The sequence below is a fragment of the Pigmentibacter ruber genome (genome assembly GCF_009792895.1).
In the GTDB taxonomy this organism is placed as follows: domain Bacteria; phylum Bdellovibrionota_B; class Oligoflexia; order Silvanigrellales; family Silvanigrellaceae; genus Silvanigrella; species Silvanigrella rubra.
In genome coordinates, this window is sequence record NZ_WSSC01000002.1 from 1 (window position 1) to 115,343 (window position 115,343).

Genomic DNA, 115,343 nt, shown 5'->3' on the forward strand with positions numbered 1-115,343 from the left:
GCCTCGTTTTGGCTGTGCTGATTGCGGCGGGGAAATACCGGATCCCATTCCGAACTCCGAAGTCAAGCCCGCCTGCGGCAATGGTACTGCACCCTTAGGTGTGGAAGAGTAGCTCTGTGCAGCCTTTTATTTCTGGCCCTCACAAACCGTGAGGGCTTTTTTTTTTGCCTCATAAATCTACTCTGTATTCAAATTTATAGCTTAGTTTAAATTTTATTCATTCTTAAGTTTTCCTACTATAATAATTTCTTTTTATATAAAAAATTTTTATCCATAGTTTATTTCACTATATCTTAAAAATATAAATATGATTTTTTGAGTTGTTCAGAATGTTATTTCTTCACGATAAAACATTCTTTATTCATAGGAGTTTTAACTATGTCTCCCGCACCAATACAACTTAATGTGATTTTCATTCCTTTTTTCACTTTTGACAGTTCTGATTTATGTTCTGATTCGAAAGAAAATTGAGGAGATGTAAAAAAGTCATTTCCTGATGAGAGCACAAGATAGGGAGTATCTGAAAAGTCAGTATTTATACTGACAACCTTACCGGTTATTTTAAACCTTTTGTCTTTGTATTTTTCATCAGCTGCAATAGTATTTTCATCATATTCTTTTGATAATTGACTTGAACTTACAGTAATTTCTGTATTCTCGTTCGTCTGTGTAGTATTAGAATCTTTTTTAATATTAGATTGCGGCACAATGTTTTCTTGTCTAGTTAATGATTCATTATTTTTAGATTTTTTTGAAACTAAGAACCCAATTATTAATATAAAGATGAATCCAAAAAGTGACAATTTAATTAAAGATTTTATCAATTTCATAGTTATTCTTTCTGTAAAATTTATAATTCAAAAATTATTAATTTAAATATAAATGTTAATTAAATTAATAATTGATATTTTTTTTAAGTTAATTAATAATACTAACTAATTCAATTCTATAACTAGTATAATTTTTGGTGATCAAAAATATTTATTATCAATAAGGATTTGCATATTTTATGTTTATTAATTGAAAATATTTTTATTAAAATAAAGATACTTTCAATTATTTTAAGTTTAAAAATATTTTCAAACATAGATGAATTTAAAATTTAAAGGTATTTAATTATTTGATCTTAGGAATGTTAGGATTAAAATAAATAAAGATAATAAAAAAAATTTAAAAGGCTTATAAGAATTTTCTGTTAATACCTGTTCCTCTTTCAATAATAGATTAAAATTACTATTTCATAACAACTTCATCGACTTTTAAAAATAAAAGATCATTTTCATTCTTACTAATAGCTTTAATAGTATTAGGGTTATAATAAATACCTCGTCCACATTCAACAAGGGGAAACCAATAGGCCTTTTCATGCACATAATTATTTAGTTTGTTGACTAAAATAAATTTCTCGTCTCGTGATTTTGCATTTAAGGCATTATCATATAATTCTTCTAATTTTGCATCATATAATGGTCTTGGATATTTATCTTGAGCGCTTTGCAGCAATCTAGCAAATCTATATAAATAATTATAAGGTTCAACTTTATAATACCCTACATCAAAAGCTGTTTTTTCTGCTAATTCTTTTGGTAAATACTGATCATTAAAAATGACGTATTTTATTTTAAAACCATAGCTAGCAAGTTGTTTCTTTATTTCTTCTAAAAAATAAACTTTATCCCCAATAATTTCATTACTACCCGAATAAACTGTTCCTAGCCATTCCTTTTCTCTTAAATGCTTAGGTATTTTATTAAAATATATTTTTGCCAAACTAGGGTTATATTCTAACTTGAAACGTCTTGTACCCCAAGTAGTGTTAACATGATTTAAATCAAAAATATCCTCATTAACAGATTTATAAACTTTAGATAATTTTTCTAGCTCTTTACTATTTATAGCTGCCTGGATGAATTTTCTAAAATTTAAATTATTTCCCAATTCATTTGCATTCACAAAAGTTAAGCCTAGTTGTAAAACAGGATCTTTTGTATAAAAAGATTGAAAACCAGGATGAATATCTATTACACTTATATCATATTCTACTCCTTTTTTTACTTCTGTGTATATATTTAATACATCTGCAGCCTCAGTTAAAGTCTGATCATATTTTAGTAAGCGCATGTGACCGTTTTGAAATCCTGGCTCAAGAACTTTGTATGGTCCTACCCCTACAGGATATTTCTTCCAATCTAGTAAATTGTCTTTTAATTCTTCCATAGGAACGAGTGAAAAACGCCAATTTGTAAATTTATATAAAAAATCAGGATCAGGGTTTTCCAGTTTGATTCTAAGCTTATTTGGAATTTCTTGTTTAATACCAACAACAATGCCTCTCACATATTTTTTTAGATTTAGTTCTGCTATTTTATTTATACCCACTACTGTTCCTAAAAAGCCTTTTCTTATTTGACCACCTGTTGCGTAGTGATGTCTTAATAAGGAAAATTCTAAATCATCTAGAGTTGCTATACGGTTATTATGAAAATAAATATTTTCTTTCATTTCTAAAACATATTCCTGATTTGTATAATCAAAATAAGCATTTTTCAATATCTTTGGATATATTGTTTTATCTTTAATGTCTAATAGGGTCCCTAATATTTGTGTTAGAACGGTTTCCTTTGCATTATTGGGAGAATTATTTTCAAATGGAACACAGTTACAATCATAAATTATTAAATTTAAATCATTCTTTGCTAAGACTTGGAAAGTAAATATAAGATGCAAAATAAGAGCAATTATAAATTTAAGCATATTATCTCCTCGAATTACTGAATAATAAAAACTAACTGAAATTTGCCTCCTCTATTTGTGTTGGCAAATTATTAGTGAAAAGATTATTTGATAGCTCTATAAGCACTCAAACTTATGTAAGAACTGAAATAATAATTCTTTCTTGAACGAGTAATAAAGGTTTTTACACCTGCGCGAACCATGAAATGATACTAACCTAAGAAGATTAGAGTTTTAATTGAAATAAAATAAAAATGCAAAAAATTTATAATAAATTTTTTATATTTATTTCATTTATGGTTATCTACAGTTAATTATAACAGCATACTTGTCTTATTTCTAATAATTTTATTACATTTATGTATATTAAATTTTATTTATTAATAGAAATTTATTGTAATAAAATAAATTTTAAAAATTTCTACTTTACTTCGTTTTTAAATTTTTTATATTTTTCAGATAAAATAAGATGTGTTCCAAAACTAAGTACACAGCAAAGCAACGAAAGAATTAATTCACCTCTCCAACCAAAAAGATGGAATAAGATACTTCCTAAATACGAACCTAATGAAAAAAATAAGAAAAGTATTGTAACAAAAATTGAATTAATACGCGAACGAGCTTTGGAGTCTAATGAATATATTATCGTTTGATGTGAAATAAGAGATACTTGGATCCCGAGATCAAAAGTTACAACTCCTATAATCAAAATTGTAAGTGAGTTTTGATTAAAAAATAAAAGAAGGAATGAAAAAAATATTAAAAGAATTGCAATTTTTATATTCAGTAAAGGACCTATTTTATCAGCATATCGTCCAGCTATAGGAGCTGCAATTGCCCCTGCTGCTCCTGCCAAGCCAAATAATCCAATGTGCGAAGAATTTAAACTGAAAGGGAGATCACTTAAATAAAAAGTAAGAACAGTCCAAAAGGAACTAAAAATAATACCAAGAAATCCATGACTAATAACACTTAATGGCAATATAGAATTTTTTATAAAGATTTTACCCATGGAATGAATCAATTGATAATATTTTATATTTGTCTTAGGTGACTGATGAGGAACTAGGATAGTAACAAGAATAAAAATAAGAAAAATGAAGAATGATATGATAAAAAATACAGCTTGCCAACTCGCTTGTTCAGCAACAAATCCTGAAAAAGTTCTTGAAAGTAATATACCGAGAAGAAGACCACTCATGACAAAACCAATTGTTTTTCCTCTTTCTTGTTCTTTTGCCAGATCTGCAGCTAAAGGAACAAAATCTTGTGCAGAAGTAGCAAATAAGCCAATAATCATACTAGCAAAGAAAAACATAATTAGATTTTGCGAAAAACCAGCAAGAAGCAATGTCGATATTAATGCTAAAAGTTTTACTTGAATTAATTTTTTTTTGTTTATAATGTCTCCCAAAGGAACTAAAATGAATATTCCTAATGCATATCCAATTTGTGTAAGAGTGATAATTAGTCCTATATCACTCACAGAAGATTGAAAATGTTTGCGTAATATGGCTAGTAGTGGTTGACTTAAGTAAATTGTTGAGACACTAATAGCAGTACCAAGAGCAAGTGTAAACAAAATCTTTTTTTGCATAAAAATTCTCAAGTTAATTTTTGTATACAAAATATATCGGAATTTATAGAAATTATTTTATTAAATAATAGGAAAATAGATTTATAAGAATTCAAAAATAAGTATAAAAAATTAATAATATCATATGTTTAATTTTATTTTTATTAATTAAATTAATTATTTTTATTTTAGAATAAATAATAGATGATAATTAAATTTTAATAATACTAATTTGTATACAGAAAATTTAAATTAATTTCTTGATTTCTTACTTCATATAGATTTATATCTAAGTTATTTTCTAAATAATATTTTGAATGTTCTATATCTTTTTTAATAAAGAAATTTTTGGCAAGTGAATTATTGAAAGAAGAAGAATATATTTTATGAATTTTATCACTAAAAAATAATTTACTATCACTAAATCCTAAAAGAGATTTACTAACATCATTTTTATAAACAAATTTAAATTTTTGATTATATAAGTAATTATTTCCATTTAGATTAAATAAATATAATTCATTTTTTAATTTATATTTACTTATTAGGGCATTTAGATGTTTTTCTATTTCTCCACCTAAATTTAGATTGGTACGATTTTCTAACCAATTATAATCAAATCCGTATAATATAGGATTAAAATTTTCGTCAAGTTGGAAGATTAATCCATCTTTTGTATGTACTAATATTTCGTCATCAGCAAATTGAATATCTGTAATATCTGTAATATCAACTTTGCTAGGATTTGATAATTCGCCTTCTTGCTTATATATTTCATATTTAGAAAATTTATTTACAGAGAATAAAAATATATTATTATCATTAACTTTCTTGAATTTAATTAAATTTCTATCTATGGAACTATTTAGTTCATCATTATTTAGATATGTGATAGATTTTAATTCTGGTATCATCCATGATCTTGAGTTTATAGTAAAAATATCATTTAATTTAAAATGCGTTTCTTGACCAAATAAATAAAAGCCTTCGTCGTAATCAACTCTTTCTTTAATATATTGATGCCATTCAGAGTAATTTTTAAATTCAGGATATCTGCCATATAAACTTAATGAATAAACATTTATATTTTTGGAATTTTTAAGAAATAATTTAAACCTAGAAAAGTAATTCAGTATACTTGTATTTAATTCAATGAGAATACCTTTTCCTTTTACTTCAACTTTCTTTACAGCTTGGAGTAATGCAGTTAACTTTTTATCAGTTTTATTGAAAGAAAATAGTTGCAACTTACTTGGTACATAAAAGAAAATTTCATTGTCTATTTCTGTTACTAAATCAACACTATGATCTTCAATTCCAGATGGAAATTTAGGGCTTATGATTTCATAATTTTCAGTATTAACCCAAACACCTTTTGTGTTTGAAATAAATTTTTCGACATATTTATAATTTTTTACTAAAGTTCCGCTTCTTTTTTCATTTAGAATATATTCTTTCAGTTTATCAGTATTGTTTCTAAATGATTCCCCATCTATACTTACAAGATATTTTTTATCATCAATAATAGCATAAGAATTTCCATTAGCTAATTTAATCACTAAACTTTTAGGATTATTATCAAAAAATAGTTGAGCATTTCCAATATTTATAAAAATATTTTTTTCTCTTCGAGTTATTTTAATTTCATTTGTTTGAATTGTTGCAGCATGTATGAACCAATTTACATGTTCTGAAACTTTGAATTGGTAGTTTTGAATGTCTTTGGAAAGGAACAAAGTATGGGTACCACCAGCAAGGGATTCAAAAGTATATGAGATATGCCCCAAATTTTGTTCTTCAAGTTCAGGACTAATTAAAGTGCGATTTTGCCTGCCTAATTTTACTTCAATATTATATTTTTCCGTTACAAAATCTAAACCACGAATGGCATATTCAAATAAATCGGCCATAAATTCAAAAAGAAATCCTGAATTAGGATGTTCTTCCATTTTTCTAACAGTTTTTAATTCAGCATCATTTCGGGAAAAAATTCCAATTGTGTAAGAGTAACCGTAGGATATATTCTTTTTTGGCATAGCTGGAAGAACGATTGCTGTTTCGTTTCTCAAATCAATTACTTTATTTTTTTCTAAAGATAATGCTTCTAAGACAGAAAAAGAATTTTCTTTATTGAAATTATATTCACATGACCTGTAATTACATTTTCTGTCAATATCAGCTGCGGGTTGTGAATCAAAAATGCTGTAGTGTTTAGGTCTTCGTCCATATTTTCCTTTTGTTTTATACATGTAATGACTATCAAATGTTAATTTTAATTTGTTTCTTTCTATTAAATCTATAGATTGAATTAATGCGGTATTTGAATCGGCATGAAGTTTGTTATTTTTTCTTGTAAAATTGTGTTGAGCTAAAGAAATAATATTTTTATTCTCAGGATGAATTTCACCGGATTTTTCATGATCTCTTTCATATTTTAAAAAATAATGAGCCATATCCACACTTTCGCCTTGAGCTTGTGCAGCAGTATGTGCTAAACCATTAAATCCTATTGCCAAACCTGTAAAAGGAACTCCTAAATAACCAATTACAGAAGATGCAGTTGCAAAACCAAGTGTAGAACCAATTTCTGTTGCTGCTAAAGCAGATGTTCCTAATTGCAGCGCTCCTAAAGAAAATCCACCTAAATCAAATGCAAGTTGGGTACCAAAGATTATTTTTTCATATCCTGTTTTAGCTTTTGCAAGTTCAAACGCATCAAGACCGATACTTCCTAAATTAAAAATGATATTTGCACCCATCCCTATTTTTTGGATATTTGTTGAAGCGAATTTTAAAATAAATGGTGATGATTGCTCCAGTGAACCAGAAGTAACAATATTTTTTAATATATCCTTGATTTGCACACTTGTTTCTAAGACATTTAATGCAATTTGAGTATCATTTAGGATTGAATGAAATTTAAGAGCATTATTTAAAGTTTCGTCTTCACTTAAAAAATTATCAGAATCGGTGCGAAAGTAACTTAATAAAGCTTGTGTCATAAACATAGGAGTGAGTCCTAAACCATGCGCTTCAATTAAGCCATTTTCATTTACATTTAATTTTACGGAAGCTATTTTACTTAGCTCTAAATTTGTCTTATTTTTTAATTCCAGTAAATTCGTTATATCTTCTCTTTCAAAAAGATGCGCTGCTTTATACTCACCTGTTTTGCTATGAATAAAATCAATTTTTGAGCTATCATTTTCTAGTTTTGTCAGAATTGGTATGAAATCCTTTTCTAAAGAATTTGCAGTTTGAATTTTTTTGATAGTACTTGTTATTTTTTCTTTTTCCAGCAAAATTGTATCTGCAGTCCTGAGTTCGCTTATTGTCTGTTCAAACTCGCCAAGCACATTTGACTTACTTGCTAAAATATTTCTAATTACTTCAACAAACTGAGTTGCCTTAGATTTTTTTGTTAAGTAGATATTTTCTGAATCTATTTCAAGAAATTCATTGTTTTTCTGAATGATATATATTTTATCTTTTGTTTCAGAGTTTTTATAAAGATTATGTTTAACATTAGTTAGTTCAGTTCCATCACTCTTGACTTTTATGTGTTTTTTTCTTGCAGATGCAATATCAATTTGGATGTTATTATTAGTTAAATTTTTCATAACACCTTTTACATAATTTTCTATCATTTTAGTATTGTTTTTATCATTTGTTGGATTACAAGTAACAAAATCTATAATACTTATTTTATTAATTTTGTTATGTATATAGAATTTATTTATTTTTTCTGCTAAATCATGAGCTGATAGATCTCCAATTTTAATTTCATTAGCGTCTTGTGTTGCATGTCCTACAATAGTAAGTTTTGCTGAAAGAATTTCTTCTTTAGAAATATTGTTTTGAAAGTCATCAACAATAATTGCTGTATCTAATTCATCTTTGGTGCTTTCAAAAATATAATTTGCAACTTTTTTAGTATTACTATCATTACCAATTTTTAGTATAATATTTTTTGAAATTAAATTACTGTTGTCTTTTTCTTTTAAAGCCCAAGAGGATATAAAATCTTCTTGAGTAAACATACTAAAATATTTATTACTTTGTGAAAAGTAAAAGGTATTGTCAAGTAAATTTATATAATGGGGGGAATTTAAAAATTCTGTTTCAACTGCGTTAGAAATTATTTTGCGAAATACTGAAGGACCACTCACTGAAATAGTGACTCTATTTCCTGCTACAATAGAATCAAATCGGTAGAATTTATAAGAATCTAAGTTATTCATTCTTCGCATTGTCTCGTTTTTGTTTGTATTTTGTATGAAATGTGGGTTTTTTTCATAGAAATTTCCTGGATTATTTTCTGGATAAGAATTTATATTTTTATAATTTTCTTTTACAGCAGAAATAACTTGATAAATTAAGTCAGATTCTCTTATACTTTGATGTGAAGCTATAACGCAATTACTTTTTATTGCTGTTTTGAATTCACCTTGTCTAATATTGATATTTCCAAGACTTGTAAAAATTTCAGAACTATTTCGTCCTCTTATAACTTTACTTATTTTTTCTTCAAGCAAATTTTTCAACAATTCTTTTTGTTCTAAATTGATATCAACATGATTATCAATTCGCGAAAAAAGGTCTTCCTTTCTTGCAATTTTATCTCTATTGCTCATATTATATATTTTATTTTTTACAAGTTCTTTGTAAAAAGTTAATGATATATCTTTTTCATTGTTCTTGATAAATTTTTTTAAACTTTCATCCAATGGTTCGTTATAAAGTTCTTCTAAAACTTTTAATTGGGGGAGTATATCTAAGTCAAAATACACTCCTCCAAACTCGTTTAATAACTCAATGCGCGCAAGATCACTTGCTGCAGCTAAATTTGATCTTAAATTAATTTCTTGAAAATAAGGATTTTTTAATTGCCACTTTTCTTTTATTAATTTTAAATCTTTAAATTCAATGTTTGGATATTTTTTTGTTAAATTATCAACATCATTTTGTAATGTTTTTTTATTTTCTATTATTTTATTATTACTAATTGTATTAGATTTATATATATTTTCATTTAAGAATTTAATTCTCTCTTCATCCATTGACAAGGGGGTCTTTTGTATCTTTCTATGTCTTAAATATGCATGTAATTTATTTTGTATTTGAATAATATTTTCTATCGATTTATTTTCAAGTGGATGATCTTTTGGAATAGATTCTTTTTTATCTGTTTGAAATGATTGAAATTTATGAATAGCTTCTTTAATTAAACTATTTGTCTCATAGCTGTAGAGGTAATCTGAATCATACCAAAGTGATATTTTGTAGTCTGGGTTTGTTTCAGCCCAAATTTTTAGATATTCTTTTTGCGCTTCACCTAATGGTCCACCAAGCCATATAAAATGTAATTCTTTTTTTAAAATTTCTGAATTTTCTAAATATAGTTTATTTAAAAGTTCAGTCAGGGAATCGTGTTTTGCTTTTAAATTTTTTTCTATTGCGTGATCATTTGGAAATTTTTTTAGCAACGAAAATATTAAATCATATTTTCTACTTTTTGTTGCAGACAAATACTCTTTTTGAATTAGGTTAATATGTTCAATAGCTCCATCAGGATTTGTATAAAAATTTCTGGTTTTTTCAAAGTCATTTTTTAGTTCTTGAAAAAATTCTGCATTATCTAAATCTTTGTTTAATGTTAAAGTGAAATTCTGCGAATTTTTTTTGCTAAAGAAAGTTTTTTCTTCTGACTTGGAGCAACTGGTTAAAAGGAAAATAAAAATTAGGAAAAGGTAAGTTTTTTGTTTAAAAAACATAATAAAATCCTACATATAAATATAAAATAGAATAAATCTTACTAAATATTAAAAAAATAACAAAAACAATTAATGTATGCTTAATATTTTTTTTATAGTCAAATAAAATTAATTATTATATTTTAATATTTATAAATTAAGTAGTTACATTTAATGTAATATTTTTAGATATTTATTTTTATTTATGAGTCTAAATAAAATACATTTTGTTATCTTATTTAAAAAATTAATTTAAGAAATATTTTTTATTGTAATGAAATTATTTTTGAAAAATATTGGTTTTCCATAAAGGAAATTATTTTGTAACCAAAAATATCTGAATTCATTTCTGTTTCGTAAACGCCACCTTTGTTGAATTGAATAAATGTTGAAATAGATGATTCAAACCAGCAATTTGTATTTATACGAATTTTATAATCATTATGAACATGACCAGAAAGAATTAACTTTATACAAGAAAATTTGTTAACTAGGTTAAGGAATTCTTCAGAGTTTACTAAAGTGCAATCATCAATAAGGGGTGTATTCACCAGCACTGGGTGATGATGTAATACTAAAACACATTCTCTATTTACAGTAGATAATTTAGACAAAATAGTTTTAATTCGCAAAAGTTCATTTTCATTAATAATACCAAAGTCTTTTCCTTGAAGGCAGGAATCTATACCTACCAAAGTAAAATTTGCAACATCTAAGGTATTTAAATATTCAAAATTTGGAAACTGAGAAAATGTTTTCAGCATCGTTTCTTTATCATCATGATTGCCATTTATATAAAAAACTTTTTTATTAAAGTATGCTAAATGTTTAGCAATATACTCGTATGCTTCGGGCGAGCCATCATCAGCTATGTCACCTGTAAGTAAAAAGTAATCAAACTCTTCCTTTGAGGTTAAAAGATGTTTGATCACTTTTTCAAATTGTTCACGGACATTGACTCCATACAATAGTGCATTAGCATGTTTTTTTATATGTGAGTCTGTAATTTGGATTATTTTCATGCGGTTATTCCTTTTTTTAGTTAAAGTTAAAAAGGGCAATTTTTTTAGGTTATGGATAATTAAGTTATTTTAGCAAAAATAACTTTTTAAAAATTAAATTTTTTATAGATTTTTGCAAATTATTTTGTAATCTTTTCATTAAATTTGGATTTCTAAGTATTTAGTCATTTTTATCAGTTAAAAGTTATTTTGGAGAAAAATATTATGAATAAGAAGAGTTCAATTGAAGAGAAATATAAGAATAATTACAAAATTATTTATAAAATAACATATCCAAATGGTAAGATATATATTGGGCAAGACTTTACAAATAATTACAATTATTTTGGATCTATTGATGAAGAATTATTAAAAAGAGATTTTTCTGATGATGATATTCTATCTTTTACAATAATAAAAGAAGTTATTTTTCGCGAAAAAAATATTACAAAAAAGAGTTTAAATTTGCTAGAAAAGAATTACATTCTCCAGTATAATTCAAACAATCCTAATGTTGGATATAATAAATTACCAGTATATAGTTCTTGTAAAAAAATAGATAGTAAATAGTAAATAATTAGTTAGTAGTATTTAAATTTTTTTCTATAACCGCACCTTCTTTCCCCTTCTGCAATAAATAAACACCAAGGATAATAAAGCAAACTCCTATTAATTTTCCAATAAATTTTAGTGAGTGATAGTCATTAGTATCAATAATTACGCAAGTTAACATTTGTGCACTAATGGCATAAATAAGACTTTTTGTTGCTCCAAGTTTCATAAAAGAGTAACTGCTAAGTGCAACCATAAAAACACCAAAAAAACCACCAAAATAAGCAGCTAAAGGAATTTCGTTTTGATTTGGTATTTCAAACTGATAGAGACTAAAAAATAAAATTGTTAAAAAAAGAAAACCAACAAAATGATTCACAAACGATGCTTGAAAGGGGCCTATATAATCACTTAACTTTCCATTTATGGCTCTATTTAAGCCAATAATTATTCCGTTGAAAAAAGCTAATAAAATAAAATATAACATTATTTAAACCTAACGACAAAATATGATTAGCCAGCTTCCAAACAAAATAAAGCTGATAATAAATACATCATTGCGTTGAAATTTTTTTTTCGTCGTATCAAATATTCCAGATAAATCAGAAAAAATTCCAAAGCACACCGATCCAAGTAGCATTAAAGATAAAGTACCAGATAAGCCAATAACACTATTGATAGCAATTGAAGAAAAAATAACTGTACATGCACCTATAATCCCACCAATATAATAAAAATAGTATGCTTTACTTTTAATAATCTGCTTTTTTTTATTTTCTTTTTTTTGTTTTCTAAATAAAAGATAACACACAATTAAAATAGCGGTAATTGTTCCTACACCATGTGCAACCCATGAGGAGTAAAGGGGGGAGGTATATCTAGCTAGAACACCATTTAAATTATTCATAACTGCTAGCAAAATACCACAAATTAAACTAGAAATGACTGGAAGTGATAAAATTTTCATAACGACTCATTTTTTTTCTTGCTACATGAATCAAGTAATTGAAATATTGAGGTAAAATAAACATCCGTATGTTTATTAAAACCTAGAGCACAAGTTTCCAAACATGTATACCCTTTTTGGCAATTAAAGGAAATTTGTTCAGAGAAATTTCTTAAAGCATTTATATTTAATTTTTCATTTGTAAAGCCCTTGCTTCCGGCAAATCCGCAACACATCAATTGCTCTGGAATAATTACATTGATTAAACATCTTTTGGCAATTTCAAGCATTTTATTTTGTAAATTTTCATTAGTAACAGAACAGTTAATATGAATAACTCCAGCTTCTTGAAGAGGTATTATGTCTAAATTATTGAGTTGAGAATGAATAAAATCAAGGGGATTTAAAATATTTTCCCAAAATAAATTTTGTTTTTTTATTTCATGGTAACAACTTAAATTTTCTATTAAAAGTATTTTATTTTTAACTTTGTTTTGGAGTGAAGATATTTTTTTTTCAGCAATGTCTGGAAATCCCATATTTGTATACATTAATCCGCAACATTCATTAGGAAGGCTTAAAATATTTGTTTTATAGTTTAATTTATTTAATATTGAAATAATTTTTTTTGTCATGGAGTTCTTACTTTTAAATATCTGTCCAGAACAAGTTGGAAAAAGGTAAATTTCTTCCATTATTTGATTCCTTTAAAAGACAAAAAAATTCTTCCTATGAAAGGAATAATAAAGTGTATTTTACTAATAAAGTAAACTACAGGATATAAAAATTTATTTCGATGAGCTTTCCTCCACTCCTTAATAACTTGCCCCGTGTCAACTTTTACAGGGCAGACAATGGCACACATACTACTAGCGGCACAGGAATCAGAACCTTTTATTTTAAATTCTCTTACCATTTCTTTAGCTAAGCGAATATTTTGTTCTTTTTTAGCATGTTCAATTGCCCGCAGTGCAGTAATTCTTTGTCTTGGAGTAAACGTATATCCTGTAGAAGGGCACACTTGTTCACAACGTCCGCATTCATTACAGTTGTCTAAGAGTGGGTTGATATTTAGTATTGATTTTAAATTTTTAACATGAATTTTTTTATCGGCTGAAATTATAACATTTGGATTTAATAAATTTTTTGGATCAAAAATATTTTTTATTTCATACATAATTGAGGTAATTTCTTTTCCCCATTCATTTTCTAAAAAAGGGGCAATATTTCTCCCTGTACCATGTTCTGCTTTCAGAGAACCATTATATTTTAAAACAACAACTGCGAGTTCTTTCATAAAGTAGTCATATTTTTCAATGTCATTTTGTTTATTGAAATTCAGTTCGAGTAAAAAATGCAAATTACCATCCTTTGCATGTCCAAAGACACAAGAATTTTGCAATGAGTATTTCTTAAATAAAGAATATAAGCTCATAATTCCTTCTCTAAGATATTTAAGTGGGAATGCAATATCTTCTAGTAAGCAAATGCTATTATTATTTCTTTTGCTTTGAATAATTGGTAATATCGATTTTCTAATTCCTATTATTTCTTCATATTCTGTTTGAAAATAAAAGCTTGATTGATATATAACTCTATTTTTGTTTTCTATATCTTTTCCTAATTTACTTGATTTACTTAATAATTCTTGCAAATTGAATTCGCGTACTTCCATTAAAAGAAGGCAAGGAGTTTTAAAGTTTTGAAAATATTCATCGGGAATGTATTTCTCTATTTTTGATTTAATACATTCCAAAGATTGAGAGTCTAAAAATTCGAGGGAAGAAATATTTTTTAAATCAAGTTCATTCACAAATTCTAAAGCATTTTCAGGGTCAGAAAATACTAATAATGCAACACTTTTAATGGGCGGGTCTTCTACAGTATACAAATCTACTTCTGAAATAAAACCTAAAGTACCTTCAGAACCAACAAATAAGTGGGAAATGATATCGATAGGATCTTGAAATTCTAAAAAGGCATTAACAGAATATCCAACAGTATTTTTTATAGAATATTTTTGCTGAATTTTATTTTTTATTTCTTCACTTAAATTAATTTTATCTCGCAGAGAAATAATTTTGTTAATTAATTCAAAATTGTGTTTTATAAATTCATTTCTAATGAAAAGAGAACTGGTATCAAAAATATTACCGTTGCTTAAAATACATCTTATATCTTTTAGAGTTTTATAACTGTTTTGTTTTGTTCCGCAGCACATTCCACTGGCATTATTGGCAATAATTCCACCTATTTTGGCAAAATCACTTGAAGCAGGGTCGGGGCCAATCTTTCTTTGGTATTTTTTTAAAGCATAATTTGCTTCACTTGCTATGATACCTGGGGCTAACTTTATATTGAAACCCTGGTTTTCAACTATAATTTTTCTCCAATTCCAATTGATAACTAATAGGCAGGAGTCTGTTATTGATTGCCCTGATAATGAGCTGCCAGCAGCTCGGATTGTAACTGGAATACTGTATCTATTAGCGCATTGAAAAACCCATATGACTTGCTCTTCGCTTTCGACTAGGACTATAATTTTTGGAACCAAGTAATAATGGCTGGCGTCATTTGCATACGCGTGCCTTGAAAGAGCGTCTTTTAGGATACATTCTTTGGGTATTTTTTCTTGCACTGAACGGGCAAAGTCTTGAACGTTTCTGTCCATATGCAATAAATCCCTTCTATTTAATTTAACAAGGCGCTAGCCCTTAGAGTGATAATATACAAACTATTCTCTAGATATATAAAAAATACATAAATATCAATGAATTATATTGAAGAGAGAAAATAGAGGAAACAAGTCTTAAAGACCTTTCTGCTCTTTCGTCTAAAATTATTCTTCGTAAAGTATCTTGAATTTTGCTGAAATTTAAGATACGAACCCAAAACCGATTTGATAGATGATCGGGTGAGCTTAAAATGAAGGGGGGTGAATGAAATGCCAGTAGTTAAAATTAAAGAAGGTGAGACCTTTGAAAGCGCAATGCGTAGATTTAAAAAGCAATGTGAAAAAGCAGGGATCCTTTCTGAAATCCGTAAACGTGAGCATTATGAAAAACCCTCTGTAAAAATCAAGAGAAAACGTATGGCTGCACGTAAGCGCGCTCTTAAGAAACAAAAGAAATTAATGGCTTAATTTCTTAAGTATTCTTATAAAAGGGAGAGTTGTCTTCACAGCTCTCCTTTTTGCGTTATACTCAAATGCTAAGACCTACAAATTTGCTTTGTAGGGTAATTGCCCTAGTGAGGTTTGTTTGAGACTTCGCAAGCATTCTATTCAAAACTTAATCCAGACCATAAATTTACCAGAGCATTTCCAGCGCTATATGGAAATTAAACGCTCTGGAGGAAATGCTGTTGCCAAATGCGCATTTCATCAAGACTCTTCACCAAGTATGTATGTTTATTCTGAACACTATCACTGCTATGCCTGTAAAGCGCACGGCAGTATCATTGATTATGAAATGCATAGAACGGGACATAGTTTTAGAGAAGTTGTAGAAGCTCTTGCTAGTCAATATCAAATTCCATTAGAGTATGAAACAACTGCAGAAGAGAAAAAAAATTCTAAAGAAACAGAACGATTTGAAAAATTGCAAAAAGATTTAGAAAAAACGTATGAATTTTTTAAATCGAATAAAGCTAATCTTTTGCAAAATATACAAAATAATTTGGCAAAAGATTACTTTAATCTACCAATAAATCAACAACTAGATATTTTGTATACAGGAGAAAATAAAAAATACACAGAGCATTTTCAATCAAGTACTCTGACAGACTTTCTCCATTATGATTATTCAAATTGTATTGCATTTCCGCTGTATAAAGACAATGGAAAAATAGGTGGTTTTTGTATAGGAGTAAATATAAATAAAATTTCCTCTTCGGAATTAGAAAATTTTGACTCTTACGAAATCCCTGAATTTAAAATAATTACTCCTTTTGCTAAGAGAACAATTCGTTGTTTGAACTGGCAACAAATTAGACCTATCATTGCACAACATAAATTAATTTATATTGTAAATCATTTTTCTGATTTTAATAATCTCCTTAAATTAAATGTTCAAAATGTTATTTTATCTTTAGAGAATAATTTAAATGCTACAATAATTAAAGAAATAACTAATAAAGTTCCAAATGTTGTTATTGTTGTTACTAATTTTGAAAAAAGCAAGCTTTTTATATGGAATATATTTAAAGAATCTTTAAATATAAATGATCTAAATTTTGAAGTTTTAAAACTAAATCCATTAGAATTAAATTCATCTGAAGGACAAATTGAGAGACTTAAATTAAATACAAAAAAATTATGGGAAGAAGTTATATATAATTTTCTTCAACAAATTCCAATTAATAGTAGACTATTTGAATTCAACAAAAAAATTCTTCCTTTATTTAATAAAATAGAGGAATATACCAGAAAAGATATTTTATTAGAACAAATTGCACAGAAATTTTTTTCATCCTCAAAAGTTATTTTCGCTAAAAATGTAAAGACTGAAAATAAAGTTGAAAACAAAAGAAACTTTCAATTTATTGGGCACCAATATACTGAAGTTGCTTCTGAAGATGTTTCTAAAAAAAACTCTGAAACTATTGAGAAAATTATAGACAATACTAGCAATACAAAAGAAATTGAAAATGAGAAAGAATACTTAGAAAAAACCATTCAATTTTATCATAAAATTTTATTATCTAATTTTCCTGATGCCATAGAAGCAAGAAATTATCTCGAACAAAGAGGATTCTCATCAGAAATGATTCAAAAATGGAATTTAGGATTATGTCCCTCTTCACATGAACTTTCAAGAAAGATAGAAAATCGTTCAGTATTTTCTGAACCTTTGTTAAAATTAGGTTTAGTAAAGGAAAGTAAATTAAAAAATGGATATTATGATTTCTTCCATGATAGAATTATCATTCCAATCTATGGACATAATGGAGAACCTGTAGCTTTATCAGGTAGAATATTTGCTGCTCAATATCGAAATAAGAATTTAAATATACCAAAATATATTAACTCAGCTGAATCAAAATTATTTGCGAAATCAAAAATTTTATTTAATTTTCATTCTGCAATGCAGGCAATAGTCACATATGGTTATGTCATTGTTGTTGAAGGCTATATGGATTGTATTTCCTTAGTAAATAATGGATTTCAAAATTCTGTTGCTGTAATGGGAACAAGTCTTACAACATATCATTTAGAGGTCCTTGCCAAAGTAACAAAACGCATTATATTATGTTTTGATTCTGACTCTGCTGGATTTCAAGCAGCAAAAAGAACTTTTGCTACAGTTTATCCAACAAAAAATATTGAATTAGAGTTTCTTGCTATCCCTGATGGAAAAGACCCAGATGAGTTTTTGAAAAACTACGGTGCCGGAGAATTTCTGAAACTTGTTGAACAGACTGTTCCGCTTCTAAATCAAGTAGCTGCCTGGTTATTTGTTGAGGCAAAAGAAGATCTCGAAACATTTCTTAGACTTGTAAAACAACAATTGGTACCTGTTATTTTACAGCATCCTGATATAGGTGTTCAAAATGAAGCCTTGCATTTTTTGTGTGACAAGTACTTAAAAAATATATATCCTGAAGACTTAAGAAAAGAGCAGAAAGGGTTGTTACCTGCAGGACAAAGGCAGATTAATAATAAAAATTTACAGAATGATTTAGATGGTTTTCAATCTATTGTATGGCCTGTATTAACAACAACTGAAGTAAAGCTTTTACTTTCATTAATCCATGCTAAGTTTACTGATCTTCCTTTGCGTCTCCAAAATGTGGCTTTAGAAAAAGATGGAGAAATTGAGGCGAATGAAAGGATATGTGCTTTAGCAATTTCTCACCAAATGAGTAAAATTAGCTTTTCAGTTTACTTAGAGTTCCTATCTGCTATGGTGGAAAATCAACATATTTCATTGCTTGAACTCAGTAAGACCAATGAAATTCAATTTTCCGCAGAAGCTAAATTTGTTATTGCCTATGTTAACTCAGATGTTCACATTTTATACCAATATAAGATGGAGGAATTATTAAAAGAAAGCTTGCCAGGTAACGTGTCCATGGTATCATTTAAGAATATTTGGGATTTAAAAAATTCTGGTTTTTTGAGGTTTCAGTTGCGAAACATTCGACTTTCTGCACAAAGAGGTGTCATAACCGCATTTATTGCTGAAGCTTTACTTCAATTGGAACTTGAATATATTGACAATGCGCTTAAAGCTTTTTCGAGTTTCCATTTTGATAATGAAATAGACGAACAATTTCATGATCTTGTCACTGAGCGTTCGAGACGAATCAAGGAATTCGGTTCTTTTGCTAATTTTAGTTTGCAATAACGCAAAAAGTATTTCAATGTATCCACTTTGTGTGAATGTTACGCTGCTGGATTGGTCTTTTGTTTTGTGATTCTTGGGGGTTTTTAATATATGACGAGTTCCAAGTCAAAGTCTGCAACAGTTGGTGGTCAGAAACGTGTATCTGAGTCCGCTCAAAAAGAAAAATCCGCAAGTTCAAAGTTAGGAGCTCAGGCGGGCAAAAAAAGCGAAAAGCCTTCTGCTAAAACGCAAAATACTTCAAAACCTTCTGAACTTAAAGCAGGAAAAAAAGAAAATCAGTCTAGTACAAAAAAACAGTCTCAACTAAAAACTAATGAGCATCAGGAAAAAAAGGATGAGCATACTTCTTCTGATAAAGATTCAAAAAAATCTTCTGCCCAAAAGGTGGAAAAAGAAGCAAAACCTTCTATAAACAGGTCTACTCATGACAACAAAGCAAGTAGTCAAGAGAAAGATAAATTATTAACTTCTAAGGTAGAAAAAAGTATTAAAGATCTTATGGTTACGAAAAAAACAACGCAACAAAATTTAGATGAATCCTCTCATTCTCAGTCAGCAAAAAAAGATAATATCAAAACAGCTAAACCTGTTGTGAGTAAAATCACTGTGACTGCTAAAACTCCTGAAGGCAAACCTATTGTCATTAAGAAAAAAGCAGAGAAGGAAGGAACTGTAGTATCTTCTGTAACAGTTTCTGAAGACGAAAAGAAACTAGCACACTCTATCCATGTGGAAGGCAGTAAGCTAAAGGCAAAAACCGCTGCAGCTGCTGTTGAGCCTGCAAAAGCAACTTCTAGCAAGGAAAAGAAAAGTACTTCTAAATCAGTTATCCATGAGAAATCTGAAAAAGTTGCTACTGCAAATACAAAGAAGGAAACAAAAGCCGCTGTTGCTGAAGATCTCTCTGATGAAAAAATTGAAGCAAAATCTAGTAAAAAGAAAGAACAACCTAATAAAATAGAAGGCGGCAAAAAGGCAACCAAAGCTAAAAATGCGAAGGGAGCTGATGGAGAGGAAGAAGAAGGCTTTGAAGAAGCTACTTTGGACGAAGAACCAGATGAGTTCAATATGGAAGAAGACGACGATCTTCTTGGTGATGTTGACCTCGATGCCGATGACGCAACGGCTTTACCTGAAGATGATTTTCTTGCTGCTGAAGAATTTGGTGCCGATCTTGGTGGCGAAGAAGAAGAACTCGATGCTTCTGCACGTAGCAACGATCCTGTGCGTGTATATCTTAGAAAAATGGGCCAAGTTGCTTTACTCTCCCGTGACGGCGAAGTTGAGATAGCAAAGAAAATTGAAAATGAAGAAAATAAACTGCTAGAGCACCTTGTGTCCTTGCGCATTGGTATCAATCATATGTGCGATATTGGGCAAAAGTTTATCGATGGCATTATCAAAGCAAAAAACTTAGTAAAAGGTTTTGATGACGAGCAAGACCAAGCTAACGACGAAGGTCAATCCCAACGGGTTCGAGTGTTGGTTGAAAGCTTTATGAAACTGGCAAAAACTGTCATTGAAATTGAAGATAAATATGGCTTGCAAGGATTAGACAAATTATCTTCCCATGAGCGCGAGATATTAGTTGAATCCCGCAATCAAATGTTTGAAATTGTCAAAGAAATTAATATCAATCGCCGTATTATTCAACAAATAGTTACAGAGCTTGATACGCATGCAAAAATAGTTTCTGACTGCATGAAGGAAATCAATAAAGTTAAAGTTAGAACTCGTTTAGATGAAGCGCGCTTATCTGCTTATTGTAACTCAAATGCAACAAGACCAATTGAAGTAAATTTTTTAACTGAAAGAGATTGGGAAAACTTTAAGGCTACATATTTATCAGCCCATAATTCTATTTTAATGAGCGAACAAGCTTGTTTCCTTAGTCGTAGTGAAATTGCAATTAAGTACCAAGTTATTAGCAATGCAAATCGTTTTGCCGAAGAAGCAAAACGCGAACTTATTGAAGCAAACTTAAGATTAGTTGTTTCTATAGCAAAAAAATACATGAACCGTGGATTACAGTTTTTGGATCTCATCCAAGAAGGTAACATTGGTTTAATGAAAGCAGTGGAAAAGTTTGAATACCGCCGTGGGTATAAATTTAGTACTTATGCAACTTGGTGGATTCGCCAGGCTATAACACGCGCTATTGCAGACCAAGCAAGAACAATTCGTATTCCAGTACACATGATAGAAACCATCAACAAAATGGTACGAACAAGCCGTCAGTTGGTACAAGAAATGGGACGTGAACCTACCCCTGAAGAAATTGCTCAACGCATGGATATGAGTATTGAAAAAGTACGCAAGGTTATGAAAATTGCCCGTGAACCAATTTCTTTGGAAGCACCAATTGGTGAAGAAGAAGACAATCACTACGGAGATTTTCTTGAAGATAAAGCACATGGAGCACCAATTGATATCGTTGCAAACCAAAGTTTGTCCGAACAAACTAAAAAAGTTCTTGCAACTTTAACTTCTAGGGAAGAAAAAGTATTGCGCATGCGCTTTGGTATTGGTGAAAAAACGGATCACACTTTGGAAGAAGTGGGACAAAGTTTTGATGTAACCCGTGAACGTATCCGCCAGATTGAAGCAAAAGCGTTAAGAAAATTACGTCATCCAAGCCGTTCGAAAAAACTAAAAGCGTTTATCGAAAGCTAATTTTACAATTTTTTTGGATAAATATTTTGATAGGAGATTAAGTTACAAATCTCCTATTTTTTTTTATATATATTCAAAATGGTTTAATTATTCTATGTTCTTTAACTTACCAAAAAATATTTTTAAATACATATTTTTTAGTGTATTTAATATCATTAGTAATAAAATGTTTTTTGTGATACCTTCCTTTGGCTTTGTTGGGTTATGATTTTGAAATAAATTTAATTCTAAAGGCATTTTTTTACTAAAATTAATATATATAATTTAAAAATTGAGGAAAATGTGCTTTCTTTAAAAGAATTTATCGTAAAAAATTCCAGAAAAAAAGCTATAATTTTTATTTTAATTATTTTTATTATTTTATCTTTTGTTTATTTTTTGGTGTTTTGGGTAGTGTATTTCAAGATACCAAATATTATTATTACTTCATTAAAAGTAGGTTTAAGAAACTCAATTATTGTTGGAGATCGTTTTTTAATTGAAAAAGAATTTGTGTCTTTGATTCAAAGTAAAGAGCTTTCACAAATTAGTCTATTTATCTTAAATAAAAATAATGAGGAAGTGGAAATTAGTTCTTATGGAAATGGTCTTTTTAGAAAGAAGAATTTATTTTATTTGACTAAAAATGTAATATTTAGTGACAATATTTATACCTCGCAAAAAATAGAAATTGAATATAATAACAAAATAATAGCAAATTTATACTTTGCGAAAGAACTAAACTTGGGTGCTTTGCTATCAATTTACTTTTTTTTGATTATATTTGTTATTTTCTTGTTTTATATCATAAATAGGCAAATTAAAAATCTATATAGTAAAATTTCTTTACCAATATATACTCTAGAAAAGTCACTTACAATAAATAAAACTTCTTTAGATATTAAAGAATTGCAGTTTTATGAATTTTACAATTTATTTAATCAGATACTTCACTATCAAAATGAAGTTTCAATTGCTGAAAAAAATAAAGTTCAAATTGCAGAATTATCCGCAGTCACTACTACCATTCAAATGCTAGCGCATGACTTGCGACAACCCTTTTCAAAAGTAAAAATAATTTTATCTATCTTAAATAACAATAAAAATTTAGAAGAAATTAAAAGTATTTTACCAAATATCACCGAATCTACTAACAAAGACTTGTCTAGAATAGAGTTTTTCTTAAATGATATTATGACTTTAGGCAGAGATGTTACTTTGGCTAAAAAAAATATTTGCATTCGCAGACTTATTTTATCATGTTTAAAGACATGTTTTGATACAAACAAAAAAATTGATGTCCAAATTGAAACTCTTTTTACTCATAAATATAAATTAAATGTTGATTATGAAAAATTTGAGCGAGTCTTAATTAATATTATATCGAATGCGTTGGAATCGATGAAAGGCGGAAGCGGTAAATTATGGGTAACAACAACAGAAGTCATACAATCGCAATTGCCAGAATATCTTGAATTGACAATAGGAAATTCAAATTCTTTTATCCCTACAGAAGAAACTGAAAAAATATTTGAACTATTTTTTACAAAAGGAAAAGCGAAAGGCACTGGCTTAGGTTTAGCAATTGTTAAAAAAATTGTTTCAGAACATCAAGGGCAAATATTTTGCCACTCAAGCCAAGAAAAAGGTGTTGAATTTAAAATACAACTTCCTCTTGCAAGAAATGAAGCTGATAATGAAAAATTAAAAATTCCATACAGTAACATATTTTTTCGGGAAATAGACATTATTGATTATAATATTAGATGTGATAATGATCACAAATTTATCTTGAAAGAAATTGCAGATACATTTGAAAAAAATAATAATATTACTATAAATGTGATTGTTTTAGATGACGATGTCAGTTACTTAAACCACTTAAAGTCATTTGAAAATGAAATGCTGGCGTTTTTAAAGAATATTCATATAACCTATACAACTAGTATTGAAGTGATAAAAAACGAAATAAAATTAAATAAGTTGCATCTTTATATTATTGATATTGATTTAAACGACGAAAATTATAATGGGTTAGATATTATTGAGCTGATAGAAGATAAATCCAAATTAAAAACTTGCATTCATACAAATCGCTTTTTAGAAAGCGATGTCAATAGAATTAAAGAAAAAAGTAAGGCAGACTTTATTTTACTAAAGCCAATGAATATTTATGGCTACTTAAAAGTATTAAAAGCGACGCTAGATTCTTTAATAGTGAAGTAATTATTTGAATGTATAAAGTTTGAGTTGGATTTTATGTTTTTGGATTTGTTGGTTTGATGGAGGAATAGATAAGTTACTTCGGTTGGGTTTTTGTGGTAGTAAATTAAAAAGTTAATAAAAATTTTCTTATCCTAATCTTCCATTTCCATTAGCATAAGCGGATTGAGAAATACAGTCATAAGATGATACATTTATTATGGAAATAGTTAAGAAAAGAATAACATATCTTAGAGTTTTCATTGATCACCTGTTAAAAGCTACATCTCTAAATTAAAAAATTTGAGAAAAGAGTTACTTTAAATCGTTTATTTTGCAATAATATTATATTTTTAAAATAAACCAATGTAAGTATACCATAAAACTTTGAATCTTCAAATGCATTATTAAAAAATTATAAAAAACCATAACCAACGTCAAAAAATTCGAATAATAATATTGAATTTTTAAAAATTTATGATAATTAGAAAAATATATTATTTACTTTGATTTATTTATTTTAGCAAATAATTTTTTTCAAAATTGGGAGATTATTATTATAAAACAGATAAAATATTTTATTATTATTCTCAATTTTTTTTATATTAATTCTTTGTATGCAAAAAAAGAATTAAACATAATGATTTTTAATTGTGATATTATTCCATATGCACACTCAGCTCCTATTAATATTAAAGATGTGATAAATCCGCAAATTTTAGATACTTTAGTTGAAATAAAAAATGGATCAGTAATACCGAAGATTTTAAAAAATGCTTACTTTGATTTTACGACCCAAGAATATGTTCTTGAAATGTATAAAAACACAAAGTTTCATAATAATCGTATAGCGACTTTAGATGATTTAGAGTTTTCGTTGACTAGAGAATATTATACTTACGGGAAGGAAAGAGGGGCAGGTATTTTAGGCTCTGTTCTCGGCATAGAGAAAATTGGGGAACTTGGGCTCAAAAAATATATGAAAGGAAAAGTAAAAGGTATAAAACAAGAACCGCCAAATATTTTAAGGATCAAACTTGAAGCGCCTGATCCAGATTTTTTATTTAACCTAGCAAAATGGGAATTATCTTTGGTACCGATGGAAGAACTATCTGAAAATTATCTTGAATGGAGAAAGTATCCCATAGGTACAGGAATCTATAAAGTAGTTGAGCCTGGGTATCAAAACGGTCTATTAAAGCTTGTTTTAACTAAACCTATTAATCTAAATTCATTGACGCAAATAAATATATACACTAATAGTATACAAAATATTGATTATGATTTATCAATTCTTAATTCGTTACCGAATTTTAAAATACTTAAAACTAACTACCCATATAAGCAGTTTAGTATCACGTTTGTAAATACCAGTGACTTAAGCAAAAATTATAATTTCAGAAAATTTGTACAATTAGTAATAGACAAAAAAAAACTAGAAAAAATTATTATGGGACATAAAGAAATAAAAACATTGGCCAATAAATCTTGGCTTGAAAAAGAAGTAGTAAATGAGGAAAATTTAAAACTTATAAAAGGATATTTAGAAAAAATACCATTTGAATTAATGCAAAAGGAATGGTTTATTTCAGTATATTCTGGAACAAAAAATTTATCTAAAGAAAAGCAAAATTTAGTAAATGAATTAATATCTCAATTAAAAGAGTACGGATTTAATATCAATTATAAAATATTTAACACCCAGCATTTACCAAAAGATATTGCACTAAAAACGGTCTTTGATTTAAGTTACTATAAAGTGAACCCATTTGATTATTTGTATAAGTATTTAAGATTAACAAAAAATTCTGAAGACATTTATAGTAAACCTGAATATGATGCTACCTTAGAAGAATTGTACAAAAAAGCATTATATGCTGAAAATAGAGATATAAAATTTAAATATATAAATGAACTTGACAACTATGTCACTGAAAAAGCTTATTGGATTCCTTTATTGGAGTCTGAGGTTGAATATTATTACAATCCAAAAACAATTGAGAAACTAAGCAGTGATAATGATTTTCTGTATTTAAAATTTGAAGATATTGTGTTAAAAAATTGAAACTTAACTAGTTTTGGATAAAAGAGTGAATATTCGAATACAAGTTTTATTTAATTTGGAATAGATAATTTTTAAAGAGTATTAAAATTACTTAAAATATAGGGGAAGCTTATGAAATGGAAAATACTTATTTTTGTTATAAGTATTTTTTTACTTGCTATGGAGCAGCTAAAAATGTTCTAAATATTATGATACATAATTGTGAAAGGCCGCCATATGATTTTGATGCACCATCAAATGTTAAAGATATTGTTTATTTTCAAATATTAAGTGCTTTATTGGAAGTAAGAAATGGTGTACTGCATCCAAAATTATTAAAAAATGCCTATTACGACTATCAAAAAGAAGAATATGTCTTAGAAATCCATGAAAAAACTTATTTTCACAACGGTAGGCTTGCTACTTTAGATGATTTGGAATTTTCGATACTTCATGAGTACTATGCTTTTTTAGGTGAAGGATCAGGACTCGAAAATGTTATGGGAATTAATAAAATTTCAGAATTAAAGTTAAAAAAGTTTCAAAGAGGTATTGTTGAAGGAATTAAACAAGAATTACCAAATAAATTAAGAATTAAATTAGAAACGCCTGATCCCGATTTTCTGTACAAATTTACAAAATCGAGTTATTCATTAGTACCCGTGGAGGAATTGCAGAATAATTTTAGAGCTTGGAAAACTTACCCTATCGGTGTTGGTCCTTATAAAGTAACTCCACCTGGGTTTCAAAATGGACTGATACAATTAAAAAAATTTGAAGAAACTTATCGAACAGAAGTTGATGAAGTTAATATATTTACAAAGTTGCCCAAAAATGTAGTATTCGATATTAGTATAAATGGAGTTTACCCTGATTTTAAAGAATTTTACACTAAAACTTCAACAAATCAAGTTGGGATAACGTTTATAAATGCCAATGAGCTTGGGAATAATATATATTTTAGAAAATTTGTGCAGACAGCAATAAATAGCAAAGATCTAGAAAAAATTTCAAAGGTTTTTAGGTCAGTTTATGTAGATATGGATCAAGTACACAATGAGACTAGTACTTGGGGAACAAAACATTACACCAATTTTTATAACTCGAAATTGGCAAAAGAATATTTTGAAAAAATTCCTGAACATTTGCGAAACAAAGAATGGTTAGTGACTATTTTTTCAGGAACGAATGAAATTCCTAAGGATAGAAAATATATTTATGCTGAAATTAAAAAAATTCTAACTAGTTACGGTTTCAAAATTAAATTTACAACATTCAATCAACAAATTCTTCCAAAAAAATTAGCAGAAAAAGCAGCTTTCGATGTAGATTTTTATAAAATTTTTTCGCATGAATATTTGTCCAGATATGCTCGTTTAATGAAAGATAGTCCTGACACTTATCCAAAGCCTTTGTATGATCCTGTGCTTGAAAAATTATATGATAATGCTTTTAAAGCTAAAACCAGAGAGGAAAAATACTTACTAGTAAATAAATTAAGTAACTATATCCATGAAAAAGCATATTGGATACCTTTATTAGAAAGCGGAAATAATATTAATTATAACCCAAAAACCATAAAAAAATTAAGTGAAAATGAAGATGATTTATTGTTTTTAAAAGTTGATGAAATAGTCTTTGTTAAGTAAATTTTTATTTTTCTTTGTACAAGGAAGTTACAGGAGGAACTAGAATGTCAATTAAAGTATTTATGCTAATTTTAAGCATTATTTTTTCGAGTGCTATTTTTGCAAAAAATTCAATCAATATTATGATTTACAATTGTAATTATTTACCCTATGAATTTCATGCCCCCAATGAAGCGAAAGAAACGGTTTATACCCAGGTTTTAGGATCATTACTAGAATTAAAAAATGGAGAAATTCATCCTAAAATATTGCAAGCGGGTTATTTTGATTATAAAAATAATGAATATGTTTTAGAAATGAAAGAAAATACTTACTTTCATAACAATAGAAAAGCAACATTAGATGATTTAGAATTTTCATTACTTCGCTATTACTATGTTGCTGTGAATGAAAACGAATCAGATGATGGATATTTAGGTAATATAGTTGGAATCAATAGGATTTCAGAATTAAAGTTAAGAAATTATCAAAGGGGCTCTGTAGAAGGAATTAAACAAGAATTTCCTAATAAATTAAAAATAAAATTTAGCACTCCTGATCCCGATTTTCTTTATAAATTAACTGATTGGAATTTATCTTTAGTGCCGATGGAAGAGTTAGCAGAAAATTTAATTGATTGGAAAAAATATCCTATTGGAGCAGGTCCTTATAAGGTTCTTGAACCTGGCTTCAAGAATGGTAGTATGCAATTAAAAAAAATTGACTCATCATTAACTAAATCAATTGATGAAGTTAATATTTATACCATTCTTTCTAAAGATGTAGAATATGATATTAGTATAGCAAATATTTACCCAAATTTTAAATCTTTTTATACTAAAGATCCTGTACTCCAAATAGGTCTAACATTTATGAATGCAAATGAATTAGGAAATAATATTAACTTTCGTAAATTTATTCAGGCAGCAATAAATAGTAATGAATTAGAAAAGTATTCAACAGTTTATAAATCAGTAAACTTAAATGCAGATACTAAAGAAACAGGAAATAATATCTGGGGAACAAAACATTTTAAACTCGATCATAATCCTAATTTAGTAAAATATTATTTTAATAAAATTCCAAAACATTTGCGCAAGAAAGAATGGATTGGGACAGTTTATTCTGGCAATAGTGAAATTCCTCCTGAAAAAGCAGTCATATTAACAGAGATAAAAAAAGTGTTAGCAGGCTATGGCTTTAAAATTAAATTTGTGACATTTGATCAGCAGTATGTTCCAAAAGAACTCGCAGAAAAAGCAGCGTTTGATTTTGGTTTTTATAGAATTGAACCGCATGAATATTTATATAGATTTGCAAGACTCTTACAAAGTTCTCCTGATATCTATCCTAGACCATTGTATGACCCTATTCTTGAAAGTCTTTATGAAAATGCGGTAAAAGCAAAAACGAGAGATGAAAAATTTTTAATGGTGAATAAATTAAATGACTATATTCATGAAAAAGTATATTGGATGCCACTATTAGAAAGTGGTAAAGGGATTCATTATAATCCTAAAACTGTGGAAAAATTGAGTGAAAATACAACTGACTTATTGTTTTTAAAAGTTGATGAAGTTGTTTTAGTTAAAAATTAGTTCATTTTTGAGGATAGAATGCGAGTTTGGGTAATTTTATTATTTTATATTTTTTTTGTGCAAAATGTGTATGCAAAAAAAAAGTTAAGTGTTCTGTTAAATACAAGTGAAGGAAATCCATATTCAGCCGACGCACCCAGTAGTGCAAAAACTTTACTAGAATCAGCTGTTGTAAGTAGATTAATTCAAGTTGAAAGTAACATTGTATATCCAAAATTATTAAAAGAAGCTTATTATGATTATAAATCTGATGAATATATTTTAGTGTTAAAAAGTGATTTGTATTTTCATAATAAAAGGAAAGTTAAAATTGAAGATCTTGAATTTTCATTATTAAGGCATTATTTTTCTCCTGAAAAATCACATGGAGTTGGGGCATTAGATAGTATTCTTGGAATCGAAGAAATTAAAAAAAATAATATCACTCAATTTAAATCAGGACTTGTGAAAGGGGTAAAAATAATTTCTCCAACAAGTCTAAAAATAAAATTAAAAGCCCCAGATCCAAATTTTTTATACATGATTTCAGATCCTTCTTTTTCCTTAGTTCCTATTGAAGAAATGGATTCTGCATATCATAATTGGAAAACAGTTCCTATTGGGGCAGGAAATTATGCAGTAGAAGAAGCTTTTAATGATGGGAAAGTTAAATTAAAAAAAGTAAATAAGAATTTAAAAAACGCTGTTGATGAAGTTTTTTTATATACTAAATATTCTAAAAATGACAATTATGATATTTATTTGGTAAAATCACCAGATGTAGAGGCTAAAAAATACTCAGTTTATTATTCACGTCAACCTATTTCTCAGTTTGGCCTTATTTTTACTAATGTTAATGAGCTTGGGAATAATCTTAATTTTAGGAAATTTGTGCAAGCAGCATTAGATAGTGAAAAATTTGTGAAATATGCCGACGGTTTTTCTAGCATTAATGAAGTTCTGCCTAATTCAAAATGGGGATTAAGTAATCTAGAATCAAATTATTCACCTAAATTAGCAGAAAAATATTTAGCAAAAGTTCCTAAAGAGTTATTAAAAAAGAAATGGAATGTAACAATATATTCTGCTGGAAATGCATTGCGTAGTTATAAAAAAGATTTCATGGAAGAAATAAAAAGACAGTTAGGTATTTATGGTTTTCAAATGGATTATATCCCTGTAACAAGTCAATTTTTGCCTAAACATTTAGCTGAAAATACGCCTTTTGATGTTTCTTCTATACAAATAGATCCTTATGATGTCTTATTTAAATTTTCTCGTTTGACAAAAAATGGGGAAGATGAATTTGTAAAGCCGTTGTATGATCCAAAGTTAGAAGAATTATATTCAAGCGTTTTAGTTGAAGGAAATTTTGAAGAAAAATACAGAAAAATTAATGAATTAAATAAATATGTGCATGAAATGGCTTATTGGGTGCCCTTATTACAAAGAAAAAATGTAATTTATTACAACGCAAAAGTCATAAAGCAGATAGCTAACAAAGGTAACGAAATAACAAATGTTCATTTAGAAGATATAATTTTAAATTAGGTTTATATTTTATTAAATACAATGTTCTTCAGATTGAATATTTGTTGAATCTGGTTTGATTACATATTCCAAATTATCACTTTCATTTATTTCCGTTTGAGAGCTATTTAAATACTTAAGAAACAATTTACGCATTAATAGCCCTGATCTATCTGTAGGGATATGATTTTCAAATTGGGGGTCTAAATTAACAAAAGGTGGCGTAGTTTCTAAAATAAATCGGTCTTCATTTAAAATTAGACGTTCAAATTTTAAAATATCTTCAATTGAAGCTTCACTTTCAGTATCATTCCTGAAGCAGAATTGAACAACTTTTATTTGTTCATTGTTTATAGGTGTTGGGCAATTCATTATAATATGTTCTAAACCACTAGGATAAGAAATGTGTAACCGAATTACAAAGGGCATATACCATGTAATTTTCATTAATCTAGTTGTTAATTCTTCTGATGCTCTAGTGTTTTTCATTTGCTGAGGAGGAGCTTTAACTGCAAGTTCAGAAATAAGCTGTATGGAAAAATCATTTAATTGTTTTAAATCATAACTCAGTGGTAAAGGAACAGCAGGATTTCCAAAGGTTCCTTTGTGGACAGAAGCGAAGTGGGCCATATCTAATTCGTTTTCAACCACTCGCATACTTGAAGTATTCCATGTTTCCCAAAAACAAGGAAATGATCTGTATTCAGACTGATTAGCTTCAGGAATATCTGGTATATCGATTATTGGGTTTCCAAGACATACCCAAACATGCCCATATTTTTCTGTACAGAGATAACTTGGAACCTTAAATGATTTTGGAATGTGAGCTAGTTTTGATTGAGGTACGGTTACACAATGACCTTCTAAATTAAATTCCCAAGAATGGTAAGGGCACACAATATTACCATTACAGACTGTCCCTTTTGATAAAGCCGCCCCTCTGTGGCTGCATTTATCTTGTACAGCACAAACTTTATTTTCAGAATTTCGCCAAAGAACTATTTTTTGATTTAGTAAAGTAAATGATAATGGAGTGGTTGTAACTTCTTTACTTGGTGCAACAGGATACCAAAAATCTCTTAGTTTTCTTTCGCCAACGAGATCCATAAAGCCCTCTAAAAATATTTTTATTTAGCTTACTATTTAATTAATATTTAATTTTATCAAATTATTTTTTTGATTACAATTATTTCTGTGTAGAAAACTCTTTTTCTGCTTCAATTACAACATACCCTGTAAAATGTTTTAAAGGAACATAGCCTTTTTCAATTGAAATTTTTGCAGCATAAATATTAGGGAAGTTATTTTGAATGCCATTTAACAATTGTTCACATAAATATTCTAATAATTTAACCTTATTTAAGCTTTTAATTTGTTGCAAGACAAACTCATAAACTAATCCATAGTCTACAGTATTTTCTAGATTATCTTGGGTATGTTCATACTTTATTTTTAAGGAAAGTTTTATTGTTATATTTTGTCCAATTTTTTCTTCAAATTCATTAGCACCTAAATAAAGAAACGTTTTTATATTATTTAGATGAATCCAACAAAAACTATTTTGTTCCGTTTTCTGAGTTCCTAAAGTCATTTTTAAATCCTAATGGTTGGCTAGCTGTAAAAATAAAGTTATACCTATCAAAGAGTATTTTTATTCTTCCAAGAACCTTCTTAAATTAAAGGTGTTTAAATGACAAACCAATATCTTACCCCAGAAGCAAAAAAAAATATTGATTTGGCTGATAAATATGGAGCGCATAATTATCATCCGTTGCAAGTTGTGATTACAAAGGGAGAAGCAGAATGGGTTTGGGATATTGATGGGAAAAAATATTTAGATATGCTCAGTGCATATAGTGCAGTAAACCAAGGTCATTGTCATCCAAAAATGCAAGAAACTCTTCTTGCACAGGGACAAAGATTAACGTTAAGTTCACGCGCTTTTCATAATGATCAAATGGGACCTTGGTTAGAACAATTAACCTCACTTTGTAAAATGGATAAAGCCTTGCCTATGAATACAGGTGCTGAGGCAGTAGAAACAGCTATTAAAATTGCAAGAAAGTGGGGATATTTGGTAAAAGGTGTCCCAAGACACAAGGCTGAAATTATTGTTTGTGATCACAATTTTCATGGACGAACAACAACTATAGTGAGTTTTTCTAGCGAACCCCAATATAAAGACGATTTTGGTCCTTATTGTGGTGGGTTTCGTGCAATTCCATTCGGAGATGCTCAGGCTTTAGAAAAAGCAATCACTCCTAATACTGTTGGCTTTTTATTTGAACCAATTCAAGGAGAAGCTGGTATTATGGTTCCTCCTGTTGGATATTTAGAGCAAATAAGTGCCATTTGTAAAAAACATAATATTCTCTGTATGGCTGATGAAATTCAAACTGGATTGGGAAGAACTGGAAAACTCTTTGCTTATCAATATGAAAATTGTCAACCAGATTTACTTATTTTAGGAAAAGCGTTAGGTGGCTCTTATTATCCAATATCAGCAGTAGTTGGTTATAATTCTGTTATGGATTTACTAAAACCGGGCGATCACGGTTCTACTTTTGGTGGGAATTCCTTAGCATGTGCCTTATCAAGGACTGCTTTAAAAATAATTCAAGATGAAAAACTACCAGAAAAAGCTTTTGAATTGGGAAAGAAATTTCGCGAAAGTTTAGCTGATTTACCCAAGCACGTTGTGAAAGAAGTGCGGGGAAAGGGGTTATTAAATGCCATTGAAATTCAACCAAATGCTGGGCATGGACGCTTTTTTAGTGAACAATTACAAGCTAGAGGATTGCTTGCAAAGGAAACCCATGATGTGACTATTCGTTTTGCCCCTCCTTTAGTTATGAAAGAGGACAGTTTAAACTTTGCGATTAGCGTTATTAAAGAAGTTTTTGCTAAAACACAGACAGAATGGCAATAGAATCATTTTTCTTTTACTGCGGTTTGTTGACAAGAAATTCAACCCCTGTTATAAAGGGGGTTGCTTTCACAAGCTTCCGATTTTTATATGGCACAACCGGCCAAAAATCCCTTCTTTTATTTATTCCTTCAACTTTTTTCTTTGGAATCATTCAGCATGGTAGATGATAAAAACAATGATGACTTCGATAATGAGTCTCCTTCCTCTCGTAAACGGAATAATAATTCCACTTCAACTAGAAGATATATACGCCGTACCCCAGAAGAAAGTACGCTATTTAATGAAAGTTCATCTTCAAGTCAAAATGAAGGTGATAATGAGGGTATTTCGACTTACACCCCTTCTAGAAGAGTATTTACAAGAAATAAAGAACCTTCAAATATGTCTTCAAATTCTTCCAACAGCTCAATGTCAACCAGCAATTCCAATTTAAGACCGTCTTCTCCTTTTGGAATGAGCGCACCGCCGCCAAATAGAATGGGTTCTCCGCAAGCCTCTATGAATTCTGGAAATGCAAGTGGAATGCCGCAATCACAACAAAGTAATCATCAAAATTCAGGTCGCCCTTATTCCAATCAGTCTATGGGAATGCCTAACCGTCAAGGTCAGAATTCCATGGGAAGACGTCCTGAAAATCCGCGCCCTGTGCAAACTGGTGGTGCTGATGAAAAAGAACCTGAATTTAATTCAGAAGTTCCAGTAATGAATTTAAAAGAACTAAAAGAAAAACATATCAGTGATCTTGTGCATATGGCAAAAGATATGGGCATTGATGGAGCTGCAAACTTAAGAAAACAAGATCTTGTTTTTGCTCTCTTAGAAGCCCAAGCTGTGCGCAATGGAGTTGTTTATTCTGAAGGTGTTCTAGAAACTTTACCTGATGGTTTTGGTTTTTTAAGAGCCCCAGACTATAACTATTTACCTGGGCCTGATGATATTTATGTTTCCCCATCACAAATTAGACGTTTTAATCTAAGAACAGGTGATACTGTCTCTGGTCAAATTCGTCCACCAAAAGATAATGAACGTTACTTTGCTTTATTAAAAGTGGAATCAGTAAATGGAGAAACTCCAGATTTTACTGGCGAAAAAATATTGTTTGATAACTTAACAACAATTCACCCAGATTTCCGCTTTAAACTTGAAAATGATCCACAAATTTATAGCACTCGTTTAATTGATTTATTTGCCCCTATTGGAAAAGGACAACGTGCGCTTATTGTTGCTCCTCCAAAAACAGGGAAAACTATTTTACTTCAAAATATTGCAAATTCTATTGCGCAAAATCATCCTGAAGCTGTTTTAATTGTGTTACTTATAGATGAGCGTCCGGAAGAAGTAACAGACATGGAACGCTCTGTGCGTGGAGAAGTTGTCAGTTCAACATTTGATGAACCTGCGCAACGCCATGTGCAAGTTGCAGAAATGGTAATTGAAAAAGCGAAACGCCTTGTTGAACATAAAAAAGATGTTGTTATCTTACTAGATTCCATTACTCGTCTAGCGCGTGCATATAATAGTGTTGTACCTCCAAGTGGTAAAATTTTAACTGGTGGTGTGGATGCTAATGCATTGCACAAACCTAAACGCTTTTTTGGTGCAGCGCGAAATGTGGAAGAAGGTGGAAGCCTTACAATTATTGCAACTGCATTAATTGATACTGGTAGCCGTATGGATGAAGTTATCTTTGAAGAATTTAAAGGTACTGGTAACATGGAGCTTGTGCTTGATCGTCGTCTTGCTGAACGCCGAGTATTCCCTGCAATTGATATCAATAAGAGTGCAACTCGCCGCGAAGACTTGCTTCTTGGCAGAGAAACGCTCAATCGCCTTTGGGTTCTCCGCAAGGTATTGCACCCTATGTCGCCTATTGAATCTATGGAATTTTTATTACAAAGACTCGAGCGCTGTGAAACTAACGATGAGTTTCTAAATAGTATGAATGGTTAATTAAAGTAACCAGAGAAATTTATATTTAGATTTTAAAAGTAATTTACTTACAGGTTGCAAAAAGAGAATGCTATAACTCAGCATTCTCTATTTTATGAACGCAAGTATCTTTTTTCTTTATTTTTTATCTAAGATATCATAGCCTTCCATAAACATCTCAATTTCTTCTCGCGTCAGCAGAGCATCTCGAAGCTGTTTTTTGTTAGTAAGAGGCAATTGATCTCCTCTATGTTTTGATTTTGGTTGGGTAGAATTTCCATAAGTTAACAAAACTTTTGCTTTTATTGGTTCAGAAAATTCAATAGCTGCTATGTAACTATCCCCATGACATGTTACATTTTGTGAAGAATTATTATCAGAACATTGAGATAAAACACGAAAAATCCCATAAGGATCGCCTGGGCCACCATTTGCAGGGAAGTTAAAATTTGTATTTTTAATTAAAATTCTATTTATATTTCCCCAAGGTACATCTAACTTTCCTGTTATATTTATCAATTTTTGCGTTGCTTCTTTTAAAGCTGCAATTGCTTCTGTGGGTGAGGATATTCCATTTGGTGTAGTTAATGGCAATTTTGGATCCCAAATATTTTTAAAAACTTTTTTATTTAATAATGATTCATTGTGATTAGAATATAAATCAAACCATTTTAGAAATAAATTTGCTCCTATACTATTTTCATTCGTTTTCCTATCCCATTTCGCCAAAATTTCTCCAGCTTTTATGATATCATTATCTTTTGAATTTGCAGCTAACTCAATTAAATCAGGAAGAACGCGCGAAGCTAATTCTACTTCGGTATTATATTTTCGTTCAATAAGATCATCTAAACTAGAAAAACTCTTTTGGGTGAGAAGTTTTACTGATCTTTGATCGCGCAAAGACATAGTTTGTTCTCCGACCGTAATTCCTATAGGAAAGTTACTTTTTTGAATAACATTATTATTGTTTGTAAATGCAGTAAACCAAGGATCACTATTTGCATTTTGAATCCATCCATTTTCAGGATTTAACAATTTTGGCCGCTCAGTATAGGAATAAAAATTTTGCCATACTGTTTTTGATGTATCACCAGGAAAAATAGTATCTAAATCTGTACTATAAGTACCTTTTTTAGGTACAATCCCTGCGTCAAAAAATAAAATATTTTCATTTTTATCAGCATAAAAGACATTGAACATAGGTAACTGCATCTCTTTTAAAGTACTAGAAAATTCAGTTAAATTTTTAGCTAAATTCATTTCCCACCATTGATTTAAAAAGTATTTTCTAGGAAATAACTGCAATGCGGCATATTGCACTGAATAAAATTGATTATTTACTAAAAATGTTGGGCCATATATGGATTTTTTAGTAGAAATATTTTTTTCTATAAATTGGCCATTGGTTGTTTTTACTTTTAAAATTATATTTTTAATATCAAATTTTTTAATTTCATTATCCACAATATAATTTTTTCCAGAGTCATCTTTTGTAAGTTGAAAAACATCGCAGCCTTTAATTGTATTAACTGTATGAGTCCAAGCAAGATTTTTATTAAATGCTATTGCTAATATTGGAAAGCCCATTAAAGTTACACCATAATTATCAAAATCTGGAGTTTTTATATGCGCCTCATAAAAAACTTGTTCAGCGGCTGAAGAATCTAAATCATCTGCATAAAACCAAGATAAGTGTGGGTTAGCAAGTAACATAGTTTTTTTTGTTGAAGTGATTTGGGGAGAAAGGAGCCATGCATTTGAACCTTGTTTATTTTGTTTTTCAGTAGTTTGACCAAATAAAATTTTACTACATTGACTTGTATTGGCTAGTAAAAAATGACTCATGGTTTGAATACTTAAACCTACAATATCTTTTTCTGTTATTGGTAAAATGTCTTTGGCTTCTGGCAATAATTCATTAATATTTTTTTGTGCATAGTCATTTAAACCATTTGCAAATGCAGTTAATAATAATTTAAATTCATTAGGTTGATCGGAGTACCAGATTTCTGCCATGCTAGGAATTTCTAAGTTGTGCGTTAAAATATCTTTTGGTTCATAATTTGCGCCAAAATATTCTGTGAGTTTCCCACGCTGTTGGGCGAAAAGTTTAAGCAGTTGGTTGCCATGACTATGCATTTGTGCATAACCAAAGGCATAAAATGCAGAAGAATTATTATTTGCAAAGATATGTGGAACACCATATGTATCCCATAATATTTCAGCATTATAAGTTTTTTTATCTTTGCAGCTATAAGAAATAGCTGCAGAAACTAATACCGTTGTAACTAAAATGATAAAACCCAATTTAAATTTTTTCATTAACACACCTTCTCAAGAAAAGAATACCAACTATTCTAATACATTTTTTAAAAACTAGGTAACACTAGAAGATATGAAAAATATTTATAGAAGCATTAAAATTAGCTTATTTCTTCTTCTTTTTTAAAGATATATATAAAAATAACAAAAACAACAACAAACATGGATCGTGCAACTGTTACACCATTCCATTGGGGAGATTGCCACATTAAAAACCATTCACCTCCGATGGTGTTAAAAGCAAAGAACCACATAATAAGATTTAACATTAATCCTATTACTGCGAATTTTTTTGCATTGTGGAACAATTTAATACTTTTATTAAAGTTTTTAAGCATAAAATAAGATCCTATCCAACCTAAAATAGCAGTAAGCATTTCATAGGCGATTAACGAAACATAGAAAATGGAATGAATTTCAGGTGATGAAATTGACCGCCATAAGAGTTGGTTATTTTTAAATGTAGTATCCATAAGTAATACATGTTTGACAAATTCATAATTTGAATTGAAGTCTAGAATATTGTTTATTGCTACAATGCTCATATAAAATGAAAACATAAACACAAATACTATTTTGCAAAGACGTTCTAATTTTTGCATTTGAAACATAAATATATCCTTTAATTGAAAAAGATTTTAAAACTTATTGAAGAAAAATTTGTAAAAATTAGTTTTTTCTTCCAAGGTAGAAACTGATTTTTTACAATCAACAAAATTTTAAAATACTTTAAAATAATAAATACATCAATTTATTTTATGATATATATTATTTATTTATTTTTTAATAAATAAATTATTCAAATTACATCTGCAATAAAATTAAAGAATATAATTTCTTAAAAATGAAAAATAAATTAATAGATAATATAAATTTTATTGTCTTGCATAATTAATGATTAAGTGTTAGTTATCTTTGATTTTTCCTGATCGAATTTGCAACCTAGCTATTAACTGAATTCATTTTTAAATGGAGAAAAAATATGAGTTCTATTGAAAAAAAAAAGAATATTCTTTTAATTATTGCTGATCAATATAGATACCCAGGAAAATTAACAAAACAACAAGAAGGATTTGATAATCATTTAAAAGCAATTCTAGGATTTCAAGATGAAATAACCTCTGATAATCCTTATCTCCAATTTTTCCCAGGATTATTAAAGTTAAGAAAAAATGCTGTTGTTTTAAAAAATCACATGATTGCTTCGAGTGCTTGTGTTCCCAGTCGCTCTGCACTGTTTACTGGACAATATGGAACTAGAACAGGTTTGACCCAAACAGATGGAATTTTTAAAAGTGGTGATGCATTTCAATTTCCGTGGTTAACAAAAAACGGTATCCCTACTTTAGGTAACTGGATGCAGTCAGCGGGTTATAGAACGCATTACTTTGGTAAGTGGCATATTTCTCATCCCTCTGTTACCTCCTTAAAAGAATTTGGTTTCAGTAATTGGGAACTTTCATATCCTGAGCCACATGGTTCTTTGATGAATAATTTAGGAATTTACCGTGACCCAATTTTTGCAAGTAGTGCCTGTAATTTTCTGCAAAGAGAAGCTTTAGGCGCGCCATATGGTATTTCTGTTTCTGTTCAAGAGGAGAATGATCCTTTAGGAGAAGTTCCAAATCCTGCAAAAACCGCTCCATGGTTTGCAGTTGTTTCATTTGTTAATCCGCATGATATTGCAACTTATCCTGCAGTAACAGCTCGAGCTCTTCCAAGTACAAATCCAAATGTAAATAGTTCCCAGTCGCCATTAGGGCCATTGGAAGTTCCAAAACAAGGACAACGTTCTTTAGTTCCTTTAGCTGGAAGTATGCAAGTAGAACTTAATGAATTTGGATTTCCTCAAGCAAATTCAAATTTAGTACCTACTCTTTTGGAATCTTTAAATGATAAACCTTCTTGTCAGAAAGATTATGCTTACAAAATGGGTTTAGCTTTAAGTGCAAAAATGGGGTTAAATGAAGCAAAAAGTGTTGCTGCCAATGGAACAATTTCTCAAGAAAATATTCTGAATTATGCTGTTAATGTTGCTTTAAGAAGTTCGATTCCATTTGCTTTGACAGAAAATAAGGAAGAGGTTTCAGCAAAATTTATTCAGTTTTATGCTTACTTGCATAGCTTAATGGATGTGCAAATCAATAAAGTTTTACAAACTCTGGAAGAAACAGGTCAGGCAGATAATACAATTGTTATTTTTGTTACTGATCACGGCGAATATGGGGCAGCGCATCATATGATGATGGAAAAATGGCATTCTGCTTATGATGAGGTAATTCATGTTCCCGCAGTAATAAAACTTCCTCCTTCAATGCAAGCATCATCTTTGCGGGAAAATGGTATGAGAGAAGTGCATTCATTAACAAGCCACATTGATATTTTACCTACTATTTTGGGTCTAGCAGGAATTTCAGAAACAAAAAGAGAAGAAATTGCACAAACAACATTAAAAAATCGTCCAAATCCACCATTGCCGGGAATTGATCTTTCTTCAATTATTTTAAATCATCAACATGATGGAATTGTAAAAGAGAAAGATGGATCTAAAAGACAAGGAATTCTTTTTATCACTGATGATGAAATAACAGCTCCATTGTCGCCGAGTTCATGGCAAGCTTATGAAAGCTTAAAATTAGAAGAATATAACGTTTATAAAGCTGCTGTAGAAGCTGTAAGGAAAGGGACATTTCCTGGAAAATTCGTAAGTGAATTAGAACCAGGAGCGGTAAAACAACCAAACCATGTTCGCTGTGTCCGAACTCATGAGTATAAATTGGTAAGATATTTTGATCCATCAGGCGTAGAAAAAGATGAATGGGAAATGTACCATTTAAATAATGATCCAGCAGAATCCATTAATTTATTGGAGTTTAAAATTTCGCCTCCAACAGCGAAAGAAAATTTACCTGAGTGGATCAGTAAAGAAACGGTACAAGAAGTTGCTGGAAGTTTGTTGAATTTATTAAATAATTTAGAACAAAAAAATTTATAAATTCATTTGACAAAGTTAAATTAACAGGAATTAAATCACTGTTAATTTAACTTGAATATTATTGCGTGTAGCATTTGAATAAGGACAAACGATATGAGCCTTATCAACAATTTCTTTTACTTTGCTTTTATCCATATTAGGAACATGAATTTTTAATTCAACTTCAATTCCAAAGCCATTTGGAATTGGACCAATTCCTACATTTCCTTCAATGCTGGTGTCTGCTGATAGTTGAACTTTGTCAACTCCTGCCACATGCCGCATAGCACCTAAAAAGCAAGCGCTGTATCCCATTGCAAACAGTTGTTCTGGATTTGTTCCTGCTCCGCCATCACCACCAAGTTCTTTTGGAACTGAAAGGCTTAACTTAACTTTACCGTCTAAGGTCTCAGCTTTTCCATCTCTTCCACCTGTTGCTTTAGCACTTGTGCTATATAAAACTTTATCTAACATAAAATATCTCCCATAAGTCGTGTTATATTATATCTTTTACGATATAAAAATTCTAAAAAAAATCTAAACTTTGCTTACTTTTAAAGCTGTTCTCAGTTTTACCAAACCTTGTATAACTTGCTCTACTTCTATGGCATTAAGGTTGCTAGAGTTTTCTAACACTTGCGGTATGAATTTAGCTTTAACTTCAAGGTTTCTGCCAGCTTCAGTTAATGAAATATTGACCTGCCTTTCATCAGTTTTTTCACGCCTCCTTTCAATAAGTTTGAGAGTTTCTAACCTCTTTAAAAGTGGAGTAACTGTGCTTGTTTCTAAAAATAAACTAGAACAAATCATGGAAACAGTTTGAGGTTGTTTTTCCCATAGTAAAAGCATGACCAAATACTGAGGATATGTAATTCCTAACTCTTTGAGTAGCTTATAATAAACTCTATTAAAAGCAAGAGAAGTAGAATACACCAAAAAACAAAGCTGTTTGTCTAATTCTAGAGTCACAAAAACCTCCTAAACACATAATACATCGTTTTAGATTATATTGCAAGCGATATAAACATCTTTTTTCCTCCTTGTTCAAATTTCAAACATACTGAATAAATTAGGGAAGAGAACTATAGCATAACATAATAAGCTGAATTTATTGGAAAAAAAATTAAGGAATTTCATGTTCAAGTACATAAAATCATTATTAAATATATTTTCCCGGTTAAAAAGTTCTTTTGTGATTGTAATAATTTTAACACAGTCACTTATAATAGGTCTTAGTTATCAACTCATCCAAAGCAGTATCAAAGCATTATATGCACAAAATTTTGAGATGGAACAATGAATTTCTAAAATTATAAATAGAATAATAGCAAATGAAATTGATAACTCAATTCCTTTAATAGAATCATTAAAATTAAATAATGAAATTCTTCAAAATTTTTCAGCGAAAAATAGGAAAAAATTATTTGAAATTACCTCACCAATTTGGGAGAAAATAAAAAATTTAGGGTATTCTGAATTTTCTTTTCAAATTAATGATGGAACAAAAATAACGCACTTTTTAAGTGTAAATCAGCCTGAATATTTTGGTGAAAACGTTTCTTATCAACCACTAGTAATTGCAGCAAATATGAAAGGAAAAACAGTTTATGCTTTAGAGCAAGGACAAAGTGGCTATGGATTTAGAACTATTAGTCCTATGTTTTTAAATGGCAAACATTTAGGTTCTATTGAATTAAGTGTAGACATTGGAAAAAATTTATTAAATTTATTAATAGATATTATTCCTGGAAGTTGGGGAATATATAAAGTAGATAGAGGAATTGGTTCATTAAACGATAAATTTTTATTAGCTTCTAACGGCGATGATATTGATGGAGAATTTAAAAATATTTTACCTCCTGAAAATATTTTAAATAATCTAAAAATAAATGAATCATTTATTGATTACAATTGGTCAGCAAAAAAAACGAGTTTATATTTAGCAGTTATCAATTCAGATGGAAAAATAGCGCTTATCTTAAAATATGTACATGCATCTAATATTTATAATCAAATTTTGAATATGATTATTTTTTCTGTAGTAATATGTTTTTTATCATTATTTTTATCTAGCGGAATTTTATTATTTTTAAATCATTTAATTTCAAATCCAATTAGAAAACTTGTTAAAGAAACAGAAAAAATTGGTAAACTACAGCTTGATGATGAAATAAACTTTTCTAATAGTTTAAAAGAAATAGATGAATTAATTGAGTCTACAAAAAAAATGAAGGTTGGTTTAAGGTCATTTCAAAAATATGTTCCAGCAACTTTGGTTAGGCAATTAATTGAAACTAAACAAGAAGCAATTATTGAAGGAACGAGGAAAAATATAACAGTATTTTTCTCAGATGTCGCTGATTTTACATCTATTTCGGAAACTTTAACTCCTAACGAATTAACTGCGCAGCTTTCAGAATATTTTAATATAATAAGTAATACAATTATTAAATATAATGGAACTGTAGATAAATATATTGGTGATGCAGTTATGGCGTTTTGGGGAGCACCAATAGAATTAACAAATCATGCTGAACTTGCTTGCAAAGCAGCATTAGAATGTCAATTAAAATGCGAAGAATTAAATATTAATTGGAAAAAAAATGGTAAAAAAGAATTTAAAACAAGAATTGGAATTAATTCTGGCGATATTATTGTTGGCAATATAGGTACTGATTTAAGGTTAAGCTACACTATTATTGGTGATGAAGTAAATTTAGCCAGTCGTTTAGAAAGTTTGAATAAAACTTATGGCACTAAAATAATTGTAAGCCAAAATACAGTTGATCAACTTCCTGATGACTTTGCACTACGTGTTTTAGATTATGCAATTGTGAAAGGGAAAACTTTACCTGTTACTATATATGAACTCGTTGCAGAAAAAGGTGACATAGCTGCCATAGAACTTGAGCTTCTTAAAACCTTTAATAAAAGTATAGAGCTTTATAAAGAGAAGCGTTGGGATGAAGCTATCGAATTATTAGAAGATTTACTTATTGAAAGACCAACAGATAATGCAATAAGAATTTTTATAAAACGTTGTACTCATTTTAAAGAGCAACCTCCCCCCAATAAGTGGCGGGGAGAATTTATTTATTCAGAAAAATAATAAAGAAGAAATTGAAATTGAAAAATAATGAATAAATGATTATTGAAAAATGCAGAATGAATAAATGTAAGAAAAATAAATTAATTTTTTATTGTAATAAATGAAAAATAATTAAAGAAAATAATTTAATTTTATATTGATTTGAAATTTATTCAAATTGAAAAGAAATTAGGATGATTGGAAAAACTAATATTATTTTGGTTGTTTCTGAGAATGTATCAATTTCAATATTTCCTCCATGATTTCTCAATATACTATCTGCAATTGAAAGACCTAGACCTAAATGTTTTTTTTCAGATTTTGTTGTAAAAAAAGGAGTTTTCATTTTATCAGAGATTTCTTTCGGGATATTTTTTCCTGAGTCTGTGATAATAATCTTAAAATCATTTTCTCCTAATGAAAAATCGATATTAATCCACCTTTCTCTCAGAGGTAAAATAGCGTCCCTTGAATTAGTTAAAAGCTGCCATAAAGCTTGAACAATTCTATTATACTGACATCTTAAAGAAACTTGAGGAATTGACATCACTTTGAGATCTATTTCACTTACTTTAAAATTTTCATAACATAAATTTAATGTGGAATGAATTATATTTTTTAATTCAACATCTTTGAATATTTTTATATCAGACTCATTAGAAAATTCTTCTAGCGTACTTATTATTTCTGATATTCTTCGACTTGATTTCATAATATCCTCACAGCATTTTCTGTGAATAGAAAGATTTATTTCGTTACTTTTTGATAAAATAGATGAAATTATTCCTATTATAATTTGTAACGGATTTTTAATTTCATGCGCCATTCCATTAGCCATGTCTAATAGAGCTGTTAGTTTTGATTTTTCAATCAACTCTTTTTCACGAATTTTTTTTTCAGTAATATCAAGTCGCATTGCTATAAATTTAATTATATTCCCTTTTGCATCTTGAATTGGAGTGATAGTATTATATTCATAGTATATTTCACCATTCTTTTTCTTATTGCAAATTTCACCACGCCAAACTTTTCCTTCACTAATTGTTTTCCATAAATCTGAATAAAAAGAGGAGGTATGGAATGATGAACTCACAATTTTATGAGTATTGCCAATTAATTCTTCTTTACTATAACCTGTAAGTTCGCAATATTTATCATTTACAAATGTAATTTTTCCTTCACGATCTGTAACTGTTATTATGGCAGATTCATCAAGTATAGTTCTTATTTCTCGTTCTTGCTGTAAGGCTTTAGCAGCAATTTTTCTGCAATCTGATTGAACATAACTAAATATATTGCCCATTATAAAGAAAAAAATTATAGATGCCCAACTTGTATGCTGTATATCATTTGGTTTTGGAAAAATAAGTTCAGGGGCAAATCCATATATTGCTAAAACTATGGATAATACTGTTGCAATAAATCCTGCTAAATAATCTCCTGTGATCAAAGATGCAAAAAATACTGCAGGATAAAAAGCTATAAAAATAGTTGTACGAAATGTAGTATAAAAATACCATTGTATTATGAATGCACATAATACAATACATATTGCAATTAAAATAGAATTGCTTTGGCTTGGGGTTTTAAATAAAAATTTTAGTACTAAACTTTTTTTAAGTATCATATCTTACCTAGATTAGAATACAAAAGAGGTTCGGATAGATATTTGAAAACTTAAAATGTTTTATGGAAGGATTAGTTAAAAAATCATTATCTGCGAAATGCGCTTCAAGATAAAGTAATCATTATCAATTAAAAGCAAAAGGCTATTAATTGATAACTTTTTTTACAAACTCAGATTTCAACTGCATCGAGCCAAATCCTTCAATTTTGCAATCAATATTATGGTCGCCTTCATGAACAAGTCTAATAATTTTTACTTTTGTCCCAACTTTAATTGATGAAGAAGAGCCTTTTACTTTTAAATCTTTAATCACAGTTACAAAATCCCCATCCTGGAGAATATTTCCGTGTGCATCTTTAATTACATTTAATTTTTCTTTAGTTTCGTCAGAATTTGAAAGTTTTGGCCATTCATTTCCACATTCGGGACAAATAAATAGTGCAGCATCTTCATAAGTGTAGTTAGAATTACATTGAGGGCATTGAGGTAAATTAGTCATTTTTTTTCCTAAATATGTAAAAAACGGTAGAGAATATTTGTTCTCTACCGTTTTTGTTTACAAAGTTTATTGTAGAAGTAAATTAGTTAGCTGCAGGAGCGGCTTCAGCAACTTTTACAGCATTTGGTTCAACAAACTCAATAATTGCTCTACGCGCATGATCTCCTGGACGGAAACCAAGTCTTAGAATACGAGTATATCCACCATTTCTTTGCGCGTTAGCTGGAGCTACACGAGAAAAGAGATCTCCAACGCTTTTCTTGCTATAAAGCGTAGAAGCAGCTGCTCTACGAGTATTTACGCTGTCAATACGTGCTAAAGCAACTAGAGGTTCTACAACTTTTCTTAGTTCTTTTGCTCTTTCAAGAGTTGTAACAACTGTGCCGTGCTCAATTAATTGAGTTGCCAATCCACGAAGTAATGCCTTACGTGCAGCTGAATCTCTGTTTAATTTTCTATGTGCTAAACGATGTCTCATTTTCTTCCATCCTTAATCAGACTAAATTCTATCCCTTAGTTTAGTAGGGTCAAATCCCTCTATCTTCATGCCAAGATGGAGTCCCATTTCAGCAAGGAGGTCTTTAATTTCGTTCAATGTCTTACGACCAAAATTTTTAGTTTTAAGCATTTCAGCTTCTGTCCTAATCACAAGCTCGCCAATATAACGAATGCCAGCATTTTCAAGACAATTAGCAGCTCTCACAGAAAGTTCAAGTTCGTCAACCGACTTATAAAGATTCTCATTCAAACGCGCATCCACTTGAATAGAATCAACTACTTGAACTTCATCGTCAGCCTCTTGGAAATTGATGAAGATAGAAAGCTGATCTTTAAGGATTTTAGCTGCATAAGCCAAAGCGTCTTCAGAAGTAACAGCACCATTTGTACTGATTTCTAAGATAAGTTTGTTATAATCAGAGCGCTGACCAATACGAGTATCAGATACACTGAAGCTAACTCTTTTCACAGGTGAAAAGACAGCATCAATTGGTATAACACTTAGTGGTAGGCCTTCTTTTACTGCATCACTTGTCAAATAACCTTTACCAGTTCGAACAGTGATTTCTGCCTTAAATCTTCCGCCTGCACCAACTGTGCATATAATGTGATCAGGATTTAATACACGCAGAGAGCCGTCTGAGATGATATCGGAACCTCTGACAACTTTAGGACCAACAACGTCGATAACAGCAGTTTTTTCACCTTCCGTATCGAGCCAAACGTCTAAAGCTTTTAAGTTTAAAACAATCTCTGTAACATCTTCTGAAACGTCAGGAACTGTCGAAAACTCATGCTCTACTCCTTCAATGCGCAAACCTACAACAGCAGCACCTTGAAGAGAAGAAAGCAAAACACGACGCAATGCGTTACCTAACGTAGTACCGAAACCACGCTCAAGAGGCTTAGCTATAAATCTCCCAAAAGCAGAAGAAATTTCTTCTTTTTCAATAAACTGCGGCTTTAACAGCGCCTTCCAGTTGCTCTGCATTATTGACTCCGTCAACTTTTCCGTTTCTTATTTTGCCCCAAAGTACCTTATGAGCTTTTATTTATATAAAGGCTCAACTTTCATGTTCCAATGCAAGACTTAGAAATTATTAAATAAGTCGCATTAAAAAACACGAATGAGTGTTACAAGCTGACTTGTAACACTATTTTTAACATTTACCAAGAGAAAACGATAAAGCATTAAACTAATAACACCAATTTATCTCTTGTGTTAAAAGTTTGACTGCCTTATCCATTAGCTTAAAAGTACTGTCAAAATAAACCAGAACCTTTTAAAAGTTCAGTAAGAATGAGACACCCTAATCTGCCAAATATATTGAATCAAGAATTTAAAAGACTTAGAGATTAAAAATAATCTCTAAGCGTTTTTTTAACAACTCTTGAGTCAAATTCATAGACTTTAAAAATCTATTATACTCTACGACGTTTTGGTGGTCTGCATCCATTGTGTGGAACTGGAGTTGCGTCTTTGATAAGCGTAACTTTAATTCCTGTTGCAGAAATAGCACGTACTGCTGATTCTCTTCCAGAACCAGGTCCAGTCACTATAACTGAGCAACTTTTCATACCACAATCAATAGCTTTACGAGCAGCGTCTTCTGCAGCAACCTGTGCTGCAAATGGAGTGCTACGACGAGAGCCTTTAAAGCCCTTGCTACCAGCACTAGACCAAGTGATAACATCACCATTTGCATCAGCAAAAGTAACAATAGTATTATTGAAACTTGCTGAAATGGTTGCTATACCGGTTGGAACATTGCGTTTTACACGCTTTTTCTTTGTTACTACCTTATTCATTATCAAAATACCTCACACCTTAGAAGTTACTTCTTCTTGTTCGCAACTGTCTTCTTAGGACCCTTACGTGTACGCGCATTTGTTTTTGTTCTTTGTCCACGAGCAGGTAATCCCTTACGGTGACGAAGACCACGATAACAACCTAAGTCCATTAAACGTTTAATATTGGACTGAACAAGACGACGCAAATCACCTTCTACTGTGTGGTTTGTATCAATAAGTTTTCTTATGGCGTTAATCTGATCGTCGCTGAGATCTTGGGTGCGAGTGTCTCTATTAATAGACAATTGATCCAGAATCTTTTGAGAGGATTTACGACCAAGACCATGTATATACGTAAGCGAAATTTCGATACGCTTGTTACGCGGAATGTCAACGCCCGCAATTCTTGCCACAACTAACCTCCGAAATTAATTAACCTTGACGCTGCTTGTGTTTTTTATTTTCACAAATAACTCTAACTACACCAACTCTACGAATCACTTTACATTTGTCGCAAATTGGCTTTACACTAGCTCTAACCTTCATTAGTAAAAACTCCTAGTAAAAACTCACAAAACTTTTATTTAGATCTAAAAACAATTTTAGCTCTAAATCGACCATCTTTCGTCTTATCATTTGGATTTAGTTCAACTTTTACTCTATCACTAGGTAAAATATTGATACAATTCATTTTCATGCGACCTGATACATGAGCTAAAACCTTGAGACTATTGTCGAGTTCTACTATAAACAAATTGTTAGGTAACTTTTCAGCAACGATACCTTCCAATTCAACCTTTCTAGGTTTGTCATCATCATCCAACTCAACCCTTTTGGCATTGTCTTCTTCGTCAAACTTCGCCTTTTTAGGTTTATTATCATATTCAGCCATTTACGTTCATACTCCAATGAGAACAAAGAGTGTTATTGGGTATCCCAATCCGCTGCTTAAATCAAGTTCAATCTTTACTTTCTTAATAAAATTGATACAATTTCAGCATAAACGATCTCGGGGTGTTGTAACCCATCAACAACGCATAAATTATTCCTATCAGCATAAAAAGAAATTAAAGGCTGTGTTTCTTGTTGATAAACTGTAAACCGTTTTTTAACAGTTTCTGGTTCATCATCTTTGCGGCGAAACATAGTGCCAACTTTTTCACAACTGGTACAAATATATTTTGAGATATCTGTTTGATGTGAAAGTGACTCAATTTTTCCACACGCGGAACAAGTCCATCTCTTTTCAAATCTCTCTATTAATTGATCAAGTTCTGCTGATAGAGAAAGAACTAAATCAACTTTGCTAGAAAACTTACCAATAAGAACATCAAATTCTTTTGCTTGCGAAAGATTTCTTGGAATACCATCAAGCAAAATGACATCACTTTGTTTGAGGTTCATTTGGTTAAGTGCACTTTCAAGGCATTCAAAAATTGACTTATCATCAACTAAATGACCTGATTCAACAATGCCCTTAACTTTGATGCCAAGAGGCGATTCAGAAGCAATTTCCTGACGAATAATTGCGCCAGTTGAGATATGCTTAACTCCAAGACGTGAACTAAGTAAGGAGCATTGAGTTCCTTTGCCAACGCCCGGAGGGCCTAAAAAAATGATTACCTTCATTTATAACCCTGCTTCATAGCCTTGTATCATTGCTTGTCGTTTCTCTTGGTTGAGCTTGTGATGGAAATATAAGATGATCATACTTTTGCGTAGCTAACTGTGCTCTTACCTGTCTAATAGCTTCAAGAGCAACACCTACTACGATTAAAAGTGATGTTCCACCAAACGTCATCTGTTGAGAAAAAGTACCGCCAACTAAAGAAGGCACTACAACAATGAGATTCATGTAAATCGCACCAGCAAAGGTAAGACGAGTTACAACTGTGTCTAACGCTTCCGCTGTTTCACTGCCTGGACGAATACCAGGGATATAGGCATTTTGTTTCTTTAGATTTTCCGCAACATCATCTGATTTAAAGACAATAGAGGCATAGAAAAAGGAAAAGAACATCCCAAGAACAACGAACACAGCGTTATAGAGCCAGTGACCTGGTAAAAAATCTGCTAACCATACATTACCAGCCGCATTTCCAAAACTGAGAAATGTTGCAGGAACTGCAAGAATAGTCGAAGCAAAAATAGCAGCCATGATTCCAGCCATATTTACCTTTAAAGGTAGATGAGTAGCCTGAGCTGACATCACTCTTTTTCCAACGAGTCTTTTTGCATAATGAATTGGAATTTTTCTATAACTTTGTTCAAAAAACGTAACTGCAAAAACAAGAAATAACGCAAAAGCTACAATTCCAACAGCACCCAATAAAGCACCACTGTTTTGTTTGACCATTTCTACAATTGTGTTTGCAGAAGATGGTAAATAGGCAACAATTCCTGCAAAGATAAGTAAACTAATACCGTTTCCTATACCTTTGTCGGTGATTTGCTCACCTAACCACATTACAAAGCAACTGCCTGCAGCCATTAGGATACAAGCCATAACTCTAAATGATAGCCCTGGATCCAAAACAATCATTCCACCATCAGGTCCTCTAGAAGCTTCAAGTCCTGCTGAAAGCAGATAAGCTTGCACAAGGGCGAGAAGAACAGAAAGACTCCTTGTAATGCGGGTGATTTTTTGTCTTCCTACGCCACCTTCTTTTTGCATTTGCTCCAAAGCAGGAACAACGACTGTCATCAGCTGAATGATAATACTTGCAGATATGTAAGGCATAACGGCAAGACTAAAAATGGAGAAGTGACTTAACGCTCCGCCTGAAAACATATTAAATATTTTTAGAAGCCCAGCTCCTTGTTGACTTGCAAAAAGAGCAAGCTCTTTCGCATCAATTCCAGGAACCGGTATATGCACTCCAATGCGGAAAACGAGAAGTGCTAACAATGTAAACAACAAACGCTTTACAAGGACATTTTCTGTCCAGCCACTTCCCTGAGGCATTCTCTGATTACTCCTCGATGGTTACGCCTTTTGCGAGCAACTTTTCACGCGCTCCAGAAGACATAACAAAGTTTTTCACTGTTTTAAGCTCTGCAGGTACTTCACCCATTGATAGCAATTTAGCGAAGCCCTTAGCCACGAAGCTAGAGCCATCTAAAATTCCATTTTCAATATAAGGCGTTGAATCTTTAAGATTTAAAGCTTCTACTGGAATAGCACATGCATTTTTAAATCCACGTTTAGGAATACGGCGATAAAGAGGAGTTTGTCCACCTTCAAAACCTGGGCGAATGCTAGAGCCAGAACGAGCTGTTTGACCTTTTCCACCACGACCACCAGTTTTACCGAGTCCACTTCCAGGACCTCTACCAAGACGACGTCTATCTTTTCTTGCACCCGGATTTGGGCGAAGTTCTTCAATTTTCACTTTAATACTCCTTACTCAGCTGGTTCAACTTTGATAAATTGAATTACCTTATTGACCTGGCCAAGAATTGGGTTCACATTAGGTAATACCCGTGAAGAACCTATTTTAGAAAGACCAAGTGAAACTAGGGTTCTACGCTGTGACTCGCTACGACCAGCAAAGCTACGTAGCAATGTCACTTTAATTTTTGGGGTATGAATTGATTGCATTTAATATTTCCCCTTTATTTACGCGCTTTTAAATATTCTTCAGTAGTGGAGAGTTGCTTTAGTCCTTTAAATGCTGCTTTCACAACGTTATGAGGATTTCTACTACCTTGAATTTTAGCCATGATGTTAGGAATGCCTGCAAGTTCTGCAACTGCACGCACGGAGCTACCAGCAACAATACCGCTACCTTCTGAAGCTGGGCTTAGAAGGAGCTGGCTTGCGCCAAATTTAGCATTCACCACAAATGGAATAGTTTGTTTTTCCATTGGAACAGTGATGAGTGATTTTTTCGCTTGTGCAACAGCTTTTCTTACAGCCTCAGGAACTTCTGCTGCTTTGCCAAGTCCGTAACCAACAGTACCTTGACGGTCTCCCACAACAACAAGTGCTGAGAAGCTCATGCGTCTACCACCTTTTACAGTTTTAGAAACACGTGAAACGCTAACTACACGATCTTCAAAACGATCTTTTTTCTGTTCTTCTTTATTCATTTGCATTTTCTGCTTTTCCTTAATAAAGTTAAGTTCTTAGAACTGAAGACCAGCTTCACGAGCGGAATCAGCAAGAACCTGAATACGCCCATGGTATGTGAAACCGTTTCTGTCAAATACAACAGAACTTACCCCAGCCTTTTTTGCTCTCTCAGCAATAAGCCCACCAACTTTTACAGCCATTGGTTTGCCACGAAGACCCGTTGATTTAATTTCTGTCTCAATGGAGCTCGCGCTAGCAATAACAGTACCTTTATTGTCATCAATAAGTTGAGCTTGAATATGACGGCTGCTTTTGAAAATACAAAGGCGTGGTTTTGTTAAATCAGAAGAACGGCGGCGCCAAAAGCGCATTTTACGCAATTGCCTGATCTTTCTACGATTAATTATACGATACATAACATCTCCTGGCTTCCTGCTAACATACAGAAAACTCGACTTTTAATGAGCAGATAAAATTTATTTTTTACCTGCTGATTTACCAACTTTAGTTGCAATAACTTCACCAGCGTAGCGAATACCTTTACCTTGGTAAGGTTCAGCTGGGCGCACGGAACGAACTTTTGCAGCCACTTGACCGACTAATTCTTTATCAACTCCAGTAATGTTGACTTTCCCTGCTTTATCAACTTCAAAAGTGATTCCTACAGGTGGGTCAATATTCACAGGATGTGAATAACCAACAGTTAGGTTGAGTACTTTGCCAGCCATGCTAGCGCGGTAACCAGTACCTTGAATTTCAAGAGACTTGCTGAAACCAGCAGATACACCTTGAATCATGTTGGAAAGTAGGGTTCTGTATAGTCCCCAGTATGCTGAGCTGTGTTCGCCTTTATTAGCAGATACCACAACTTCATTATTTTGTTGAGCAATTGCAACGCGTCCAAAAGTATCACGCTTTAATGTGCCCTTAGAGCCATTCACTTCGAGAATATTTCCGTTTAGCTTGACGGTTACTCCCGAAGGAATTTTAATTGGCTGCTTACCAACTCTTGACATAGAAGCCTCCTAAAGTCCTCGAAAGTTACCAAACATAAGCTAATACTTCTCCACCAACGTTTTCTTTACGAGCAGTTCTGCTTGTAAGAACACCTTTTGGAGTCGTAAGTATAGCGAAACCAAGACCACCACGAATCTTTGGAAGATCCGAAACAGCTTTATAAACACGGCAACCAGGTTTAGAAACGCGAGTTAATCCACGAATCACAGGTTGTCCAACTTCAGTGTATTTCATGGCAATTTTAATTTTGCCTTGACCATTATCTTTGATGAGACGGAACCCACGAATGAGACCTTCTGCTTCTAAGATTTTTGTAATTTCAATTTTAATAATGCTTGCTGGAACTGTAGTATATTTTAAGCCTGCAGTTGAAGCATTACGGATACGAGTTAACATATCAGCGATTGGATCAGTAGTGTACATATTTTTTCACCTCACCAACTAGCCTTGACCATTCCAGGAATTTGTCCTGAAAGGGCATTTTTACGTAAGCAAATACGACAAACACCGAAGTCTCTGTAGTATCCGCGTGGACGACCGCATTGGTTGCAACGGTTGTGTTGACGCGTAGAAAACTTGGCTTTTTTATTTGCTTTATTAATCATTGCTAAACGAGCCACATCTATCCCCTTTACTTTCTAAACGGCATATCGAGGAGAGTAAGAAGTTCACGCGCTGCTTCATCAGTTTTAGCTGATGTAACAATAGTGATACTCAAACCACGAGTTTTATCTACTTTATCCGCTTCAATTTCAGGAAATATGATTTGTTCGCGGATACCAAGAGAGTAGTTGCCACGTCCATCGAAACTATTTGAAGAAACTCCACGGAAGTCACGTACGCGAGGTAGTGCAACAGAAACGAGTTTATCGTAGAATTCGAACATACGTTCTTTACGAAGCGTTACAGAAGCCCCAATAGGCATTCCTGCACGTAATTTGAAAGTTGCAATTGACTTTTTAGCGCGAGTAATTACTGCTTTTTGACCAGTAATGATTTCGAGCTCAGCAGCTGCAGCTTCTAGTGCTTTGATATTTTGAGTAGCTTCGCCTTGGCAAGTATTAACAACGATTTTTACGATCTTAGGAAGCTCCATAACATTTTTTGTTGGATGAAGCTTTTTAAGTTCAGGTAAAACTTTGTCGCTGAACTTTGCCATGTATCTTGGTTTCACACCTTTAGTGTGTTCCCCACGAACAACTACTGCGCCATAATCAGCGCCTTTTCTTCCACCAGTAGGTTTTTTACCTGCTTGATTTTTTTCGCTTGCCATGGATTATAGAACCTCCGGAGCCAAGCTGATAATCTTGCCACAATTACGTTGTCTTAATTCACGAGCAATTGGTCCAAAAATACGGGTTCCAACTGGCTCTTTTTCATTTTTGACAATTTTTACAAGAACAGCAGCATTTTCATCAAAACGAATACGAGAACCATCTGTTCTCGAAACTTCTTTCTTACAGCGAACTACAATTGCTTTATGTACTTCACCTTTTTTAACACGCCCACCAGGCACAGCATCTCTTACGGAAACGACAATCAAATCGCCAACGCGAGCATAACGACGGAAAGAACCGCCCATTACTCGAATGACGTTAAGAGTGCGCGCACCGCTATTGTCGGCTGCTACCAGGATTGATTCTGGCTGAATCACGATACACCCCATTAAATGAGAAAGAGAAAAGAAACTATTTAACTGCGTTGCTTACTTTTTGAATTAGTGAGCAACAACAGAAACTACTTTCCAAGACTTATTTTTTGAAATACGGCGGCAAGGAAGAATATCCACATCTTTTCCTACTGCTATATTTGCAACACCAAAAGTGTCAGCGAACAAAGATGTATGGAGGTGAAGACGTTTGCCATATGTTTTGCTTGGAACAATACGAGGCACTTCTACCTTAACAGTCTTTGTATCTTTAGAGATCGCTACTACACGGCCTCTAATTGGATTCTTTGTAATTTTATTGTTGTTTTCCATGTTTATACCTCAATTATTTAGCAGATGCTTGTGCTTTTTTACGAGAAACGATTCTCAAATCTCTTCTCAAACCAGCAATCCCACCTGCGTTGCTAATAACAGCAGGGTCCATGGAAACTTTGAACTTTACAAGCTCTTTTACTAAAGAGTCTTGTTTTTTAGCTGCATCACTAGAGTTTAAATCAGCAAACTTTTTTTGTTTTTTCATTGATTTTCCCAAACCTTATCACTTCTGCTCATTACGCGTGTTTTGAATGGGAGTTTAGCTGCTGCAAGCTCAAAAGCTTCTTTTGCAAGATTTGCAGGAACACCCTGTACTTCAAAAATCACACGGCCTGAACGAATTGGACAAACCCAACGATCCAAACCACCCTTACCAGAACCCATACGTGTTTCAGCAGGCTTTTTAGTAATAGGCTTGTCTGGGAACACACGAATCCACACTTTTCCACCACGTTTTATATGGCGGGTCAAGGCAATTCGACTTGCTTCGATTTGACGAGCTTCTAATTTTCCAGGTTCAATTGCCTGAAGAGCAAAATCACCAAAGTCTACGCTATTGCAACGATCTGCAACGCCTTTAATACGACCTTTGTGAGATTTACGAAACTTAACTTTCTTTGGAGCCAACATGTTTTATTACTCCTCATTGCGTGCAGTTTTTGCAGCAGAAACAGCCATGCTTCCAGCTGTTTTTCCAAAAACTTCACCCTTAAATAACCAAACCTTAACACCAATGAGTCCGTAAGTTGTTAAAGCTTCAGATGTACCATAGTCAATATCAGCACGAAGAGTGTGAAGAGGTACGCGACCTTCCATATACCACTCTGTACGAGCCATTTCTGCACCATTTAAACGACCGGAAACGCGAATTTTAATACCTTTTCCGCCAGCTTTCATAGCTTGTTGCATAACCTTCTTCATTGCTCTTCTGAAGGAAATACGTTTTTCAAGTTGCTGTGCAACGTTGAAAGCAGCTAATTGAGCATTTGTATCAGGATTCTTCACTTCAAATACATCAACTTTGATGGACTTGTCATTAGATTTTAGAACTGTCTTTACTTCATCACGAAGAAGTTCAATTCCTTTACCTTGTTTTCCAATAAGTTTTCCAGGTTTTGCTGTATAAACTTTTACTACAACTTGTTTAGCAGCGCGTTCGATTTCAACGCGTGCAACGCCAGCTTCTGCGTATTTTTTTGATATGAACTTGCGAACATTCAAGTCTTCATTAAGATTTTTTGCAAATTCACGTTTGCTAAACCAACGAGAATCCCAAGTCTTGTTAATCCCAAGTCTCAAACCAATTGGATGTACTTTCTGACCCACTGTTGTACCCTCTGTTAATTAAGTTTAAGACGAATAGTTAAGTGCGACGTCTTTTTCAAAATAGGCGTTGCACGTCCCTGAGCGCGCGGCATAAACATGCGGCGGCGAGGGCCTTCATTCACTACAAAGTCACTTATTACAGTATTTACAGCACTGTTAGCAGGAAGCTGTGCAAGCGCAGAGCGAATAAGCTTTACTGTCGCTACAGAACCAGCACGTCTTTCAACAGAAAGAACAGCTATTGCTTGTGGAACAGTTTTGCCAATGATGAGCGGTCTTAACAATCTTGCTTTACGTGCGGTACACTTTGCAGCATAGTGTGTTGCTTTTGCGTCCATAAATTACCTCTTACTTTTTCTTAGCGGCTTTTTTATCCGCACCATGACCATGGAAAGTACGAGTTGGCGAAAATTCACCAAGCTTGTGTCCAACCATATTTTCGTTCACATAAACAGGAACGAATTTTTTTCCATTGTGAACTGCAAATGTGAGTCCAACAAAATCTGGAATAATTGTGGAACGGCGGCTCCAAGTTTTAATTACCTTCCCAGCACCCTTGTTTTTATCTGCTAATTTTAGCAAATGGGTGTCAACGAAAGGACCCTTTTTCAACGAACGTGACATGTGCTTTTACCCCTTAAGCAATTCGATTATTTCTTACGACGGCTTACGATAAACTTATCGCTAGGTTTAACCTTGCGAGTCTTATAACCTTTAGCCAATTGACCCCATGGTGAACATGGATGACGGCCACCACTTGTACGACCTTCACCACCACCCATTGGATGGTCAACAGGGTTCATAGCGACACCACGGACAGTTGGACGGATACCCTTCCAACGATTACGACCAGCTTTACCAATAGAAACATTCATATGGTCAGCATTGGATACAGTTCCGATAGTTGCATAGCAATCTTCTGGAATAAGGCGAAGCTCACCAGAAGGCATACGAATTTGAGCGTATCTTTCAATACGACCTACTAAAGTAGCAGAAGCTCCTGCACTACGAACTAGTTTCGCACCAGAACCTGGACGCATTTCAACACTGTGAATTGTAGTACCTGCAGGAATTCTTTTTAGCGGTAAGCTGTTCCCTGCTTTAATATCAGCTTCTGAAGAAGCGATAATTTTAGTGCCAACTTTAACGCCGTCAGTTGCAAGAACGTAACGACGATCTCCGTCAACATATTTAACAAGTGAAATAAAAGCTGTACGATTTGGATCGTACTCAACTGAAGTTACAACACCTTCAACGTCCTTACGGGATCTCTTCCAGTCGATAATACGGTACTTAACTTTATTTCCACCACCGTGATGGCGAACAGTAATGCGACCAGTATTATTACGACCCGCTTTTCTTGGTTTTGCCACTAAGAGCGGTTTGTAAGGAGTATCAGTAGTAAGAACTTCTCTGTAATTGATGTAACTTTGTGTTCTTGTTGTAGCCGTGTATGGCCTTAATTGTCTGATTCCCATTGTTCCTCATCCTTGCGCGATAATTCGAGGATTTTTCCGCGCATAAAACTAAAAAATACGAAAAAACGGAATTATTATTCCGCTGTTGCTTCAGCAGGCGCATTTAAAACAGGAGCTGGAAGTTCTTGCCCATCTTTTAAGCGAATAAACGCTTTTTTGATATTTGGAAGTTTAACTTCAACAGCGCCACCTTTTCTTGAGCGCGCTTTACGAACAACTCTTCCACGTAAAATAGAAGTGTTTACACTGATCACATCAACACCAAAAACATCTTTAACAGCTGTTTTGATATCTTGTTTAGTAGCTTTGAGATCAACTTTAAGTGTGTATACCTTATTTTCTAAGAGAGCATAAGATTTTTCGCTTAAAACTGAACCTTTGATAACATAATCCGAACGCATGTTCATTTCCTTTCTTCAAAAATCAGTCTGCTAGTCTTGATTCAAGAACTTTGAACGCTTCTGGACTTGCAATAAGACTGCGTGCTTGAAGAACAGTAAATGCATTCACTTGGTCTGGACTTACAAGGTGAACTCCGCGGATATTGCGAAGAGCACGAATTGTATTTTCATTTGGATTGCTTAAGCAAACCAAAGTATTTCCAGACAAATCAGCAACATTCTTTAATGCAGACGCTGCATCTTTTGTTTTACCACTTGGAAAATCAAGTGCGCCAACAAAAATTTTGCCAGATTTCACACGCTCAGATAGTGCGATACCTAAAGCAACCTTACTCATTTTCGTAGGGATTGCTTGACGGTAGTCACGCGCTTTAGGGCCATGAGCAACACCACCACCAACATGGAGTGGAGCAACAAATGAACCGCGACGAGCGCTTCCTGTTTTCTTTTGTTTGTAAGGCTTTTTACCAGTTGACTTCACCATTGCACGTGTTTTCACGCCAACAGTTCCTTGTCTTTGGTTGGCTCTGTAAGCCTTAATTACCTGCCAGAGAGTGCCTTTATTACGGTCAGCATAGCTCACCAAACTCTCAGGTAGGGCTTCAATTTTAGACAACATTTGCTATCCCTTCCCCTTAAACAAATACTATGCCGCCGCGAGCACCAGGCACACCGCCTACAATAGCCATAACTGATTCCTCAGTTGACCAGTAAGCAACCTGAACATTGCGGAGAGTTACTTGCACATTACCGTCTTGGCCAGGCATTTTTTTGCCCTTCATAACACGACCAGGTTCAGCACGCATACCTACAGAACCAGGGGATCTGTGGAAACGGCTACCATGGCTTGCTGGACCGCCACCAAAACCGTGACGAGTCATCGCGTCTTGAAAACCACGACCTTTTGAAAATCCAGTAATTTTTAATTTTTGTCCTGCATTGAGAGAAGGTGCTTTAAGAGGTGAGCCTACTTGATATTCGGCAGGATTGTCGACAACCCAACCACGTACAAGTTTGTTTTTGTGGCCTGTGTCGTACTCAACAACAACAACGACTTTGCCATTTTCCAAAGTTTCGTGTCTTAGAACTTTAGCTGGCTGCATTTTTAGAACGGTTACACCTTGGGCAGAGCCATTAGTTGTAAACGTGCTAGTCATGCCAATTTTGCTAAAAGCATAACGTACCATATGACTTTAACTCCTGCTGGATGCAATAAATTACAGCGCCAGCTTGTTGTTAATCCTTCTACATGAAAGTAGAAGTTTGTTAAAAAATAAAAAACCGGTTTTAGTAGAGATTGATTTCTACATCTACACCAGCCGCTAAATCAAGCTTCATAAGTCCATCAACAGTTTGTTGTTTTGGCTCTAGAAGGTCGATAAGACGACGGTGTGTGCGGATTTCAAATTGCTCACGAGATTTTTTATCAACGTGAGGTGATCTCAACACTGTATAACGGTTAATGATAGTAGGCATTGGCACTGGTCCAGCAATTTTTGCTCCAGTTCCTTTTGCCTTGTTAATAATCTGCGCTACGCTCTGATCAACCAGAGAAACATCATAGCCTTTAAGACGAATACGGATTTTTTGGCTTTCCATTGAATTACACTCCAAACCGTTGGGCGTCGATTCGTAACGTAGAATAACGCCCATTGTCAAGCAAAAATTGTAAAATTATAGCAATAAGTAAGTATTAGGGTAGATAGAATACCTACCCTAAAAATTATCGCATTTGATGATGAGAACCAGATCCTAGGCGAGCAACAACCTGCGGAATTGAGGCTTCAATAATGGCTTCGGCATCAAGGCTTTGGCCTTCAACAAACATTTCAAGATTATTGTAAAAGTTAACACCTGTTCCTGCTGGAATGAGGCGACCCATAATTACGTTTTCTTTTAGACCGCGTAATAAGTCTTTCCTACCAGCAAGTGCTGCTTCGGTAAGAACCCGTGTGGTTTCTTGGAAAGAAGCTGCGGAAATAAAGGATTCTGTAGAGGAAGCAGCTCTTGCAATACCAAGCAATAAAGGTTCTGCAGTTGCAGGACGAGCACCTCTTTGAATTGCTAATTCATTTTGCTCTTCAAAAGTCCATTTTTCTACCTGTGCAGCTGGTAAGAACTCAGTATCTCCAGGATCTTTAATTCTTACACGGCGAAGCATTTGTTTCACAATAATTTCAATGTGTTTATCGTCGATATTCACACCTTGCAGCTTATACACAGCCTGTATTTCAGAAACAAGGTAACTAGCTAAGGCTTTTTCACCTAAAACTTTTAAAATATCGTGTGGGTTTAATGGACCATCAACAAGAGGTTCACCTGCACGAATGAAATCACCTTCAGTAACAACGACGTGGCGACCTTTTGGAATAAGATATTCACGGCTATCACCGCCACCCATTTCTGGAGTAACGACAACTCTTCTTTTGCCTTTGATGTCTGCACCAAAAGAAACAAATCCATCTATTTCAGAAATAATTGCAAATGTTCTACGTTTTTGGGCTAGAAACAACTCAGCAACTCTCGGTAACCCACCTGTAATATCTTTTGTTTTAGCTTGTTCACGTGGGATTTTCGCAAGAACATCACCAGGATACACATTGTCATTATCAGCAAACATGATAGTCGCACCACTTGGTAGAGGATAGCGAGCATCACGAGTTTCAGTAATACGAATAGCAGTTCCTGAACCATCTGTAACAACAATAGCTGGTTTAATTTTAGTATCTTTGTTTTCAATCACAACACGACGGGTTAAACCTGTAACTTCATCAGTGCGTTCTTCAACTGAGATACCTTCAAAAAGGTCTTGGAATTTAACCTTACCTGAAACCTCGGAAACAATAACAACTGAGTGAGGGTCCCATTCAATTAGCATAGTACCAACTTTAACGTTAGCCCCGTCTTTAATGAAGACTTTTGAGCCATATGGAATAGAGTGGCGATCGCGTTCAATACCATCAAGGTCATAAACGATGACTTCACCGTTTCTTCCCATTGCAGTATCCCATTCGTTGCGGCCTTTCACTAAGCTTACATTTAATAGTTGAACAGTACCCTCAACCTTAGCTTCATATGAAGAAGCTTGCGATTGCGTTGTAGCTGTACCACCAGAGTGGAATGTACGCATTGTCAACTGTGTACCAGGTTCACCAATAGATTGAGCGGCAATAACACCAACTGCTTCACCAACGTTAACTAAATTACCTGTCGCCAAGTCACGACCGTAACATTTTGCGCAAACTCCACGACGAGTACGGCAAGTTAAAACGGAACGAACATAGACACGGTCAATTTTAGCAACATCTAAGCGAGTTACAGCCTCTTCATTAATTTCTTCATTTGCTTTTACGATTACTTCACCAGTGGCACGGTTTTTAATATCATAAAGAGAAGTTCTACCTAGTGTTCTAGCACCAACTCTTTGAATAACTTCACCACCTTCAACAACAGAAGTAACTTCAACACCATCTAAGGTACCGCAGTCTGTTTCTGAAATGATTGTATCTTGGGCGACATCAACCAACTGACGAGTAAGGTAACCAGAAGAAGCCGTTTTAAGAGCTGTATCTGCAAGACCCTTACGTGCACCGTGAGTGTTGATGAAGTATTGAAGAATTGTGAAACCTTCACGTAAATTAGATGTCACAGGAGTTTCAATAATTTCACCTGTTGCTTTCGCCACAAGACCCTTCATACCAGCAAGCTGACGCATTTGTTGTTTAGAACCACGGGCTCCAGAGTCTGCCATCATATATAAAGAGTTGAATGATTGAATTTGAACAGCTTCACCTTTTTGGTTAATCGCTTTTTGAGTTTCAAGTTGTTTCAACATTTTTACTGTGATTTCATCTTGAACTCGTGACCAAATATCAATTACTTTATTATGACGTTCTCCTTCTGTAATAAGACCTTCCGCATATTGTTCGCGAACTTCTTTTACTTCATTGTATGCTTCATCTAGTAACTTAGATTTTTCTTTAGGAATCATCATATCTTTAATTGCAATAGAGATACCTGATTCTGTTGCATAACGATAACCTAATTCACGTAGAGCATCTGCAAGTAAAACTGTTTCTTTAGCACCGCAAAGACGGTAAGTATCGTTAACCAATACAGCTAAAGCTTTTTGATCCAGTGCTTTATTAAACTTTTTGAAGAAAGGAACTCTTTCAGGAATTACTTCTTTTAATATACAACGTCCAACAGTGGTTTGAATAAGTTCTTTGTCACCATGATTTAAACGCACAAAAATTCGTGTATGAAGTTCAACAAAACCATGGTCGAAAGCCGCACGGACTTCATCTAGGCTTGAAAATTTCATACTATCACCACGTAATGTGATGTTTTCGCGAGTTAAATAATAAAGGCCAAGAACGATATCCTTCCGCGGCTCGATAATCGGTGTACCATGCTGAGGTGACAGAATGTTATTTGTCGACATCATAAGCACACGAGCTTCAATTTGAGCTTCTAAGCTAAGGGGAACGTGCACGCACATTGTATCCCCGTCGAAGTCGGCGTTAAATGCCTGACAAACCAGAGGGTGCAATTGGATTGCTTTTCCTTCAATTAATACAGGTTCAAAAGCCTGAATACCTAAACGGTGAAGAGTAGGCGCACGGTTTAAAAGAACAGGATGTTCTTTTGTGCATTCTTCTAGTAAGTCCCAAACTTCTGGACGTTCCTTTTCCACCATTTTTTTCGCACTCTTAATGGTTGAAACATAACCTCTTTCTTCAAGTTTGTTGAATAGAAAAGGTTTGAACATTTCAAGAGCCATTAATTTAGGCAAACCACATTGGTGCAAGCGTAGTTCTGGACCGGCAACAATTACGGAACGGCCGGAATAGTCCACACGTTTTCCAAGAAGGTTTTGACGGAAACGACCGCTTTTTCCTTTAAGCATATCTGATAAAGAGCGCAGAGGACGTTTATTCGGGCCTGTGAAAACTTTTCCACGGCGGCCATTGTCAAAAAGCGCATCGATAGCTTCCTGCAACATTCTTTTTTCGTTACGCACGATAATTTCAGGTGCATTTAATTCTATGAGTCGTAATAAACGATTGTTCCGGTTGATTACACGACGGTATAAATCATTTAAGTCTGAAGTTGCAAAACGGCCGCCGTCCAATGGAACCAAAGGACGAAGATCTGGTGGCAACACTGGAATAACAGATAACATCATCCATTCAGGACGGTTATCACTCATAGTGAAGGCACCAACAACCTTTAAGCGCTTGATAAGTTTTTTACTTTGCGCATCTGAAGTTGTATTTAACAAAGACTCTTTAAGTTGTTCTGATAGTTCAAATACATCTACTGATTGAAGCATTTCTAATAATGCGTCAGCACCAATACCAACTCGAAATGCGTTGTTACCTAATTCACGAATTTTGGCTGCAAAGCGTTCTTCTGAAATAAGTTCATGTTTTTTAAGATCAGAAGAACCTGGATCAAGAACGATGTAGGATTCACAATAAAGAACTTTTTCAAGGTCTTTCAAAGAAATGTCTACAACGCAACCAATACGAGATGGCAAACTTTTTAAGAACCAGATGTGTGCTACTGGGCTAGCAAGGTTGATGTGCCCTAAGCGTTCACGTCTTACTTTACTTTCAATAACCTCGACACCGCATTTTTCACACACAGTACCGCGGTGTTTTTTTCTTTTATATTTTCCACAAATACATTCAAAGTCACGAACTGGGCCGAATATTTTTCCACAAAATAATCCGTCACGTTCTGGCTTAAATGTTCTGTAGTTGATTGTTTCAGGTTTTTTTACTTCACCATATGACCAACTTCTGATGCGCTCTGGAGAAGCTAAACCAATTTTAACTGCACTAAAACTCAAAGGATCTACAGGTTTTTCGAAGAAACTGTAAACATCTTTGGAACCTTCATTCATATTCATGCTTAAACTCCTTCGGTGTTATTGGATTTCACGGACATCGCGTTGAAGATCATCCAAACTGATTTCATTTTCATCGCGAATAAGGCTTACATCCAATGCAAGCGATTGCATTTCTTTGACAAGAACGTTGAATGATTCTGGTAAACCAGGAAGCATCATGTTCTCACCCTTTACAACTGCTTCGTACATCTTTGTACGACCTGCGATATCATCTGATTTCACAGTTAAGAACTCTTGAAGAGTATAGGCAGCTCCATACGCTTCCATTGCCCAAACTTCCATTTCCCCGAGTCTTTGGCCACCAAATTGAGCCTTACCACCGAGAGGTTGTTGTGTAACCAAACTGTATGGTCCAATAGAACGAGCGTGAATTTTTTCATCAACAAGGTGATGAAGGCGAAGAACATACATAACTCCAACTGTTACAGGACGGTTGAATTTTTCACCTGTGCGTCCATCATAGAGTGTTACCTGTCCTGAGCGATCGAGATCAGCTAGTTCAAGATATTTAAAGATTTCTTCTTCTTCTGCACCATCAAACACTGGATTTGAAAGTGTCACACCTTCTTTGTACTTGCGCACAAATTGGCGTAATTCTTCATTAGAACATGATTTCACAAATTCATGCACGGATGAGTCATCCCAAACTTTGCAGATGTAGTCTTCAAGTTCTGCACGAGGCGCTGCTTTATCAAGCATATCATTTATTTTTAAACCAATACCACGCGCTGCCCAGCCAAAGTGTGTTTCCATAATCTGGCCGATATTCATACGAGATGGAACCCCAAGAGGGCTCAATACGATATCTACTGGTTGTCCGTTTTCAAGATATGGCATGTCTTCAACAGGAACAATTTTGGAAATAACCCCTTTGTTACCGTGACGACCTGCAAGTTTATCACCCACTTGTAAACGACGTTTAATAGCCACATAGACTTTTACCATTTTGATAACGCCAGGAGGCAATTCATCACCACGTTTTGCACGTGCAATTTGTGCTTCTGTCATTTCGCGTACGAGAGCGATTTTCTCGTTCATGGATTTTTTAATTTTTGCAAGCTGTGCGCTTTTATCTGAACTAACTAATTCTAAGGATTTAATTTGTTCAATAGACATTCCAGCAAAAGCTTCTTTTGGAATTTTTTCTCCTGAAGAAACCTTAAAAGTGTGCCCATCTTGTTTTGTTTCAAAACTAACTGCAGCAACTTCATGAACAAAAAGAGTTTCTAACTTTTCAACAGTTGACTTGCGGATAATTTGAATACGATCGCGTTCATCCTTTTTCAATTTTGCAATTTCTTGCTCTTGAACTTGGATCATACGGCTATCGAGTTCAGCACCTTCACGGGAGAATACTTTCGCTCCGATAACTGTACCTTGCACTCCTGGTGGAACTCGCAAGGAAGTATCGCGGACGTCAGCAGCTTTTTCTCCAAAGATGGCACGTAGAAGTTTTTCTTCTGGTGTCAATTGAGTTTCTGCTTTTGGAGTTAATTTACCAACAAGTATGTCGCCTGGTTTCACTTCTGCACCAATGCGAACGACACCTGCGTCGTCTAAATCTTTTAATGATTCGTCACTAACATTTGGAATATCAGAAGTGATTTCTTCTTTTCCTAATTTTGTATCACGGCTGATGCATTCAAATTCTTGGATATAAACAGAAGTGTATAGATCTTCACGTACAACCCGTTCAGAAACAACAATACCGTCTTCGTAGTTGTAACCATTCCATGGAAGGAATGCGACAACAACGTTTTGTCCAAGTGCAAGTTCGCCCATTTCTGTAGCGAAACCATCTGCAATAATATCACCCTTTTCAACTTTATCGCCTACTTTAACAATAGGTTTTTGGTTTACACAGGTATCAACGTTAGAACGAGTAAATTTAACTAAAGTATAAATATCAACTTCAGAAGCCACTTCAGTAATGTCTGATGAAACTTCATTTGCTTTAATAACAACACGTTCAGCATCCACAGAGATAACTGTACCTGCACGTTTTGCAACAACAGTCACACCAGAGTCAGCCGCAACGGTTCTTTCCATTCCAGTACCGACTAATGGTGCTTTTGTGCGCAACAAAGGAAGACCTTGGCGTTGCATGTTGGCACCCATGAGGGCACGGTGCGCGTCGTCATTTTGAAGGAAAGGAATTAGGGAAGCAGCGACAGAAACCGCTTGGTTTGTAGCCACATCCATTAAGTCAACTTCTTCAGCTGTATAGATATTTGTTTCACCTGAGCTACGCGCATTTAGTAGCTCATTTGAGTTTATTTTATTTTCAGCATCTGCTTTGATACGTGCTTGTGCAATCACATGATCACGCCATTCATCTGTCGAAGAATAATAACGCACTTCATCTGTTGGTGAGCGATCGACCACTGTACGATATGGAGTTTCAATGAATCCATATTTGTTTACTTGGGCAAATGAAGCTAAAGAAACAATAAGACCAATGTTTGGACCTTCGGGGGTTTCAATAGGACAAATACGACCATAGTGAGTTGGGTGAACGTCACGAACCTCAAAACCAGCTCTTTCACGTGAAAGACCACCAGGCCCAAGAGCAGATAAACGACGTTTGTGATAAACTTCAGCAAGCGGATTGGTTTGATCCATAAACTGACTTAATTGTGAAGAACCAAAAAATTCTTTCACAACAGCAGTAACCGGTTTTGCATTTACAAGATCATGCGGCATAAGGCTGTCTAAATCTTGTAATTGAAGTCTTTCTTTAATTGCGCGCTCAATTCTTGTTAAACCAATGCGATATTGATTTTCTAATAATTCACCAACAGCACGCACGCGACGGTTGCCAAGATGGTCGATATCGTCAACTTTAATTTTGCCACTACGAACATCTAGTAAGCGCTTAACTGTACCAATTATGTCTTCACGAGTTAAAGTACGATAGTCAATATCAATATTATTTAAATCGAGTTTTTCATTTAATTTTAAGCGACCCACACGAGAAAGATCGTATCTATCTTTTTCAAAAAATAAATTTTGGAAAAGATTACTTGCGTTTTCTAATGTCGGAGGATCTCCTGGACGCATTCTACGATAAATTTCTAACAATGCTTCTTCAGTATTAACAGTCTTATCAACCATTAATGTATCACGGAAAGAAGAATCAACGTTTAGATCATCAATAAATAAGATTTGGAATTTAGAAATACCTTTTAACATGATAGCATCAAGAATTTTTTCTGAGATATCAGTATTAATTGGAAATAAAACTTCACCTGTATCTTCGTCAATAATGTCTTGACCAATGATTTTTCCAACAAGTTCTTCTTGTGGGAAATGAAGTTCTTCTACTCCAGCTGCTTTTAATTGTTTGATATGTAAAGCAGTAATTTTCCGGTTCCGTTTTACAAGAGTATTATTAGGATTTTTAGGGTCCATAATATCACTTGAAGCACGTTGCCCACGTAAACGATCTAGATCAACTTTACGATAGAATTGTCCTTCACGGTTGATAATTGTTTCGCACTCATAAAAAGTGCCAAGCAATTCTTCCGTTGTATAGCCAAGTGCTTTTAAAAGAACTGTAGCAGGCATTTTTCTACGGCGATCTATTCGGCAATAAAGAATATCTTTAGTGTCAAATTCAAAATCTAACCATGATCCACGGTATGGAATAATTCTTGCATTATATAGAAATTTTCCGGATGATAGAGTTTTACCTTTGTCATGGTCGAAGAATACACCAGGAGAACGATGTAATTGGGATACAACAACACGTTCAGTACCATTGATGATAAACGTACCATTTTGGGTCATAAGAGGAATTTCACCAAAGTAAACCTCTTGCTCTTTGAAACCACGAATGGATTTCACACCTGTTTCATGATCTACGTCCCAAATAATGAGGCGGATAAGAACTTTAACAGGAGCTGCATAAGTCATGCCTTTTGAACGACACTCTTCAACAGTGTATTTAGGTTCATCTAAGGAATAACTGACAAATTCAACAGAAGCTGTTGCATCAAAATCTTGAACGGGAAATACACTTTTGAACACACCTTGAAGACCCGCTTCAATGCGAGAGTCAGCAGAATCTGTTCCTTGAAGGAATTCAGCGTACGACTTCTTTTGAATGTCAATTAGATTTGGCATTCCAATGATAGGTTTTACTTTAGCAAAAGAACGACGGTGACGGACGAAGCTAGATGCCAGATTGGCCATATTGAGTCCTCTGCGTAAAAAAAGAAAGGATGCTAATATAAAATAGCTAAATGACTTGTGGCGTTATTCACATGGGATACCATACGTGAACAGAACAAAGCTCACAATATTAGCACAACAGCAAAAGTCAAGCCATAGAACAAGTTGTTCAATAGCTTGACTCTTAAGCAAACAAAACTGAAGAAGCAATATAATTTATATTACTTAACTTCGATTGTTGCGCCAACTGCTGTAAGTTTTTTCTTGATATCTTCAGCTTCAGCTTTAGTAACGCCAGCTTTAAGAGATTTTGGCGCGCCTTCAACAAGATCTTTAGCTTCTTTAAGACCAAGACCAGTGATTGCACGAACTTCTTTAATAACGTCAAGTTTTTTGTCGCCAGATGCTTTTAATACAACTTCAAACTCAGTTTGTTCAGCAGCAGCAGCGCCTGCAGCAGGAGCAGCAGCCATCATAGCAACTGGAGCAGCAGCAGAAACGCCAAATTTATCTTCTAATTCTTTAACAAGCTCAGCAGCTTGAATAAGAGTTAAGTTTTCGATGTAAGAAATGAATTGTTCTTTAGTAATAGACATTGCGAGTCCTTTAAAAATTAAGTTTCATAGCGAAACGATTAGATTAAACACAAAATAAATTCACAAACGAGCAAAGCTTGTTAACCGGCTTTTTTATCTTTGATGGCGTTAAGAACTTGTACCAAGTTTCTAGGAACACCATTGAGTACATTGAGAAGTCCACGGTGTGGTGCAACCATAGTACCGATAAGTTGGCCAAGAAGTACTTCGCGTGAAGGTAAAGAAGCGAGTTGTTCAACTGCTTTAGGTGTTAATAAGGATTTCTCCATATATCCACCAACAATTTTAAGCTTCTCACATTTCTTTGCGGATTCAGAAAATACTTTTGCAGCTGCTGCTGAATCACCGTAAGCAAAAACAATACCCATTTGGCCTTTGAAGAGATCAGAAATGACATTTTCATCTCTGCCTTCAACTGCTTTTTGAGCAATCGTATTTTTAACTACGTGGAAATCAGCTTGGACTGCTTTGAGTTCACGACGCATTGCCGTAAGCTCTTCCACTGTCATTCCTGAGTAATTAGCTAGGAACACAGCGCCAGATTTGTCGAGTGCTTCTACAACACTGTCGCGCCACTGGACTTTAGCGTTACGATCCAAGAGAATGCCTCCCCTAAGTTATTCGTAGCTCCACAGGCAAAATGGAATTACGAGGTTAATAAACCGCAGGGGTCAAAGTCTATGCGGGGATTATATGAGTGCATTATTTGCAAACACAACCAGCAGTCTGAGACCCTTACGAAACAAAATTAAACTTTGTATTCAGTAGGTTCAATGCAAACAGAAGGAGTCATTGTTGCGCTTACATAAACGGATTTAATGTAAGTTCCTTTTGCTGCAGCAGGTTTAGCCTTAACAATAGCATCGATAAATGCTTTTGTATTTTCTTCTATTTTCTTAGCTTCAAAGGATACTTTTCCTACTGGAGCTTGAATAATACCAGCTTTATTTACTTTAAATTCAACACGGCCCGCTTTCGCTTCTTTTACCGCATTTTTAAGATCTTGAGTTACTGTACCCACTTTTGGGTTAGGCATAAGTCCACGAGGTGCAAGAATACGACCTAGACGACCCACAACACCCATCATGTCAGGAGTAGCAATAGCGGCTTCGAAATCAAGCCATCCGCCTTGAATTTTTTGCGCAAGGTCATCACCACCAACGTAGTCAGCACCAGCTTCTTCTGCTTCACGGATTTTTTCGCCCTTAGCAAATACTAATACGCGCACCTTTTTGCCAAGGCCATGAGGAAGAACTACCGCTCCGCGAACATTTTGATCAGCGTGGCGTGGGTCTACACCGAGGTTCATTGCAACTTCAACAGTTTCATCAAATTTTGCATAGGACACTTCTTTTAGAAGTTGGCTTGCTTCATTGATATTATAGGCTTTTGTAGAGTTTATTTTCGCTCTTGCAGCCTTCAATTTTTTACTAATTTTTCTAGCCATATAGAATTCCTTATGAGGTTAAGCGGCTGGTAAAAGCCTCCCTCTGTTTAAATTATGCTTTAACTTCAATACCCATAGAACGAGCTGAGCCTTTGATTAGCTTTTTAGCTGCTTCAATGTCGTAGCAGTTGAGGTCTGGTAGCTTAGTTTTAGCAATTTCTTCAACTTGCTTTTCAGTTACAGAACCAGCAATAGCTTTACCAGGAGTTTTACTTGCAGATTCAAGTTTTGCAGCTTGTTTAAGCAAGATACTTGCTGGAGGAGTTTTTGTAATAAAAGTAAAGGACTTGTCTGAATAGACAGTAATGATTGTTGGAAGTACAACGCCAGGTTGTTTTTGAGTTCTAGCATTGAATTCTTTAACAAACATTGCAATGTTTACACCACGTTGTCCAAGTGCTGGACCTACAGGTGGCGCAGCAGTTGCTTGTGCGCCTTTGATCTGGAGCTTAATGAGCCCGACGATTTTTTTAGCCATTGTAATTTCCTCATATAATAAACACTCACCCAAAAAGGTGCATTTTGGGCGTGAATGCAAACCGATAATACATAATTTTAATTGATGCAAGGAAAAAGGAAGAGATTTAGGGTATCTGAGCTTACTCTGTCATCTTCTTAAATTCCCGCGTGAGAATAGGAACCGCTTGGAAAAGGTCTGCCACAATTCCATAATCTGCTTTTTGGAAAATAGGCGCATCGGCATCGGTATTGATAGCAACGATACACTTAGATGTACGCATTCCAGAAAGGTGTTGGATAGAACCAGAGATTCCACAGGCTATATATAAGTTAGGATTTACTGTTTTTCCAGTCTGCCCTACCTGTAAATCATAAGGGGCATAACCTGAGTCAACAGCTGCCCGCGAAGCGCCAACTGAGCCGTGGACGGTATCTGCACATTCAAATAGAAGTTTGAAGTTATCTTTATTAGCCATAGCGCGCCCACCCGAAACAATTATACTTGCTTCAGTTAAATCGGGACGTTCACTATTTCCTTTTCTCACTTCAACAACTTTTGCCGATATTTTTGCAGAATCAAATGTGCAAGAGAATTTTTCAACATTTGCTTGTGCATTTGCATCGGCAACTTCACTTGGGCGAACATTCGGACGTAATGTTATAAAAGTAATAGGAGCTTGTGATACCGCTATTTTTGCACATTTTCCTAAATACATGGGAATATCTGCGGTAACAGTTTCTCCTTCTAGTTGAAACGAGACAACATCGGTAAGCATAGCTCCCTGATTGCGAATGGCGAGGCGTGGAAAAAAATCTCTTCCAGTTGGTGAAGCTGGTCCTACAATAATTGTGTAGTTATTTTTTTTAATTATTTGGGTAATAGCTTGGATTGTTGGTTCACCTTGATATGTATTTGTCTCTGGAGAATCAACAATATAAATTTTAGAAGCACCAAAAGTAGCTACTGTTTTTGCATGTTGTTCACACCCTTCACCAAGTAACACGGCGTGAATATTTTCTGTTTTACCACCGAGCATTTTTCTGGCTTCAGCTATTGTTTCTCCAGTGGTAGATTTTAATTTTCCATTTCTAACTTCAGCATAGATAAGAACTTTATGAGACATGGGTTATTCCTTATTTAAATCACTTTTGCTTCGGAGCGTAAGAGTTTAGCAACTTCAACAACCATTTCTTCAACTGGTTTGCCTTTAAATATTTTTCCAGGAGCTTTTTCAGGAGGTAATTTATAGTTTTTAACTTCTACTTTAGCTTTCTCCGTAATAAGTTCAGAAGCTTTTTTCTCTGCAATTGGCTTTTTCTTTGCTTTCATTATTCCAGGTAGAGATGGAAAACGTGGATCGTTAAGGTTTTGATGTGGCGCAATTAAAAGCGGGAGCTGAGCTTCATATACTTCAACTACACCACCTTCTACATCTCTTTCGCATTTTAAAGATTTTCCTTCATTTTGCCATTCAATCTTTGAAATGTTAACCAAACTAGGCATTCCTGCAAATTCAGCAACCATAGGCCCCACATTCCCAGCGCCTTCGTCAGTTGTGTTTAAACCAGCAAAAATAAGATCTGGTTTTTCTTCTGCAACAACCTTTGCAATTGCTGATGCTATCGTAAAAGAATCTAAATAATTAGAAAAACCTTCGGTATTGATCCAGACGCCTCTATCAATTCCCATTGCAAGAGCTTTGCGGATGGTTTCTTGTGCACGCGAAGGTCCAACACTTACTACAATACTTTCTCCTTTAAATTTTTCTTGTGTGCGAATGGCTTCTTCCATTGCATATTCATCGCATGGGTTAACCATATATTTAAAATCTGCTTCATCTATTGCTTTGCCACCCGAGGTGATTTTAATCACAGTTTCTGTATCAGGAACATGTTTAGCTAGAACAAGAATTTTCACTTTATTCCCCCAGAGAAGGATTGATTGTTTAACACATAAAAAAAGACACCACTAAGTCAGAATGAGATTACTAATTCCAGTTAGGGTGTCAAATGGGGCAAGTGTTCTAATGACAAAATAAAATAACAAATGAGGAAATTATAAAGCTTTTCTTTTTATGCAAACATGGCGATTTTTTGCTTCGCCACGACTTTCTGTTTCAAATCCAGCTTCAGTAATTAATGAGTGTTGTTCTCGGCGGACAAATGAGTTTTGTGGAGCTAAACTCACTTCATTGATATTCTTATTTTTAATAAGATTTTGAATAGCTAGTTTTGCTTCTGCTAAAGCATCCTCTAGATTTATATTTTGTCTTGAGTCAGTTTGAAATGAATTTTTAAACCCTCCATTTGAAGAGGAATATTTGTTCTCTCTATGGGAATTATCAGACTGCTGTTTGTGATCTTTCGTTTCTTGAAAGTTTTTCAATTCAAATTTTTGTTTCGGTTCAAACGACTTTGGCTTAACTTGTTGATGATCTGTATGGTTGGGTTTTTCTGCAAAATGCTGTTTTTCATTCTGAGTGTGATCTCTTGAATGTTTTTTGCGATCACCGGAATTGTCTTTTTCGTGCTTTGCTTTTTGGCGTTCAAATCTTCTTGCCTTACGTTCTTCATGTTCTCTTTCAAAGAGCTCTTTAAACTGAAGTTCATAGGCAGCACCACAAGGGGGGCGTACGTTCCAATCAATTACTTCTGGAATATGTTCTTTTTTCGTGTATTTCCACAGAATATAAGCTTGTAATAAAGGAAAGTAATTTCCAAAAACTTTCTTAGAAAAAGATGAAATAAGACTCCAAATTTCATGCGTATAAAGCTGGTCTATATTTTCATTGTTTTCGTTTAATAAAGGGAAAAGGCTGTAAGGTTGTTCCGTTTGATTTTGAGCTAAAAATTGAGAGTACTTGGTCATAGCCAAAACAATATTTTTGCTTGAAACAGCTTTTGGAATTGAACTTCCAGAAAATTCTGGGAGTGAGTGGCCAGTAAATTGCTGAATTAAATAATTTAAATCTGCAAATAAGGTTGCCACAGAATGCGAAAACCATGAAATATTCTCTAAATCTACATTTTCATTGCGGTGAAAATTTGGCAAAATATGAAAATGATGAGTGATGATTTCATTTAATAAATTTTTAAAGGTATTGAACTCAGGATTTTTAGGTGCCGTCCAAGATTTGCTCAAAAAAGGGTCAAAACGTAAATGTGAGTTAAATTCTCCGTTATTTTTTAAACGGGCTTCAAATGCCTGATTCACAGCAAAGATAAAGGTATCAGGATTAATAGAAAATTTAGATAGTTCTGTCACTGTAGAATGTCCCATATAAAGTTCAGCTAAAGGCGGTTGTTTGCCTTTTGTTTTGGATAGTATAGCAGTCTTATAAAATTAGGACTACAACCTAAGTGCTTATGGGATAAACCTTAATGAAAGAAAAGTCACTAATGAATTTGGAGAGTCCACAAAAAACAGGCATGTCTAGCAGATTAAAGTATCTTAGGGAAAAATTAAGTCAAATACCGCATAAGCCCGGAGTGTATCTTCATAAAAATGAGTCAGGTGACATTTTATATGTTGGGAAGGCTAAAGATCTTGTCAATCGATTAAAATCTTATTTTTATGGAATTGAAAATCACTCGCCTAAAACTAGAGCTTTAGTAAATAAAATATATGATTTTGAAATTATTATTACTGAAAATGAGTATGAATCTTTATTATTAGAAAATAACTTAATAAAACATAATAAGCCTAATTACAATATACTATTACGCGATGATAAAACATATCCATATATAAAAGTAGATATTCAGGAAGAGTGGCCTAAAGTAACTGTTGTAAGAAAACGGAAAAAAGATGGAAGTATTTATTTTGGTCCTTATACACTTACTGGCCAAGTTATACAATTAATGAATGTTATAAATAGATTTTTTCCCTTAATAAAATGTACACCGACCATTTTTAAAACAGTAACTAGACCTTGTAATTATTATGACATTAAAAAATGTTTAGGACCTTGTAAATTAGCAGTAGATAAAAAAGAATATGCAACACATTTGAATAATGTAATAGCTATTTTAAGTGGAAAATCAAAAGATATTTTAAGTAAAATTAAAAAAGAAATGTTGTTAGCTGCGGAAGCCTTGAACTTTGAAAAAGCCGCTATGCTTAGGGATCAATTAAAAGCTGTTAGTCAATTAACTGAAAATCAGTCTGTAACGTTATCAGAAGAAATTGATATTGATATTTTAGGCTCCTACTGGAGCAGTGATATAGCTGCTTTTTATGTTGCACAAATTAGAACAGGAAAAGTGGTTGGTGGTGATTCATATATTATAAAACATATAGCAGAAGAACCTATAGAAGATGGTAAATTAGACAATATAAAAGAAGAAATGCAAAGAATTTATATGACTTTTATTTGCCAGTACTATACACAAAAAAATGCACCTGATAATGTTCTATTTTCTAAAGCAGAAAATGTAATAAACTCTGAGGATGTTTTAGTCCTTGAGCAATTTTTAAAAGAAAAAAATGATAAAAATGGAAGTAATAAGAGAAGCTCATTTTATTTAAATAAAGCAAACTTTATAAAATCTCTTAAAGCAAAAGATAAAATATTATCCAAAAAGATTGAAAGTTTAGTTATCCATGCAAATAAAAATGCTGAGAGTAAATATAGTGAGCATATCAAAATGGAGGAAGTAAGTAATAATTTATTGACTTCTTTAAAAGAGTTTTTAAATTTAACTTCAATTCCATTAGTTATTGAGTGTTTTGATATTTCAACTTTTCAAGGAACCGAGACAGTAGCTTCACAAGTTGTATTTAAAAATGGAAGACCCAGTAAAAACTCTTATAAAAAATATATTATTAAAAGCGTTATTGGACAGGATGATTTTGCAAGTTTAAGAGAAGTTATACGAAGACGTTTTAAAGATCGAGATAATTTACAAGTACCTAATATTTTATTGATAGATGGTGGAACTCCCCAAATCAGAGAAGTTGGTTGGATGTTAAAATCCTTGGGTTTAGAACAAGTTTATTTTCTTGGATTAGCAAAAGCAAGAAATGAAAAAAATTTTACTTCCTCTACAGTGGCTTCATCAGAAGAAAGAATTGTTATACCAACGAGAGGTGCTAAGGGAGAATTGTTACCAGACGTAGCTCCAGAAACAAGAATTCTCCAACAAGGATCTGGAGAATATAAACTACTTACTCAAATTAGAGATGAGGCGCATCGTTTTGCAATTACGTTTCATCGGCAAAGAAGAGATAAAAATTCATTAAAGTCTATTTTACAAGAAATTAGAGGATTAGGTGCGAAACGAAAGAAAAAATTAGTTGAAATTTATCCAAATTTAAAAGACTTAATTCATTTAGATTTAAAAGAAGTATCTGAAAGAACAAAAATCCCAATGTATATTATCCAGCAAATAGTAGAAAAACTAAAGTCTTAAAATCAAATATAAAAATTTTTTAAATAAAATATATAAAATAAATTATCAATATTTCTAAATATATAGTATTGATATCTAATAAATAATCACTTAATTATAAAAATATAAATTTATTTTAATAATTAAGAAATAAAAATTATAATTATTATGTGTTTATATTATTTCAATTATTTTTTTTGATTTTATAAAATAATTGATTTAATTTATTGTTAGTTTTATTACTGATAGTAATAAATTAAAATTAAATATGGGAAAAATTATGTTTAGTTGCATGATGTGTTCGTCCGTTTTTGTTTCTTTACTTGAATTAATTGAGCATAAAAAAAAATTTAAACATAGTTTAAATAAGCTTGAATTAATTGATAAATTAGGATCATTTGGATTTAGGAAGGTTATTCAACAAAGAATAGTAACAAGCGCAAATTCGTTGGATGGAAGAACTAAAAGTTTTTTACAAGGTACTTCAACAGAGGTTATGCAGATTGGAGGGAAGCATAAAAGTTTTGATGCTGAAAGAGCCTTGGTTTATGCAAAAACTCCAGCAGCGATGAATGATTTTTCAAAAGAAAAGCTTATAAAAGAAGTTTTAAGTAGCTTGGAAACAAAAGATAAGTTAAAAATTAGAGATTTATTTTTTTCATTTCAGAATGAAGTAAATATTAATGACAACATTGATTATTCTAGATACAGAAGAGTATCTATATATGAAACAAGAAGTTTTTTTGACGAATTGCCCTTACAAAATGAAAAAGATCCTTCTTTGTTTAACTATTATTTATTATTAAAAAAATCTGCTCCTCCATTAAATTTAATTGAAAATAATATTGAGAAGTTAAAGATTTTTATAATTAATATTATACATCAATTATTTTACATTCATTATTGTCTTTATGTGGCTAAGATTCAACATGGTGACATGCATATGGGAAATATAAAATTAATCATAGATAATAATGGATTTCCTATAATTAAAGCGTTTGATTTTGGTAAATCAAAAATTATTACTGGGCAAGATTTTGATTTTAAAGATTTAAAATATTTGCTAGATAGAATAGCTGTTAGCGGAAGATTAGAAACATTTAAAAGAAATACAATCAGAAGTGAAGATTCTTCTGAGCAACAAAAACACTATCCACTGCATAAATTTTTAAAATTATTTATCAGTGGTAGTAAATCAAACGATTTGTCCTTATTAAATTCTTTTATTCATGATATTTCTTCTGAATTATTGCACCAACTTCAAGGACGGAAAAATTCTGCTGAACAATTAGAAAATTTTGAGGCGGCATCTAATGAATTTGTTTCAGTGCTATTTTAAAGATCATAATTGTTGATATATTTGCTATAAATTGCTTTGAATTTTTCTTTATTTTTATCTTTTTAAATATTTTTTTCTGATTTAAAGATCTGCTACTTAAGTTACTAATTTTTTCTATTTCTTTTACCTGTTTATTATTTAAGGAATAAATAAGAACTAATGTATCTTCAAATACAACAGATTTGCTACTTAATAAAAATTCTTCTCTAGCCAAATTTTTTAGATTAATATGCGCATTATAAATATTTTTCGCACATATTCTTGAGCTCTTTCCCGTGGGAAAGCATCAGAAATTACTTTATAATCATTTGATAAAGAAAATAAGTATTCTGTATAATCTACAAAAATTCCTTTCAAATTACCATCTTGTTTTATTGAAAATAGGTAAAAATTTTCATAATAAGAAATTTTAATAACAATATTATCGCTTGAATAAGCTTTTAGAAAAAAGAAAGTAGAAATTAAAAAACTACTTTTTTGAGCTTCTAAATTCTTTTGGAGACTGATAATTTTTTAAAGACCAAATACCAATTTTTTTTTCTTTTGCAGCTTTTTCTGCAGTAAGATAAGGCGAAATATCAAATTCCTTTACGGTTTTTCCATGATATACTTCGGCCATACCTGATTCAACCATTTTAAGATTGATATTTTCCTTATTAAAATAAATTTCAGCTAAAGCTCTGCCAAAAGGATCGGTTGCATAATTTTTTAAGGTGACAGTTTTGCCTTTTATGAGTTGATTGATATAGACTTTACTTTCTTCTCCCATAGGTTGAGAGTTTTTGTTTTGCCTATTAGCAACTTCTGGTGCATCTATACCTATCAAACGAATTTTAAGCTTTAAGTTATCCGGACTTTTTAATTGGCAGGTATCTCCATCATGGCAATTAAGTACTGAATATTTAACTTCATTATCTGCAAAACTAGTGTTAAATAGTCCCAAAGAGAATAGTAGTGGTAACGAATATTTAAAGATTGTCATTTGCCCCCCTGCTTTAAATCTAAAATCTGTTTTTTTAAACGAGCAAGGTATTGTAATGCTTTTAGTGTTCTAGTTCCATACCAACTTAGATTCTGGCCATTTACTAGTAAAAACCTTTCCATTCCTAAATTGTGGGTTTGAAAAAATTCTGAAATGTGTCTTACTTTAAATGGATATGGCTCAGAGCTAAATAGAAAAAGATCTGTTTCTTTTAGAAAATCTATACTCATGCTTTCATTGAGTTTTGGGTATCTTTCAGAAAGAAGCTGACTTGTTTTAATTTGGTTATTTAATCCAATTAAAGAAAGTAAATAAGCTATGTAGGACTGATCTCCGGCTACCATCCAAGGATTTCTCCATATAAAATAGATATAATGTAAATTTAATTTTTCTATTTCTTGCAATTTATTAAATTCATTTTCAATAGCTTGAATCCATTGCTTTGCTTTCTTTTCTGAAAGAAAAATTTTTCCAAACTCTTCAATAATTTTAGTACTATCAAAAACTGTTTTGGGGAAAGTTTTTATCACTGTAAAAGAATTTTCTCTAGCGTGCTCATAAAGTGTTTGTATGTCATTCGTAGTATTTTCTTCATCATTTACAATCACATGAGTTGGGTCAAGGGAGAGAAGAAGATCGATATCAGGATTTTTTGTGCCACCAATAATTTTTGCTGTTTTTGATATAAACTTTGGTGAAATACAAAAGTTAGTGCAACCAATTATGTTAGTATGGAGTCCTAAATCACATAAGGTTTCAGTTAGGCTTGGTACAAGAGAAATAATTCTAAAAGGTATGTGCAAAAGCTAATCCTTTTGTTTAGATTTTACTTTTCTTGTACTTGTTTTTTTTCTTTCTTTACTATTTAAGAATCTTTCTAATGAATTTAAGGATGAATAGCCTGCTAAACTAGCTACTTTCTCATTATCCATTCCTTTAGCAAGCCATCTTAAAATAGCATGGTTGCGCAAGCTTTCTGAGTTATAAGGTATCCCTAATATCTCAGTACAAACTTCATAAATAACAAATTTTATTCCATGCCTGTGGAGAAAATTTGTTCTTGTTTTTCTGCTAACGTTTAAGTAACCGAAGAACAATTTGGATTCAAGCGAAGTTGGTAAATTCATTTGTTCTCTTGTTTCTCTTAGCATATTTAATGCTCTAGAAACTTCTAAATTATAAGGTACCAAACGTTCATTATTTCCAGTAACTTTAAGGCATCCAGCAATCGAATCCTCTGTGGTTGGCTCCTCTAATTCTGGCCAAACATCCCCCCATGTTAAATTAGAAGCTTCTGAAGCTTTTAAACCACAATCTCCTAATATTAAAACTAAAGTCCAATCACGAATTGCTTTTTCATCTTTATTTAACGCCAACTGCTTTAAAGTTCTACATAGGCTTAAATATTTTTCATGTGTGACAGTTAGCAAAGCGGGTGCTGGCTGTTTTGGTGATTTAATATCTAGAAAAGGAGAACTTGTGATTATCTTTTCTGATACTAAAAAATGGATAAAAGTTCTTACACTCATTTGAGCTCTACGCATACTGGATTGGGAATGTCTTCCGTTTTCTTTCAAAAAATGAAGCCAGTTTTCTTGTGCAGGGTAGGAATAATTATCTGGGCTTATTTGCTTTTCTATCAAAAATTCACAAAAAAGCGAAAGATCATTTCGGTAAGCACTAATTGTATTTACTGATTTTCCTGATTTTTTTAATTGATTTAAAAATCTAATAAGTAAAGGCGATAGTTTGGAAAATGCAAATGTTTCCGGATAGAAAAAATCCTTATTAATAATTTCAGACACGACAGACTGATGGTTGACAAAATTTCCGTCCATGAAAATCTCCTCAAAATAACCATTTTTATTGAATGAAAGCATCTATGTGGAGAGAGCTTTAAATTCGTTGAAACCAAGCTATTCCTTTTCATTCACTCTCTCAATGAGTATTGTATTAGAAAAAATAGTTCTGTAATTACAATAATTTAAAAAAATTTACAACAAAAAAGATCTATATTTACATATACTTAAGAAATTATAAGATACCCTTTGGCTACATATTTTTTAGATTGGCTGCCAATGGTGTGATTCACTATTTTGTATTATAGGTATAGACCATTTTATTTTTTGGTAATGAAACAAAATTGAAAGATGTATTTATGAATAAAATAAAAATATTAGAAACTGAAGTTGAGAAATTTCAATACAATACAAAAATAAGAGCTAGTGACTTAAATTATGGTAATCATCTTGGGCATGATAATTTAATATCGCTAATTCATGATGCAAGACTAACATACTTCTGTAAAAATAATATTGCAGAAGTTAATCATGAAAATTTATATACTTTTATGATTAAATCATTAACTATTGATTATATAAATCAAGGTTATTTGCACGAAAATTTAGATATTAAAGTTTACGTTGGAGAAATAAGTAAATTTAGTTTTGATTTAAAATATTCAGTTATGCGAGATAATTCTTTAATAGCACTATGCTTAACTACTTTGGTTTGCTACAATAATTCCAAAAGGCGGCTGGATCATCTACCCCCTTCCATTTTGTCCGTTCTTACAAAATAAGATTTTAAGTTTTTCGAGGTTACAATGGACAGGACAAGTAGAGTATATACAAGCCTTAGAAATGAAATTTTAAAAAATGACATCAATAATGTTTTACAAATGTATAAAGCTGATAAATTTTTTAATTATATTGATGCTAATGTAATTAATTTACAAACAACTGAATGTATTAATTTAGATATAGATATGTCAGGTTTAACGAAGCATTATCAATTTTTGAATATCTATGCGATAGATCCTTTTATTAATCAATTTAAATACACTAGAAAACAAACTTTCCATTTCAAAGAAATTGAACTAAGTCAAGTTAAAATGATTAATAGTAATATCCGTGTTGGAGTTGTTCTGAATGAAGAAAGAAGCAAGTATTTTTATGTTCACAATGGAATGTATAGGACTATTCAAATAAATAAAAAATATTGCTTTGTTTGTGTTTACGGTTTAGAAAAAAAAGATTTTATTTTTGATGTTGACTTTGATCCTGCGAATAAACAGGGGCAATGGTTCCGAGCATTTGAGTTTGCTCTTCTTGATGTAGTAAAAAACTATCTAATTGATATTGCTAATAACAGAGGAAATGAAAAATGTCCGATATTAAAAGGTTATTAACACAGTCAGCTGGTTTAAGAGCTTATTCTATTCGAGTTGGAATATTAAATAAAACAAAAAAATATTTTTCCCAAAAATATAACATTCTTTCAAACTCCATTAAAAAATATGAAGAAAGTCCTATTATCAAGTCGAAAGTAACAGGAAAAAGAATATATGAAGCTTTTTTAGCTGAGGGTATTGATGTACCAGAAGCTTGGTTTTTTAATGGTGTCGGTGATTTTTATATAAGTGAAGAAATTTGTTCTAAAATATTTTATGAATTTGATGATCAAGAGTCTAAAGCATGTACAGATATTTTGCTATTCAAATCTAGATATAAAGATTCTGAAATTATTACTATAGAAGATGATATGAATAGCCCTTATTATAACTATGGTGATTATGTTGGATTTATCTGGAGAAAACTTTCACAAATTGATAATTTAAATAAAGTAGTTTGCGCAATTAAATTAAACGAAGGAATATATGTGCGAATTTGCTCTAAAGTTTCTAATAATAAAGTTAGAATTGAGGGGAATAAATTATTAAATAGAGTTGTTATAGCAAATCAAATTGCACCAATTATTTTTCACAGGCCAGCAAAATATTATAGATTATTAAATACTGGGCAATCTTATTTTTAATTATTATTTTGCATTATTTCAAGTAAAATATCATTATTTAAAAATGCTTTATTAGCAATATAGTAACGTTTTTCTTTGTTTATTTCTTTTGTTTCATTTTTAATCAAGGATTTTGTTATCTTAGAGAATAGTTTATTTTTTTCTCCACCTAGAAAAAATGGGGCGATAAATAAGTGAATTAAATCAAAGTTATTTTCTTCAATAAAAGCACTAAGTAAGCGAGGGCCTCCTTCGACTAAAACACTTTGAAATGGTCTGCCAAACTCTTGAATAAAATTAATTTTTTCAATTGAGCTTTGGATGCTTTCTGTTACAGGCATAGTTGTTTGAATTTGGGAAATAATAATTTTTTCATTATCAAAAATAAATTTTAACCAGTCATTATTTGTTTTATTTGCAAATTTAGAAAGAATATTTTCACAAATAAAAAGGATAATTTTTTGTTTACTTTTTAAAGTTTTATCTTTTAATTTTTGTTGTTGCTCTATGGAGCAACTAAGTATTTTACCACCTGGGTCATAAATCATTTTAATAGGATTTCGTTTGAATTGAATATCAAGATCTCTTATATCAAGTGAGGGATAATCATTTAATACAGTGCCAGCTCCAACTAATATGGCATCATATTTCTGGCGCAGCCAATGCGTATATTTTCGGGACATTTCACCAGAGATCCATTTCCAACCATTCAAATCATCAGCCAAGCATCCATCAAGTGTCTGAGCCCATTTTAGAGCAAAGAAGGGCCTTTTTTTCTCCTGCTGAATAAAAAATGGGTAATTAAAAGCTTTTATTTCATTTGCAAAGGTAAAATTTGGGTGGGCAAGACCTTGGCCTGTTAAAATCTTAATTCCCTCTCCACTGACTAAAGGATTAGGGTCTTTGCAACCAATAACTACTTTTTTAATTTTTTTATTTTGGAAAAGATTGACGCAGGGAGGTTGTTTTCCAACATGTGAGCAAGGTTCTAAAGTTACATAAATAGTTGAATCTTCTAGCAAATCGGCAGGAAGTTGTTCAAAAGCAACTCTTTCTGCATGTCGATCACCCCATTTCTCAGTGCAACCATAAGATATTATTTTGTTGTTTTTAACTATTATACATCCAACGGAGGGGTTAGGGTTTGCTATGCAGCTATTTTTCATACCACTTAAGAAGGCTTTGAATAAGTAGTACTCATCACTAAAGGTGGCTATCCCTTCAGGAATCAAATCATTTCCCTTATCTGGATTGACTATTTCCTCAATCCAGCCGCCAAATGAAAATCCTGCTTTTAAGCGAAAAGTCATTTTTAGATTGCCTTCCTATAAATGAAATGGTAGTAAAAGCGGCGAAGCTTATAAGGCTTCTTTAGGAACAATCGGTTTTTAGCACACAAGCATGGGGCTATTACTTGTTGTTTTCCTGTATCAATACTTTACCTAGGGGATATATCCCTTAAAGAAAGGAATTACCATGCAAATTACTACTGAACAACGTGCAGAAATTATATCTAAATATCGTACACACGAATCTGATACAGGTTCTCCAGAAGTACAAATTGCTTTGCTTACAGCTCGTATTAACCAATTAACAGACCATTTTCGTGCCCATTCAAAAGATTTTGCTGGCCGTCGTGGTTTATTATCTTTAGTTAGTCAACGTCGTAGCTTATTAGACTATTTAAAGCGCAAAAATGTTGCCAGTTATCAAAAAATTATTGGCGAATTAAATATCCGTCGTTAATTTTTGAAGCAATAAAAAAACCCTCTTTTTTAACCAAAAGAGGGTTTTTTTTATTCCCTCATTCTATTTTTTTGATACTGAAACTATTGTTCTTGCAAGTTCTCGGCAAGGAATGCTAAAAAAAGCTTGAGCAGTATGGTATTCTAATTTGGAAATATAAATTTTTTAGAATGATTTAAATATTGACTAACTGATAAATGGAATAATATCTGAAAGAGTCCTAAACTTATAGTCACAGAAGTCATATTTAGATGAAAAATAGTTGTCACCTTCTGGTATAGCAATTACTTTCATACGCGCAGCTTTAGCTGATATAGCGCCTGTTACAGTATCTTCAATAACGTAACATTTTTCATAAGTTGTTTTCAATCTTAACATAGTTGAGATATAAGGCTCGGGGTGTGGTTTACCAAATTCACAATTTTCAGCAGATTGAAGTATTTCAAAAAAGGAAAATAAATTAAATTTGTTACATACTGCTTCAATTAAAGATAAAGGAGAGGATGAGCATATAGCTAATGTTATATTTTTTTCTTTTAATTTATTTAATAATTCAAACAGCCCCTCTTTTACAATTGCCTTTTCAGTAATTAATTCTATTACTTTAGCTTCAAGTTTTTTGACTATTTCTTCTTTAGAAACATTATTCCAATTATATTTATTGTACCAAAAATCGATAATATTAACGAGACGAAGACCCTTAGTAAGTTCACAATCTTTAGGGGTTAATAGAAGACCATATGATTTAAATACTTGTAACTCAGCTTCAAGCCATAATGGTTCAGAATCTAGAATTACTCCGTCCATATCAAATATTATTGAATGTTTATTCCTTATTTCGAGCATAATTCAACCTTTTAAACAAATTTAAAAATTTATAGTATAAGCAAATACTAGTCAATCCTCAGAAATCCATTTTAAGTCTGAATAAATAAACTAGTATCAAAATTTCTAAACTTAAGTCTATGAAAGCTATGAATATTGTGTTAATTATTCGCAATAATTAAATTGAATAGGAAAGAACCCGATAAAGAAATGGTTGTTTGCAAATACTCTTTTCAGCAAAGGAGAGAAGTTATGTTTACAAAATTGCGAACCGCTATTTTAGTTTCCCTTTTGGCTGTTGCCTGTAGTAGAGGTGGCGGTGGAGGGGGAGGAGGTGGCTCCTCAAGTGGAGATATTACTGTTTCTCCTCAACAGCAAAAACCATTAGTAGTTGAGAAAACTTACTACTTTTATGTGGTGAATAGAGATAAAAGTACAGTCTCAAAATGTACTATAATTCAGGAAAAAGGTTTATTAAAGGATTGTATAGCGACTGGGGGTAGTTTCTCAGACCCTATTGGTATTACAATTAATGGTGACTATGCATATGTAACCAACAACAAAAAGTGGAGTACTTCAGGTACTATTACTATGTGTCAAATTGAAAAAACAACTGGTGTCTTTAGTAATTGTAAAGAAACACCAGATGGAGTTGTATTCAATAATATAGCAGCTATTACAAATAGAAATGGTTATATTTATGTTACAAATTACAATGGTGGTGTAACTAAGTGTGCTATTAATAGCAAAACTGGTACATTAAGTGGATGTAATTTTAGTCCAACTAGCGTAAAATCAATTGGTATTATTTTAGCAAATAAATACTTTTATTTGACTAATTATGAGAAAAATATTGTTGAAAAATGTGTTATTAATAGTGATGAATCTATTGGTGTTTGTTCATCAACAAACTTCACATTTGTTAAACCAAACGGTATAGCTATTTATAATGGATTAGCTTATGTTGCAGCAGAAGGAGATAGTAAGGTTTATAAATGCGGTATCAAAGCTGATGGTACATTTGAAAATTGTTCTGCTACTGGTGCCGACAATTATTACTCTCCACGTTCAATAAATATTATTAATGGATTTGCTTATGTAACTAGTATTTCTTCTGGTGAAATTACTATTTGTGCAGTAAATGCAAATAATTCTAACTTAGAAGATTGTAAACGTTTTACTGATAAAAATACTTTTGCTAATTTCCAAGAAGGAACTGCTTATTACGTTTATACAAATGCCCCAACGATAGCTGCAGCAACGGCTTATTTATCAGCAAATACTCCTAATAAAGTTTATGCATGTACAATAGATCTATCAAATAATTCATTAAAAAACTGTAAAGAAACAGGATCCGCATTTAATGGGCCAACTGCTTCTATAGTAAATGGAAGTAATTTATATGTTGGTAATAAAAATGGTGCTTCAGTTACTAAATGTATAATTGGTACAGATAATACTTTATCTAACTGTAGTTTAATACCGATAAATTCATTTTCAGATATCCATGATATAAAAATTGTAAATAAATACTTATATTTTACAAGTTACTTTGATAACAAAATTGGTAGATGTGTGTTTAATGAAGCCGCTGGTAATATTGAAAAATGTGTTAAAGCACTAGACATTAACCACCCAGACTCAATAGAATTCAAAGATAAAAAAGCATACATTACATCAGGTGATGGTGCACACAAAGCTTTTATTTGTGACTTTGATGCAGCTACTGGAGCTATTACTAAATGTAATTCATCAGGTTCATTTAAAGATGGAAACTCTCCTACTCTAATTGATATCATTACAACAACTTCAACTAAAGGAACATTTTCCTATATTTACATACCAAATGAAGGAAGCTTTTTAACACGTTGTATAATTTCTGCAGCTGGTGATCTTAGTGATTGTAAAGATGCAGAATCTGGAATTAAAAGCCCTTATTCAGTGAAATACTTCAATGATAAATTGTATGTATTAAGCCGCTGGAGTGGTAAAATATCAGCTTGTAGTATTAACTCTGCAACTGGATTACTTAGTGAATGTAATGAAGTATTAAAAGATACACCTCCTATGGGAGCTGGCTCTAAATTACATGGATTTACATTAGCAGTATTTAACAAATAGTTAATTCAAAAGTTAAGAAAAGCCTTAGTTCTTAGGATGAGAACTAGGGTTTTTCTTTTAGAGAAAGAAAATATGTTAAAATATATTTACTTTTTTTTCTTTCTTTTTTTTTATAACTATTGTATTATATCGTATCTTTCGGTCTAAAACAATAATCAAATATAATAAGTAAATAATTAATATATAAGGAAATATTATGCTTTTTAAATTAAAAATGATGATCTTAATTTGTTTGTGTTTTATAAAATATTATGCAAATGCACAAAATAACAATTCAGATCTTTATCTATCTTATAATTTTATGAAAAGCTTATACTTAAAATATCAAGAAAATCAGCCTAATTGGGGAGGATTAGTAGGCCTTATACCTTTAAATAACTGGAGTCACAATATCAATGATTATTCAATTAACTTATGGAGAACACCAATAACCAAAGAATATCCAACAAAACAATTTGTAGATTATGTTGAATATTCGGTAGCAAGAGCTGAAGACGTAGTACATATTTCTACTTTGTGGTTTACACCTGGGAATTCAATGGAAGAGGCTTTAAAAAGAGCTATATCTTATTTAAATCAAAAATCTTTTCAGCAACAAAAATTTATAAGAGTAAGAATAATGTTTAGTATGTATAAAGCATCTCCACTGCCAACTAAAAATGCAACAGAAAAAGTAATTGATTACTTATTGCCTGAAGGGATTTCACCTTATTTAGATTTAAGTGTTATAAATTATAGAAATCCAGTAGCATTTAATCATTCAAAAATTATTGCAATAGATAGAGATCAGCTATTTACTGGTGGAACAAATTTTCCAGATAATGATTATGATGATCTTGAAGATCCAGTTAATGATTTGACAATAGAATTAAATCTTCCTTATATTGCAGAATTAGGAAGAGTATATTTGAGTAAAATAGCATTAGAAAGTAAATTAGGAGATGAATTTAGTTTAAATAGTATAGCCTGTACAAATACTGAAAAATCAGAATGTACTGTTTCAAATCGTTGGTTTGAGCAATCAAATCCAAATTTAAATATTTTTAATATACCAGTAATCCTCCAGAATTATCACAAAGAATATATTTTAAGTGCAGGAAAAATGATGAGTGCAAGAGACTATAATGATGCTGAATTTTCTACAAATGCTTTGATGAGTATGATGGATAATGCTCAATATGAAATAAATATATCACAACAGAGTATTAGAAATATAACTCCAAATAGCACTGAGATCCAAAATTCAACCTGTGCTGTAATAGGAAAGGCTCTTTCAAGAGGTGTGAAAGTGAATATTTTACTATCGTCATTTTCAGCACATGGAACTCTATTAGGATATACAGAAAGTTCATCAAGCGATAAAGCAACAATAAAATGTATTATAAAAAACACTATTGACACTTTTAGTATTGATCCTACTGGTGCTCTAGAACGCTTAAGTATTTTAAGAATTGCAAGATGGTTTAATTTCAATGACTACAAATATGGTAGTGCAAGAAATCATGTTAAGTTAATAATGGCAGATAATAGGATGGCTTATATAGGTTCGGAGAATTTATATTACAATAATCACGCAGAATTTGGTATATTTATTCATTCTGAATTACTAGTATCAAAAATAAGAAAAGAATATTGGGATCCTTCCTATGCCAGAGCATATTCTTCATATAGCAGTAATTAATTTATAACTGAATCTTGTTCCCAGTAGGTTTTATTATAGATATCTTTACTCAGTAATATAGAGTCAGTGCCATCAATTGAAATAGGAGTTATTTTATTAATTTTTAATGAACTATCCATATAATTCAACACAAGTAACAAATTTGAACTCAAAACTTTTGAATAGTTTTTATTCATCCCCATTTTATCAGAAAAATCTTCAAGTTCAGAATCACTCATTTTCTTTAATTTTTGATATATTTTTTGTAAATCTTCCTTATTTATAGAAGGTACTTCTGATATTTTTTGAATGCTAGCATAATCATATTTTTTAAACTTTGGTTCAATTAACGTCATAGCCTCAGGAAGAGAGATTGACAGTAGACCACCAACTGCAACATAATCTTTATTACTATATAGTTCAGAAAAAGTTTCCGTTTTTTTTGGCTTACTTTGAAATGAAAAATCTATTTTATTTTGTACATATTTTAATGCGTATTTTTCCAAAAAATTATAGTTATTAATTGGGTTTAGTGACTCTAATTTCTTTTTTTCAGTAACAAGAAGTATTTTTTTCAGAAAGTGGCTAAAAGAACTAGATCCTAAATCTGTTTCTATACTTTCAGCTCCTTGATTACTAAAATTTTTTTCAATAAAAGAAGAATGAAAAGCTGTAATTTGAGTTGATCCTCCTCCCATATCCCATACAACGTGTTGATTTTTATTGAAATCTTTTAGCTTTGTAATAGGATAAAACCCATATAAGGCCTCTTCCGATTGATTTAATCGTTTTAAAAGCAATCCCGAAGTAGTTGAGGCTAAACTCTTTTGCGCTTCACGCCAATTCAAGGCCTTTCTAAAAGCTTCTGTAGTTATGCCGCGCCAGACATCGACTTGACAATTTTCACCGCATTTACTTTTTAGATGCTCCAAACCTTCTGATTTCAATTCATGCAAGGCATTAATTCCTTCTTGAATGATTTTTTGCGAGAAAATGTTTTGATTTCCCTCAGCAAGATCTTGTGAATATTTAACAGCAATATTTTTTTTGAAATATACTTGTTCAATTTTTACTTGTTCATCATTGCATATTTTTACTTTTGCAATTTGAATTTTTGTAGCTCCAGAACCAATATCAAATGCGCCTCTATTTTCTATTTTGCATAAGTTATTGTAATTATTGTGTTTTATATTTTTTTTTAGAAAGTAAAATGCTGTTACTAAAAAGAATAATAAAACAGGCATCAATAATAATAATTGATTTTTAAATTTCACAAAGTTCTCCAATAAATTAGATCAATAATTGTTATTTTAGCTATTAATATAGGTATTCTTTTTTCTAAAGAATACCAATAACTTTAAATGTAGATTTTGTTATATTATATTAGAATTATAAGTCAATTATCTTCTAAAAATATTAATAAATATTGGCTATTTTAAAATAAAATAGTTTTACTTAATAAAACAATTCAGAATTAAAGCGATAATTATAGATTGTATTAATTTTAAATATTTAGATAAATAAAACTTTAAAATTGTGTTTAAATAGTCTTTTAGCAATATTGTATTTTATATATTTATTAAATATATAAAATATAAAAAAATCTTTATTTAGTTTTTTATTAATGTAAATTAATTACTGAATGTGATAAATAAAGAAGGAGTAAAAATTTATGGAGAATAATCTTAGAAATAGTCTAAAAGAAATGAATATTAGACAGTTACTGAGGGAACAAACAAAAAATAATCATGATATTGTTGAAAAATTAAATTACCTTAGCAAAGATAATGTATCAAAAATGGATTACATAAAATTTTTAATTGTCTTCTTCAAAATAGTTTTTCCTATAGAACAAATTTATGATAAAAAATTTAAGACTGAAATTGAAATTAGTTTTGAACCAAGTTTTAAAACAGAATTGATACTCTCTGACTTAAAAAATTTAAATGTAGATTTTTCCCAGATAAAATCCACAAATTTTTTGCCTAAAATTGAAACAAAATTTCAAATGATAGGTGCTTTGTATGTTTTAGAAGGATCTGTATTAGGAGCTACAATGTTATATTCTAAATTACTTTCACTTTTTGGAGAAGAATTTAAAGAAAATTTACATTACTTATATGGCTATGGAAAAGATAATTTTATTAAATGGAAAAATTTTTTAAAACTTTTAGATAGCTATGAAGCAATAAGTAATCACTCTAAATTAGAAATTTTAGAGACTGCAAAAAGTACATTTGATTGTTTTGCGAATGAATTTAAAGCTACATAATTCTATTTTTTTAAAAATGATAATATATTATTAATGTAGTTTTTCTTACGAAGGAATTTTAACGTATTCATAGAAAGATATTTTTTGATATTTTTTTCATACAAGTAAAACTTTGGAAGAAATTCATAGTACAAATTTTGTGCTAATTTTAAGTCTATATTATCCCATGCTTTACAACTATATTCTACTGATTCATACCAAGTTTGAAAGGAATTTCTTGGATTAAGTAAACCATCTGTTTGCAGATCTAGATCATTAGGATTACCACACCATCTTATTTGTTGGAGGCTTTCTGGGCGAAGAAAAATAATCAAATTTGAAAAATTTTTATCAAATTTTAAAAGTAACATTCCTGCTGCTAAATCTTTTGCAAATTTTCGAAATTCTTCATTGATACTAGCAAGGCTGTTTATTAAAATTATATTTTCTTTATCCTTATAATTCTTCAGAAAAGATAGTATTAAATTTTTAAATTCAGTTGGAATTTCATGATCATTACCCCATTTTTTATTACTGCGAAAGAATATATGATTAGCTTGAAAAGTGTTTTTTAGTAAATCAAAATTTTCTTTGGGTATGTTATTTAAGTTTTTGTTTTGATCTTGATAAATTGAAATAAACTTTTGAATATAAATATTTTTTTTATAGATATTCATTTTAAATTTTTGATTTAAATTATCTTCTAGTCTTTTTGAAAAAAGTTCTATCAGAATATGAATTTTTGCTAAAACTACTTTTTCAGTATAATTGGGGAGAACTGAATGGCAACCAAATAAAGCAAAGAGCTTATTATTTACAACTACTGAAAATGAAGCGGAAGATCTAACCTGCATATTATGCAGATATTTTATATGAGTACTCCCAATTTTTCGATAAAATGATTGGGTTAAATCTAATGGTTTGTTTAAACCAAATATTTCAATATTATTATTTTGTATATCCGATATCAATCTATATCTATTTTTTTTATATAAATTTTTAACAGAATTGGGTAAATCTGATGCTGGAAAGTGATGATTTAAAAGTGAATTTAAATTTGAATTATTTAAACAGCATCTAATAAAACCAGTTTCATCTTCCTGAAATTCGCAATAGTAAACTCTATCAAAACAAGTTATATTTTTTATAAATTTACAAATATATTTTATCATTTCATCTTCATTGATTTCAGCTTCTTTAATATATAGATATACTTGTTCAAAATATTTCTTATCGTAGTAAACTTTACTAAGATTTATATTACTTTGAAATTCTAAAATTATATAACTACATGTTTTATAAATGAAACATGATAATTCATAAATTTTTTTATTACATATTATTTCTAATACGGTTAAAACTCTACTGTCTAGTTTTTTTTTTGTTAACTGTTCACATATATCTATAAATTTTAACATTGAATCAGGCGAAAATAGAATATTAATAGGTTGGTAAATAATATCGTAATTAAAAATATTGTTAAAATTATTTGATTGTATTGCTACTTGCATATTGTTAGTTTGTATACCCAGTAGTATCCCACTTTCTTGAATTGAACTACAAATATGAACATTTTGTTTTTCACAGGATTGGTATATAGAATTAACTTTACTCAACATTTTATCTCTCTTTATTTTAAACTTATCTATTGTTGAAAAATTAACTTTTCAATAGTTAGTTTATGCATTACGAAGTAACAAATGTTTTAAAGAACGGAGCATATTGAATCGAAAGTGATATTACATCTTATTTGCAATTTTCTCAATAGTTTGGAAAAGGATTTATTTGATTGCTTATTCAAACATGACAAATGATATTTTTTAAGTAAAATTTCATATAATAAAAAAATTATAAAAAATCCATAAATTTTAATTGAAAAAGAACATACCAATTTTCTTCATGGCCAACAACCCAACTGTAATAAATGGAAGGAAAAAGTTGAAAACCTTTGATATCAACATCAATTGAACTACCAATGCTTGCACTTGTTATTCCAGAAAAGTTAGAGAGTACTTCATTTGAACTCACACCGCCTCTGGTAAGTGAGGTTATTCCACGCCAATTATTTAAGTAAGAAAAGAGAAACTTTTTTTCAAAAGATGGATATAAAGGAAAATCGTACGCAATTGTTCCTGCATAACTCCAATTTCCTGCTTGTAATTCGAAAAGTGATCCGTTTCCTATTATCGGATAACTAATAAAATTAAGTGATGTTGTACTACCAAGAATGTAAGATTGATATGGTGAATAAATTTCTTTAATATTTAGAGTATTACTACCCTGTGTTGTGGATAACTTTCCTGATATAGAAAGCATTGTTTTAAAGAAACTTAATTTATTTATTAAGGAAACATTTAAATTATAATAATCAAGATTTCCATTATTATTTTTTCTAGAATCTTCTGAGTTACCTAAACCATAATACTTTGTACCTCCAATTGCTGGTTGCATAGTGTATTTTAACCATTCTCCATTAACTGTTTCATTATTTGCAAGATAAAAAGCTGTGTTGATGAGATCAAAATTAAACATACCTGATAAACTTAATATATTAGCATATTGTGCACCAACACGCGTTGGAGCTGTGGTTAAATTTCCGTAGGGTTGTAAATTGTAAAATGAAATTTGACTCGAAAAAACTGAATTTAAAAACAGATATTTCCATCCTGCATTAAAGGATACACCACTTTGCTGTAGATAATTATAGTATCTTATTTTAGTATTGTTATTTTGAATAGAATCATAATACCCATTAAAATATGGATTTGCATAAAGACTGATAGAAAAGCTATCAAAAATTCTATTATTCACATAAGCAATAGAGCCTGAAGGTGCATTTAAATAAAAATTATATCCACCAAATAATATAATTCTATATCTTTCAATTTGGTCCATTAGAGGAATGGAAAATAAACCAATACTAGGTCCGCCTAAAAAGTCTGGTAGTCCATATGGATATGCAAATAAAAATCTTGAATCATAATAAGCATATTTTTCTTTTTCTTGGAATTCTAGTTGTTTTTCATTATTTTCGGCAAGTGAAATATTTTTGATATCTTCTGCAGAAAATAATTTTATATTATTAGCAAAAATTTTCTTATATGGTGGAACATATTCCTTATAAAATAAATTTTCTTTTTCTGAATTTTCAAATTTTTTATTTAAAAGAAAGTAATTTTCTTTCGCATTATTTAAATTTGTATTTATTAAAAAATATTCTCCCTTATAATATAGCCAAAATGTCATATTATTTTGAGGATCATTTGCTGCCGGTGATATATTTTCAATCCAATCAGGGAATGCAAATAAAAAAGAATAAGTTTTATTGAGAGGGTTAAAATCAAGAATAGCATTAACTTCATCCCAAGCAACTTTTAGAATTATTGATTTTTCATTTCGAACATAGGCTTCTTTTATATTAAATTTTTTCTCAGGGATTATTTCAATTGCAGGTGATATAATATTATTACTGATACATTGTTTTTTTAAAGAAGTTAGGTTTTCGTCTGAATCTAAAATATAATAAAAACATTCTGAACTATTTTGACTATATAAAACTTTTAAATTTTTTGGAAAATTGAATTTTTCTATTAAATCAATTTTCATATTTTCTGTATTAAGTATATTAAGCGCAGTGTTTCCATTACTTATAGAAGATATTATATATTTTTTATCTTGGATAGAATTTATTGAATCAATATAAAATGGATTTTTTTCTGATGAAAAAGGAATCTCTTTTGAAGTAAAATTGTTCTTTTGGATTTTTTCGATTGGTTCATTGCTATTAATGACTAGAATATTGTGTCCATTTTTTCCATTAGAATAAAAATCAAGTGTTGAAGTAACTAATTCAAAAGATTTAGAGCTATTCACTGCAAAAATACTAGAACCAAAAAATTCAACAGAAATTCTTTTCTCATTTTCATTCTCTTGTGAAAATAATGCACTATTGTAAGGGGATTTTTTCGCAACTAGTTTTGAAAAATAAGTTTTATTATCAATGTTGATTAGAGGAAAAATATTTTTTTGGGGAATTTTGTTTTTTAAATTAATAAGTTCAACTAGTTTTGGGTAATTTGCTGTTTTGTTTTTCCAGTAATCTTCTTGTTCATTTTTAAAATTACCATACAATTCCTCACTAGTTTTTCCTAAATTTTCATTTAACCATGAATCAACAGCATTATAAAACGGTGGTATTACAGTTTGGAGTGAAATTTCCTGATGTATTTGAAATAGGTCTTTGTTTTTTATTTTAGAGAAAATATATCTTAAAAAATACCCAGAAATAACATATCCTCTTAAATTTGTATCATCATCTGCTTTGTATAATGAATGAAGTCTATCCCATGATGGCCAATGATTCTGTAATGCCATTGTTTTTAGAATGTTGGTAGCATTATCTTCTCCAACACTATTTGTTAAATACTCTGCTAATCCTTCAATCCACCAAGTGGGCATCATAGCTAAACTAAAAAGCCTGCCAAGAGGACCAACAGAAAAATTGTTATGTTCATACATTAATCTGTGGACTAATTCATGTTGAAAAAAAGATGAAGGTCTATTGTGTAAAATTTGAGCTTCAATATTTAATGTAACAGGATTTGCAAAACCAGCTCCATCATAATGATTCCCTATTATAAATGGTATTTTGGAAAATTTAGAGAAGACAGTTTTATTTTTATCTCTATTTAAATTTATAAGAGAATTATTGTCTAGTTTTGTTCCCATTAAAAAAGATAAATAGGGATAACTTTTTTCTAGTGATTGAATGGAGTAGCTTGCTATTTCTTTTGCCTCTTTAGGAAAATATACTATAAAATTATTTGATTCTAATGTTTGCCACTCAGTATCTTTCATGTTTGTTCCGTTATTTTGCAAGAAACTTAATGGTACCGAGAGAGTAAAATTACTATATGAAATAAGAAAAAATAAAAGAAAGCAATGAATAACTTTACAACATATAATATTAAATTTTTTCATAATTCTGTGCTTTTCTAAGATCTTCAGGAGTATCAATACCAAACGGTGGGTGCAGGCATTCAGTTACTAAAATATTCCAACCAGCTTCCATAGCTCTTAGTTGTTCCAGGCTTTCATAAGTTTCCAAAGAACTTGTGACTAATTCAGTAGCAAATTTTTTAAGTGCGTAGTAGCGGAATGCATAAACCCCAACGTGGTGATAGAAATGCACTGAATTCTTTTTTAATTGCGGAATTTTATCTAACCAATCTAGACCTGTGGCTCCCAATATATCTTTTGGGAAAGGAATGGGAGATCTTGAAAAGTAAAGAGCATTGGAATTTGTATCTTTAACTACTTTGACTACAGAACTACTGAAAAATAAATCTAATTCATTTCTTTTATACGCCATTGTCCCCATCGGTGTAGTATCATTAATCAACATTTGTTTAGTTAGTTCAAATATATCATTTATAGAAAAAAAAGGTTCATCACCTTGAATATTAATAATTAAATCATCGGCGTTTAATTGTGTATTTTCATTTCTGGGCTGAACAGCAACGAAAACTCTTTCGGTTCCATTTTTCAAATCTGAATCAGTCATTACTGCTTTTAGACCTAACTGATTTACTTCAGTATAAATTTTTTGATCGTCTGTTGCGATAATTAGTTCTGCTTGGATATTTAATTCATTTTTTATTTTGTATGCTAATTGATTTGCTTTTTGTGCTACCATCGAAATTATGCTAGAATTGCCTATTTTTAAAAGAGGTTTTCCAGGTAATCGTGTTGAACCAAAGCGAGCAGGAATAGCTATAATAATTCTATTATGTTTGGAAATCATTTCGGTCATTCAGACCCTCCATAAAATTCTATCTCTTAGTTATTTAGCAAATTCTCAGAAAATAATCTTTTAAATTTTTCTTATTAAAAAGGTGATTGCAAAAATCTGTTCCTTAATATTTAACATAATGGTCAATACTAGGGACGACAAAGAGAGAAGCATATGCTAGACTTTTTTAAATCTCAATATAGGAGAATATAAGTGGCTAGACAATTTACCACAGCGGTTAATGATGGCTTGCCTATGTGGGATACTTTTGAAGCAAGTTTTTTTCTTGCTGCAGGGCTTTCGGTTGGAATTGTCTTTGGTATTCTCTTTCCTTCATTATGGCGCACTTTTAGAAGACGTTTTCGGAAAATTTCTCAGTATGCCTCAAGTGAGCAAAAAATCAGTTCAGATTTGCATCCAAAACTTAAGATTTTGCAGGAAAGTGGAGCTCTTACGAATGATGAATATTTAAGCTCTGAAGTGCATATTATTTATAAACAATTAAAAAGGCTTATTAAAATATCAGAAGCATTTGTGTTAGCACGTAATTTTTTTCAAATTGGAAATTCAAAAGAAGCTATAAATATTTATATCGAAATATTAACGAATGAGTCTGTTTCCAAACAAGAAACAAATAGAGCTCTTTTCGAATTATCACAAGTGTACGCTTCACTTGGATTATATCTACGTTCTTTTGATACAGCTTATGAACTCTTTAAGAGAAATTCAAATAATTTGCAAGTGTTTGAACATCTCTTATATGTTTGTACTTCAGGGCATTTGCCAGATAAATTATTAAATATTTTGAATTCAATTCAGATTCAATCTGACAGTAAAGTAAGGTTACAAATAGCACATGCTATTTGTAAAATAGCTGAGGGGCAATTGCCTGAAAAAGATAAAGTTGAAAAAACCGTAGATTTGGCTAGGACAGCCCTAAGATGGGATGGACAATCTGCACGCGCTATGATTTTGTTGTGGCAGGCTACAACGCAAGATTTTTGGACAAATTCTTCAGCAGATATGAAAACGAAATGGATGGCTTTTGCGGCAGTTTTAGATGCATTAAATGATATTTATAAGATATCTAAGATATCACCCGCAGCAGTGGCGAAGTATTTAGCCGAAATTATTTTAAAAATGAGTCAAGAGAGAGAGGTTTTACAAAGTTATGTAATAGTGCAAAACGAATTTAAATCTGTCTTACGGACGGATAAATTAGAAATTAATGCGCAAAAATTCCTTTGGGCATCTATCTTTCATGCTACTCTTCTGTTAGAGAAGTCACCTGAGTTTCAAAAAAGCAAGTATTTGGATGATGTGCTTGCAATTCTAGGAGAAAATAAAGGTTATTTAGCTTCTATTGTCCAACTCAGTGAAGCTGCAAAAATAGGATATCTTTCACATAGCTGTGCGAGATGTGGTGCTTTTTTTTCTTCATTTGCCTGGAAGTGTTTGCAATGCAACACTGAAGAAACTCTTAAACCAATTATATTGCCAAACTTTGAACATTCATAGGCAAGAATTTGAATTCAAAGAAATTTTTTGGAGTTTTAACTATGTCAACCCGCTCTGGCTCCCTGACAAGGGCAATTGCCATTGATGCTTTAACACACGTTTTAACCCGTAATATCCATTCAGATGTTGCTTTGGAAAAACTGTTTGCAAGTCATCCTAATTTACGATCTCTCGATAAAGCTTTTATTTATGAAATGGTTTTTGGTTCATTACGTTGGCTGGCAAAAATGGATTGGATTATGTCACATATGTTAGACAGATCTTTTTCAAGCTTAGATCCAAGAGTAGCAAACGCTTTAAGAATAGGTACTTATCAGATATATTATATGGATAGAGTTCCAGAAAGAGCAGCAGTATCTGAGACAGTTGAAGCAATAAAGCAAGTTGGTGTGCCAAATGCAGCTTCCTTAGTTAATGCAATTTTAAGAAGAGTCGCAAAAAAATCTGAATATTTTCCTAAACCCGATAAAGTAACACAGGCTGTTGAATATTATTCAATGCATCATTCTTTTCCGCAATGGATGGTTGAGCGTTGGTATAAACAGCTTACTTTGGAAAGGTTTGAATATTTATTGGCAAATAATAATCGCATACCAAAAAATAGTTTGCGCCAAATAACGAGAAATGAATTGCCAAATTCAGAAAAAGATTTAGCCACGTATTTATTGAAGACACAATCCATAGAAAGTTCTTGGCGACCACTTCCTGGAACATTGCGCATTGAAACTTTACCTAAATTTAACGAATGTGAAGCCTTTAATAAAGGTTGCTATATAGTGCAAGATGAAGCGGCACAATTAGCTACTTGTTTAGTTCAACCGTCTCCAACAGATCAGTGTCTTGATGCATGTGCTGCTCCAGGTGGAAAATCAATTTACCTTTGGGATTCTGGTCTTGAAGCTCAGAATTTAACAGTTTGTGATTTTGCCCAGAAGCGATTAAAAATACTCCGTGAAAACTTTACACGTGTTGGTTTGGAAGGAGCTCAGATTTTACATGGTGATGCGGTTGAGCAATGTATTGGCAAAAAATTTAATAAAATTTTATTAGATGCCCCTTGTTCTGCAATGGGTGTGATTCGCAGACATCCTGAGATCAAATGGCTAAGAACTCTCAGTGATATTCAAAATTGTGCAATGGAACAGGCAAGACTTCTAGATGGACTAGCAAAAAATGTCACAGTGGGTGGAGAGCTCATTTATATTGTATGTAGCTTTGAAATAGAGGAAACTACTCAGCAAATTAGTCAATTTTTAGAAAAACACCCTGAATTTGAAAAGATTAATCCTTCGGACAGAATCCATGATTTTTATAAAAAATATGTGACCAGAGAAAATGAACTTCTTATCTATTCTGGTAATCCAGATGATCTCGATGGCTTTTTTGGTGTTGTCCTGAAAAAAAACAATGAATGATCCCATTTTTCTCTGCCTCTTATTTTGACACATCAAAACTCAAGAAATTTTAGATAGAATCGAAATATGAACGAGCTATATGTTAAATGAGGAGAGCCCCTTGGAGAATTTTAAAGTATTTCTTGATGTTTCGGATGAAGGCATTAAGCAATCTCTTAAGGAAATGGTTGAAAAAGACTACGTACTGGCAACAGACGATAAAGATTGTGAAATCTATTTGACTGATGTCCATACAAAGAAGTCTCAAAATGCTGTGAATATGTTAATTGCGAATGTAGTTAAAATTCCTGATTTTAAAGGATTATCAGATATTGATGGCTTTAATCATTATGTTGTTTACAATGAAAATGATTTTTTAGTTGAAAGAGTAAATCAAGCATTAACAAGACAATTTGCCATTAAAAATGGACTAAAAAGTACAGATAGCAGTCAAATTATGGGCGTTCGTGCGTTAATTCAAATGGAAGGAATTGCTAGCGACGCTGGTAATGGCATTCAGCTTCCTATCATTAAAACTTATGATGTTAGAAGCTCAAAAGAAAGAAACAAATTAGCCGAAGAGATGGAAAAATTCTTTGAAATGTTAGAGCCTTTAATTGGGCAACAAAGTCCTACTTTTGCTCAGTATGCTGTTGAAATTCAGGAAGAGCTATTGATGAATGCAATTTGGGATGCCAATCCTAAGCATGAAAAGCAACCTAGAACTATTCCAGTAGATTTAGAGGATAATGAAAAAGTTATTTTGGAATGGGGATTTAATGGCAAAGACCTGGCTATTTCTGTAAGAGATAATTTTGGAAGATTAAATCCACAAATAATGTCAAAATATGTAAAATTTATTTTCAAAACTGGCACCCAAGAATCTCATCAATTAAATGACAGAGATGTTAGTGCTGGTCTTGGAATGTATATGATTTTACAAAGAGCAAATATTTTGTCAGTTTTTATTTCAAAAGGTAAAGTAACTGATGTAGGTGTTGTTATTTGTTTATCAAAAAAGAAACGAGCAAAAAATCAAGCGCCGAAAGTTCTAGATATTTTTCATGTAGATAAATAAATTATTTATATAAATATTTTATTTAATAATGATTAAAAAATTTTAAATTACAGGACAATTTTTCAAAGCTAAATTAAATTGTTTTATGATATTAGGATTATTTTTAATATATTTTTTAGAAAAATAAAAAACTAAAGCATTATTCGAGTGAAAAATAAATTTAAAATGTTCTTTATTTACTAAGTTATTTTTAAAAACTTCTAAAGTAGGCTCTTCAGGTGTCAGAAAAGCATCAAAACGTTTTGCGCGCAGCATTTCAAATAATTGAATAAGTTCTTTTGGGGAAGCTATGACTTTATAGTTTTTCTCGTATAAATAAAATTCAGGTCCCGTCCCAAATTTTGCCGCTACAGTTGCAGTTGTTAGAAAGTCTGGTTTTGATGGATCTAAATCTGAATTTTTATTTAATACCCAGATCCATTTATAATTTGCTATTTTATCGGTTGGTGTTGCATAAGAATTTCTTTCCGTAGTAATTCCAGCAGAATAAAATGCATCAGCTTTATTGTCTTTAACTTGGTCTTGTGCAATTTTCCAAGGCAAAACTTTTATTGAATATTCTACTTTCATTTTTTTGAGGACACATTTTAAAGTTTCGGTTGCACTTCCTTTTACTTGGCCATTGTCTATAGTTTGATAAGGAGGCCAATCTTGTGTGTTAATTATAAGTTTTTTTGCATATGTTTCTGTCTTTAAGGTAATAAGTAGAACTATTATTACTAAAAGTGAGAAATGTTTCATGTCTTATCCTTTGATAGTAGATAAGAAAGCTTAGCATAATTCATTTCGTTTGCTAAATTTTTTAGAATATTTAAATGCTGTGCTATAGTAGCCTAGTTAAAGATATTTTTATAAGATTTATTTATTTTAATAATCTTAAAAAATTATTCAGGAAAGGAAATTTAAATGCTGTTTCAATCTTTATCTAGCAGTGCTAGAGACAATATTTTTATGCGAGCTAAAGGAAAAACGATATCATTACCAGAAGGAAATGATGAGAGGGTTGTAAAAGCAGCTGAAATTTTAAAAAGAGAATTAAATATTCAATCTTATTTAGGCAATGAGCAAGAAGCTGAAAATAATAAACAAAAAACGTTGGGTGTAATGCAGAAAATTGCTGAGAAAAAAGGAAAACCTTTATCAGATAAAATTCTTCCTTTCATTGGCGACACAACCTTTGAAGGTGGTGCAAAGCTCTATTTGGGAGAAGTCGATGCAGTTGTTTCTGGTTGTGTAAACTCTACAGCTCACGTCATTCGTGCAGCTCTGAGTACAGTTGGCTTAAAACCTCAAACTAAAGTAATTACAAGTGCTTTTTTATTAGCCTTGCCGAAACCAACTTCTGGTGGAGAGGGCTTAGTCTTATTTGCAGACTGTGGAGTCATACCGCAGCCAAACAGTGCAGAGTTGGTTGATATCGCTTATCTAGGGCAAGAAGCATTTGCCTTTTGGAGTGGACAAATTCCGCATGTTTCTTTTTTAAGTTTTTCTACAGTTGGCAGCGCTGAACATCCTGATGTTGAAAAAGTTAGAAATGCTTTTAAATCATTTTCAGAAAAGTATCCAAATATCATTGCTGATGGAGAAGTTCAGTTTGATACAGCATGTGTTCCAAGCGTTGCAAAAAGGAAAAACCCGCACGGAAAAGTACAAGGGAAAACAAATGTTTTTGTATTTCCTGATCTAGATGCAGGGAATATAGGCTATAAAATAACTCAAAGAATTGGGGGCGCAGAAGCTTGGGGACCTATTTTATTAGGGTCTGCTAAACCTTTTTCTGACTTATCCAGAGGAGCTTCAGCAGAAGATATCGCACATGTTGCTGCTCTAACCTTAGCATTAAGTTAATGGCATTCCATTTAAATTAAGTATTTCTTCTGATAACTTCTTCAAACAAGTTTGATCTATCTGCTGATTTATACTGTTTGGCTCTGTTATAAATTCTATTTGTAACTTTTGATTAGAAATAAAAAAATATTTCTTATTTTTAAATATACTTTTATCGACAAACCAATTGAATTTAACATTAAATTGGTATTCAAAATTTTCAGCAGAATCTAAAAAAGATTTTTCGATAGAAAAAGGATTTGTTACATATTTAAGTTTATTTTTGGTTATGTGACAAATAACTATTGTTGTTGCACTGCCTGAGTTTAAATTCAAACTGCTATATTCAACAGAAAAATTACCCCTGCTAATAAAATATTCATTAAAGAATGTTGAATATGACATACATTTTTTATTATACGGGCTTTCAAAAATACATGCTGATTCTATATTTTTTTTAAGGTCATCAAAGTTATTCGGTACATTGTTATTTAAGTAAGCGTTAATATTGTTAGCATATAATTTAGCACAGAAAAAAAGTGCTAAAATTAATAAACTTTTGAGGACAAAATGAATATTCTGTTTCATAAAACACCTCAAATGAGTTATTCTAAAAGTTAAAATAAAAATTAAACAAGATTTAAATTAAATAATGGTAACAAAAGAGGGCTTCAGAAAATATCAAAGACATTTAATAAGTTAGCAGATTAAATGTCTAAATGCAAAGATTAATGAAAATTTTTAAAATGCAGGTAAACCGTTCACACAACGAAAAGTGTCGCGAGCGATCATCAATTCTTCATTTGTAGGAATAACCCAAGCTTTTACTTTACTATTTGGAGTAGAAATATCTCCTTCAACTCCTAAACATTTTTCTTTATTTGCTTGCTCATTTAATTCAATACCTAAAAACTGGAGTCCTTCGCAGATTCTTCTCCGAACTTCCGAAGAGTTTTCACCTATACCACCAGTGAAAATAATAGCATCTGCACCACCCATTTCAGCTAAATAAGCGCCTAAATAATGTTTAATGCGCATGGTAAACATATCGATAGCTAAAGTAGCACGTCTATCATGATGTTCTCTTTCTTCATCAAGCAATTCTCGCATGTCGTTTGTTAAACCAGAAATTCCTAGTAAACCAGATGCTTTATTTAAAAGAATATCTATATCTGATAAAGTAATTCCTTCTTTATGAGCAAGATATTCAGGAATTGATGCATCAATGTCTCCAGCTCTTGTTCCCATAATTAAACCAGCTAATGGCGTGAATCCCATAGATGTATTAAAGGATTTTCCTTCTTTGATAGAGCAAATTGAGCATCCATTTCCTAAATGCACTGTAATTATGTTTACTTTATCTCGTTCAATACCTACTTTTTTGCGATAATGATAACTTACATAGCGGTGAGATAATCCATGGAAACCATACTTCCGAATACGATACCGACGATAATATTGATATGGTAGGGCGTAAAGATAGTTTACTTCAGGAATGGTTGAGTGAAAAGCAGTATCAAACACAACAGCGTGTGGAACTTTTTCACCAAATAATGCTAATGTTGCTTGAATTCCTTTTAAGTTAGCAGGATTGTGGAGAGGTGCTAAATCAATACAATCTTCAATACTTTTTAAAACAGTTTTATCAACTAATACAGATTTTGAGAATTTTTCACCACCGTGGACTACTCTGTGTCCAATAGCATGAATATCTGATAATGAAAAAATTCCATCTAAATTAAGCGTGCCAGAAGTAATTTTTTTGAATATATAATCTAATGCTGCAGAATGATCGCGTATTGCCACTGACTCTTTTATTTCAATACCATTTGGGACCGAAATTTTTGCAAGTGCTTGTGTACCAATTCTATCTATTAACCCTTTGAGTTTAATTTTGTCTGTAGAACTGTCTATAAGTGTTTGATCTGTTTCTATTATTTGAAATTTAAGGGAAGAACTTCCACTATTGATAACAAGAATATTCATTATAAGACTTCTCCCTATGTTGCGAAAATGAAAATAAGCCTTAAAGCACAAGCCCATTGTCGGCTAGAGCTATATCGTAATTTCAGGGTTTAAAGGAAAGAAAAATATTTATCTATTTTTTCTTAGAGAAAAAATTTTAGTCAATATTTTGTTTGAGATAAAAGGGTGGAAAAGAATAATTTTATTTTTATTTTAAACTTGATCTTTTATTTTTGTTTCTACTAGTTTAGCTAACGCGGCACTGCGTTCTGAAGCGGTTACGACAGCTGAAATGAGCATGGGTCTTAAGCCAAATTTTTCCAATTCATGAATAGCGCTAATTGTAGTTCCGCCAGGTGTAGTCACTTGGTCGCGCAAAACAGCAGGATGTATTTTTGTTTCTTGAACAAGTTTTGCAGCACCTAATACAGTTTGCGTTGCAAGTTCTATCGAAAGCTGTCGAGATAATCCCATTTTAACCCCTCCATCTGCCATGGCTTCAATTACCATGTAGATGTAGGCTGGACCACTACCACTCAACCCAGTAACAGCATCTAGTTGATCTTCATTTGTAATCCAAGTTTTTCCCACTGCATCAAAAATAATTTTGGCTCGTTCCAAAAAATGTTTTGGAGTTTTTTTGCTGCCACTAATTACGGTTGCAGAGCAATCGATTGTTGCAGCAATATTTGGCATGCTCCGTACAACAGGGCATTCTTCTGAAAAGTATTTATGAATAACGTCTGTAGGAGTTCCTGCAAGAACTGAAATAATCAAAGGAAAATTCTGATTATTTAGAAAAACAGACTTCCAACGTTCAATGGCTTCAATAAAATTTTGTGGTTTAACCGATAATATAATGGTATCATTTTCATTTAGAAATAAACTATTTTTTAAATTAGGGATACTATCATAATTTAAATATGTAATTTTGTTAAAATCTAGTCCTTCGGGAAATTCTTCATGAGCGGGCAGTTCTCCCCTATCACAAACGTATATTTCGACTTCATGGCCTGTGATTTGTAGCCCTCTCACAAGAGCTTTACCTATATTTCCAAAACCAATTACAACAATTTTTCCTGAAAGAATTTTGCTCAAAGTAGCTCCTCCTATTATAACAAATTTGATTCTAATGGTATCAACTGTGAAGAGCAACGATTTATCATCTGTTAAACTCTTTAAAAGGGAAAATTTTGTATGTCCAAAAAAATAAATCTACTGCAAAAAAACAAAAGTATTTTAAATCTCATTATATCTGGAATGATATTATTTTCATTTCAACTTAAAATTAATGCTGAAACTTTAGTGCAAGAAAAACAAGGGGAAATTTACGAAAAATTAAATACAAAATTAGATTTATCATTAAAATTTAAAGATCAATCTGGAAATACAGTTTTTTTTAGTGATTTATTAAAAAATGAAAAGGTATTAATTCTTACACTCAACTATTATAAATGTACGACAATGTGTGCTTTACAATTTGTTAATTTAGCTGATTCTCTTAAAAAACTTGGTTGGAAAATTGGTGAAGGTTTTAGAATAGCAACAGTTAGTTTTGATCCAAAAGATACTGTAGAAATTGCAGCTGAAAAACATAAAGTCTGGGTACCTAAGACTGGGCAAGAGTCAGCTAAATGGGATTTTTTAGTTGCTGATGAAGATTCAATTAAAAAGTTAACTAAACAATTAAATTTTTATTATGAATATGAACCTAGAACGGGAGAATATTCTCATGCAGCGGCTTTGTTTTTTATAAAAAAAGATGGAACATTTTATCGCTACTTATATGGAATAGTGTATGAGCCAAAAGAAATAAAACAAGCAATTATTGAAACAAGTTCTGGCGAGTTGGGTTCATTTATTGAGAAAATTATGACTAAGTTTAGCAAATATAAAGAACAAAATGGTAAATATGTTTCTATTTTAAATAATCAATAACCACTAATTAATTTCTCTATATCTTTTGAAGCAAATTCTAATTTATTTCCTTGTTCTACTAAATTTTCTGAACAATTACTTGTTACTCCAATAGATTTTTGAATATTGGTAGTGGAACGTTCTATATTTTCCATTGCACTAGATACTTGTTTAATACCTATTTCTTGTTCTTGTGTAGCCATAGTAATTTTTTCAATAAAATTAGAGAGAGATGAAATATTTTCTGAGATATCTTCAAACGATTTTTGCGCATTATTTGTTACTTCTTTTACATCATCAACTCTTTTTTTAGTTTGATCTATAATTCTAGAAACTTGTTCTTCGCTTTTTGAGATTAAATCTTGAATTTCTTTTGATGATTTTCCACTTATTTTAGCTAAATTGCCGACTTCTTCTGCAACAACTGCAAAGCCTTTTCCTTGCTCACCAGCCCTTGCCGACTCAATAGAAGCATTGAGAGAAAGTAATTCAGTTTTTGAAACTATATCGTTTATTACTGCAGTTTTCGTATTTATTTGGGTTATTATTTGACTTATTTCTTGTAATTGTTCATTAGATTTATGAATTTCTTCCATTGCTGTGACTAAATTTGACATGATTAATTTGCCACTCTCTGCTCTTTCTAAAGAGCTTTTAGAGACATCAAATAATTCTCGTGTATTTAATGTTGTATTATTTACTGTTGAATTCATTTGATTGATTGCTGCAGTAGTATCATGAATAGAATGAGATTGTTCATTAATAGCTGAATTAAGGGAATCTGAGCTATCTTTTAAAGAACTAACAACAGTAGTAATTTCTTTGGAACGGTTAAAAAGATCTGTACTTAGTTTTTTAAAACTTCTATTTAATCTTATTGTAAAAACAAAGCTAATAATTGAAATTGTAATTGTTAATAAAAGTAATGTAAAAAGTCCTGCAAAATATATTTTTTCTTTGAATTGAGCTGTAGTATGAAGTTCTAATGTTTTTTTTCTATTTCCAGCTAATATTTCACTTAGAATATCATTAATATTTAAAAAAGCATCTTCAGTTTTTAATATTTGAGCGTTAATTTCTTCTCGCTTTAGTTTAGCTTCTTGCATGTTTTTTAAAATTAAAGTCAAATTTTCTTTAATTGTTTTCCATTGATCCTTTAATTTGTTAAATTTAGTATTGTCTTCTGCAGTAAATTTACTTTCAGCAGCAAATTTATCCAAATTTTGTTCGAATGTTTTAATAGAATCATTTGCATCTTTTATAGGAGCAGCTGCGACAGGTTTCCCTTCAGCATAAGGTTCAAATGCTACTCGTACTGCAACTTGAATATCAGATTTTACAATTAAGGATTGATTTAACCAATGTGAGGACTCATTTGAAGAAAGTTGTTCAATTATTAAATTACTAGAATGAATTCCAAATTGGGCGACGGCACTAACAAGTAACAAAAATAATGCTAGAGTGCCATTTAAAAGGTTTAATTTTGCTTTTAAAGAAAGTTTATTTAAAATCTTCATGAATTTCCGATTTGTTTTAGAAAAACCAAAATTTAAATTTTAGCACTTATTAAAGTCAGGCCGTCCTGGGTCGCAAAAATTTTTTCCACCTTCAACAGGCGCGCCATCAAAATCAGCTGTAATTTTTTTTGCTTTTGTCTGTTTTTGTCTAGCAGCAACGTTATCACAAGCTTCCAAAGCTGCTTTTGCACACGCGTCTGCGCTTCCTGTTTTTTTGGTTTCATCGCAACTAGGCTTTCCACCACATTTTGCATAGCTATCTTTTTCCATTCCTGGGCAAGCTTCACGTGTAACATGAATGGTGCAGGTTCCTGCATAGCTCAACTCACATGTTATGAATGCAATCAAAACAAAAAATACTTTGATAAGAAGTGAATTTATGGGATGCATAATTATTCTCCTGAGTGAAGGCTTAAAATTTATTTTACCATAAGCTATTATTGAACAGTGTTAACTAAATTTTATAAAATATGCTTAGTGTCAAAAAAATTTGTTGCAAATCTTCCCTATAAATACTCTCCTTTTTTTCCAAATAATTTTGTATAATCTCTTTCTTTCCAATAATTAAAATAACTATTAACTGACTATTCAATTGTTGTGACTTTGAGTAATAGCATCAGTTGTTGATTTTTAGAGATAAATTGTATACCTAATCTTGCATAGAGGATCGCTATCCCCTTTGAATTTCTCAATTATATTACATTGTTGAAAGAAACTTAATTATGTCTATTAGTAATCTGGAATTAAGAAAATATCGCAATATTGGTATTATGGCACATATTGATGCAGGAAAAACAACTACTTCTGAGCGAATTTTATACTACACAGGACGTAGCCATAAATTAGGTGAAGTGCATGAAGGTACGGCAACAATGGATTGGATGGTTCAAGAACAGGAAAGAGGAATCACAATTACTTCCGCAGCCACAACCACATTTTGGAAAGATCACCGGATTAATTTAATAGACACTCCTGGCCATGTTGATTTTACTGTTGAGGTGGAGCGTTCGTTGCGCGTACTTGATGGCGCAGTTGCAGTATTTGATGCTGCTAACGGTGTAGAGCCACAGTCTGAAACCGTTTGGAGACAAGCTGATCGCTACAAGGTACCAAGGGTTGCTTTTTTAAATAAGATGGATAAAGTTGGTGCAGATCCTGAGATGTGTATTCAATCTATGAAAGAAAAACTAAATGCAAATGTTGCATTTGCGCAAATTTCATTAGGCGTTGAAAATAGTTTTACTGGGGTCGTCGATCTTGTAAATTTACAAGCTTACGTTTGGCCTTCTGATGACAAAGATACTCAACCTGTAATCCAAGAAATTCCTGCTCATTTACAAGATGATGCTTTATTATATAGACAAGTCTTAATAGAAAATCTTGCTGATTTTGATGATACCCTTGCCGAAGCAGTTTTAACAGATGCAAAGGTAACTACTGAGCAAATTAAAAATGCTTTAAGAAAAGCGGTTATAGATTTAAAAATCGTTCCAATTTTTATGGGTTCTTCTTTTAGAAACAAAGGAATTCAGCCATTACTTGATGCTGTAATCGATTATCTGCCTTCACCTTTAGATTTACCTCCAGTTGAAGGAGTCGAAATAGAAGGTGTTGTAAAAAGTGGAAAACGCCTTTCTCAAGAAGACGAAGCCTTTTCAGGAATTGTTTTTAAAATAATGACTGATCCTTTTGTTGGAGCTTTATTTTTTATGCGCATTTATTCTGGTTCTATTAAAACTGGTGATGCAGTGTTAAATACATTAAAAAATAAAAAAGAACGAGTCACTAAAATTCTTCGTATGCATGCAAATGATAGAGAAGAATTACAAGTTGCATCTGCTGGTGAAATTGTAGCTGTAGTAGGTTTAAAATTTGCAACAACAGGTGATACATTATGTGATATAAATGCTCCAATTGCTTATGAGTCAATGAAGTTTCCTGATCCTGTAATTTCTTTAGCTATAGAACCAAAAAGTAGTGGTGATTTAGATAAATTACAACAAAGTCTAAATAAATTAGCTCAAGAAGATCCCTCATTAAAAGTTTCTACTAGTGAAGAAACAGGACAAGTTCTTATTTCTGGTATGGGTGAGTTGCATTTACAAATTATTGCTGACCGTTTGCTACGTGAATTTAAGGTAAATGCGAATGTTGGAAATCCTCAAGTTTCCTATCGAGAATGTATTTCTATTTCTGCAAAAGCAAGTGACTCCTTTAGTAGAACAATTTCTAACAAAACATTTTCTGCTAAAGTTTCACTTGAAATAGAACCAAATAATGAAAAAACTAGTGTAGAAATAGAAGTTCCAGCTAAATCAATGGTTCCTGCTAGTATTGTAGGAGCTATTAAAGAAGCTTTGCTAGGTTCTGTTGGAAGTGGTACATTATGTGGGTATCCTCTTGTAAATTTAAAGGTTAAGGTAACCGATTATTCCTTCGATTCTCAAGCAATTGATGATGTTGTTTATAAAGTTGCAGCAAGCAATGCTTTAAGAACGGCATTAAGTGCAGCAAAACCTGTCATGATGGAACCTATCATGAAAGTTGAAGTGGTTGTTCCTCCTGATTATAGTGGAACTATAGTTTCAGATATCAATAGCAGACGTGGACATGTTGCAGGACTTGATTCCAGAGGACACTTACAAGTGGTGCATGCAAATATCCCTTTATCTTGTTTATTTGGGTATGAGACTGATATTCGCTCCTTATCCCAAGGAAGAGCAAGCAGTTCAATGCATTTTTCGCATTATGAAGTTCTTCCGAAGAACCTACAAGATAAAATTTTAGGAGTTATCTGAGGTTTGAGATAGCGAAGACACTCATTATAGAGGAATCTTATGAAATTGCTAAAATTAATTTTTATTTTAATCCTATTCATAGATCTTAAAGTTTATGCGGATAAAAATGATCAATTACTTACTCAAGGTAAAGCATTATACAATCAACATTGTGTGATGTGTCACGGAGCTTCAGGAGCGGGTGACGGTCCTGTTGGGAGCAATTTATCTAAGAAAATTCCTCCATTTAAAAAATATAGTGACAAACAGATTATTGATATTTTAAATGGTGGAAAAAGAGATGTTATGCCTGATTATCGAACCACATTAACTGCAGAGCAAAAAGAAGCCATAGCAAAATATATAAATTCTTTATAATTGACTAAATCAATTTTTTAACTTTCCAAATATTTTAAATTTATCATTCAATAAAATGCTTGTCTTGACATGGTATACAAGTGGTTCTAATTTATTCGTATTGTACTTTTAACTATTGGACTGTTTTTATATTTTAGAGGAATAATTTAAAAAATAAAAATTTTTAAATTTAAAATAAACAACAAAAAAATAGTTAATAAACAATTACTAACTTAGAGGGTATTCATTAGTATTATAAATTATGAAAAACCCAATTTATACAATTTTTTTGCGAAGGATTTTTCTATGCTAAACGAATATGGAATTAAAAATGCTGAAATTTTTCATAACTTATTACCAGCTGAATTATATGAACACGCAATTAAATATGAAATGGGTTCTATCATAACTTCTACAGGAGCATTATCTGCAAGATCTGGCGAAAAGACAGGAAGAAGTCCTAAAGATAAACGTATTGTAAGACATCCAGAAAGTGAAACATTTGTAAATTGGGGCGATGTAAATATCCCAATTTCTGAAGAAGGATTTAATGCAAATAAGCAAAAAGCTATTGATTATTTTAAAAATCAACCTCGTTTGTATGTTTTTGATGTTTTTGCTGGATGGGAAAAATCGTGTCAACTAAAAGTAAGAGTTATTTGTTCCAGACCTTATCATGCTTTATTTGTTTCAAATATGTTTATTTTACCTTCAAAAGTTGAATTAGAAAATTTTGGGCAACCAGATTGTATTATTTATAATGCTGGAGCAGAAAGTGCTAATGAAGATATTCCAGAAGTAACATCTAAAACAAGTATCTGTCTTAATTTAGAAGCTAAAGAAATTGTTATTCTTGGTACTGAATATGCTGGGGAAATGAAAAAAGGCATTTTTAGTATTATGAATTATTTAATGCCACAAAAAAATATTTTATCAATGCATTGTTCAGTAACTGAAGGTGAGCAAGGAGATGTGAGTATACTTTTAGGATTATCTGGAACAGGGAAAACAACTCTTTCGGCAGATCCAAAAAGAAAATTAATAGGTGATGATGAACATTGTTGGAGTGAGCAGGGAATATTTAATATTGAGGGCGGCTGTTACGCTAAATGTGATCATCTTTCTATGGAAAAAGAACCAGATATATTTCAAGCAATTCGTTTTGGAAGTCTATTAGAAAATGTAATTTTAGATCCGAAATCTAGAGTGGCTGATTATAATGACTTATCAATTACAGAAAATACAAGAGCATCATATAAAATTGATTATATAAAAAATTCTAAGGTACCATGCGTAACTAGCCATGCAAATAATATAATCTTTTTAACATGTGATGCTTTTGGTGTTTTTCCACCTGTAAGTTTATTAACTTCAGAACAAGCACTTTATTATTTTATGAGTGGCTATACTGCTAAAATTTCAGGGACTGAGGTTGGAGTAAAAGAGCCTTCAGCAACATTTTCAGCTTGTTTTGGAGCACCTTTTATGGTGTGTCCACCCCAAAAATATGCAGAATTGTTAGATGAAAAATTAAAAACATTTCCAAAAGTAAAAACTTGGCTCATTAATACTGGCTGGACTGGTGGAGGCTATGGCTCTGGTGAGCGTATTTCATTGAAATACACAAGGGCAATTCTTGATTCCATTCATGCTGGCACTTTAAAAGATGAAACATTCAAAAATTTTGAAGTCTTTAATCTAAAAATACCAGTTAATGTAAGTAATGTTCCAAGCGAAATATTAGATCCAAGAAATACTTGGAGAGATAAAGAAGCATATGATTTATCAAGAAAAAAAATAGCCCAAATGTTTATTGAAAATTTCAAAAAGATAAAAGGCAGCTCTTTAATAGCACAAGTGGGTCCACAATTATAAGTTTGTATTATTATTTATTGAAAAAATTAATTCTTTCCTCAAAATAAAGTTAACTTTTTTTTATTCTTGGTTATGGTTAAATAAGAAGAAAAAAGTTAACTTTATTTTTTATTATTCTTGCTAAAAATAAAATTTAATTATACTATTAAACATAATTTTATTATTTTTCTAATTCTGTTTTTAATCTAGAATAAATTAATTTTTTAAGGTCTATTAAATAAATGAATATTATTAAATTTATTTTGTTATATTTATCTGATTTTTATTTTCTGATATTTGCTAAATATAAAGTGTATTTTTTTAATGATCTGAAAGAGAAGATTCTCAAATAAACATTTAGAGAATTAATAGGAGTATTAAAATGAAATTTTCCTTGAATTTTTTTTGTTTCTATTTTTCTTTAATATTTTCAAGTTATGCTTTTGGAAAGTATAAAGTAGAATTAATTAATCAAACAAAACAAGATTTAATTTATAATCATACTTATGAAATATCTTCAATTGTTCCTTCTTTTGCTGTATTGATATTAGAAGCTAAAAAGAAAACACATATTCAAGATAATGAAGCTATTTCTTTTAACAACTTTAGAATATCATTTTATGATACTGAACAACCATGTTCTTTGATCACCTTTTTTGGAGTTGACTATCCACACGGATGGGGATTGACAATAAAAATAAATGGGAAAGAGATGGGAACAATTTGTGCAAATAAAAAAATGTTGGTTGATCCTACAATTCAAGCTCGTTTAGAATATTTCAAAAATGATAACGAAGATAATTATTTACGGTTTTCAAATATTGGTTGGTGGCAAAATAGTGATAAATTACCGAGGACTATAACTATTCCTTTATAGTTCATTGTTTTTATTTTATATTTTTTTGGAAAATTATCTTCTAAAACCTACCCTAAAAGATCCTAAATTTTTTTAATTAATTTGACTTTAATTCTTTTGTATGATTATAAAATTACTTTTGATGATAGAAAAGTAACTACTTTACTCGTTTAAAAGGATTAATAATATTAAATTTTTATATAAAAGAACTTTTAAATCTCAGATAGTTGGAAAGAATGTAACAAATAATTGTTGGGCTTGTGCAATAAATGCAATTAAAAGCAGATCTTACCAAGATGAAATGTATTTTGATAAAATTTCTAGATTAAGTATTGATGGATTTAATAATAATAGTCATGGTTCATCTTCAAAAGACTTTATAGAAATTATTAAAGAGGCTGATATAGATTCAATAAACTGTTCTAATTCTCCTAATTTTTATGAATATATAACTAATTTATTAAGAGCTGATTTTTTAAATCAAATTAATTTACCAAAAAATCAAATGGAAAAAATAAAAATTGAATTATTTAAACAATTTTCTGATCTTCTATCTAGATTTGGTCCTATCATGTTTTTAAGATACTCAATTGGCAGTGGAGATAATATTCATGCATTATCTCTTATTGATTTGGATGATAAAACAGTTTGTTTATACAATTCTATGTATGATAAACCGCAAAATATTTCTTGGGAAGAATTTATAGAAGATGAATTTTCATATTTATTATATTCTTTTTACAGTATAGAAAAAAATGTGATATTAAAAGATTTATTTGAAAACAATTTTACTTTATTTTTTTACGATAAAAAATTTGTTTTAGAAAATAGCAAAAAATATTTTTCGCATATCAGGCAGTTTTTTAAAAAGAAATAGCATATGTTTTAATTATTTAAGAAACATTTCTAAAACAAATGGTTTATTATTAGTTAAATATAAATCTTTTCAACAATATGAAAAGATTTATATTCTAATTCGCATTAATTAGTAACAATTAATAAAAATCGACTTTACTATGACTTATAAAATTTTATATATTTAATTTTCTGTTAAAATAAAAATTTACAAAATTTAAAGGTTAGAAATTAATTCATCTCTTGCAATAATTTTTCCATTTAAAATAATTTTTTGAATAGAATTTACATGTTCAATTTTATCGAGTGGATTTTTATCAAGAAGGATTAAATTTGCGGTCTTATTTTTTGCAATTGAACCTATTTTTGTATCAAGGTTAAGAAATTTAGCATTGTCAATAGTTGCTGCTTTTAATATTTGAGAATTTGTGACTCCAGCTTTTGACCAATTAA

General features: G+C 31.6%; 103 protein-coding genes and 1 rRNA gene (1 of these 104 running past the window's edge). 33 read left to right on the plus strand and 71 right to left on the minus strand.

Annotated elements, in window-relative coordinates:
- Positions 1–10 precede the first annotated feature (10 nt).
- A 5S ribosomal RNA gene (gene rrf, locus GOY08_RS06455) occupies positions 11–125 on the plus strand.
- Between the two features lie 207 nt (positions 126–332).
- On the opposite strand, the gene GOY08_RS06460 is transcribed toward rrf, so the two are convergent.
- The 5 genes from GOY08_RS06460 to GOY08_RS06480 form a co-directional block, all read right to left on the minus strand.
- Positions 333–830: an OB-fold protein gene (locus GOY08_RS06460; RefSeq protein ID WP_158998084.1), complete on the minus strand. Its 498-nt coding sequence runs from the start codon at positions 828–830 to the stop codon at positions 333–335.
- Positions 831–1,233: 403 nt separating this feature from the next.
- A complete protein-coding gene (locus GOY08_RS06465; RefSeq protein ID WP_158998085.1) occupies positions 1,234–2,754 on the minus strand; it encodes an ABC transporter substrate-binding protein in 1,521 nt (506 codons plus the stop codon).
- Between the two features lie 400 nt (positions 2,755–3,154).
- Positions 3,155–4,330, minus strand: coding sequence for an MFS transporter (locus tag GOY08_RS06470; protein WP_158998086.1), 1,176 nt, complete (start codon positions 4,328–4,330; stop codon positions 3,155–3,157).
- 206 nt (positions 4,331–4,536) lie between these two features.
- The gene (locus tag GOY08_RS06475) at positions 4,537–10,083 is read right to left on the minus strand and encodes a TcdA/TcdB pore-forming domain-containing protein (RefSeq protein WP_158998087.1); all 5,547 of its coding nucleotides are present in this window, start codon (positions 10,081–10,083) and stop codon (positions 4,537–4,539) included.
- A 245-nt stretch (positions 10,084–10,328) separates the two neighbouring features.
- Complete coding sequence (locus tag GOY08_RS06480) at positions 10,329–11,084, minus strand: metallophosphoesterase (protein ID WP_158998088.1); 756 nt, start codon at positions 11,082–11,084, stop codon at positions 10,329–10,331.
- A 204-nt stretch (positions 11,085–11,288) separates the two neighbouring features.
- Between GOY08_RS06480 and GOY08_RS06485 the strand changes: the two genes are divergently transcribed.
- On the plus strand, positions 11,289–11,633 hold the full coding sequence (locus GOY08_RS06485; RefSeq protein WP_158998089.1) for a GIY-YIG nuclease family protein: 345 nt from the start codon (positions 11,289–11,291) through the stop codon (positions 11,631–11,633).
- A gap of 7 nt (positions 11,634–11,640) precedes the next feature.
- Here GOY08_RS06485 and GOY08_RS06490 read toward each other — a convergent pair whose 3' ends face one another.
- From GOY08_RS06490 to GOY08_RS06505, 4 genes are read right to left on the minus strand one after another with little or no spacing between them, the layout of a single operon-like run.
- Entirely contained in the window at positions 11,641–12,102 is a 462-nt protein-coding gene (locus GOY08_RS06490) for a DMT family transporter (RefSeq protein ID WP_158998090.1), read from the minus strand.
- A 9-nt stretch (positions 12,103–12,111) separates the two neighbouring features.
- Positions 12,112–12,582, minus strand: coding sequence for a DMT family transporter (locus GOY08_RS06495; protein WP_158998091.1), 471 nt, complete (start codon positions 12,580–12,582; stop codon positions 12,112–12,114).
- Positions 12,579–13,256 (minus strand): (Fe-S)-binding protein, encoded by a 678-nt coding sequence (locus tag GOY08_RS06500; RefSeq protein WP_158998092.1) that lies wholly within the window; start codon positions 13,254–13,256, stop codon positions 12,579–12,581. The genes GOY08_RS06495 and GOY08_RS06500 overlap by 4 nt, the downstream gene beginning before the upstream one ends.
- The gene (locus tag GOY08_RS06505) at positions 13,256–15,232 is read right to left on the minus strand and encodes an FAD-binding and (Fe-S)-binding domain-containing protein (protein WP_158998093.1); all 1,977 of its coding nucleotides are present in this window, start codon (positions 15,230–15,232) and stop codon (positions 13,256–13,258) included. Before GOY08_RS06505 ends, GOY08_RS06500 begins: the two co-directional genes overlap by 1 nt.
- A 273-nt stretch (positions 15,233–15,505) precedes the next feature.
- Here GOY08_RS06505 and rpsU point away from each other — a divergent pair, with 273 nt between their 5' ends.
- From rpsU to GOY08_RS06545, 8 genes are all read left to right on the plus strand, one after another.
- Complete coding sequence (rpsU, locus tag GOY08_RS06510; RefSeq protein WP_148698276.1) at positions 15,506–15,703, plus strand: 30S ribosomal protein S21; 198 nt, start codon at positions 15,506–15,508, stop codon at positions 15,701–15,703.
- Between the two features lie 118 nt (positions 15,704–15,821).
- Positions 15,822–18,908 carry a toprim domain-containing protein gene (locus tag GOY08_RS06515; RefSeq protein ID WP_158998094.1) on the plus strand — a complete coding sequence of 1,029 codons (3,087 nt, stop codon included), beginning with the start codon at positions 15,822–15,824 and terminating at the stop codon, positions 18,906–18,908.
- A gap of 498 nt (positions 18,909–19,406) precedes the next feature.
- Positions 19,407–21,581: an RNA polymerase sigma factor RpoD gene (gene rpoD, locus GOY08_RS06520; RefSeq protein ID WP_158998570.1), complete on the plus strand. Its 2,175-nt coding sequence runs from the start codon at positions 19,407–19,409 to the stop codon at positions 21,579–21,581.
- Positions 21,582–21,974: 393 nt separating this feature from the next.
- Positions 21,975–23,786: a hybrid sensor histidine kinase/response regulator gene (locus GOY08_RS06525; protein ID WP_158998095.1), complete on the plus strand. Its 1,812-nt coding sequence runs from the start codon at positions 21,975–21,977 to the stop codon at positions 23,784–23,786.
- Positions 23,787–24,402: 616 nt separating this feature from the next.
- Complete coding sequence (locus GOY08_RS06530) at positions 24,403–25,827, plus strand: ABC transporter substrate-binding protein (protein ID WP_158998096.1); 1,425 nt, start codon at positions 24,403–24,405, stop codon at positions 25,825–25,827.
- A gap of 116 nt (positions 25,828–25,943) precedes the next feature.
- Positions 25,944–27,455 carry an ABC transporter substrate-binding protein gene (locus tag GOY08_RS06535; protein WP_158998097.1) on the plus strand — a complete coding sequence of 504 codons (1,512 nt, stop codon included), beginning with the start codon at positions 25,944–25,946 and terminating at the stop codon, positions 27,453–27,455.
- A gap of 44 nt (positions 27,456–27,499) precedes the next feature.
- Positions 27,500–29,032: an ABC transporter substrate-binding protein gene (locus GOY08_RS06540; RefSeq protein WP_158998098.1), complete on the plus strand. Its 1,533-nt coding sequence runs from the start codon at positions 27,500–27,502 to the stop codon at positions 29,030–29,032.
- Positions 29,033–29,050: 18 nt separating this feature from the next.
- A complete protein-coding gene (locus tag GOY08_RS06545; protein WP_158998099.1) occupies positions 29,051–30,562 on the plus strand; it encodes an ABC transporter substrate-binding protein in 1,512 nt (503 codons plus the stop codon).
- Positions 30,563–30,574: 12 nt separating this feature from the next.
- On the opposite strand, the gene GOY08_RS06550 is transcribed toward GOY08_RS06545, so the two are convergent.
- Complete coding sequence (locus GOY08_RS06550) at positions 30,575–31,648, minus strand: aromatic ring-hydroxylating dioxygenase subunit alpha (protein WP_158998100.1); 1,074 nt, start codon at positions 31,646–31,648, stop codon at positions 30,575–30,577.
- Between the two features lie 79 nt (positions 31,649–31,727).
- Positions 31,728–32,132: a dihydroneopterin aldolase gene (locus GOY08_RS06555; RefSeq protein WP_158998101.1), complete on the minus strand. Its 405-nt coding sequence runs from the start codon at positions 32,130–32,132 to the stop codon at positions 31,728–31,730.
- A 99-nt stretch (positions 32,133–32,231) separates the two neighbouring features.
- Here GOY08_RS06555 and rocD point away from each other — a divergent pair, with 99 nt between their 5' ends.
- Both rocD and rho read left to right on the plus strand, forming a co-directional pair.
- The gene (gene rocD / locus GOY08_RS06560; RefSeq protein ID WP_158998102.1) at positions 32,232–33,470 is read left to right on the plus strand and encodes an ornithine--oxo-acid transaminase; all 1,239 of its coding nucleotides are present in this window, start codon (positions 32,232–32,234) and stop codon (positions 33,468–33,470) included.
- A gap of 498 nt (positions 33,471–33,968) precedes the next feature.
- Positions 33,969–35,420, plus strand: coding sequence for a transcription termination factor Rho (rho, locus tag GOY08_RS06565; protein ID WP_407947663.1), 1,452 nt, complete (start codon positions 33,969–33,971; stop codon positions 35,418–35,420).
- Between the two features lie 117 nt (positions 35,421–35,537).
- Here rho and GOY08_RS06570 read toward each other — a convergent pair whose 3' ends face one another.
- The gene (locus GOY08_RS06570; protein ID WP_158998103.1) at positions 35,538–37,724 is read right to left on the minus strand and encodes a penicillin acylase family protein; all 2,187 of its coding nucleotides are present in this window, start codon (positions 37,722–37,724) and stop codon (positions 35,538–35,540) included.
- 101 nt (positions 37,725–37,825) lie between these two features.
- On the minus strand, positions 37,826–38,335 hold the full coding sequence (locus GOY08_RS06575; RefSeq protein WP_158998104.1) for a DUF2165 family protein: 510 nt from the start codon (positions 38,333–38,335) through the stop codon (positions 37,826–37,828).
- 371 nt (positions 38,336–38,706) lie between these two features.
- Between GOY08_RS06575 and GOY08_RS06580 the strand changes: the two genes are divergently transcribed.
- Positions 38,707–40,719 carry a sulfatase-like hydrolase/transferase gene (locus tag GOY08_RS06580; RefSeq protein ID WP_158998105.1) on the plus strand — a complete coding sequence of 671 codons (2,013 nt, stop codon included), beginning with the start codon at positions 38,707–38,709 and terminating at the stop codon, positions 40,717–40,719.
- Positions 40,720–40,749: 30 nt separating this feature from the next.
- Here the strand turns inward: GOY08_RS06580 and GOY08_RS06585 are convergent, their stop codons facing one another.
- Complete coding sequence (locus GOY08_RS06585) at positions 40,750–41,172, minus strand: organic hydroperoxide resistance protein (protein WP_158998106.1); 423 nt, start codon at positions 41,170–41,172, stop codon at positions 40,750–40,752.
- A 63-nt stretch (positions 41,173–41,235) separates the two neighbouring features.
- A complete protein-coding gene (locus tag GOY08_RS06590) occupies positions 41,236–41,667 on the minus strand; it encodes a MarR family winged helix-turn-helix transcriptional regulator (RefSeq protein WP_158998107.1) in 432 nt (143 codons plus the stop codon).
- A gap of 388 nt (positions 41,668–42,055) precedes the next feature.
- Here GOY08_RS06590 and GOY08_RS06595 point away from each other — a divergent pair, with 388 nt between their 5' ends.
- Positions 42,056–43,807 carry an adenylate/guanylate cyclase domain-containing protein gene (locus tag GOY08_RS06595; RefSeq protein ID WP_407947664.1) on the plus strand — a complete coding sequence of 584 codons (1,752 nt, stop codon included), beginning with the start codon at positions 42,056–42,058 and terminating at the stop codon, positions 43,805–43,807.
- Between the two features lie 148 nt (positions 43,808–43,955).
- On the opposite strand, the gene GOY08_RS06600 is transcribed toward GOY08_RS06595, so the two are convergent.
- The 39 genes from GOY08_RS06600 to GOY08_RS06790 all read right to left on the minus strand — a co-directional run bounded on the left by GOY08_RS06600 (position 43,956) and on the right by GOY08_RS06790 (position 74,354).
- The gene (locus GOY08_RS06600; RefSeq protein ID WP_158998109.1) at positions 43,956–45,413 is read right to left on the minus strand and encodes a PAS domain-containing sensor histidine kinase; all 1,458 of its coding nucleotides are present in this window, start codon (positions 45,411–45,413) and stop codon (positions 43,956–43,958) included.
- Between the two features lie 145 nt (positions 45,414–45,558).
- Positions 45,559–45,912 carry a zinc ribbon domain-containing protein YjdM gene (locus GOY08_RS06605; RefSeq protein WP_158998110.1) on the minus strand — a complete coding sequence of 118 codons (354 nt, stop codon included), beginning with the start codon at positions 45,910–45,912 and terminating at the stop codon, positions 45,559–45,561.
- Between the two features lie 82 nt (positions 45,913–45,994).
- The gene (rplQ, locus tag GOY08_RS06610) at positions 45,995–46,390 is read right to left on the minus strand and encodes a 50S ribosomal protein L17 (protein ID WP_158998111.1); all 396 of its coding nucleotides are present in this window, start codon (positions 46,388–46,390) and stop codon (positions 45,995–45,997) included.
- A 21-nt stretch (positions 46,391–46,411) separates the two neighbouring features.
- On the minus strand, positions 46,412–47,401 hold the full coding sequence (locus GOY08_RS06615) for a DNA-directed RNA polymerase subunit alpha (protein WP_158998112.1): 990 nt from the start codon (positions 47,399–47,401) through the stop codon (positions 46,412–46,414).
- A gap of 431 nt (positions 47,402–47,832) precedes the next feature.
- A complete protein-coding gene (gene rpsK, locus GOY08_RS06620) occupies positions 47,833–48,219 on the minus strand; it encodes a 30S ribosomal protein S11 (protein WP_158998113.1) in 387 nt (128 codons plus the stop codon).
- Positions 48,220–48,245: 26 nt separating this feature from the next.
- Positions 48,246–48,614, minus strand: a complete 369-nt coding sequence (gene rpsM / locus GOY08_RS06625) for a 30S ribosomal protein S13 (protein WP_158998114.1) — start codon at positions 48,612–48,614, stop codon at positions 48,246–48,248.
- Positions 48,615–48,633: 19 nt separating this feature from the next.
- Positions 48,634–48,747, minus strand: coding sequence for a 50S ribosomal protein L36 (gene rpmJ, locus GOY08_RS06630; protein WP_130610638.1), 114 nt, complete (start codon positions 48,745–48,747; stop codon positions 48,634–48,636).
- Between the two features lie 34 nt (positions 48,748–48,781).
- Positions 48,782–49,024 carry a translation initiation factor IF-1 gene (infA, locus tag GOY08_RS06635; RefSeq protein ID WP_235899664.1) on the minus strand — a complete coding sequence of 81 codons (243 nt, stop codon included), beginning with the start codon at positions 49,022–49,024 and terminating at the stop codon, positions 48,782–48,784.
- Between the two features lie 143 nt (positions 49,025–49,167).
- On the minus strand, positions 49,168–49,830 hold the full coding sequence (locus tag GOY08_RS06640) for an adenylate kinase family protein (protein ID WP_158998116.1): 663 nt from the start codon (positions 49,828–49,830) through the stop codon (positions 49,168–49,170).
- 13 nt (positions 49,831–49,843) lie between these two features.
- On the minus strand, positions 49,844–51,166 hold the full coding sequence (gene secY, locus GOY08_RS06645; RefSeq protein WP_158998117.1) for a preprotein translocase subunit SecY: 1,323 nt from the start codon (positions 51,164–51,166) through the stop codon (positions 49,844–49,846).
- Positions 51,167–51,173: 7 nt separating this feature from the next.
- Positions 51,174–51,593, minus strand: coding sequence for a 50S ribosomal protein L15 (gene rplO / locus GOY08_RS06650; protein WP_158998118.1), 420 nt, complete (start codon positions 51,591–51,593; stop codon positions 51,174–51,176).
- An 11-nt stretch (positions 51,594–51,604) separates the two neighbouring features.
- Complete coding sequence (rpmD, locus tag GOY08_RS06655; RefSeq protein ID WP_407947660.1) at positions 51,605–51,772, minus strand: 50S ribosomal protein L30; 168 nt, start codon at positions 51,770–51,772, stop codon at positions 51,605–51,607.
- A gap of 44 nt (positions 51,773–51,816) precedes the next feature.
- The gene (gene rpsE / locus GOY08_RS06660; RefSeq protein WP_158998572.1) at positions 51,817–52,293 is read right to left on the minus strand and encodes a 30S ribosomal protein S5; all 477 of its coding nucleotides are present in this window, start codon (positions 52,291–52,293) and stop codon (positions 51,817–51,819) included.
- 36 nt (positions 52,294–52,329) lie between these two features.
- Positions 52,330–52,692 carry a 50S ribosomal protein L18 gene (rplR, locus tag GOY08_RS06665; RefSeq protein WP_158998120.1) on the minus strand — a complete coding sequence of 121 codons (363 nt, stop codon included), beginning with the start codon at positions 52,690–52,692 and terminating at the stop codon, positions 52,330–52,332.
- A gap of 60 nt (positions 52,693–52,752) precedes the next feature.
- Positions 52,753–53,292: a 50S ribosomal protein L6 gene (gene rplF / locus GOY08_RS06670; protein ID WP_158998121.1), complete on the minus strand. Its 540-nt coding sequence runs from the start codon at positions 53,290–53,292 to the stop codon at positions 52,753–52,755.
- Between the two features lie 25 nt (positions 53,293–53,317).
- Positions 53,318–53,716 carry a 30S ribosomal protein S8 gene (gene rpsH / locus GOY08_RS06675; protein WP_158998122.1) on the minus strand — a complete coding sequence of 133 codons (399 nt, stop codon included), beginning with the start codon at positions 53,714–53,716 and terminating at the stop codon, positions 53,318–53,320.
- Positions 53,717–53,727: 11 nt separating this feature from the next.
- On the minus strand, positions 53,728–53,913 hold the full coding sequence (locus tag GOY08_RS06680) for a type Z 30S ribosomal protein S14 (protein WP_158998123.1): 186 nt from the start codon (positions 53,911–53,913) through the stop codon (positions 53,728–53,730).
- A gap of 11 nt (positions 53,914–53,924) precedes the next feature.
- Positions 53,925–54,467 (minus strand): 50S ribosomal protein L5, encoded by a 543-nt coding sequence (gene rplE / locus GOY08_RS06685; RefSeq protein ID WP_407947665.1) that lies wholly within the window; start codon positions 54,465–54,467, stop codon positions 53,925–53,927.
- A 102-nt stretch (positions 54,468–54,569) separates the two neighbouring features.
- Positions 54,570–54,947: a 50S ribosomal protein L14 gene (gene rplN / locus GOY08_RS06690; RefSeq protein ID WP_148698254.1), complete on the minus strand. Its 378-nt coding sequence runs from the start codon at positions 54,945–54,947 to the stop codon at positions 54,570–54,572.
- Between the two features lie 63 nt (positions 54,948–55,010).
- On the minus strand, positions 55,011–55,274 hold the full coding sequence (rpsQ, locus tag GOY08_RS06695) for a 30S ribosomal protein S17 (RefSeq protein WP_158998124.1): 264 nt from the start codon (positions 55,272–55,274) through the stop codon (positions 55,011–55,013).
- Between the two features lie 13 nt (positions 55,275–55,287).
- Positions 55,288–55,482 (minus strand): hypothetical protein, encoded by a 195-nt coding sequence (locus tag GOY08_RS06700; protein WP_158998125.1) that lies wholly within the window; start codon positions 55,480–55,482, stop codon positions 55,288–55,290.
- Positions 55,479–55,907 carry a 50S ribosomal protein L16 gene (gene rplP, locus GOY08_RS06705; RefSeq protein WP_158998126.1) on the minus strand — a complete coding sequence of 143 codons (429 nt, stop codon included), beginning with the start codon at positions 55,905–55,907 and terminating at the stop codon, positions 55,479–55,481. Before rplP ends, GOY08_RS06700 begins: the two co-directional genes overlap by 4 nt.
- Positions 55,908–55,913: 6 nt before the next feature.
- On the minus strand, positions 55,914–56,603 hold the full coding sequence (gene rpsC, locus GOY08_RS06710; RefSeq protein ID WP_158998127.1) for a 30S ribosomal protein S3: 690 nt from the start codon (positions 56,601–56,603) through the stop codon (positions 55,914–55,916).
- Positions 56,604–56,617: 14 nt separating this feature from the next.
- Positions 56,618–56,941: a large ribosomal subunit protein uL22 gene (locus GOY08_RS15735; protein WP_158998128.1), complete on the minus strand. Its 324-nt coding sequence runs from the start codon at positions 56,939–56,941 to the stop codon at positions 56,618–56,620.
- 10 nt (positions 56,942–56,951) lie between these two features.
- Entirely contained in the window at positions 56,952–57,227 is a 276-nt protein-coding gene (rpsS, locus tag GOY08_RS06720) for a 30S ribosomal protein S19 (protein ID WP_158998129.1), read from the minus strand.
- A 26-nt stretch (positions 57,228–57,253) separates the two neighbouring features.
- Positions 57,254–58,081, minus strand: a complete 828-nt coding sequence (gene rplB, locus GOY08_RS06725; protein WP_158998130.1) for a 50S ribosomal protein L2 — start codon at positions 58,079–58,081, stop codon at positions 57,254–57,256.
- Positions 58,082–58,155: 74 nt separating this feature from the next.
- On the minus strand, positions 58,156–58,488 hold the full coding sequence (locus GOY08_RS06730) for a 50S ribosomal protein L23 (protein WP_158998131.1): 333 nt from the start codon (positions 58,486–58,488) through the stop codon (positions 58,156–58,158).
- Positions 58,489–58,504: 16 nt separating this feature from the next.
- Complete coding sequence (rplD, locus tag GOY08_RS06735) at positions 58,505–59,101, minus strand: 50S ribosomal protein L4 (protein ID WP_158998132.1); 597 nt, start codon at positions 59,099–59,101, stop codon at positions 58,505–58,507.
- A gap of 16 nt (positions 59,102–59,117) precedes the next feature.
- On the minus strand, positions 59,118–59,669 hold the full coding sequence (rplC, locus tag GOY08_RS06740) for a 50S ribosomal protein L3 (protein ID WP_158998133.1): 552 nt from the start codon (positions 59,667–59,669) through the stop codon (positions 59,118–59,120).
- Between the two features lie 100 nt (positions 59,670–59,769).
- The gene (gene rpsJ, locus GOY08_RS06745) at positions 59,770–60,081 is read right to left on the minus strand and encodes a 30S ribosomal protein S10 (RefSeq protein WP_130610705.1); all 312 of its coding nucleotides are present in this window, start codon (positions 60,079–60,081) and stop codon (positions 59,770–59,772) included.
- Between the two features lie 124 nt (positions 60,082–60,205).
- A complete protein-coding gene (gene rpoC / locus GOY08_RS06750) occupies positions 60,206–64,393 on the minus strand; it encodes a DNA-directed RNA polymerase subunit beta' (protein ID WP_158998574.1) in 4,188 nt (1,395 codons plus the stop codon).
- A 24-nt stretch (positions 64,394–64,417) separates the two neighbouring features.
- Positions 64,418–68,593: a DNA-directed RNA polymerase subunit beta gene (gene rpoB, locus GOY08_RS06755; RefSeq protein WP_158998134.1), complete on the minus strand. Its 4,176-nt coding sequence runs from the start codon at positions 68,591–68,593 to the stop codon at positions 64,418–64,420.
- 200 nt (positions 68,594–68,793) lie between these two features.
- On the minus strand, positions 68,794–69,168 hold the full coding sequence (rplL, locus tag GOY08_RS06760; protein ID WP_158998135.1) for a 50S ribosomal protein L7/L12: 375 nt from the start codon (positions 69,166–69,168) through the stop codon (positions 68,794–68,796).
- An 80-nt stretch (positions 69,169–69,248) separates the two neighbouring features.
- Positions 69,249–69,767 carry a 50S ribosomal protein L10 gene (rplJ, locus tag GOY08_RS06765; protein ID WP_158998136.1) on the minus strand — a complete coding sequence of 173 codons (519 nt, stop codon included), beginning with the start codon at positions 69,765–69,767 and terminating at the stop codon, positions 69,249–69,251.
- A 149-nt stretch (positions 69,768–69,916) separates the two neighbouring features.
- A complete protein-coding gene (gene rplA / locus GOY08_RS06770) occupies positions 69,917–70,615 on the minus strand; it encodes a 50S ribosomal protein L1 (RefSeq protein ID WP_158998137.1) in 699 nt (232 codons plus the stop codon).
- Between the two features lie 52 nt (positions 70,616–70,667).
- Positions 70,668–71,093: a 50S ribosomal protein L11 gene (gene rplK / locus GOY08_RS06775; RefSeq protein WP_158998575.1), complete on the minus strand. Its 426-nt coding sequence runs from the start codon at positions 71,091–71,093 to the stop codon at positions 70,668–70,670.
- A gap of 121 nt (positions 71,094–71,214) precedes the next feature.
- Complete coding sequence (locus GOY08_RS06780; RefSeq protein WP_158998138.1) at positions 71,215–72,198, minus strand: electron transfer flavoprotein subunit alpha/FixB family protein; 984 nt, start codon at positions 72,196–72,198, stop codon at positions 71,215–71,217.
- A gap of 14 nt (positions 72,199–72,212) precedes the next feature.
- Entirely contained in the window at positions 72,213–72,992 is a 780-nt protein-coding gene (locus GOY08_RS06785) for an electron transfer flavoprotein subunit beta/FixA family protein (protein ID WP_158998139.1), read from the minus strand.
- A gap of 138 nt (positions 72,993–73,130) precedes the next feature.
- Positions 73,131–74,354 (minus strand): R3H domain-containing nucleic acid-binding protein, encoded by a 1,224-nt coding sequence (locus GOY08_RS06790; protein WP_158998140.1) that lies wholly within the window; start codon positions 74,352–74,354, stop codon positions 73,131–73,133.
- A gap of 101 nt (positions 74,355–74,455) precedes the next feature.
- On the opposite strand from GOY08_RS06790, the gene uvrC reads away from it, so the two are divergent.
- Positions 74,456–76,486 carry an excinuclease ABC subunit UvrC gene (uvrC, locus tag GOY08_RS06795; protein WP_158998141.1) on the plus strand — a complete coding sequence of 677 codons (2,031 nt, stop codon included), beginning with the start codon at positions 74,456–74,458 and terminating at the stop codon, positions 76,484–76,486.
- A 259-nt stretch (positions 76,487–76,745) separates the two neighbouring features.
- Complete coding sequence (locus tag GOY08_RS06800) at positions 76,746–77,804, plus strand: hypothetical protein (protein WP_158998142.1); 1,059 nt, start codon at positions 76,746–76,748, stop codon at positions 77,802–77,804.
- A gap of 219 nt (positions 77,805–78,023) precedes the next feature.
- On the opposite strand, the gene GOY08_RS06805 is transcribed toward GOY08_RS06800, so the two are convergent.
- From GOY08_RS06805 to GOY08_RS06820, 4 genes are all read right to left on the minus strand, one after another.
- On the minus strand, positions 78,024–78,161 hold the full coding sequence (locus tag GOY08_RS06805; protein ID WP_158998143.1) for a hypothetical protein: 138 nt from the start codon (positions 78,159–78,161) through the stop codon (positions 78,024–78,026).
- Positions 78,162–78,273: 112 nt separating this feature from the next.
- Positions 78,274–78,786 (minus strand): thermonuclease family protein, encoded by a 513-nt coding sequence (locus GOY08_RS06810; RefSeq protein WP_158998144.1) that lies wholly within the window; start codon positions 78,784–78,786, stop codon positions 78,274–78,276.
- The gene (locus tag GOY08_RS06815; RefSeq protein WP_158998145.1) at positions 78,783–79,589 is read right to left on the minus strand and encodes an ABC transporter substrate-binding protein; all 807 of its coding nucleotides are present in this window, start codon (positions 79,587–79,589) and stop codon (positions 78,783–78,785) included. Before GOY08_RS06815 ends, GOY08_RS06810 begins: the two co-directional genes overlap by 4 nt.
- Positions 79,590–79,592: 3 nt before the next feature.
- Positions 79,593–80,624 (minus strand): tyrosine-type recombinase/integrase, encoded by a 1,032-nt coding sequence (locus tag GOY08_RS06820; protein WP_158998146.1) that lies wholly within the window; start codon positions 80,622–80,624, stop codon positions 79,593–79,595.
- A 320-nt stretch (positions 80,625–80,944) separates the two neighbouring features.
- Between GOY08_RS06820 and GOY08_RS06825 the strand changes: the two genes are divergently transcribed.
- Genes GOY08_RS06825 through GOY08_RS06835 form a run of 3 tightly spaced genes read left to right on the plus strand, consistent with a single transcriptional unit; the run spans position 80,945 to position 82,602 of the window.
- Positions 80,945–81,367: an acyl-CoA thioesterase gene (locus GOY08_RS06825; protein WP_158998147.1), complete on the plus strand. Its 423-nt coding sequence runs from the start codon at positions 80,945–80,947 to the stop codon at positions 81,365–81,367.
- 24 nt (positions 81,368–81,391) lie between these two features.
- A complete protein-coding gene (locus GOY08_RS06830; RefSeq protein WP_158998148.1) occupies positions 81,392–81,976 on the plus strand; it encodes a hypothetical protein in 585 nt (194 codons plus the stop codon).
- On the plus strand, positions 81,952–82,602 hold the full coding sequence (locus GOY08_RS06835; protein ID WP_158998149.1) for a hypothetical protein: 651 nt from the start codon (positions 81,952–81,954) through the stop codon (positions 82,600–82,602). Before GOY08_RS06830 ends, GOY08_RS06835 begins: the two co-directional genes overlap by 25 nt.
- Here GOY08_RS06835 and ribD read toward each other — a convergent pair.
- Positions 82,599–83,891 (minus strand): bifunctional diaminohydroxyphosphoribosylaminopyrimidine deaminase/5-amino-6-(5-phosphoribosylamino)uracil reductase RibD, encoded by a 1,293-nt coding sequence (gene ribD, locus GOY08_RS06840; protein ID WP_158998150.1) that lies wholly within the window; start codon positions 83,889–83,891, stop codon positions 82,599–82,601. The genes GOY08_RS06835 and ribD overlap by 4 nt on opposite strands.
- A gap of 166 nt (positions 83,892–84,057) precedes the next feature.
- Here ribD and rpsO point away from each other — a divergent pair, with 166 nt between their 5' ends.
- On the plus strand, positions 84,058–84,327 hold the full coding sequence (gene rpsO, locus GOY08_RS06845) for a 30S ribosomal protein S15 (protein WP_158998151.1): 270 nt from the start codon (positions 84,058–84,060) through the stop codon (positions 84,325–84,327).
- Positions 84,328–84,513: 186 nt separating this feature from the next.
- Here rpsO and hxpB read toward each other — a convergent pair whose 3' ends face one another.
- Entirely contained in the window at positions 84,514–85,173 is a 660-nt protein-coding gene (gene hxpB, locus GOY08_RS06850) for a hexitol phosphatase HxpB (protein ID WP_158998152.1), read from the minus strand.
- Positions 85,174–85,404: 231 nt separating this feature from the next.
- Between hxpB and GOY08_RS06855 the strand changes: the two genes are divergently transcribed.
- Together GOY08_RS06855 and GOY08_RS06860 are read left to right on the plus strand one after the other, a co-directional pair.
- Positions 85,405–87,273 carry a hypothetical protein gene (locus tag GOY08_RS06855; RefSeq protein ID WP_158998153.1) on the plus strand — a complete coding sequence of 623 codons (1,869 nt, stop codon included), beginning with the start codon at positions 85,405–85,407 and terminating at the stop codon, positions 87,271–87,273.
- A 196-nt stretch (positions 87,274–87,469) separates the two neighbouring features.
- Entirely contained in the window at positions 87,470–88,954 is a 1,485-nt protein-coding gene (locus GOY08_RS06860) for a phospholipase D-like domain-containing protein (protein WP_158998154.1), read from the plus strand.
- Here GOY08_RS06860 and GOY08_RS06865 read toward each other — a convergent pair.
- Positions 88,951–90,207: a Ppx/GppA phosphatase family protein gene (locus GOY08_RS06865; protein WP_158998155.1), complete on the minus strand. Its 1,257-nt coding sequence runs from the start codon at positions 90,205–90,207 to the stop codon at positions 88,951–88,953. The genes GOY08_RS06860 and GOY08_RS06865 overlap by 4 nt on opposite strands.
- Positions 90,208–90,605: 398 nt before the next feature.
- Between GOY08_RS06865 and GOY08_RS06870 the strand changes: the two genes are divergently transcribed.
- Positions 90,606–91,205, plus strand: a complete 600-nt coding sequence (locus GOY08_RS06870; protein ID WP_158998156.1) for a biliverdin-producing heme oxygenase — start codon at positions 90,606–90,608, stop codon at positions 91,203–91,205.
- 2 nt (positions 91,206–91,207) lie between these two features.
- Here GOY08_RS06870 and GOY08_RS06875 read toward each other — a convergent pair whose 3' ends face one another.
- From GOY08_RS06875 to GOY08_RS06885, 3 genes are all read right to left on the minus strand, one after another.
- Positions 91,208–92,803 carry a GAF domain-containing protein gene (locus GOY08_RS06875; protein WP_158998157.1) on the minus strand — a complete coding sequence of 532 codons (1,596 nt, stop codon included), beginning with the start codon at positions 92,801–92,803 and terminating at the stop codon, positions 91,208–91,210.
- 229 nt (positions 92,804–93,032) lie between these two features.
- Positions 93,033–96,041 (minus strand): hypothetical protein, encoded by a 3,009-nt coding sequence (locus GOY08_RS06880; RefSeq protein ID WP_158998158.1) that lies wholly within the window; start codon positions 96,039–96,041, stop codon positions 93,033–93,035.
- 109 nt (positions 96,042–96,150) lie between these two features.
- Positions 96,151–96,996, minus strand: a complete 846-nt coding sequence (locus GOY08_RS06885; RefSeq protein WP_158998159.1) for a 3-deoxy-manno-octulosonate cytidylyltransferase — start codon at positions 96,994–96,996, stop codon at positions 96,151–96,153.
- Positions 96,997–97,188: 192 nt separating this feature from the next.
- Here GOY08_RS06885 and GOY08_RS06890 point away from each other — a divergent pair, with 192 nt between their 5' ends.
- The 3 genes from GOY08_RS06890 to GOY08_RS06900 all read left to right on the plus strand — a co-directional run bounded on the left by GOY08_RS06890 (position 97,189) and on the right by GOY08_RS06900 (position 100,965).
- Positions 97,189–98,493, plus strand: a complete 1,305-nt coding sequence (locus GOY08_RS06890; RefSeq protein ID WP_158998160.1) for a tetratricopeptide repeat protein — start codon at positions 97,189–97,191, stop codon at positions 98,491–98,493.
- Positions 98,494–98,534: 41 nt separating this feature from the next.
- Positions 98,535–99,908, plus strand: coding sequence for a 16S rRNA (cytosine(967)-C(5))-methyltransferase RsmB (rsmB, locus tag GOY08_RS06895; RefSeq protein WP_158998161.1), 1,374 nt, complete (start codon positions 98,535–98,537; stop codon positions 99,906–99,908).
- 100 nt (positions 99,909–100,008) lie between these two features.
- Complete coding sequence (locus tag GOY08_RS06900) at positions 100,009–100,965, plus strand: hypothetical protein (protein WP_158998162.1); 957 nt, start codon at positions 100,009–100,011, stop codon at positions 100,963–100,965.
- 42 nt (positions 100,966–101,007) lie between these two features.
- Here the strand turns inward: GOY08_RS06900 and GOY08_RS06905 are convergent, their stop codons facing one another.
- On the minus strand, positions 101,008–101,706 hold the full coding sequence (locus GOY08_RS06905) for a substrate-binding periplasmic protein (protein WP_158998163.1): 699 nt from the start codon (positions 101,704–101,706) through the stop codon (positions 101,008–101,010).
- 165 nt (positions 101,707–101,871) lie between these two features.
- Between GOY08_RS06905 and GOY08_RS06910 the strand changes: the two genes are divergently transcribed.
- Positions 101,872–102,813, plus strand: coding sequence for a phosphate acyltransferase (locus GOY08_RS06910; protein WP_158998164.1), 942 nt, complete (start codon positions 101,872–101,874; stop codon positions 102,811–102,813).
- Here GOY08_RS06910 and GOY08_RS06915 read toward each other — a convergent pair.
- From GOY08_RS06915 to proC, 3 genes are all read right to left on the minus strand, one after another.
- Positions 102,805–103,380, minus strand: a complete 576-nt coding sequence (locus GOY08_RS06915) for a hypothetical protein (RefSeq protein ID WP_158998165.1) — start codon at positions 103,378–103,380, stop codon at positions 102,805–102,807. The genes GOY08_RS06910 and GOY08_RS06915 overlap by 9 nt on opposite strands.
- Positions 103,381–103,533: 153 nt before the next feature.
- A complete protein-coding gene (locus tag GOY08_RS06920; RefSeq protein ID WP_158998166.1) occupies positions 103,534–104,778 on the minus strand; it encodes an acetate/propionate family kinase in 1,245 nt (414 codons plus the stop codon).
- A gap of 192 nt (positions 104,779–104,970) precedes the next feature.
- Entirely contained in the window at positions 104,971–105,855 is an 885-nt protein-coding gene (gene proC, locus GOY08_RS06925) for a pyrroline-5-carboxylate reductase (RefSeq protein WP_158998167.1), read from the minus strand.
- Positions 105,856–105,954: 99 nt separating this feature from the next.
- Here proC and GOY08_RS06930 point away from each other — a divergent pair, with 99 nt between their 5' ends.
- Positions 105,955–106,695 (plus strand): SCO family protein, encoded by a 741-nt coding sequence (locus GOY08_RS06930; protein WP_158998168.1) that lies wholly within the window; start codon positions 105,955–105,957, stop codon positions 106,693–106,695.
- On the opposite strand, the gene GOY08_RS06935 is transcribed toward GOY08_RS06930, so the two are convergent.
- Positions 106,689–108,191: a methyl-accepting chemotaxis protein gene (locus GOY08_RS06935; protein WP_158998169.1), complete on the minus strand. Its 1,503-nt coding sequence runs from the start codon at positions 108,189–108,191 to the stop codon at positions 106,689–106,691. The genes GOY08_RS06930 and GOY08_RS06935 overlap by 7 nt on opposite strands.
- A gap of 39 nt (positions 108,192–108,230) precedes the next feature.
- On the minus strand, positions 108,231–108,581 hold the full coding sequence (locus GOY08_RS06940) for a hypothetical protein (RefSeq protein WP_158998170.1): 351 nt from the start codon (positions 108,579–108,581) through the stop codon (positions 108,231–108,233).
- Positions 108,582–108,913: 332 nt separating this feature from the next.
- Here GOY08_RS06940 and fusA point away from each other — a divergent pair, with 332 nt between their 5' ends.
- The 5 genes from fusA to GOY08_RS06965 all read left to right on the plus strand — a co-directional run bounded on the left by fusA (position 108,914) and on the right by GOY08_RS06965 (position 114,912).
- Positions 108,914–110,989, plus strand: a complete 2,076-nt coding sequence (gene fusA / locus GOY08_RS06945) for an elongation factor G (RefSeq protein ID WP_158998171.1) — start codon at positions 108,914–108,916, stop codon at positions 110,987–110,989.
- A 39-nt stretch (positions 110,990–111,028) separates the two neighbouring features.
- A complete protein-coding gene (locus tag GOY08_RS06950) occupies positions 111,029–111,346 on the plus strand; it encodes a c-type cytochrome (RefSeq protein ID WP_158998172.1) in 318 nt (105 codons plus the stop codon).
- 285 nt (positions 111,347–111,631) lie between these two features.
- On the plus strand, positions 111,632–113,200 hold the full coding sequence (pckA, locus tag GOY08_RS06955) for a phosphoenolpyruvate carboxykinase (ATP) (protein WP_158998173.1): 1,569 nt from the start codon (positions 111,632–111,634) through the stop codon (positions 113,198–113,200).
- Positions 113,201–113,561: 361 nt separating this feature from the next.
- Positions 113,562–114,056, plus strand: a complete 495-nt coding sequence (locus GOY08_RS06960) for a hypothetical protein (RefSeq protein WP_158998174.1) — start codon at positions 113,562–113,564, stop codon at positions 114,054–114,056.
- A 202-nt stretch (positions 114,057–114,258) separates the two neighbouring features.
- On the plus strand, positions 114,259–114,912 hold the full coding sequence (locus GOY08_RS06965) for a hypothetical protein (RefSeq protein ID WP_407947666.1): 654 nt from the start codon (positions 114,259–114,261) through the stop codon (positions 114,910–114,912).
- Positions 114,913–115,107: 195 nt separating this feature from the next.
- Here the strand turns inward: GOY08_RS06965 and GOY08_RS06970 are convergent, their stop codons facing one another.
- On the minus strand, positions 115,108–115,343 hold the final stretch of the coding sequence (locus tag GOY08_RS06970) for an amidohydrolase family protein (RefSeq protein ID WP_158998176.1). 1,207 nt of this gene lie beyond the right edge of the window; only the last 236 of its 1,443 coding nucleotides appear in the window; its start codon lies off the right edge, out of view; its stop codon occupies positions 115,108–115,110.

Coding starts and splice junctions, on each gene's coding strand:
- GOY08_RS06460 (WP_158998084.1), bottom strand. CDS start 830: ATGAAATTGATAAAATCTTTAATTAAATTGTCACTTTTTGGATTCATC.
- GOY08_RS06465 (WP_158998085.1), bottom strand. CDS start 2,754: ATGCTTAAATTTATAATTGCTCTTATTTTGCATCTTATATTTACTTTC.
- GOY08_RS06470 (WP_158998086.1), bottom strand. CDS start 4,330: ATGCAAAAAAAGATTTTGTTTACACTTGCTCTTGGTACTGCTATTAGT.
- GOY08_RS06475 (WP_158998087.1), bottom strand. CDS start 10,083: ATGTTTTTTAAACAAAAAACTTACCTTTTCCTAATTTTTATTTTCCTT.
- GOY08_RS06480 (WP_158998088.1), bottom strand. CDS start 11,084: ATGAAAATAATCCAAATTACAGACTCACATATAAAAAAACATGCTAAT.
- GOY08_RS06485 (WP_158998089.1), top strand. CDS start 11,289: ATGAATAAGAAGAGTTCAATTGAAGAGAAATATAAGAATAATTACAAA.
- GOY08_RS06490 (WP_158998090.1), bottom strand. CDS start 12,102: ATGTTATATTTTATTTTATTAGCTTTTTTCAACGGAATAATTATTGGC.
- GOY08_RS06495 (WP_158998091.1), bottom strand. CDS start 12,582: ATGAAAATTTTATCACTTCCAGTCATTTCTAGTTTAATTTGTGGTATT.
- GOY08_RS06500 (WP_158998092.1), bottom strand. CDS start 13,256: ATGGAAGAAATTTACCTTTTTCCAACTTGTTCTGGACAGATATTTAAA.
- GOY08_RS06505 (WP_158998093.1), bottom strand. CDS start 15,232: ATGGACAGAAACGTTCAAGACTTTGCCCGTTCAGTGCAAGAAAAAATA.
- rpsU (WP_148698276.1), top strand. CDS start 15,506: ATGCCAGTAGTTAAAATTAAAGAAGGTGAGACCTTTGAAAGCGCAATG.
- rpoD (WP_158998570.1), top strand. CDS start 19,407: ATGGTTACGAAAAAAACAACGCAACAAAATTTAGATGAATCCTCTCAT.
- GOY08_RS06530 (WP_158998096.1), top strand. CDS start 24,403: ATGATTTTTAATTGTGATATTATTCCATATGCACACTCAGCTCCTATT.
- GOY08_RS06535 (WP_158998097.1), top strand. CDS start 25,944: ATGGAAAATACTTATTTTTGTTATAAGTATTTTTTTACTTGCTATGGA.
- GOY08_RS06540 (WP_158998098.1), top strand. CDS start 27,500: ATGTCAATTAAAGTATTTATGCTAATTTTAAGCATTATTTTTTCGAGT.
- GOY08_RS06545 (WP_158998099.1), top strand. CDS start 29,051: ATGCGAGTTTGGGTAATTTTATTATTTTATATTTTTTTTGTGCAAAAT.
- GOY08_RS06550 (WP_158998100.1), bottom strand. CDS start 31,648: ATGGATCTCGTTGGCGAAAGAAAACTAAGAGATTTTTGGTATCCTGTT.
- GOY08_RS06555 (WP_158998101.1), bottom strand. CDS start 32,132: ATGACTTTAGGAACTCAGAAAACGGAACAAAATAGTTTTTGTTGGATT.
- rocD (WP_158998102.1), top strand. CDS start 32,232: ATGACAAACCAATATCTTACCCCAGAAGCAAAAAAAAATATTGATTTG.
- rho (WP_407947663.1), top strand. CDS start 33,969: ATGAATTCTGGAAATGCAAGTGGAATGCCGCAATCACAACAAAGTAAT.
- GOY08_RS06570 (WP_158998103.1), bottom strand. CDS start 37,724: ATGAAAAAATTTAAATTGGGTTTTATCATTTTAGTTACAACGGTATTA.
- GOY08_RS06575 (WP_158998104.1), bottom strand. CDS start 38,335: ATGTTTCAAATGCAAAAATTAGAACGTCTTTGCAAAATAGTATTTGTG.
- GOY08_RS06580 (WP_158998105.1), top strand. CDS start 38,707: ATGAGTTCTATTGAAAAAAAAAAGAATATTCTTTTAATTATTGCTGAT.
- GOY08_RS06585 (WP_158998106.1), bottom strand. CDS start 41,172: ATGTTAGATAAAGTTTTATATAGCACAAGTGCTAAAGCAACAGGTGGA.
- GOY08_RS06600 (WP_158998109.1), bottom strand. CDS start 45,413: ATGATACTTAAAAAAAGTTTAGTACTAAAATTTTTATTTAAAACCCCA.
- GOY08_RS06605 (WP_158998110.1), bottom strand. CDS start 45,912: ATGACTAATTTACCTCAATGCCCTCAATGTAATTCTAACTACACTTAT.
- rplQ (WP_158998111.1), bottom strand. CDS start 46,390: ATGAGACATCGTTTAGCACATAGAAAATTAAACAGAGATTCAGCTGCA.
- GOY08_RS06615 (WP_158998112.1), bottom strand. CDS start 47,401: ATGCAGAGCAACTGGAAGGCGCTGTTAAAGCCGCAGTTTATTGAAAAA.
- rpsK (WP_158998113.1), bottom strand. CDS start 48,219: ATGAATAAGGTAGTAACAAAGAAAAAGCGTGTAAAACGCAATGTTCCA.
- rpmJ (WP_130610638.1), bottom strand. CDS start 48,747: ATGAAGGTTAGAGCTAGTGTAAAGCCAATTTGCGACAAATGTAAAGTG.
- GOY08_RS06640 (WP_158998116.1), bottom strand. CDS start 49,830: ATGAAGGTAATCATTTTTTTAGGCCCTCCGGGCGTTGGCAAAGGAACT.
- secY (WP_158998117.1), bottom strand. CDS start 51,166: ATGCCTCAGGGAAGTGGCTGGACAGAAAATGTCCTTGTAAAGCGTTTG.
- rpsE (WP_158998572.1), bottom strand. CDS start 52,293: ATGAATAAAGAAGAACAGAAAAAAGATCGTTTTGAAGATCGTGTAGTT.
- rplR (WP_158998120.1), bottom strand. CDS start 52,692: ATGTATCGTATAATTAATCGTAGAAAGATCAGGCAATTGCGTAAAATG.
- rplF (WP_158998121.1), bottom strand. CDS start 53,292: ATGTCAAGAGTTGGTAAGCAGCCAATTAAAATTCCTTCGGGAGTAACC.
- rpsH (WP_158998122.1), bottom strand. CDS start 53,716: ATGTACACTACTGATCCAATCGCTGATATGTTAACTCGTATCCGTAAT.
- rpsQ (WP_158998124.1), bottom strand. CDS start 55,274: ATGGAAAACAACAATAAAATTACAAAGAATCCAATTAGAGGCCGTGTA.
- GOY08_RS06700 (WP_158998125.1), bottom strand. CDS start 55,482: ATGAAAAAACAAAAAAAGTTTGCTGATTTAAACTCTAGTGATGCAGCT.
- rplP (WP_158998126.1), bottom strand. CDS start 55,907: ATGTTGGCTCCAAAGAAAGTTAAGTTTCGTAAATCTCACAAAGGTCGT.
- GOY08_RS15735 (WP_158998128.1), bottom strand. CDS start 56,941: ATGGACGCAAAAGCAACACACTATGCTGCAAAGTGTACCGCACGTAAA.
- rpsS (WP_158998129.1), bottom strand. CDS start 57,227: ATGTCACGTTCGTTGAAAAAGGGTCCTTTCGTTGACACCCATTTGCTA.
- rplB (WP_158998130.1), bottom strand. CDS start 58,081: ATGGGAATCAGACAATTAAGGCCATACACGGCTACAACAAGAACACAA.
- GOY08_RS06730 (WP_158998131.1), bottom strand. CDS start 58,488: ATGAACATGCGTTCGGATTATGTTATCAAAGGTTCAGTTTTAAGCGAA.
- rplD (WP_158998132.1), bottom strand. CDS start 59,101: ATGTTGTCTAAAATTGAAGCCCTACCTGAGAGTTTGGTGAGCTATGCT.
- rplC (WP_158998133.1), bottom strand. CDS start 59,669: ATGGTACGTTATGCTTTTAGCAAAATTGGCATGACTAGCACGTTTACA.
- rpsJ (WP_130610705.1), bottom strand. CDS start 60,081: ATGGAAAGCCAAAAAATCCGTATTCGTCTTAAAGGCTATGATGTTTCT.
- rpoC (WP_158998574.1), bottom strand. CDS start 64,393: ATGAATGAAGGTTCCAAAGATGTTTACAGTTTCTTCGAAAAACCTGTA.
- rpoB (WP_158998134.1), bottom strand. CDS start 68,593: ATGGCCAATCTGGCATCTAGCTTCGTCCGTCACCGTCGTTCTTTTGCT.
- rplL (WP_158998135.1), bottom strand. CDS start 69,168: ATGTCTATTACTAAAGAACAATTCATTTCTTACATCGAAAACTTAACT.
- rplA (WP_158998137.1), bottom strand. CDS start 70,615: ATGGCTAGAAAAATTAGTAAAAAATTGAAGGCTGCAAGAGCGAAAATA.
- rplK (WP_158998575.1), bottom strand. CDS start 71,093: ATGGCTAAAAAAATCGTCGGGCTCATTAAGCTCCAGATCAAAGGCGCA.
- GOY08_RS06780 (WP_158998138.1), bottom strand. CDS start 72,198: ATGTCTCATAAAGTTCTTATCTATGCTGAAGTTAGAAATGGAAAATTA.
- GOY08_RS06790 (WP_158998140.1), bottom strand. CDS start 74,354: ATGGGACATTCTACAGTGACAGAACTATCTAAATTTTCTATTAATCCT.
- uvrC (WP_158998141.1), top strand. CDS start 74,456: ATGAAAGAAAAGTCACTAATGAATTTGGAGAGTCCACAAAAAACAGGC.
- GOY08_RS06800 (WP_158998142.1), top strand. CDS start 76,746: ATGTTTAGTTGCATGATGTGTTCGTCCGTTTTTGTTTCTTTACTTGAA.
- GOY08_RS06810 (WP_158998144.1), bottom strand. CDS start 78,786: ATGACAATCTTTAAATATTCGTTACCACTACTATTCTCTTTGGGACTA.
- GOY08_RS06820 (WP_158998146.1), bottom strand. CDS start 80,624: ATGGACGGAAATTTTGTCAACCATCAGTCTGTCGTGTCTGAAATTATT.
- GOY08_RS06825 (WP_158998147.1), top strand. CDS start 80,945: ATGAATAAAATAAAAATATTAGAAACTGAAGTTGAGAAATTTCAATAC.
- GOY08_RS06830 (WP_158998148.1), top strand. CDS start 81,392: ATGGACAGGACAAGTAGAGTATATACAAGCCTTAGAAATGAAATTTTA.
- GOY08_RS06835 (WP_158998149.1), top strand. CDS start 81,952: ATGTCCGATATTAAAAGGTTATTAACACAGTCAGCTGGTTTAAGAGCT.
- ribD (WP_158998150.1), bottom strand. CDS start 83,891: ATGACTTTTCGCTTAAAAGCAGGATTTTCATTTGGCGGCTGGATTGAG.
- rpsO (WP_158998151.1), top strand. CDS start 84,058: ATGCAAATTACTACTGAACAACGTGCAGAAATTATATCTAAATATCGT.
- hxpB (WP_158998152.1), bottom strand. CDS start 85,173: ATGCTCGAAATAAGGAATAAACATTCAATAATATTTGATATGGACGGA.
- GOY08_RS06855 (WP_158998153.1), top strand. CDS start 85,405: ATGTTTACAAAATTGCGAACCGCTATTTTAGTTTCCCTTTTGGCTGTT.
- GOY08_RS06860 (WP_158998154.1), top strand. CDS start 87,470: ATGCTTTTTAAATTAAAAATGATGATCTTAATTTGTTTGTGTTTTATA.
- GOY08_RS06870 (WP_158998156.1), top strand. CDS start 90,606: ATGGAGAATAATCTTAGAAATAGTCTAAAAGAAATGAATATTAGACAG.
- GOY08_RS06875 (WP_158998157.1), bottom strand. CDS start 92,803: ATGTTGAGTAAAGTTAATTCTATATACCAATCCTGTGAAAAACAAAAT.
- GOY08_RS06880 (WP_158998158.1), bottom strand. CDS start 96,041: ATGAAAGATACTGAGTGGCAAACATTAGAATCAAATAATTTTATAGTA.
- GOY08_RS06885 (WP_158998159.1), bottom strand. CDS start 96,996: ATGACCGAAATGATTTCCAAACATAATAGAATTATTATAGCTATTCCT.
- rsmB (WP_158998161.1), top strand. CDS start 98,535: ATGTCAACCCGCTCTGGCTCCCTGACAAGGGCAATTGCCATTGATGCT.
- GOY08_RS06905 (WP_158998163.1), bottom strand. CDS start 101,706: ATGAAACATTTCTCACTTTTAGTAATAATAGTTCTACTTATTACCTTA.
- GOY08_RS06910 (WP_158998164.1), top strand. CDS start 101,872: ATGCTGTTTCAATCTTTATCTAGCAGTGCTAGAGACAATATTTTTATG.
- GOY08_RS06915 (WP_158998165.1), bottom strand. CDS start 103,380: ATGAAACAGAATATTCATTTTGTCCTCAAAAGTTTATTAATTTTAGCA.
- GOY08_RS06920 (WP_158998166.1), bottom strand. CDS start 104,778: ATGAATATTCTTGTTATCAATAGTGGAAGTTCTTCCCTTAAATTTCAA.
- GOY08_RS06930 (WP_158998168.1), top strand. CDS start 105,955: ATGTCCAAAAAAATAAATCTACTGCAAAAAAACAAAAGTATTTTAAAT.
- GOY08_RS06935 (WP_158998169.1), bottom strand. CDS start 108,191: ATGAAGATTTTAAATAAACTTTCTTTAAAAGCAAAATTAAACCTTTTA.
- GOY08_RS06940 (WP_158998170.1), bottom strand. CDS start 108,581: ATGCATCCCATAAATTCACTTCTTATCAAAGTATTTTTTGTTTTGATT.
- fusA (WP_158998171.1), top strand. CDS start 108,914: ATGTCTATTAGTAATCTGGAATTAAGAAAATATCGCAATATTGGTATT.
- GOY08_RS06950 (WP_158998172.1), top strand. CDS start 111,029: ATGAAATTGCTAAAATTAATTTTTATTTTAATCCTATTCATAGATCTT.
- pckA (WP_158998173.1), top strand. CDS start 111,632: ATGCTAAACGAATATGGAATTAAAAATGCTGAAATTTTTCATAACTTA.
- GOY08_RS06960 (WP_158998174.1), top strand. CDS start 113,562: ATGAAATTTTCCTTGAATTTTTTTTGTTTCTATTTTTCTTTAATATTT.